This is a genomic window from Gulosibacter sp. 10 (genome assembly GCF_900163695.1).
Classification (GTDB): Bacteria; Actinomycetota; Actinomycetes; order Actinomycetales; family Microbacteriaceae; genus Gulosibacter.
Genome location: NZ_FUIC01000012.1, coordinates 1 through 112,517 on the forward strand (window position 1 = coordinate 1; position 112,517 = coordinate 112,517).

General features: G+C 71.1%; 104 protein-coding genes, 3 tRNA genes and 1 pseudogene (1 of these 108 running past the window's edge). 63 read left to right on the plus strand and 45 right to left on the minus strand.

The window, feature by feature from the left end:
• Positions 1–3: 3 nt before the first annotated feature.
• Positions 4–585: a DUF2470 domain-containing protein gene (locus FM112_RS04550; RefSeq protein ID WP_087004160.1), complete on the minus strand. Its 582-nt coding sequence runs from the start codon at positions 583–585 to the stop codon at positions 4–6.
• 76 nt (positions 586–661) lie between these two features.
• Positions 662–2,104, minus strand: a complete 1,443-nt coding sequence (locus FM112_RS04555; protein WP_087004163.1) for a sugar porter family MFS transporter — start codon at positions 2,102–2,104, stop codon at positions 662–664.
• Between the two features lie 198 nt (positions 2,105–2,302).
• On the opposite strand from FM112_RS04555, the gene FM112_RS04560 reads away from it, so the two are divergent.
• Positions 2,303–4,567: a cytochrome P450 gene (locus FM112_RS04560; protein WP_087004166.1), complete on the plus strand. Its 2,265-nt coding sequence runs from the start codon at positions 2,303–2,305 to the stop codon at positions 4,565–4,567.
• A gap of 34 nt (positions 4,568–4,601) precedes the next feature.
• Here FM112_RS04560 and FM112_RS04565 read toward each other — a convergent pair whose 3' ends face one another.
• The 3 genes from FM112_RS04565 to FM112_RS04575 all read right to left on the minus strand — a co-directional run bounded on the left by FM112_RS04565 (position 4,602) and on the right by FM112_RS04575 (position 7,529).
• The gene (locus FM112_RS04565) at positions 4,602–5,624 is read right to left on the minus strand and encodes a LacI family DNA-binding transcriptional regulator (RefSeq protein WP_087004169.1); all 1,023 of its coding nucleotides are present in this window, start codon (positions 5,622–5,624) and stop codon (positions 4,602–4,604) included.
• Between the two features lie 65 nt (positions 5,625–5,689).
• Complete coding sequence (locus tag FM112_RS04570) at positions 5,690–6,439, minus strand: sulfite exporter TauE/SafE family protein (protein ID WP_087004660.1); 750 nt, start codon at positions 6,437–6,439, stop codon at positions 5,690–5,692.
• Positions 6,440–6,527: 88 nt separating this feature from the next.
• Entirely contained in the window at positions 6,528–7,529 is a 1,002-nt protein-coding gene (locus tag FM112_RS04575; RefSeq protein ID WP_087004171.1) for a 1-phosphofructokinase family hexose kinase, read from the minus strand.
• 146 nt (positions 7,530–7,675) lie between these two features.
• Between FM112_RS04575 and FM112_RS04580 the strand changes: the two genes are divergently transcribed.
• From FM112_RS04580 to FM112_RS04605, 6 genes are all read left to right on the plus strand, one after another.
• Positions 7,676–8,461 (plus strand): IclR family transcriptional regulator, encoded by a 786-nt coding sequence (locus FM112_RS04580; protein WP_087004174.1) that lies wholly within the window; start codon positions 7,676–7,678, stop codon positions 8,459–8,461.
• Positions 8,458–9,210 carry an IclR family transcriptional regulator gene (locus FM112_RS04585; RefSeq protein ID WP_087004177.1) on the plus strand — a complete coding sequence of 251 codons (753 nt, stop codon included), beginning with the start codon at positions 8,458–8,460 and terminating at the stop codon, positions 9,208–9,210. The genes FM112_RS04580 and FM112_RS04585 overlap by 4 nt, the downstream gene beginning before the upstream one ends.
• Positions 9,211–9,429: 219 nt before the next feature.
• On the plus strand, positions 9,430–11,310 hold the full coding sequence (gene iolD, locus FM112_RS04590) for a 3D-(3,5/4)-trihydroxycyclohexane-1,2-dione acylhydrolase (decyclizing) (protein WP_087004180.1): 1,881 nt from the start codon (positions 9,430–9,432) through the stop codon (positions 11,308–11,310).
• Positions 11,311–11,443: 133 nt separating this feature from the next.
• Positions 11,444–12,178: a PIG-L deacetylase family protein gene (locus FM112_RS04595; protein WP_087004183.1), complete on the plus strand. Its 735-nt coding sequence runs from the start codon at positions 11,444–11,446 to the stop codon at positions 12,176–12,178.
• A gap of 77 nt (positions 12,179–12,255) precedes the next feature.
• Positions 12,256–13,113, plus strand: a complete 858-nt coding sequence (locus tag FM112_RS04600; RefSeq protein WP_254910377.1) for an alpha/beta fold hydrolase — start codon at positions 12,256–12,258, stop codon at positions 13,111–13,113.
• A complete protein-coding gene (locus FM112_RS04605; RefSeq protein ID WP_087004189.1) occupies positions 13,113–14,459 on the plus strand; it encodes a hemolysin family protein in 1,347 nt (448 codons plus the stop codon). The genes FM112_RS04600 and FM112_RS04605 overlap by 1 nt, the downstream gene beginning before the upstream one ends.
• 73 nt (positions 14,460–14,532) lie before the next feature.
• Here FM112_RS04605 and FM112_RS04610 read toward each other — a convergent pair whose 3' ends face one another.
• Genes FM112_RS04610 through FM112_RS04620 form a run of 3 tightly spaced genes read right to left on the minus strand, consistent with a single transcriptional unit; the run spans position 14,533 to position 17,044 of the window.
• Positions 14,533–15,492, minus strand: coding sequence for a diaminopimelate dehydrogenase (locus FM112_RS04610; RefSeq protein WP_087004192.1), 960 nt, complete (start codon positions 15,490–15,492; stop codon positions 14,533–14,535).
• On the minus strand, positions 15,489–16,016 hold the full coding sequence (locus tag FM112_RS04615) for a type 1 glutamine amidotransferase domain-containing protein (protein WP_087004195.1): 528 nt from the start codon (positions 16,014–16,016) through the stop codon (positions 15,489–15,491). The genes FM112_RS04610 and FM112_RS04615 overlap by 4 nt, the downstream gene beginning before the upstream one ends.
• Complete coding sequence (locus tag FM112_RS04620; protein ID WP_087004198.1) at positions 16,013–17,044, minus strand: DUF808 domain-containing protein; 1,032 nt, start codon at positions 17,042–17,044, stop codon at positions 16,013–16,015. The genes FM112_RS04615 and FM112_RS04620 overlap by 4 nt, the downstream gene beginning before the upstream one ends.
• Before the next feature lie 191 nt (positions 17,045–17,235).
• On the opposite strand from FM112_RS04620, the gene tpx reads away from it, so the two are divergent.
• On the plus strand, positions 17,236–17,730 hold the full coding sequence (gene tpx, locus FM112_RS04625; RefSeq protein WP_087004201.1) for a thiol peroxidase: 495 nt from the start codon (positions 17,236–17,238) through the stop codon (positions 17,728–17,730).
• 117 nt (positions 17,731–17,847) lie between these two features.
• On the opposite strand, the gene FM112_RS04630 is transcribed toward tpx, so the two are convergent.
• The gene (locus FM112_RS04630) at positions 17,848–18,741 is read right to left on the minus strand and encodes a patatin family protein (protein ID WP_087004204.1); all 894 of its coding nucleotides are present in this window, start codon (positions 18,739–18,741) and stop codon (positions 17,848–17,850) included.
• Positions 18,742–18,776: 35 nt separating this feature from the next.
• Here FM112_RS04630 and FM112_RS04635 point away from each other — a divergent pair, with 35 nt between their 5' ends.
• The 9 genes from FM112_RS04635 to FM112_RS04675 all read left to right on the plus strand — a co-directional run bounded on the left by FM112_RS04635 (position 18,777) and on the right by FM112_RS04675 (position 30,123).
• On the plus strand, positions 18,777–19,310 hold the full coding sequence (locus FM112_RS04635) for a hypothetical protein (protein ID WP_087004207.1): 534 nt from the start codon (positions 18,777–18,779) through the stop codon (positions 19,308–19,310).
• A 116-nt stretch (positions 19,311–19,426) separates the two neighbouring features.
• Positions 19,427–19,969 (plus strand): hypothetical protein, encoded by a 543-nt coding sequence (locus FM112_RS04640; protein WP_140400570.1) that lies wholly within the window; start codon positions 19,427–19,429, stop codon positions 19,967–19,969.
• 27 nt (positions 19,970–19,996) lie between these two features.
• Entirely contained in the window at positions 19,997–21,358 is a 1,362-nt protein-coding gene (locus FM112_RS04645) for an MFS transporter (RefSeq protein ID WP_087004214.1), read from the plus strand.
• Between the two features lie 9 nt (positions 21,359–21,367).
• A complete protein-coding gene (locus FM112_RS04650; RefSeq protein WP_254910378.1) occupies positions 21,368–21,877 on the plus strand; it encodes a ubiquinol-cytochrome c reductase iron-sulfur subunit in 510 nt (169 codons plus the stop codon).
• Between the two features lie 19 nt (positions 21,878–21,896).
• A complete protein-coding gene (malQ, locus tag FM112_RS04655) occupies positions 21,897–24,107 on the plus strand; it encodes a 4-alpha-glucanotransferase (protein WP_176386668.1) in 2,211 nt (736 codons plus the stop codon).
• A gap of 120 nt (positions 24,108–24,227) precedes the next feature.
• Positions 24,228–25,202, plus strand: coding sequence for an ABC transporter permease (locus FM112_RS04660; protein WP_254910379.1), 975 nt, complete (start codon positions 24,228–24,230; stop codon positions 25,200–25,202).
• 7 nt (positions 25,203–25,209) lie between these two features.
• Positions 25,210–26,193: an ABC transporter permease gene (locus tag FM112_RS04665; protein WP_087004221.1), complete on the plus strand. Its 984-nt coding sequence runs from the start codon at positions 25,210–25,212 to the stop codon at positions 26,191–26,193.
• A gap of 3 nt (positions 26,194–26,196) precedes the next feature.
• Positions 26,197–28,344 (plus strand): ABC transporter ATP-binding protein, encoded by a 2,148-nt coding sequence (locus FM112_RS04670; RefSeq protein ID WP_087004224.1) that lies wholly within the window; start codon positions 26,197–26,199, stop codon positions 28,342–28,344.
• A gap of 39 nt (positions 28,345–28,383) precedes the next feature.
• On the plus strand, positions 28,384–30,123 hold the full coding sequence (locus FM112_RS04675; RefSeq protein ID WP_087004227.1) for an ABC transporter family substrate-binding protein: 1,740 nt from the start codon (positions 28,384–28,386) through the stop codon (positions 30,121–30,123).
• An 89-nt stretch (positions 30,124–30,212) separates the two neighbouring features.
• Here the strand turns inward: FM112_RS04675 and FM112_RS04680 are convergent, their stop codons facing one another.
• Positions 30,213–31,010 (minus strand): CPBP family intramembrane glutamic endopeptidase, encoded by a 798-nt coding sequence (locus FM112_RS04680; RefSeq protein ID WP_087004230.1) that lies wholly within the window; start codon positions 31,008–31,010, stop codon positions 30,213–30,215.
• A gap of 109 nt (positions 31,011–31,119) precedes the next feature.
• On the opposite strand from FM112_RS04680, the gene typA reads away from it, so the two are divergent.
• From typA to FM112_RS04705, 5 genes are all read left to right on the plus strand, one after another.
• Positions 31,120–33,036: a translational GTPase TypA gene (gene typA, locus FM112_RS04685; RefSeq protein ID WP_087004234.1), complete on the plus strand. Its 1,917-nt coding sequence runs from the start codon at positions 31,120–31,122 to the stop codon at positions 33,034–33,036.
• A 1-nt stretch (position 33,037) separates the two neighbouring features.
• Positions 33,038–33,439, plus strand: coding sequence for a hypothetical protein (locus FM112_RS04690; protein WP_087004237.1), 402 nt, complete (start codon positions 33,038–33,040; stop codon positions 33,437–33,439).
• 48 nt (positions 33,440–33,487) lie between these two features.
• On the plus strand, positions 33,488–33,811 hold the full coding sequence (gene fdxA, locus FM112_RS04695) for a ferredoxin (RefSeq protein WP_087004240.1): 324 nt from the start codon (positions 33,488–33,490) through the stop codon (positions 33,809–33,811).
• Between the two features lie 200 nt (positions 33,812–34,011).
• Entirely contained in the window at positions 34,012–35,295 is a 1,284-nt protein-coding gene (locus FM112_RS04700; protein WP_254910388.1) for a citrate synthase, read from the plus strand.
• A gap of 10 nt (positions 35,296–35,305) precedes the next feature.
• Positions 35,306–35,944 (plus strand): molybdenum cofactor guanylyltransferase, encoded by a 639-nt coding sequence (locus FM112_RS04705; RefSeq protein WP_087004246.1) that lies wholly within the window; start codon positions 35,306–35,308, stop codon positions 35,942–35,944.
• Here the strand turns inward: FM112_RS04705 and FM112_RS04710 are convergent.
• Positions 35,895–36,440, minus strand: a complete 546-nt coding sequence (locus FM112_RS04710; protein WP_087004249.1) for a MogA/MoaB family molybdenum cofactor biosynthesis protein — start codon at positions 36,438–36,440, stop codon at positions 35,895–35,897. The genes FM112_RS04705 and FM112_RS04710 overlap by 50 nt on opposite strands.
• Complete coding sequence (locus FM112_RS04715) at positions 36,433–37,356, minus strand: DapH/DapD/GlmU-related protein (RefSeq protein WP_087004252.1); 924 nt, start codon at positions 37,354–37,356, stop codon at positions 36,433–36,435. Before FM112_RS04715 ends, FM112_RS04710 begins: the two co-directional genes overlap by 8 nt.
• Positions 37,357–37,388: 32 nt before the next feature.
• Here FM112_RS04715 and FM112_RS04720 point away from each other — a divergent pair, with 32 nt between their 5' ends.
• Both FM112_RS04720 and FM112_RS04725 read left to right on the plus strand, forming a co-directional pair.
• The gene (locus FM112_RS04720) at positions 37,389–38,675 is read left to right on the plus strand and encodes a hypothetical protein (RefSeq protein WP_140400571.1); all 1,287 of its coding nucleotides are present in this window, start codon (positions 37,389–37,391) and stop codon (positions 38,673–38,675) included.
• 38 nt (positions 38,676–38,713) lie between these two features.
• On the plus strand, positions 38,714–40,504 hold the full coding sequence (locus FM112_RS04725) for an AMP-binding protein (protein WP_087004258.1): 1,791 nt from the start codon (positions 38,714–38,716) through the stop codon (positions 40,502–40,504).
• Positions 40,505–40,574: 70 nt separating this feature from the next.
• Here FM112_RS04725 and FM112_RS04730 read toward each other — a convergent pair whose 3' ends face one another.
• Positions 40,575–41,171, minus strand: a complete 597-nt coding sequence (locus tag FM112_RS04730; protein WP_087004261.1) for a superoxide dismutase — start codon at positions 41,169–41,171, stop codon at positions 40,575–40,577.
• Positions 41,172–41,368: 197 nt separating this feature from the next.
• Between FM112_RS04730 and FM112_RS04735 the strand changes: the two genes are divergently transcribed.
• Complete coding sequence (locus FM112_RS04735; protein WP_087004264.1) at positions 41,369–41,539, plus strand: DUF3117 domain-containing protein; 171 nt, start codon at positions 41,369–41,371, stop codon at positions 41,537–41,539.
• A 99-nt stretch (positions 41,540–41,638) separates the two neighbouring features.
• On the opposite strand, the gene FM112_RS04740 is transcribed toward FM112_RS04735, so the two are convergent.
• Positions 41,639–42,271: an O-methyltransferase gene (locus tag FM112_RS04740; protein WP_087004267.1), complete on the minus strand. Its 633-nt coding sequence runs from the start codon at positions 42,269–42,271 to the stop codon at positions 41,639–41,641.
• Between the two features lie 23 nt (positions 42,272–42,294).
• Between FM112_RS04740 and FM112_RS04745 the strand changes: the two genes are divergently transcribed.
• Positions 42,295–42,753: a twin-arginine translocase TatA/TatE family subunit gene (locus tag FM112_RS04745; protein WP_087004270.1), complete on the plus strand. Its 459-nt coding sequence runs from the start codon at positions 42,295–42,297 to the stop codon at positions 42,751–42,753.
• A gap of 45 nt (positions 42,754–42,798) precedes the next feature.
• Here FM112_RS04745 and FM112_RS04750 read toward each other — a convergent pair whose 3' ends face one another.
• From FM112_RS04750 to FM112_RS04760, 3 genes are read right to left on the minus strand one after another with little or no spacing between them, the layout of a single operon-like run.
• The gene (locus FM112_RS04750) at positions 42,799–43,923 is read right to left on the minus strand and encodes a P-loop NTPase (protein WP_176386669.1); all 1,125 of its coding nucleotides are present in this window, start codon (positions 43,921–43,923) and stop codon (positions 42,799–42,801) included.
• The gene (locus FM112_RS04755; protein WP_254910380.1) at positions 43,907–44,524 is read right to left on the minus strand and encodes a DUF1003 domain-containing protein; all 618 of its coding nucleotides are present in this window, start codon (positions 44,522–44,524) and stop codon (positions 43,907–43,909) included. Before FM112_RS04755 ends, FM112_RS04750 begins: the two co-directional genes overlap by 17 nt.
• Entirely contained in the window at positions 44,517–45,827 is a 1,311-nt protein-coding gene (locus FM112_RS04760) for a CBS domain-containing protein (protein WP_254910381.1), read from the minus strand. Before FM112_RS04760 ends, FM112_RS04755 begins: the two co-directional genes overlap by 8 nt.
• A 58-nt stretch (positions 45,828–45,885) precedes the next feature.
• Between FM112_RS04760 and FM112_RS04765 the strand changes: the two genes are divergently transcribed.
• From FM112_RS04765 to FM112_RS04775, 3 genes are all read left to right on the plus strand, one after another.
• Complete coding sequence (locus FM112_RS04765; RefSeq protein WP_087004281.1) at positions 45,886–46,725, plus strand: general stress protein; 840 nt, start codon at positions 45,886–45,888, stop codon at positions 46,723–46,725.
• Positions 46,726–46,849: 124 nt separating this feature from the next.
• Positions 46,850–47,176 (plus strand): PadR family transcriptional regulator, encoded by a 327-nt coding sequence (locus FM112_RS04770; protein WP_087004284.1) that lies wholly within the window; start codon positions 46,850–46,852, stop codon positions 47,174–47,176.
• Positions 47,177–47,211: 35 nt separating this feature from the next.
• Complete coding sequence (locus FM112_RS04775) at positions 47,212–48,204, plus strand: permease prefix domain 1-containing protein (RefSeq protein WP_087004287.1); 993 nt, start codon at positions 47,212–47,214, stop codon at positions 48,202–48,204.
• On the opposite strand, the gene FM112_RS04780 is transcribed toward FM112_RS04775, so the two are convergent.
• Entirely contained in the window at positions 48,201–49,568 is a 1,368-nt protein-coding gene (locus tag FM112_RS04780; protein ID WP_087004290.1) for an aminopeptidase P family protein, read from the minus strand. The two genes, FM112_RS04775 and FM112_RS04780, sit on opposite strands and share 4 nt — an antisense overlap.
• A 70-nt stretch (positions 49,569–49,638) precedes the next feature.
• A complete protein-coding gene (locus tag FM112_RS04785) occupies positions 49,639–50,679 on the minus strand; it encodes an endonuclease/exonuclease/phosphatase family protein (RefSeq protein ID WP_087004293.1) in 1,041 nt (346 codons plus the stop codon).
• A gap of 64 nt (positions 50,680–50,743) precedes the next feature.
• Here FM112_RS04785 and FM112_RS04790 point away from each other — a divergent pair, with 64 nt between their 5' ends.
• A complete protein-coding gene (locus tag FM112_RS04790; RefSeq protein ID WP_087004296.1) occupies positions 50,744–51,643 on the plus strand; it encodes a PHP domain-containing protein in 900 nt (299 codons plus the stop codon).
• 138 nt (positions 51,644–51,781) lie between these two features.
• On the opposite strand, the gene FM112_RS04795 is transcribed toward FM112_RS04790, so the two are convergent.
• A complete protein-coding gene (locus FM112_RS04795; protein ID WP_087004299.1) occupies positions 51,782–53,326 on the minus strand; it encodes a cation:dicarboxylate symporter family transporter in 1,545 nt (514 codons plus the stop codon).
• 282 nt (positions 53,327–53,608) lie between these two features.
• Between FM112_RS04795 and FM112_RS04800 the strand changes: the two genes are divergently transcribed.
• Together FM112_RS04800 and FM112_RS04805 are read left to right on the plus strand one after the other, a co-directional pair.
• A complete protein-coding gene (locus FM112_RS04800) occupies positions 53,609–55,141 on the plus strand; it encodes an NCS1 family nucleobase:cation symporter-1 (protein ID WP_087004302.1) in 1,533 nt (510 codons plus the stop codon).
• 15 nt (positions 55,142–55,156) lie between these two features.
• Positions 55,157–55,891 (plus strand): aspartate/glutamate racemase family protein, encoded by a 735-nt coding sequence (locus FM112_RS04805; protein WP_087004306.1) that lies wholly within the window; start codon positions 55,157–55,159, stop codon positions 55,889–55,891.
• A gap of 151 nt (positions 55,892–56,042) precedes the next feature.
• Here the strand turns inward: FM112_RS04805 and FM112_RS04810 are convergent, their stop codons facing one another.
• A complete protein-coding gene (locus tag FM112_RS04810) occupies positions 56,043–57,503 on the minus strand; it encodes a DEAD/DEAH box helicase (RefSeq protein ID WP_087004309.1) in 1,461 nt (486 codons plus the stop codon).
• Positions 57,504–57,682: 179 nt separating this feature from the next.
• Here FM112_RS04810 and FM112_RS04815 point away from each other — a divergent pair, with 179 nt between their 5' ends.
• Positions 57,683–58,345, plus strand: coding sequence for a ferritin-like fold-containing protein (locus FM112_RS04815; protein WP_176386670.1), 663 nt, complete (start codon positions 57,683–57,685; stop codon positions 58,343–58,345).
• Between the two features lie 79 nt (positions 58,346–58,424).
• On the opposite strand, the gene FM112_RS04820 is transcribed toward FM112_RS04815, so the two are convergent.
• Positions 58,425–58,751 (minus strand): hypothetical protein, encoded by a 327-nt coding sequence (locus FM112_RS04820; protein WP_087004315.1) that lies wholly within the window; start codon positions 58,749–58,751, stop codon positions 58,425–58,427.
• A gap of 2 nt (positions 58,752–58,753) precedes the next feature.
• Entirely contained in the window at positions 58,754–58,972 is a 219-nt protein-coding gene (locus FM112_RS04825) for a DUF3107 domain-containing protein (RefSeq protein WP_087004318.1), read from the minus strand.
• Between the two features lie 91 nt (positions 58,973–59,063).
• Here FM112_RS04825 and FM112_RS04830 point away from each other — a divergent pair, with 91 nt between their 5' ends.
• Together FM112_RS04830 and FM112_RS04835 are read left to right on the plus strand one after the other, a co-directional pair.
• A complete protein-coding gene (locus tag FM112_RS04830) occupies positions 59,064–62,402 on the plus strand; it encodes a UvrD-helicase domain-containing protein (RefSeq protein ID WP_176386671.1) in 3,339 nt (1,112 codons plus the stop codon).
• The gene (locus FM112_RS04835) at positions 62,399–65,746 is read left to right on the plus strand and encodes an ATP-dependent DNA helicase (protein WP_087004324.1); all 3,348 of its coding nucleotides are present in this window, start codon (positions 62,399–62,401) and stop codon (positions 65,744–65,746) included. Before FM112_RS04830 ends, FM112_RS04835 begins: the two co-directional genes overlap by 4 nt.
• A 77-nt stretch (positions 65,747–65,823) precedes the next feature.
• Here FM112_RS04835 and FM112_RS04840 read toward each other — a convergent pair whose 3' ends face one another.
• The gene (locus FM112_RS04840; RefSeq protein WP_176386672.1) at positions 65,824–66,936 is read right to left on the minus strand and encodes a phosphotransferase; all 1,113 of its coding nucleotides are present in this window, start codon (positions 66,934–66,936) and stop codon (positions 65,824–65,826) included.
• Between the two features lie 100 nt (positions 66,937–67,036).
• Here FM112_RS04840 and nudC point away from each other — a divergent pair, with 100 nt between their 5' ends.
• Entirely contained in the window at positions 67,037–67,975 is a 939-nt protein-coding gene (nudC, locus tag FM112_RS04845; protein ID WP_087004327.1) for an NAD(+) diphosphatase, read from the plus strand.
• Complete coding sequence (locus tag FM112_RS04850; protein WP_087004330.1) at positions 67,956–69,716, plus strand: ATP-dependent helicase; 1,761 nt, start codon at positions 67,956–67,958, stop codon at positions 69,714–69,716. The genes nudC and FM112_RS04850 overlap by 20 nt, the downstream gene beginning before the upstream one ends.
• 810 nt (positions 69,717–70,526) lie before the next feature.
• Here the strand turns inward: FM112_RS04850 and FM112_RS04855 are convergent.
• The 6 genes from FM112_RS04855 to FM112_RS04880 form a co-directional block, all read right to left on the minus strand.
• Positions 70,527–70,952 carry a DUF1801 domain-containing protein gene (locus FM112_RS04855; protein ID WP_087004333.1) on the minus strand — a complete coding sequence of 142 codons (426 nt, stop codon included), beginning with the start codon at positions 70,950–70,952 and terminating at the stop codon, positions 70,527–70,529.
• 73 nt (positions 70,953–71,025) lie between these two features.
• Positions 71,026–71,099 (minus strand) — tRNA-Met (locus FM112_RS04860).
• A 78-nt stretch (positions 71,100–71,177) separates the two neighbouring features.
• Positions 71,178–71,651, minus strand: coding sequence for a GNAT family N-acetyltransferase (locus FM112_RS04865; RefSeq protein WP_087004336.1), 474 nt, complete (start codon positions 71,649–71,651; stop codon positions 71,178–71,180).
• A gap of 103 nt (positions 71,652–71,754) precedes the next feature.
• A tRNA-Met gene (locus FM112_RS04870) sits at positions 71,755–71,828 on the minus strand.
• 80 nt (positions 71,829–71,908) lie between these two features.
• Positions 71,909–75,019 (minus strand): UPF0182 family protein, encoded by a 3,111-nt coding sequence (locus FM112_RS04875; protein ID WP_087004338.1) that lies wholly within the window; start codon positions 75,017–75,019, stop codon positions 71,909–71,911.
• A 104-nt stretch (positions 75,020–75,123) separates the two neighbouring features.
• Positions 75,124–76,269 carry a PDZ domain-containing protein gene (locus FM112_RS04880; RefSeq protein WP_087004341.1) on the minus strand — a complete coding sequence of 382 codons (1,146 nt, stop codon included), beginning with the start codon at positions 76,267–76,269 and terminating at the stop codon, positions 75,124–75,126.
• A 131-nt stretch (positions 76,270–76,400) separates the two neighbouring features.
• Between FM112_RS04880 and FM112_RS04885 the strand changes: the two genes are divergently transcribed.
• From FM112_RS04885 to FM112_RS04895, 3 genes are all read left to right on the plus strand, one after another.
• Positions 76,401–77,780, plus strand: a complete 1,380-nt coding sequence (locus FM112_RS04885) for a zinc-dependent metalloprotease (RefSeq protein ID WP_087004345.1) — start codon at positions 76,401–76,403, stop codon at positions 77,778–77,780.
• 39 nt (positions 77,781–77,819) lie between these two features.
• Complete coding sequence (locus FM112_RS04890; RefSeq protein ID WP_087004347.1) at positions 77,820–78,227, plus strand: DUF1992 domain-containing protein; 408 nt, start codon at positions 77,820–77,822, stop codon at positions 78,225–78,227.
• Positions 78,228–78,355: 128 nt separating this feature from the next.
• Entirely contained in the window at positions 78,356–79,432 is a 1,077-nt protein-coding gene (locus FM112_RS04895) for an alcohol dehydrogenase catalytic domain-containing protein (RefSeq protein WP_087004351.1), read from the plus strand.
• A 43-nt stretch (positions 79,433–79,475) separates the two neighbouring features.
• Here the strand turns inward: FM112_RS04895 and FM112_RS04900 are convergent, their stop codons facing one another.
• The 4 genes from FM112_RS04900 to FM112_RS04915 form a co-directional block, all read right to left on the minus strand.
• Positions 79,476–80,243: a hypothetical protein gene (locus tag FM112_RS04900; RefSeq protein WP_087004354.1), complete on the minus strand. Its 768-nt coding sequence runs from the start codon at positions 80,241–80,243 to the stop codon at positions 79,476–79,478.
• A 1-nt stretch (position 80,244) separates the two neighbouring features.
• On the minus strand, positions 80,245–81,522 hold the full coding sequence (locus tag FM112_RS04905) for an ATP-binding protein (protein WP_087004357.1): 1,278 nt from the start codon (positions 81,520–81,522) through the stop codon (positions 80,245–80,247).
• Positions 81,523–81,620: 98 nt separating this feature from the next.
• Entirely contained in the window at positions 81,621–83,273 is a 1,653-nt protein-coding gene (locus tag FM112_RS04910) for an MDR family MFS transporter (protein WP_087004360.1), read from the minus strand.
• Positions 83,261–83,923 (minus strand): TetR/AcrR family transcriptional regulator, encoded by a 663-nt coding sequence (locus FM112_RS04915; protein ID WP_254910382.1) that lies wholly within the window; start codon positions 83,921–83,923, stop codon positions 83,261–83,263. The genes FM112_RS04910 and FM112_RS04915 overlap by 13 nt, the downstream gene beginning before the upstream one ends.
• Positions 83,924–84,018: 95 nt before the next feature.
• On the opposite strand from FM112_RS04915, the pseudogene FM112_RS04920 reads away from it, so the two are divergent.
• From FM112_RS04920 to FM112_RS04935, 4 genes and pseudogenes are all read left to right on the plus strand, one after another.
• Positions 84,019–84,458 (plus strand): annotated as a pseudogene (locus FM112_RS04920) (YchJ family protein).
• A gap of 138 nt (positions 84,459–84,596) precedes the next feature.
• A complete protein-coding gene (locus FM112_RS04925) occupies positions 84,597–84,800 on the plus strand; it encodes a CsbD family protein (RefSeq protein ID WP_087004367.1) in 204 nt (67 codons plus the stop codon).
• Between the two features lie 109 nt (positions 84,801–84,909).
• Positions 84,910–86,013 carry an S-(hydroxymethyl)mycothiol dehydrogenase gene (locus FM112_RS04930; RefSeq protein ID WP_087004370.1) on the plus strand — a complete coding sequence of 368 codons (1,104 nt, stop codon included), beginning with the start codon at positions 84,910–84,912 and terminating at the stop codon, positions 86,011–86,013.
• Positions 86,014–86,625 carry an MBL fold metallo-hydrolase gene (locus tag FM112_RS04935; protein ID WP_087004373.1) on the plus strand — a complete coding sequence of 204 codons (612 nt, stop codon included), beginning with the start codon at positions 86,014–86,016 and terminating at the stop codon, positions 86,623–86,625.
• Between the two features lie 79 nt (positions 86,626–86,704).
• On the opposite strand, the gene FM112_RS04940 is transcribed toward FM112_RS04935, so the two are convergent.
• From FM112_RS04940 to FM112_RS04960, 5 genes are all read right to left on the minus strand, one after another.
• Complete coding sequence (locus tag FM112_RS04940) at positions 86,705–87,946, minus strand: toxic anion resistance protein (protein ID WP_087004376.1); 1,242 nt, start codon at positions 87,944–87,946, stop codon at positions 86,705–86,707.
• Positions 87,947–87,981: 35 nt separating this feature from the next.
• Positions 87,982–88,677, minus strand: coding sequence for a hypothetical protein (locus tag FM112_RS04945; RefSeq protein WP_087004379.1), 696 nt, complete (start codon positions 88,675–88,677; stop codon positions 87,982–87,984).
• Positions 88,674–90,269, minus strand: a complete 1,596-nt coding sequence (locus FM112_RS04950; RefSeq protein WP_087004382.1) for a VWA domain-containing protein — start codon at positions 90,267–90,269, stop codon at positions 88,674–88,676. Before FM112_RS04950 ends, FM112_RS04945 begins: the two co-directional genes overlap by 4 nt.
• A complete protein-coding gene (locus FM112_RS04955; protein ID WP_087004385.1) occupies positions 90,266–91,462 on the minus strand; it encodes a hypothetical protein in 1,197 nt (398 codons plus the stop codon). Before FM112_RS04955 ends, FM112_RS04950 begins: the two co-directional genes overlap by 4 nt.
• Positions 91,463–91,559: 97 nt before the next feature.
• On the minus strand, positions 91,560–92,039 hold the full coding sequence (locus FM112_RS04960; RefSeq protein ID WP_087004388.1) for an Lrp/AsnC family transcriptional regulator: 480 nt from the start codon (positions 92,037–92,039) through the stop codon (positions 91,560–91,562).
• A 143-nt stretch (positions 92,040–92,182) separates the two neighbouring features.
• Here FM112_RS04960 and FM112_RS04965 point away from each other — a divergent pair, with 143 nt between their 5' ends.
• The 3 genes from FM112_RS04965 to FM112_RS04975 all read left to right on the plus strand — a co-directional run bounded on the left by FM112_RS04965 (position 92,183) and on the right by FM112_RS04975 (position 95,083).
• Positions 92,183–93,181: an ABC transporter substrate-binding protein gene (locus FM112_RS04965; protein ID WP_087004391.1), complete on the plus strand. Its 999-nt coding sequence runs from the start codon at positions 92,183–92,185 to the stop codon at positions 93,179–93,181.
• Positions 93,182–93,260: 79 nt separating this feature from the next.
• Positions 93,261–94,292, plus strand: a complete 1,032-nt coding sequence (locus FM112_RS04970) for an ABC transporter permease (RefSeq protein ID WP_087004394.1) — start codon at positions 93,261–93,263, stop codon at positions 94,290–94,292.
• Positions 94,292–95,083, plus strand: a complete 792-nt coding sequence (locus tag FM112_RS04975) for an ABC transporter ATP-binding protein (protein ID WP_087004397.1) — start codon at positions 94,292–94,294, stop codon at positions 95,081–95,083. The genes FM112_RS04970 and FM112_RS04975 overlap by 1 nt, the downstream gene beginning before the upstream one ends.
• Positions 95,084–95,152: 69 nt before the next feature.
• On the opposite strand, the gene FM112_RS04980 is transcribed toward FM112_RS04975, so the two are convergent.
• Positions 95,153–95,446 carry a hypothetical protein gene (locus tag FM112_RS04980; protein ID WP_140400572.1) on the minus strand — a complete coding sequence of 98 codons (294 nt, stop codon included), beginning with the start codon at positions 95,444–95,446 and terminating at the stop codon, positions 95,153–95,155.
• Positions 95,447–95,586: 140 nt separating this feature from the next.
• Here FM112_RS04980 and FM112_RS04985 point away from each other — a divergent pair, with 140 nt between their 5' ends.
• From FM112_RS04985 to FM112_RS05000, 4 genes are all read left to right on the plus strand, one after another.
• On the plus strand, positions 95,587–96,393 hold the full coding sequence (locus FM112_RS04985; RefSeq protein ID WP_087004402.1) for a carbon-nitrogen hydrolase family protein: 807 nt from the start codon (positions 95,587–95,589) through the stop codon (positions 96,391–96,393).
• A gap of 95 nt (positions 96,394–96,488) precedes the next feature.
• Positions 96,489–97,367, plus strand: coding sequence for an ABC transporter ATP-binding protein (locus tag FM112_RS04990; RefSeq protein WP_254910383.1), 879 nt, complete (start codon positions 96,489–96,491; stop codon positions 97,365–97,367).
• The gene (locus tag FM112_RS04995) at positions 97,343–98,896 is read left to right on the plus strand and encodes a hypothetical protein (RefSeq protein ID WP_087004407.1); all 1,554 of its coding nucleotides are present in this window, start codon (positions 97,343–97,345) and stop codon (positions 98,894–98,896) included. The genes FM112_RS04990 and FM112_RS04995 overlap by 25 nt, the downstream gene beginning before the upstream one ends.
• A gap of 43 nt (positions 98,897–98,939) precedes the next feature.
• Positions 98,940–99,221 carry a DUF3039 domain-containing protein gene (locus tag FM112_RS05000; RefSeq protein ID WP_087004410.1) on the plus strand — a complete coding sequence of 94 codons (282 nt, stop codon included), beginning with the start codon at positions 98,940–98,942 and terminating at the stop codon, positions 99,219–99,221.
• A gap of 19 nt (positions 99,222–99,240) precedes the next feature.
• Here the strand turns inward: FM112_RS05000 and FM112_RS05005 are convergent, their stop codons facing one another.
• Positions 99,241–100,614, minus strand: coding sequence for a nicotinate phosphoribosyltransferase (locus FM112_RS05005; protein WP_254910384.1), 1,374 nt, complete (start codon positions 100,612–100,614; stop codon positions 99,241–99,243).
• 43 nt (positions 100,615–100,657) lie between these two features.
• Here FM112_RS05005 and murI point away from each other — a divergent pair, with 43 nt between their 5' ends.
• From murI to rdgB, 3 genes are read left to right on the plus strand one after another with little or no spacing between them, the layout of a single operon-like run.
• Complete coding sequence (murI, locus tag FM112_RS05010; protein WP_087004413.1) at positions 100,658–101,530, plus strand: glutamate racemase; 873 nt, start codon at positions 100,658–100,660, stop codon at positions 101,528–101,530.
• 10 nt (positions 101,531–101,540) lie between these two features.
• The gene (gene rph, locus FM112_RS05015) at positions 101,541–102,272 is read left to right on the plus strand and encodes a ribonuclease PH (protein ID WP_087004416.1); all 732 of its coding nucleotides are present in this window, start codon (positions 101,541–101,543) and stop codon (positions 102,270–102,272) included.
• A complete protein-coding gene (gene rdgB, locus FM112_RS05020; protein ID WP_087004419.1) occupies positions 102,269–102,880 on the plus strand; it encodes an RdgB/HAM1 family non-canonical purine NTP pyrophosphatase in 612 nt (203 codons plus the stop codon). Before rph ends, rdgB begins: the two co-directional genes overlap by 4 nt.
• A gap of 25 nt (positions 102,881–102,905) precedes the next feature.
• Here rdgB and FM112_RS05025 read toward each other — a convergent pair whose 3' ends face one another.
• The 4 genes from FM112_RS05025 to FM112_RS05040 form a co-directional block, all read right to left on the minus strand.
• The gene (locus FM112_RS05025) at positions 102,906–104,498 is read right to left on the minus strand and encodes an ABC transporter permease (RefSeq protein ID WP_087004422.1); all 1,593 of its coding nucleotides are present in this window, start codon (positions 104,496–104,498) and stop codon (positions 102,906–102,908) included.
• Positions 104,495–105,412 (minus strand): ABC transporter ATP-binding protein, encoded by a 918-nt coding sequence (locus FM112_RS05030; protein WP_087004425.1) that lies wholly within the window; start codon positions 105,410–105,412, stop codon positions 104,495–104,497. The genes FM112_RS05025 and FM112_RS05030 overlap by 4 nt, the downstream gene beginning before the upstream one ends.
• 53 nt (positions 105,413–105,465) lie before the next feature.
• Positions 105,466–106,125 carry a TetR/AcrR family transcriptional regulator gene (locus FM112_RS05035; RefSeq protein ID WP_087004679.1) on the minus strand — a complete coding sequence of 220 codons (660 nt, stop codon included), beginning with the start codon at positions 106,123–106,125 and terminating at the stop codon, positions 105,466–105,468.
• Between the two features lie 209 nt (positions 106,126–106,334).
• Positions 106,335–106,416: transfer RNA gene (locus FM112_RS05040), tRNA-Leu, on the minus strand.
• Between the two features lie 91 nt (positions 106,417–106,507).
• On the opposite strand from FM112_RS05040, the gene FM112_RS05045 reads away from it, so the two are divergent.
• The 9 genes from FM112_RS05045 to FM112_RS05085 all read left to right on the plus strand — a co-directional run.
• The gene (locus tag FM112_RS05045) at positions 106,508–107,299 is read left to right on the plus strand and encodes a hypothetical protein (RefSeq protein WP_087004428.1); all 792 of its coding nucleotides are present in this window, start codon (positions 106,508–106,510) and stop codon (positions 107,297–107,299) included.
• Between the two features lie 86 nt (positions 107,300–107,385).
• Positions 107,386–108,615, plus strand: coding sequence for a CpaF family protein (locus tag FM112_RS05050; protein ID WP_254910385.1), 1,230 nt, complete (start codon positions 107,386–107,388; stop codon positions 108,613–108,615).
• A complete protein-coding gene (locus tag FM112_RS05055; RefSeq protein WP_087004435.1) occupies positions 108,609–109,478 on the plus strand; it encodes a type II secretion system F family protein in 870 nt (289 codons plus the stop codon). Before FM112_RS05050 ends, FM112_RS05055 begins: the two co-directional genes overlap by 7 nt.
• Complete coding sequence (locus FM112_RS05060; RefSeq protein WP_087004439.1) at positions 109,475–110,413, plus strand: type II secretion system F family protein; 939 nt, start codon at positions 109,475–109,477, stop codon at positions 110,411–110,413. The genes FM112_RS05055 and FM112_RS05060 overlap by 4 nt, the downstream gene beginning before the upstream one ends.
• 29 nt (positions 110,414–110,442) lie before the next feature.
• Positions 110,443–110,694, plus strand: coding sequence for a hypothetical protein (locus tag FM112_RS05065; RefSeq protein WP_254910386.1), 252 nt, complete (start codon positions 110,443–110,445; stop codon positions 110,692–110,694).
• A gap of 2 nt (positions 110,695–110,696) precedes the next feature.
• Entirely contained in the window at positions 110,697–111,113 is a 417-nt protein-coding gene (locus tag FM112_RS05070) for a TadE/TadG family type IV pilus assembly protein (RefSeq protein ID WP_087004442.1), read from the plus strand.
• Positions 111,097–111,657: a pilus assembly protein gene (locus FM112_RS05075; RefSeq protein WP_140400574.1), complete on the plus strand. Its 561-nt coding sequence runs from the start codon at positions 111,097–111,099 to the stop codon at positions 111,655–111,657. The genes FM112_RS05070 and FM112_RS05075 overlap by 17 nt, the downstream gene beginning before the upstream one ends.
• On the plus strand, positions 111,654–112,169 hold the full coding sequence (locus FM112_RS05080) for a pilus assembly protein TadG-related protein (RefSeq protein ID WP_087004447.1): 516 nt from the start codon (positions 111,654–111,656) through the stop codon (positions 112,167–112,169). The genes FM112_RS05075 and FM112_RS05080 overlap by 4 nt, the downstream gene beginning before the upstream one ends.
• Positions 112,170–112,303: 134 nt before the next feature.
• Positions 112,304–112,517, plus strand: the 5' portion of a protein-coding gene (locus FM112_RS05085) for a CPBP family intramembrane glutamic endopeptidase (protein WP_087004449.1). It continues 713 nt past the right edge of the window; only the first 214 of its 927 coding nucleotides appear in the window; its start codon is at positions 112,304–112,306; its stop codon lies beyond the right edge, outside the window.

Consider the following 112,517-nt stretch of genomic DNA (forward strand, 5'->3'; position numbering starts at 1 on the left):
CTCCTACACGGACAGCGACGCGCTCAACGGACTACACCCTCGTTCGAGAAGAGCCCGATAACCGGGGTCCGCGACGGCCAGGACGCCGGGCGCACCGGCACAGGAGATGCCGTGCAGCTCCGCGAATCCCGTGGGGATGATCCGGCTCCCGACGACCGCCTCGATCGCGATGAGCGCACCGCCATCGGGGTGGGCGCAGAAGATCGTCCCGGCCTCGTCCACGGCGATGCCGGAATGCATCCACCCGTCGCTATCGGGCAGGTGATCGCTGAGGTCCTCCCACTCGACGATACCCGTCGGCGACGGCGTCGGAGAGGGCGACATCTGGGCCTGCCACTGCAGCGTCTGCAGGTGCTCGCGGATGTCCTGGCGCCGGGTCAGCGGCTCCGGCCACGCGAAACCGCGGACGGAAGTCCCATCGGGAAGCTCCAGCTCGAGCAGGAACTCGGCGCCCGTGAAATCCACGAGCCTGGCCGAGGCCGCCTCGGGAAAGGTCATGCGCGCGATATCGAGGAGTGCTTCGGGCTGGCTCTCGTTCATGTAGTCGGCGATGAACGTCTTCGCCTCGGCGTCGGGGGTATACATGCTTCCTCTCCAGTGGTCGGTTGAGGTTCGGCCCCGGGACCGCATCGCGCAGTCCCGGGGTGTGGAGCGTCGACTCTCAGCGGGTGTGGATCGCCCCGGTGGAGACGTCCTCCTCGATCTTCTCGAGGGTGCGGCCCCGGGTCTCGGGAATGAACTTGAGCGCGAACGCGAGCGCGATGAGGTTGAGCACGCCGAAGCCGAAGAAGGAGCCGACCATGCCGATTCCCTCGACGACGGAGGGGAATACGAGCCCTACCGTCGCATTGGCGATCCAGTGGCAGAACACCGCGACGCCGATTCCGAACCCGCGCATGTGCAGGGGGAAGATCTCCGAGAGGATGACCCAGGTGGAGATGCTGAGGAACGTCTGCATCGACCCGACGAATAGGACGATGAGGAGGAGGATCACGTACGGGCGAACGGCGGTTCCCTGCTCGAGGAGCATCGTCGAGAGGGCGATGAGGACGTGGCAGAGCGTGACCATTCCGTAGCCGATGATGAACATCTTCCGGCGATCCATGCGCTCCATCAGCGACAGCGCGATGAACCCGCCGATGACGCCGATCAGCCCCGGCGCGACGTTGGCGATGAGCGCCGCGTTCCGGTCGAAGCCGGCCTCGATGAGCACGGTCTGCCCGTAGTACACGATCGTGTTGATGCCGGTGAGCTGCTGGAAGACGCCGATGCCGATGCCGATGAGCAGGATGCGGCGCAGCCACTTGTTCGCGAGGATGTCGCGCCAGCCGCTGGTCTTCTCGGCATTCGCCTTCGCCTGAGCCGTGGTGTACATGATCTCGGCGAGTTCGGCTTCGGCTCGGTCCTCGGAGCGCATCCGCTTGAGGATCTCGAGAGCCTCATCGTTGCGGCCGCGCTCGACGAGCCATCGAGGCGACTCCGGGACCCGCAGCATGCCGATGAACAGCGCTGCGGCGGGAATGAGGCAGACGGCGAGCATGACGCGCCAGACGCCGTCGATGTGACCCCAGACGTTGCCGATGATCGCGTTGACGACGAAGGCGAGGAACGCGCCGATGATGACCATCATCTCGTTGCGCCCGGAAAGCGAACCGCGCACCTCGAACGGCGCGATCTCGGCGAGGAACACCGGCACGACCCCGGACGCACCGCCGACCGCGAGACCGAGCAGCACTCGGCCGACCACCATGACGCCGAAGCTCGGTGCGAATACGCAGATCAACGAGCCGAAGAAGAACGCCAGGGCGAGCAGGAGGATCGTCTTGCGCCTGCCCAGGACATCGGCGAGGCGGCCGAAGACGAACGCGCCTACCGCGGCCCCGAACAGGAGCGAGCTCGTGACGATGCCGACGGTAAGCGGGGTCAGGCCGAGCTCCTCGGTCATCGGCAGCAGCGCGCCGTTGATGACCCCGGTGTCATAGCCGAAGAGCAGACCGCCGATGGTGGCGATCATGGTCACGCGGACCAGGTATTTGCGATGCGGACCCGGGCGGAGGGCTGGCAGCGCGGGCCTCGCCTCGGGGATTTCTGAGTGTTGCGTCATTGCGACTCCTTTGTCATCTCGCGCCGGAGGCACTGCCCCGGCGCCCCAATCATGGCGCGCGCTAATACTATTGTCAAGACAAGAGATTCCCGGCTTGAAGCTGCCGAAATCGGCTTGACCTCGCAAGACGTGCTGGCTAGCATTCCGCAGTATTGGCGCGCGCCAATACTGCGCACACCGTAGAGAGACGAGTAATCAATGGCGATCAACATCGAAAAGCCCTACGTGGAGTCGGAGTACGACCCCATCTACGACCCCTTCACCGATGAGTTCCAGCGCGATCCGTTCACGGCGTACCGGCGGCTTCGCAACGAAGCTCCCGTGTACTACAACGAGAAGTGGGACTTCTACGCCTTGAGCCGGTTCGACGATGTCCGAGCGGCGCTCAAGGACCACGAATCGCTGCTGAACTTCCAGGGTGTCGACATCGACGACTTCGAGCAGGAGCAGAGCGGCTATCCCGGGATGATCCCGAACATCGACAACCCCCGGCACGACCAGTTGCGCTCCGTAGTGCAGCGCTCGTTCATGCCGCGGACGATCAAGGGGCTGACCGAGGAGGTCAGGAAAGTCTGCGACGGGCTCATCGACGGATTCGCCGGTCGTCGCGAAGTGGATCTCTCGGACGAGTTCGCGTGGCCGATCCCCTTCGAGGTCTTCTACAACTTCTTCGGCATGCCTCACGGGAAGATCCGCGAGCAGTTCGTGGAATGGACCCACGGCATCAAGCACAGGGAGCCCGGCACGCCGGAGCTGACCGACTTCGCGAGGGAGTCGTCGCGAGAGCTCCGCGAGTACCTGGCCGAACTGCTGCGCGAGCGCCGGCGCAACCCGCAGGACGATGTCCTCACACGGATCGTGCAGGCGGAGATCGACGGCGAGCCGCTCGCCCCCGAGGAGTTCGACTACGCCGCCGAGGCGGTCGGCGTGGCCTTCGCCCTCTATCTGGGCGGGGTCGAGACCACCGCGGGTCAGATCTCCACGCTCTTCGAACAGCTCGCACGGCATCCGGAGCAGCAGCGCGCCCTGCACGAGGATCCGACGCTGATCCCCCGGGCCGTCGAGGAGTCGCTCCGGTATCGGACCATCTTCCAGGTGACGGCTCGGACCACGAGCCGCGAGATCGAGGTGGACGGCGTCTCGATCCCGAAAGGCAAGCGCGTGTTCCTCATCCTCGGTTCGGCGAACCGTGATGAGTCGAAGTTCGAGAACCCGGACGAGTTCGACATCCACCGTCCGCCCGCGCCGCACCTGGGGTTCGGCGAAGGGCTGCACGGGTGCCTGGGCAATCCGCTCGCACGTCTCGAAGCCACCGTGGCGCTCGAGCAGATGGTCGCTCGAGGCGGGATGTTCGAACTCGCCGGCGACCCGGAGCGATACGTCACGACCCCGAACGCCTACGTCTTCGACCGGGTGCCGGTCCGCTTCCTCGATGCCCCCGTGGCAACCGAGCCGCGGAACGAGGAAGCGCCGTCCGCGGCGGCGGCCTCGCCCTCCGCCCCGATGGCGGCTCCCGCCCGGGCGAACGAGATCGCCGTGCGCGTCGCGAAGCGCATAGACGCCGCTGAAGGCGTCGCGCTCCTCACGCTCACGCCCGTCGACGGACAGCCGCTGCCCGACTGGTCCCCGGGCGCGCATATCGACGTGGTCATGAACGACATCCTCGAGCGGCAGTACTCGCTCTGCGGCGACCCGCGCGATCGCAGCTCCTACACGATCGGAGTGCTGAAAGAAGAACGAGGGCGGGGCGGCTCCCGGCACATGCACGAGGAGGTGTCCGAGGGGAGCATCGTGAAGATCCGCGGCCCGAGGAACCATTTCGAACTCGTCGACTCGGAGCGGTACCTCTTCATCGCGGGCGGTATCGGCATCACCCCGATCGCGGCGATGGCCCGCGAGGTCCATCGTCGGGGCAAGCCCTGGCGGATGATCTACTGCGGGCGCAGGCTCGAGACCATGGCGCTTCGCGAAGAGTTCGGGCAGTACGGCGACCGGGTCACGTTCTGGCCCCGGGACACGCACGGGAGGATATCGCTCCCCGACGTGCTGCAGAGCCCCCGGGAGGGGACAGCCGTCTACACGTGCGGTCCCGCGCCGTTCACCGAGGCGATCGAGGAGATCTGCGAGGCCTCGTGGCCGAGGGGATCCCTGCACGTCGAGCGGTTCACGCCGAAGCAGTTCGACGATTCGGAGAACACCGAGTTCGAGGTCGAGCTGGCCCAGCGGGGATATCGGCTCACCGTGCCGAAGGATCGATCAGTGCTGGACACGCTGGAGGCGGCCGGCGTGCACGTCCTGTCGTCCTGCGGAGAGGGAACCTGCGGAACCTGCGACACGGCGGTCCTCGCCGGGGAGGTGGACCACCGCGATTCGGTCCTCACCAAGGAGGAGCAGGACCGGAACGACTGCATGATGGTGTGCGTCTCCCGCGCGAAGTGTCCGAAGCTGGTGCTGAACCTTTGAGCACGCGCCGCCCCGGTCGCGGCCCGATAGCGCGTCAGGTCGCCGGGCGGAGGGAGGAACGCCGGACGACCAACTCGGGCTCGAGCACCACCGTCCGGCCCTGCTTGTCGGGTTGCGCGATACGCTCGAGCAGCAGCGCCGCGGCTTCGGCGCCGATCCGTTTCGAGCGCTGGTCGACAGAGGTCAGCTCCACTCCGGGGTATCCCGCACCGCGGGTGTTGTCGTATCCGGTCACCGCCAGATCCTCGGGAACTCGCAGGCCGAGCTCCTGCGCCCGCGCGAGGACGCCGATGGCCGTCGAGTCGTTGTAGCTGACGACGGCGGTCGGCAGCGTACCCGTCTCCGACATGTGCGTCAGCGCAGCCGCCCCGGCGGCCTCCGACGCGTCCCCGTCCAGCTCGAACGGGGCGAGCGAGGCCGAGAACATCGCATGCCTGTATCCTCCGCGCCGGGCGCTGTTCTGCTGCGTCACGGGGCCCGCGATATACGCGATCCGTCGGTGTCCCTGATCGATGAGGTGCTCGGTCGCGAGCCGTGCGCCGAGACGGTCATCGCCTGCAACGGAGTCCACCCGCTCGGATGAGGACACCTCGCCCAGCGACACGCACGGCGTGCTCGTGAGGAGCTCCTGAATCTCGAGCCCTGCCGAACTGTGATCGGCGACCAGCAGGCCGTCGACCCGCAGCCCCACGAGCGAATCGATGTTCTTCCTCCGGCTCTCCTCATCCGGTCCGCCGACTGCCAGGAGCAGCTGGTACCCGGCAGGGGCGGTGACCCGGGCGATACCCTCGGCGAAGTCCGCGTAGACCTGGTTGTGGATGTCCAGAGTCACCATGCCGAGCGCGAAGGTCCGCTGCCCCGCGAGGCCTGCGGCGAGGTGGTTCCGCCGGTACCCCAGGCGCTCGGCGGTCTCGAGCACGAGCGCGCGCTTGCCGGGCGCCACGTACCCCTGATTGCGGATGACGAGCGATACCAGCTGTCGCGAGACCCCGGCCGCCTTGGCCACATCCGCCATCGTGACGGTCCGGCGCGACTGGGGAGTGTCATCGGACGGCATGGTCGTGATCCTAGTGGATGGTGCGGTGCTGCGAAGCCCGGCGCCGGCGCGATCCCGCGGCTGGCCTAGAGGATGAGGTAGACCGCGCCGAGCACCGTGAGCACGAGCACGATGCCGTCGAAGAGCTCCTGCTTGATGCGGTTCGCGATCCAGCGGCCGACGAAGGCGCCGACGATGAGGCCCGGGATGAGCACGAGGTCCACGAGCAGACCGCCGGGCGTGATGAGCCCGAGGCCGATCGAGAAGGGCAGCTTGGCGAGGTTCACGATCGCGAAGAACCAGGCGGCGGTGCCGAGGAACGCCTTGACGGGGAAGCGCGCCGCGACGAAGTACATCGACATGACGGGGCCGCCGGCGTTGGCGACCATGGTCGTGAAGCCGCCGAGCGCGCCGTAGCCGATGCGCGAGGCGAGGGCCGCACGGTCGCTCGGCTCCTTGGGGGAGCGGTAGCGCTGCCACAGGGTGACGGCGACCACGAGCAGCAGCACGACGCCGATGACGCGCTGCACGCCCGAGTCGTCGGCGAGCCAGAGGAACAGCACCCCCAGCAGCAGCCCCGCGGCGACGGCGGGGATCAGCCGGATCAGGGCTTTGCGGTCGGCGTGCCGCCGATACGCGAGTAGCGCGAAGACGTCCCCGACGATGAGCAGGACCAGCAGCGCCCCGGTCGACTCCTTCGCGGGCATGAGCGCCGCGAAGATGGCGATCGAGATCGTGGAGATGCCCGGCAGCGCCGTCTTGGAGATGCCGACGAAGAAGCCGGCGCAGACGAGCAGCGCCCAGGCGTAGGCGGGGAGTTCGGGGAGCAAGGTCAGCACCGGGACAGTCTAGGACCGGCGGAGGATGTCCGCATGTCGTGACATTCGATGCCCACCGGGATCGCGCAGGCGATGCGCGGCCCCATCAGTCCAGCCGCGCCGTGGGGACCGGCTCGCCGATCTCGACCGGGACGGAGGGGATGACCTCGGGGTTGATCGTCGGGCTCGCCGTGAGCACGGCGGCGCGGCCGAAGCGCACGGCCGTCGCGAGCGCCGCGCGCACCGCATCCGGGTCCCCATCGCCGCGCCAGCCGTGCAGGAGGCCGGCCAGCGTCGCGTCGCCCGCGCCGGTGGTGTTCACCGGGCGCACCGGCGCCGTGCGGGCCCAGTGCTGCGCGGTGCGGGAGACGAGCAGCACGCCCCGATGGCCGAGCGTTGCGAAGACGTGCTCGACGCCCGAGCGCAGGAGCGCGAAGGCCGCGTCCACCGCGGCGCCGATCGTGGGGATGCGCCGGCCGGTGAGCTCCCGGAGCTCCTCGATGTTCGGCGCGATGAGGTGCGGTCGCACGCCCTGCGCGAGCCAGTCGCCCAGCGTCGCCGCGGGCAGGTCGAGCGCGAGCCGCGCGCCCGTTCGCTCCGCCAGCTCCGCGAAGGGGCGGACCTCGGCGGGCGCGGCGTCCGTGCCGTGGGCCGCGGGCATGGCCCCGCCCACGACGAGCCAGTCCGCGTCGATGTCCCGGACGGCGGAGTCGAGTTCGCGGTGCAGCGCCGCCCATTCCCCGGCGGAGAGCCGCGCGGCGGGCTCGTTGACGTTCGTCGTGGTGCCGTCGCGCTCGATGATCACCGAGTTCACGCGGGTGCGCTCGCGGATCGGGATCGGCCGCAGGTGCGCGCCGGGAGGCTGTGCGGCGAACTCCGGGGCGATGTTCAGCGGCGCCACCGCCGCGGTGGGGTTACCGGCGGCGGCGAGCGCCCTGGCGAGGTTGAGGCCGTTGCCGCCGAGGAAGTGCTCGGCCGGGGCCGACCGGTTGACGAGCCCGCGGGTCAGCGCGTCGAGGCGGATGACGCGGTCGATCGCGGGGGCGGGCGTGACCGTGACGACGCGGCTGAGCGCCGTCGTGCTGCGGACCTCGGGTGAGCTGGCCATGCTTCCTTCTTCGTGCGGGGGTGGAGTGGGCGTCGGGATGGGGTCCGGACGACCCGGGTCGAGTTAACTTATTGAAACACGGACAATTTGTCTAGTTTGTGAGATAAACTGGCGGCACTGACGACGAAGCGTGAAAGACTTGGGCAATGGCTGGTGACACCGACGCGGGCGGGATGGCGATCCTCGAGAAGGCGGGGGCGATCATCTCGGCCCTCGAGAGCGAGGGCGAGTGGACGGCGGCGCAGATCTCGAAGGAGGTCGACGAGCCGGTGAGCTCGACCTACCGCCTGCTCTCCACGCTCATGTCGCTCGGCTGGGTAGACGCCGGGTCCAAGCGCGGCCGCTACCGGCTCGGCGTGGACGTCGTCCGCATCGGCGGGCTGCTCGAGGACCAGCTCGACGTGCGCGCCACCGCGGCGCCGGTGCTCCAGCAGCTCCGCGACGAGACCCGCGGCACCGCGTTCCTCTGCGTGCTGCGCCGGGACAGCGCGGTGTGCGTCGAGCGCATCGGCGGGCGGGACGTGCAGTCGCTCGAGATGCGGCTCGGCGACAGCCTGCCGCTCTACAGCGGCGCGGCGCCCCGGGCGCTGCTCGCCTTCATGCCCGAGAAGGAGCGCGGCGCGGTGCTCGCGCGGCTCGCGGATCGTCGCGCCAGGGGCGAGGCGATCCCCTCGGAGCGGGAGATCCTCCGCGATGTGGAGGCGGCCCGGGCGTGCGGCTACACGATCTCCGATCAGGATGTGACGTTCGGGATCGGCGGCATCGGCGCGCCGATCTACAACCACCGGGGCGAGATCGAGGGCGCGATCTCGGTGAGCGGGCTGCGGGAGCGCGTGCTCGGCGTCGAGGCGGCCGCCGCGGAGCGCGTCGTGGTCGCGGCGCGCGAGATCAGCCGCGCCCTCGGCTACCTGGAAGCGGAGGAGGCGGCATGAAGCCCATCAAGACGCTCGGCAAGGCCGATGACATCGTGCGCCTGCTCGGCGTCGAGGGGGCGCTCTCGCCCGCCGAGATCGCCGAGCGCATCGACATGCCCCGGCCCAGCGTGTACCGGCTGCTCGACGGGCTGGCGGCGATCGGGCTCACCGAGCCGGCCGCCGGCGGGCGCGCGCAGCTGAGCCGTCGGTGGCTGCGCCTGGCCGATCGCGCGCGCGAGTCCATGGCCGAGTGGCGGGACGCCGGGAGCGTGCTGGCCGGGCTCGTGCGGGAGACGTCGCTGACCGCCTATCTGTCGGTGCGCCGGGAGCACGAGGCCGTATGCGTCGACTGGCGCCAGGGCCGGGGGATCGGCGTGCTGCTGCTCAAGCCCGGACGGAGCCTGCCGCTCAACGCCGGGGCGGCCGGGCGGGCGCTGCTCGCCTTCGACACGAACGCGGACGCCTATTTCGCCGCCGTGCCGGAGCGCCGCCGGTTCAATGCGCGGACGCTCGTGGAGGAGGGGGAGCTCCGGGCCGATATCGCGGCCACGCGGGCGCGCGGCTACTCCTTCTCCGATCAGGACGTGACCGACGGCATCGGGGCGTTCGGCGTGCCGGTGCTCGGCGGTTCGGGGGAGGACGGGCGCGGCGCGGTGCTGGGCGTGCTCTCGCTCTCGGGCATCGTGGCCGAGGTGCTCGAGCACCGCGAACGCGTGCTCGCCGCGCTGCGGGAGGCGGCGCAGCGCCTCGGCGCGGCCCAGGGATAGGCCGCCGGCGGCGGTGGAGCGGCCGCCGCCGGGCCGCCGGCGGCGGTGCGACAAATCCGACCGTATGTCGCACCTCATAGACATGGCGTCCATGCCCTGGTAGTTTCTTTGGAACGTTCCAATACGTGCGGGAGCCGACGTCGCCGTCAGGTTCCTCCAGTCCGAAAAGCTAGCCTCTTAACACTCACCACACACGACTCATGGAAGGGTGGTTGCGGTATGACGTCGAAGTCCTATCCAACTGTTCGGCTGACCGTCAGCCAGGCAATTATTCGTTTTCTGCAGGCACAGTACGTCGAGCGCGATGGTGAAACCCAGCGCTTCTTCGGCGGCGGCTTCGGCATCTTCGGCCACGGCAACGTCGGCGGCATGGGTCAGGCCATGCTCGAGTACGAGAAGGACTTCCCGTACTACCAGGGCCGCAACGAGCAGGGCATGGTGCACATCGGCATCGGCTACGCGAAGATGCGCAACCGCCTCGGCGCGCTCGCGGTGAGCACCTCCATCGGCCCCGGCGCGACCAACATGGTCACCGGCGCCGGCACCGCCTCGGTGAACCACCTCCCCGTCCTGCTGCTCCCCTCGGACGTGTTCGCCACCCGCGCCACGGGCGCGGTCCTGCAGCAGCAGGAGATGCCCTACGCGATGGACGTCACCGCCAACGACGCGTTCCGCGCCGTCTCGCGCTACTTCGACCGCATCTGGCGTCCCGAGCAGCTCGCCCCGGCGCTGCTCGAGGCCATGCGCGTCCTCACCAGCCCGGCCGACACCGGCGCCGTGACCCTGGCCCTCCCGCAGGACGTCCAGGCCGAGGCCTACGATTTCCCCGAGGACCTCTTCCGCGACCGCGTGTGGCACGTGCCCCGCAACCGCGCCGACCGCGCGTCGATCAAGCGCGCCGCCGAGATCATCCGCTCGGCGAAGAAGGCCGTCATCATCGCCGGCGGCGGCGTCATCTACTCCGAGGCCACCGAGCAGCTCGTCCGCCTCGCGGAGTCCACCGGCATCGGCGTCGGCGTCACGCAGGCCGGCAAGGCCTCGTTCCCGCACGAGCACGAGCTCGCCCTGGGCGGCCTCGGCTCGAGCGGCACCAAGTACGCGAACATCCCCGCGGGGGAGGCCGACGTCGTCATCGGCATCGGCACGCGCTACACCGACTTCACCACCGCGTCGAACACGCTGTTCAAGAACCCGGACGTCAAGTTCGTGAACATCAACGTCGCCGAGATCGACGCCTACAAGGAGTCGGCCACCGCTCTCATCGGCGACGCGCAGGTCACGATCGAGGAGCTGCTCGAGGAGCTCGGCGACTGGTCGCTGCCCGTCGAGTCGCGCGAGGCCAACGTCGAGTCGGCCTCGGAGTGGCGCACGGAGCTGGACCGCATCATCGAGCTCGACGGCTCGCCCACGCTCTCGCAGGGGCAGATGCTCGGCATCCTCAACGGCGCCGCCGGCGAGCGCGACGTGATCGTCAACGCCGCGGGCTCGATGCCCGGCGACCTCCACCGCCTGTGGCGCCCCGGCAGCACCAAGGGCTACGACATCGAATACGGCAACTCGTGCATGGGCTACGAGGTCCCCGGCGCGATCGGCAACGCGCTCGCCGACCGCAGCCGCCACGTGTTCGGCCTCATCGGCGACGGCACGTACCTCATGCTCTCGAGCGAGATCCTCACCGCCGTGCAGGAGCAGCTGAAGATCACCTTCGTCGTCGTGAACAACTACGGCTACGGCTCGATCGCGGCGCTCTCGGAGACCGTCGGCTCGCAGGCCTTCGGCTGCCGCTTCAACGAGCGCGGCGAGGACGGCTCCACCCACGACGGCGCCCGCCTCGAGGTCGACTTCGCGAAGAACGCCGAGAGCTACGGCGCCAAGGTCTGGACCGCCGACACGGCCGACGGCTTCCAGCAGGCCCTCGAGGAGGCCAAGGCCTTCGACGGCACGAGCGTCGTGTACGTCGAGGTCGACTCCCAGGCCCGCTTCGGCGGCTCGGGAGCCTGGTGGGACGTCGCCGTCGCCGAGGTCTCGGAGCTCGAGTCGAGCATCGGGGCCCGCGCCGAGTACGACGAGCACCGCAAGGAGCAGCGCCTCTACCTGTAGGGGATGCGCGCCGCGGGGCCCGGGAGCAGCTGCTCCCGGGCCCCGTCCCGGTTTCCGGCCGCCTCCATGCTCCTTGCCATCCGCGTGCGGGACCATAGAAGAGAAGCACTGACGCGACGCGAAGGAGCACGCCATGACCCTCCCTCTCCTCGACCCGACGCGCTGGCGGCGCGTGCTCTGCGTCCTCGCGCATCCGGACGACGCCGAGTACGGCCTCTCGGCGGCCGTGGAGCAGTGGACGCGGGCCGGCATCGAGGTGGACTACCTGCTGCTCACGAGCGGCGAGGCCGGCATGCGCCGGTCGCCCGAGGAGGCGGGGCCGCTCCGGGCCGCCGAGCAGCGCGACGCCTGCGACGCGGTCGGCGTCCGCCGCCTCGCCATCCTCGACCACCCCGACGGCGTGCTCGAGTACGGCCTGCCGCTGCGGCGGGACATCGCGAGGGCGATCCGCGAGTCCGGGCCGGATGCGGTGATCACCGCGAACTTCGACGTCGAGGCCTACGGGAGCCTCAACCAGGCGGATCACCGGGCGGCGGGGCTCGCCACCGTGGACGCCGCGCGGGATGCCGGCAACCGCTGGGTCTTCCGCGACCTGCTCGACGAGGGTCTCGAGCCCTGGCAGCCGGCCCTGCTGCTCGTGGCCGGAGCGGCCGAGCCGACGCACGCCGTCGAGGTGGATGTGCGCGCCGAGCGGGCAGCCGTGCGCTCGCTCGAGTGCCACCGGGCGTATCTCGCAGATCTTCCCGGCCATCCGGCGCCGGGGGAGTTCATCCCCGAGCTGCTGCGCCGGGGCGGGGCGGAGGCGGAGGCGGAGCGGGCCGTGACCTTCCGGGTGTTCCCGCTCGGCGGCATCGCGGCCGAGGAATGAGCCCCGCCGCGGTCCGGGAGGCGCGCGGCACGCCCCCGGATTCCGCGATCCGGCGCCGAGACGGGAGAATGGAGCACGTGCAGAGCGAATCGGAGCAGAGCGGAGCGGGAACGGCGGGCCGGGTCCCGATCTCGGCGCAGGAACTCGGCGCGGGGAACGAGCGGGTGGTCTTCCTGCACGGGCTCATGGGCCGCGGCAAGAACTTCACCACCGCGGCGCGCGGGCTCGGCGAAGACTACCGCTGCCTGCTCGTCGACCTGCCGAATCACGGCGAGTCCGCCTGGACCGACCGGTTCGACTACGCCGAGCAGGCGGATCTCGTCGCCGACTTCCTGGCCAGCGGCTTCGCGGCCCAGGGGCCCGTCAACCTCGTCGGGCATTCGATGGGCGGCAAGACCGCGATGACGCTCGCGCTGCGCCACCCCGAACTGGTCGAGCGGCTCGTCGTGGTCGACATCGCGCCGGCCCGAAGGCCGCGGCCCGCGAAGGGCTCGAGCAGCGACTTCACCCATCTGCTCGGCAGCCTCGCGGCGCTCGACCTCGGCGCCATCGAGACCCGCGCCGAGGCCGACCGGTGGCTGCAGGAGGCGATCCCCAGCCGGACGGTGCGGGGCTTCCTGCTGCAGAACCTGCGCCGCGTCGACGGCGGGTTCCGCTGGCAGCCGAACCTCGCCATGCTGCTCGCGAACCTCGACGCCATCGGCGACTTCCCGCGCACGGAGGCGCACTTCGACGGCCCCGTGCTGTGGATCGCGGGGGAGCGCTCCGACTACATCGGCGAGGACGACCTGCCCGAGATGAAGCGCCTGTTCCCTCGGACGACGAGGGTCGCGGTCAAGGACTCCGGGCACTGGGTGCACTCGGAGCAGCCCGGCACCTTCCTCGACATCCTGCGGTACTTCCTGCGCCAGCCGGCGGGAGGCGCGGGCCGCTGATGAGCATCGTCGCGAACCTGGGGCTGGTGCTGCTCTTCGTCCTGATCGGCGGGGTGTTCGCGGCCACGGAGATGGCGCTCGTGTCGCTCCGCGAGTCCCAGATCCGCCAGCTCGAGCGCGGCGGCAGATCCGCACGGGTGGTCGCGGGCCTCGCGCGGGACTCCGGACGGTTCCTCTCGGCGGTGCAGATCGGCGTCACCTTCGCGGGCTTCCTCTCGTCGGCCTTCGGCGCCTCCACGATCGCCCCGCAGGTCGTGCCGCTGCTCCTGGACTGGGGTGTTCCGGAGCCGACGGCCTCCGCGCTCGCGCTCGTGGCCATCACGCTGCTGGTCTCCTACCTCAGCCTCGTGCTCGGCGAGCTCGTGCCGAAGCGCATCGCGATGCAGCGCGCCGCACGGGTGAGCCTCGTCGTCGCGCCGCCGCTCAACGTGTTCGCGAAGCTCATGCTGCCGCTCATCTGGCTCGTGAACACGTCCTCGAACCTGCTGCTGCGGCTGCTCGGCTTCGACCCGGACGCGCGCAACGAGGAGATGTCCACCGAGGAGGTGCGCGACATCGTCGCGACCCACGGCGGGTTCGAGGAGGACGAGCGGCGGCTCCTCGCCGAGGCGCTCGACCTGAACGACACGCTCGTGGGCGCGGTGATGCGCCATCGCAGCGACATCGTCGCGTTCGACTCGGCGCGCACGGTGCGCGAGGTGGCCGACGGCATCGTCGACCAGCCGTACTCCCGCTATCCGATCTTCGACGGCATCATCGACCGCATCATCGGCTTCGTCCACGTCCGCGACCTGCTCGAGACCGCCTCGAGTGGCCGGGGCGACCGCCCCGTCACCGGGATCATGCGCACGATCGAATACCTGCCCAGCAGCGTCCGGGTGCCGAACGCGATGCAGCAGCTGCGCGCGAGCTCGACGCACATCGCCGTGGTGGTGGACGAGTACGGCGGCACCGACGGGCTCGTCACGCTCGAGGACCTGCTCGAGGAGCTCGTCGGCGAGATCTGGGACGAGTACGACGCGGCGGAGCACCGGGCCGCGCTGCGGCTGCACGAGAGCCGGCGGTTCGACGGCGCGACGAACCTCGAGGACTTCGCGGACCTGACCGGCATCCGCCTCCCCGAAGGGCCCTACGAGACCGTGGCGGGCTGGATGCTCGACCGGCTCGGCCGCCTCGCGAGGCCCGAGGACGTCGTGCCGATCGACCCCGGCTGCACGGAGGACCGCGAGGACGACGACGCGGCGGAGGGCGTGAGGTACCAGGTGGAGGTGGCCGAGCTGCACGGCAACCGCATCGCGGCCGTGCAATTGCGCAAGACCTCGGTGCCGGACGGGGTCGAGGACTAGCGGAACGACGAGCGGAGCGCCGCCCCGCCGGTCGAGCACGACTGGCGGGGCGGCGCCCCTGCCGCGCGGTCGATCAGACGTCGCGGCGGATGAGCTCCTCGAGCGGAACGGGGGAGATCAGGTAGGGCGGGATCTCCAATACGGTGCGGGCCCCGGTCTCGCCCGCCTCCGCGAGCCGGGCCGCGGCGCGGCCGTAGGCGACCATGGAGGCCGCCGTGAAGTCGGGGTTGCTCTCGAGATCGAGCGAGAACTCGACCGTGCTGCGCGACTCGCCTAGCGAGCCCGAGGTGATGACCCGGCCGCCGTGGGGCAGGCCCTGGTGGTCGCGCAGGAACTCCTCCTCCGAGATGAAGTGCACCTCGGTCTCGTAGCCGACGAAGTAGTCCGGCATGGTCACGATCGTCTCGCGGATGCGCTCCTGCTCCGATTCGTCCGCGACGACCCAGCACTGCCGCAGGTGCGCGCGCTTGCCGTCGATGTCGGCACCGCGCCCGGCCTTGGCCGCCTCGACCGCCTCCTGGCTGGGGATCGTGTACTGCACGCCGTGGCGGACGCCCTCGATGCCGCGCACCGCGTTCGAGTGGCCCTGCGAGAGGCCGCGGCCCCAGAAGGTGTTCTGCTGCGGCTCGGGGAAGAGCGCGGCGCCCAGCACGCGGTTGAGCGAGAACAGGCCCGGATCCCACCCGGTGGCGACGACGGCGACGGTGCCCGCCGCTCGCGCGGCCTCGTCCATCGCCCGGTAGTGCGCCGGGATCTGCTTGTGGTTGTCGTAGGTGTCCACCGTGGTGAAGCGCTCGGCGAAGGCCACCGCCTGCTCGGGGATGTCCGTGGCGCTGCCGAGGCAGAGGAAGAGGACGTCGATCTCGTCGGCGTACCGCTCGATGTCGTTCACGGGGTATACGGGGGTGTCGGTGTCCAGCTCGTTGCGGCGGGAGAAGATGCCGAAGAGCTCCATGTCGGCCTGCGCCCGGACGAGCTTCTCGACTCCCCGGCCGAGATTGCCGTAGCCGACGATTGCGGTAGTGATGGTCATGACTGCGAGATCACCTCGATGAATGCGTTGTTGAAAGCGGGCAGGTCCTTCGGCGTGCGGCTCGAGACGAGGGCGCCGTCGACGACGACCTCTTCGTCGACCCAGGTGGCCCCCGCGTTGCGGAGGTCGGTCTTGAGGCTCGGGAAGGACGTGATGGTGCGGCCGCGGAGCGCGTCCGCGTCGGTGAGGATCCAGGCGCCGTGGCAGATCGCCGCGATCGGCTTGCCGGCCTCGGCGAACTCCCGGACGAGGCGCACCGACTCCTCATCCATCCGCAGGTGGTCGGCGTTGCCCGTGCCGCCAGGCAGCATGAGGGCGTCGTAGTCGGCGGCCGCGGCCTCGCCCGAGGCGAGGTCCACGGGCTGGGAGTGCCCCTTCTTGCCGTTGATCTCGCCGCGCTCGGGCGCGATCAGCGTCGCGGATGCGCCCGCGGCGACCACCGCGTCCCAGGGCGAGGCGAGCTCGCTGTCTTCGTAGGCGTCGGTGGCGAGGAACGCCACGCGCCTGCCGGTGAGGTCGGTCATTGCTCTTTCCTTTCTTCGGTCTCGGTCGTCGCGCCGGCCTCGGCCCCCGCCTCGGCCCCGGTCACGGTATCAGCGGCCTCCTCGCCGTGCCCGGCCTTTTTGCCGTGCCCGAAGGGGAGCAGGTGCACCGCTCCCACGACGAGCGAGCCGATCGCGAAGCCCACGATCATCGCGCACACGGTATCCACGAGCCAGGCGAGCACGGCGCCCGCTCCCGGCACGAGGGCCGCCGGCTCGGCGAGCCGGTGGATCAGCTCGTAGGGTGCCGTGAAGCCGAGCGAGTCGAATCCGACGACGATGAGGTGGCCGCCCACCCAGAGCATCGCGATGGTGCCGATGAGCGAGATCGCGTCCATGACCCGGGGCATCGCGGCGACGAGGCCCCTGCCGAACCGGGCGCCCGCGCGGGAGCGGCCGCGGGTCATCGCCAGCCCGATGTCGTCGAGCTTGACCAGCAGGGCGACCGCGCCGTAGACGAGCGCGGTGATGCCGATGCCGACGACGATGAGCACCGCGAGGCGCGTCCAGAACTGCTCCGCCGCGACCTCGTTGAGCGCGATGACCATGATCTCGGCGCTGAGGATGAGGTCGGTGCGCACGGCGCCCGAGACGATCTGCTTCTCGTTCTTCGGGGACTGCGCGGCGACCGGTGCCTCCCGCTCGGCATGGCGGCCCCGCACCTTCTCCCAGACCTTCTCGGCGCCCTCGAAGCAGAGGAAGGCGCCGCCGAGCATGAGGATCGGCTGCAGCAGGCCCGGGAGGAACTGGCTGAGCAGCAGCGCGATCGGCAGGATGATGAGCAGCTTGTTGATGAGCGAGCCACGCGCGATGCGCCAGATGATGGGGAGCTCGCGGCTGGGCTTGAGGCCGGAGACGTACTGCGGCGTCACGGCCGCATCGTCGATCACGACGCCGGCGGCCTTGCTCGAGGCCTTCGTCGCGGCGAGCGCGACGTCGTCGAGCGAGGCGGCGGCCGCGCGGGCGAGCGCGGCGATGTCGTCGAGGAGGGCTACGAAGCCACCGGCCATGGGAGTCCTTTCGGAGGCAAACTCGATAAGTATATTGCTGGTTGACAAGGTCCACCAGTTCGGATTCGGCGGCGCGGCCGGGATCGGTCCGCCGCTCATTCTCGGGCTCGGTCATGGGGCGAGGCTGAGCGTTCGCCGCGGGGCGCGACGCGCGCACCGCGCTGTCAAGAGCGCTGTGCCATCCTGGTGCCATGGCAAACATCACCTTCCAAGGCAACCCGATCACCACGTCCGGCGAGCTCCCCGCCGTCGGCTCGAAGGCCCCCGACTTCACGGTCGTCGACACCGACCTCGGCGGGGTCTCGCTCGGCGGCTTCGCGGGCAAGCGCGTCGTCCTCAACATCTTCCCCTCGGTCGACACCGGCGTGTGCGCCGCCTCCGTGCGCCGCTTCAACGAGCTCGCGGCGGGCCTCGAGAACACCGTCGTGCTCAACGTCTCGCGCGACCTGCCTTTCGCGCTCGGCCGCTTCTGCGGCGCCGAGGGCATCGACAACGTGGTCGCCGCCTCCGCATTCCGCTCGAGCTTCGGCGAGGACTACGGCGTGGTGCAGGAAGAGGGCCCGATCCGCGGCCTGCTCGCTCGTGCGGTGGTCGTGATCGAGCCCGACGGCACGGTCTCCTACACGCAGCAGGTGCCCGAGATCGGCCAGGAGCCCGACTACGACGAGGTCGTCGCGGCCCTCTAGCGAGGACCACCCGGCTGTGCCGGGGAACTCCGATTCCATCCGCCCAGGCGCCCCTGACCGTCGCGAATCCATCGCGACGGTCAGGGGCGCCGAGCCGTGTCGCGCCCCGAGGCCGCGTCAGACGCCGAGGAAGGCCCGCCAGGCGGGCAGCTCCCGTCGGGCCTGCTGTGCGCCCAGCTCGTGCGAGCGCCGGAGCTTCCGCAGATCGCGCTCGGTGTTCGAGACGCTGAGGTGCTCGGGCAGGAAGAGGTAGGCGCTCCCCTCGCGCTCGAGCTCGAAGAGCTCCCGGCGCGACTCGTTGTAGCGGTAGGGGCGGTGCCGGATGCCGTTTAGCACCGCCGGGTAGCGCCGGAAGAGGCGCTGCAGCACCGGATTGACGCGCTGCTGCGGCTTCACGTACTCGCGGCCGCGGGTCATCACGACGAAGAACTTCTCGTAGCCCGCGGCCCGGGCGGCGTCGAGGGCGAACCCGCCGGTGGGTCCGAGCGCGCCGTCCACGTAGACGCGGTCGCCGATGCGCACCGGCGGCATGATCACGGGCAGCGTCGAGGAGGCGCGCACCCGGGTCAGCAGGTCCCCGAGCTCGTGCACGTCCTCGCGGCCCCAGTACTGCATCCGGCCCGTGGACATCTCGAACGCGCCGATCGCGAACTCGGCGGGGTTGGCGCGGTACGCCTCCCAGTCGTAGGGGAGCGCGCGGCCGGGGAGCCCGGCCTCCTCGTAGATGTAGGAGGAGTTGAAGAAGCCCTCGCCCCGCGCCCAGGTGCGGAGATTGCCGAAGTTCGGGTCCTGCGTGAACCCGGTGAACGACTCGTCCGACCGCTCGACATCCCGTGACAGGTAGTTCGCGGTGTTGCTCGCGCCCGCGGAGATGCCGCCGACCCAGTCGAAGTGCAGCCCCTCGCGCAGCAGCAGCGACACGACGGCGGAGGTGTAGCTCGCCCGCATGCCGCCGCCCTCGAAGATGAGCGCGGTGTCGTGGATGTTCGTCGTCAGCCCGGTTGCAGTCACCGCTCCATTCTCCCAGGCCGGTAGTATCCGGACCCATGGACGCAGCGGAAGCACAGGAGATCGCGCAGCGGGTCCACTCGCTCGCGGCCCGCTACCACGAGCTCCTCGACGGCTCCGGCATCGGGGCGGAGGCGGTCGGGGAGTACCGGCCGCCGCAGCGGCGCCTCCTACGCACCCGTCCGGCACGCATCGTCGAGGTGACGAGGGGGTGGCGGCTCGGCGTCCTGCTCGTGGACGTGGACGACCGCCTTCGCGCGAGCGGCGCCACGCTGCGGGCCCACGAGCCGCCGCCGGTGCTCGGCTATCCCTCCGAGTCGGCGCGGGAGCGGGACGCCCTGCGGCACGCGGCCATCCGGGGCGGGTTCGCCGAGGGGGAGCCGGTGCACTACGACACCTTCGTGATCGGCGAGGAGCGGCTGCGCACCTGCAGCGGGCCGATCGTGCTCAGGGACGGCGAGGCCGCGGTGCGCTGGCACCGGGACGCCCCCGTCGAGCGGGCCGTGCCGCTCGAGCGCTACCTCCGCGAACGCGCCGCGCTGCTGCTCGATCCGTCGCGGGGCGCCACCTGATCCGCCGCCCGCGCGGGACAGGAATCGCGGGCGTACACGCGGTGTGACCGGCCCCTTAGGCGAGTTTCCTGGGAGGACGATGCGAACCGGGGCGAATCGTGCCACGATGTATGGCCGTGCCTACAATCACCACTGCGATCCTCCGCCAGGTCGCGCATATCCTGCGCGAGGGGGAAGAACCGAAATGGATGCAGCCGGCGCGCTGCATCGAGTCCGAGATCGACCTCGAGGACGACCGCTTCGAGAACGACGAGGAGCCGCAGACCGAGAACCTCGACGCCGAGTCGAAGGTCAAGGTGACCGAGCTCGACCCGGAGGACGACCGGTTCGAGTCGATCGTGCAGGAGCAGCTCGACGGCGGCTCGTACCTCGGCTGCACCGGCTGCCTCGCCGCGGGCCTGCGCAAGGCCCTCGAGGTGCCCACGAGCGAGATCCTCGTGACGGACCAGCGCCTGATCGTCGTCGATGTCAACGGCGTCGACGAGGCCGAGCTGGAGTGGGAGGTCGATCGCACGGCTATCCTGCATGTGTGGCGCCGCTCGCGCTTCCTCGAGCCGGGCCGCGTCGTGATCGCGTTCAAGGACGGCTCGGTGCTCGCACTGCACGTGGGCCTGCTCGGCGGCAAATCCGCCTGCAAGCTCGTCGAGGCCATCCACTAGGCACTCAACCGCAGGAAAGACCCCCTCATGGCAGAGACGACGACGTCCATCGCAGACGGGGAGGCCGGCGTGCGGCCGAGCCGCGCCGAACGGCTCGACCGGCTGCGGCCAAACCGCGCGCACGGCAGGCTCCTGTGGGGATCGGGGGTCGGCTGGGCGCTCGACGCGATGGATGTCGGCCTCATCTCCTTCGTCATCGCGGCGCTCACCTCGCAGCAGCTCGTCACCACCGTCGAGGCGAGCTGGATCGTCTCCATCGGCTTCGTCGGCATGGCCATCGGCGCCTCGCTCGGCGGCCTGGTCGCGGACAGGATCGGCCGCCGTCAGGTCTTCGCCCTGACGCTGCTCGTCTACGGCATCGCGACCGGAGCCTCGGCGCTCGCCTCCTCCGTCGCGCTGCTCATGCTCTTCCGCTTCATCGTGGGCCTCGGCCTCGGCGCCGAGCTGCCGGTGGCGTCCACGCTCGTCTCGGAGTTCGCGCCCCGCCGCATCCGCGGCCGGCTCGTGGTCTGGCTCGAGGCGTTCTGGGCGGTCGGCTGGATCCTCGCCGCGCTCATCGGCACCTACGTGGTGCCCGCCGGCGAGCACGGCTGGCGGTGGGCCCTCGCGCTCGGCGCCGTCCCCGCCGTCTACGCGATCGCGGTGCGGATGGGCCTGCCCGAGTCGGTGCGCTTCCTCGAGTCGAAGGGCCGCCACGACGAGGCCGAGCGGGTCGTGCGCCGCTTCGAGGCCGCGGGCGGCATCGATCCGGCGCCGGCCCCCGTCCGGCCCGCGTCGGATGCGCAGGCCGTCTCGATCTGGTCGCGGCCCATGCGGCGGCGCACGATCGCGCTGTGGACGATCTGGTTCTGCATCAACCTCGCCTACTACGGGGCCTTCACCTGGATTCCGAGCCTGCTCGTCGACGCCGGGTTCTCGATGGTGAAGTCCTTCACCTTCACGCTCATCATCACGCTCGCGCAGCTGCCCGGCTACGCCGTCGCGGCCTGGCTCATCGAGGTCTGGGGCCGCCGGGCCACGCTCGCGGTCTTCCTCGCCGGCTCGGCCGGGGCGGCCGCGCTCTACGGATTCTCCGGCGGGGTCGGCGCGGAGTGGCTCATCATCCTCGCGGGCTGCCTGCTCTCCTTCTTCAACCTCGGAGCGTGGGGCGCGCTCTACGCGATCGGCCCGGAGCTGTACCCCACGACCATCCGCGGCACCGGCGCGGGCGCGGCGGCCGGGTTCGGCCGCATCGCGTCGATCATCGCCCCGCTCGTCGTCCCCGCGCTCGTCGCGGCCGGCGGCGGGGGCATCGGGCTCGTCTTCACGGTGTTCGCGATCGCCTTCGGCGTGGCCGCGGCGGCGGCGTTCCTCCTGCCCGAGCTGAAGGGCCGGGCGCTCGCGGGATAAACTGCGCGGGTGAACTCCTCCGACACCGACCGGCGCCTCGAGCCCGCCCGCCCCGCCGGAGGCACCCGGGGTGCGGCCGCGCCCTCCTGCGGCGGCGCCTGCGGAGCGCCCTCGCGCCGCGCATTCCTCCGCGCCTCCGCGCTGGCGGGCGGCGGCACGGCCCTCGCGCTGCTGCTCTCGGCCTGCGCCGAGGAAGGCGTCGAGCCGGGCGAGACCGCGGAGCCCTTCGACCTCCCGGCGGCGGAGGTGCCGGTCGGCGGCGGCGTGGTGCTGCGGGATCGGGAGGTCGTGGTCACGCAGCCGGCGGCGGGGGAGTACGCGGCCTTCGGCGCCATCTGCACGCATCAGGGCTGCGTGCTGAGCGATGTTCGCGATCGCGGGGCGCACTGCGGCTGCCACGGCAGCTTCTTCGACATCGCGACCGGCGACCCCGTGGCCGGGCCGGCGCAGCGGCCGCTGCCCGCGATTCCCATCCGACTCGAGGGTGACACGCTGCGGATCGGGGAACCGTCAGGGTGAAGCCCCATACACTCGTGGTGTGAGTGCATCGATTTCTGCGCAGGTTCTCGCCCAGCTCGCCCAGCGGTACGGCATCGCCGCCGAATACCACGACTGGCAGGGGCAGCACGTCGAGGTCGCCCCGGAGGTGCTCCGCGCGGTGCTCGCGGCTCTCGACGTGGACACGTCGACTCCCGAGGCGGCCGAGGCCGCGCTGCGCGCCGCGGAGGAGCGGCCGTGGCGCAGAACGCTCCCGCCGACCACGGTTGCGCGCCAGGGCCGGGAGACGGATGTGCTCGTGCACGTGCCCCACGGCCGCGGGGTGAGCCTCGAGATCGTGCTCGAGCCGGGCGCCGATGCGGCGCTCGGCGCGCCGCCCGCGGCGGTGCAGGTCGAGCACGACGCGGCGCCGCGCGAGATCGACGGCGCGCTCGTGGGGGAGGCGCGGTTCCGGCTCCCGGACACCCTCCCGCTGGGCTGGCACGAGCTCGTCGCCCACATCGCCGAGGACCCGGCGGAGGACGCCTCGGCCGAGGGCGGACGCAGCCGGCGCCGCCGGGGCGGTCAGGAGAACCGCTCGCGCCTGATCGTGGCCCCCGAGGCGCAGAGCGTCGGCGTCGAGGATCCTGCCTGGGGCATCATGGCGCAGCTCTACCAGGCGCGCAGCGACGGCTCCTGGGGCATCGGCGATCTGCGCGACCTGCAGACCGTCGGGCGATGGGGCGCCGAGCGCGACGCCGACTTCGTGCTCGTCAACCCCTTCCACGCGGCGGCGGTCACCACGCCCATCGAGCCGAGCCCCTACCTCCCCACGAGCCGCCGGTTCGCGGACCCGAGCCTCATCAGCATCGGCGACGTCATCGCGGAGTTCGAGCTGGGCCTCGACGAGGCGAGCGCGAACCGCATCGCCGAGCTCGCCTCCTACGGCCGGGCCCTCAACCGCGTCGACAAGATCGATCGCGACGCGAGCTGGCTCGCGAAGCGCGAGGCGCTCACCATCTGCTTCGACGCCATGCGCCGCAGCGGGCACCCGGGCTGGCGCGATTTCGGCTTCTTCTGCGAGGAGGAGGGGCAGAGCCTCATCGACTTCGCGACGTGGTGCTCGCTGTGCGAGCAGCACGGCGGCGACTGGCACGAGTGGCCCGAGGGGCTGCGCACCCCGCAGTCGCCCGAGGTCGACGCCTTCCGCCAGGAGCACTCGGACCGGGTGGAGTTCTACTGCTGGGTGCAGTTCGTGCTGCGCGGCCAGACGCTGCGCACCCAGGAGCGGCTGCGGGAGGCGGGCATGACCATCGGCGTCATGCACGATCTCGCGGTGGGCGTGCACCCCCACGGGGCCGACGCCTGGTCGCTCGACGAATCCCTCGCGCGCGGCGTCTCGGTGGGCGCCCCGCCGGACCAGTACAACCAGCTCGGCCAGAACTGGTCGCAGCCGCCGCTGCGGCCCGACACGCTCGAGCGCGACGGCTACGAGCCGCTGCGGGAGGTGCTCCGCGCCTCCTTCATCGGGGCGGGCGCGCTGCGCATCGACCACATCCTCGGCATGTTCCGGCAGTGGTGGATCCCCGAGGGTCTCGGCCCGGAGCAGGGCACCTACGTGACCTACGACCACGAGGCGATGATCGGCGTGCTGCTGCTCGAGGCGCATCGGGCCGGGGCGCTCGTGATCGGCGAGGACCTCGGCACCGTATCGGAGCTCACCCGCGAGGTCATGGCCGAGCGGGACGTGTACGGCACGCAGGTCATGTGGTTCGAGCGCGGCGAGGACGGCGCGCCCCGGGAGCCGCGGGACTACCGCGTCGAGTGCCTGGCCACCGTCACGACCCACGACCTGCCGCCCACGGGCGGGTTCCTCGAGCTCGCGCACATCGACCTGCGCGAGCGGCTCGGGCTGCTCGCGGAGTCGGCCGACGAGGTGCGGGTCGAGGAGGAGGCGCTGCTCGCGGCCTACAGAGATCGACTCCGCGAGGCCGATCTCGTTGGTGAGAACCCCACAACGGAGGAGCTCGTGATTGCACTGCACGAGTTCATGGCTGCTAGCGTTTCCAAGCTGTTCGGCGTGGCGCTGGCGGACCTCGCGGGAGACCGCCGGGCCATCAACCAGCCGGGAACGTCTTCCGAGTATCCAAATTGGTCACTTCCCCTGGCGGATGCCCGGGGAGGTGTACGCTTGGTAGACGAAATTCTGGCTGATGAGCACGCGGCAGCGCTGGCGCGGGTATCAGCCCGACACAACCCCCTAAAGCGTTGACCCCCTTCACCTGACGCGCTGACGCGTCGCGGTCGGGGGCACGTACTGACCCCCGACCGAAAAAAGGTGCAACGGAATATGGCGCTTGCAAAATTCCTTGTGCGAAGGCTCCTGAATTACGTGATTCTTGCCTTCATCGCAACCTCTCTGGCGTTCATCCTCGCCTCGTGGCTGCTGAATCCGCAGGAAGTCATGTACCCGCCGAACACGGTCGGCGGTCAGCCCATCTCCGAAGAGGTGAAGCAGGCCTACTTCGACCTTCGCAACATCAATCCTGATGTATCGATCTGGCAACGGTATCTGAATTGGCTGGGCGATCTCTTCACGGCGCCGTGGGACGAGAAGCTCGGGGTGACGGCGGGCACGGACAAGAAGGCCCTGCTCGTGATGCCGGAGCTCGGCACCCGCATCTGGATCTCGCTGCGACTCGTCGTCATCGGCACGCTCCTCGGCGTCGTGACCGGCATCGCCCTCGGCGCATGGACCGCCGTGCGCCGCGGCTCGCTCTCCGACAAGGCCGTCTCGACCATCAGCTTCGTGATCCTCGCCCTGCCCACGCCCGTGATCATCCTCTGCATCCAGGGCGCCAACCTCTTCGTGCGCCAGACCACCGGCGACTCGCTGCCGGCGGTGAACCCCATCGACCCGTTCGCCGAGCCCGGAAGCTGGGACGCGATCAAGTTCCAGATCCTCGCGATGATCATGCCGACCTTCGCGCTCATGCTCATGGGCGCGGCGAGCTATTCGCGCTACATGAAGGTCACCACGCTCGACGTGCTCGGCGCCGACTACCTCCGCACCGCCCGGGCCAAGGGCCTCACGAAGGGCGTCGCGATGCGCCGCCACGGCCTCCGCATGGCGCTCATCCCGATGGGGCAGTACTTCGCCTTCGCGCTGACCGGCGCGTTCACCGGCTCGTTCTTCGTCGAGCGGCTGTTCAACTGGCAGGGCATCGGCTCCTGGTCGCTCACCCAGATCCAGATCGCCGACATCAACGGCACCGCCGCGGTCGTGCTCTACGGCGCCATCCTGACGCTGCTCGCCGCGACCCTCGCGGACTTCATCCAGGCCATTCTCGACCCGAGGATCCGGTGATCGCACCATGACCACGCCGCTTCCACACCAGCAGCAGGGCGCGGGCGACACCGCGCAGTTCGCCGACCCCCAGGTCGCCGACCCGAACCCCATCGCGACCGACTCGCCCGCCGAGGGCCCGGTCGTCGACACGCTGCCGTCGACCACGGCCACGAGCCGCACCCGGCTCGTGCTGCGACGGATGCGCCGCATGCCCACCGCCTGGATCGGCGGCGGCATGCTCCTCCTGCTCGTGCTCTCGGGGGTGATCTTCCCGATGATCTACCAGTACACGCCGATCGAGTACGACTACGCCAACCAGATGTCGCCGCCGAGCCAGTACCACTGGTTCGGGACGAACGCCCAGGGGCAGGACATCTTCGCCCAGGTCATGGCGGGGCTGCGGATCTCGCTGATCATCGGCTTCGCGACCGCGGTGGCCGTCACCTTCCTGTCGGCGCTGTTCGGCACGATCGCCGGCTACTTCGGCGGCAAGCTCGACGCGGTGATCGTGAACCTCATCAACTTCATGCTCATCGTCCCGAGCTTCCTGCTGCTGCTCCTGCTGAGCCCGGTGCTGCAGGGCCTGCACTGGATCTTCATGGTGCCGCTGCTCGCGGTCTTCTCTTGGATGCTCACGGCCCGCGTGCTGCGCGCGATGACCCAGGGCCTCGTGAACATGGAGTACGTGCAGGCCGCGAAGTTCATGGGCGTGCCCTCGCGCACGATCATCATGCGGCACATCATCCCGAACATCTCGTCGTGGATGATCATCGACACCACCCTCGGGGTCGGCGGCGCGATCCTCGCCGAGACCGGCCTGAGCTTCCTGGGCTTCGGCATCCTCTACCCGAACTTCTCGCTCGGCACGGTGCTGCAGGCCTACAACATCGCCCACCCGCACACGTGGGTGTTCGCGGCCGTGGTGCTCGCGATGCTGGTGATTTCAATCAACATGGTCGGCGAGGCGCTGCGCGACGCGCTCGACCCGACGAGCGGACGGGGGCACTAGACGATGATCGGTACCGAACGAGACGGCGCCTCGGACTACGTGCTCGAGGTCGAGGACCTGTCGGTGCACTTCCCGAGCGAGGCGGGGCCGGTGCAGGCCGTCCGCGGGCTCGACTACCGGGTGCGGCGCGGCGAGTCGCTCGCCATCGTGGGGGAGTCGGGGTCCGGCAAGTCCGTGTCCTCGCTCGCCGTGATGGGGCTGCTGCCGCAGTCGGCGCGGATCTCCGGGGCCATCCGCTTCAAGGGCGAGAACCTGCTCGAGAAGTCGGACGCGCAGCTCTCGAAGCTCCGCGGCGACCAGATCTCGATGGTGTTCCAGGACCCGCTGTCGGCGCTCACCCCGGTGTACCGCATCGGCGATCAGATCGCCGAGACGGTGCTCGCGCACCGGCAGATCTCGAAGTCCGAGGCGCAGGCCCGGGCGGTCGAGCTGCTCGACGCGGTGGGCATCCCCAACGCGAAGCTGCGGGCCCGCTCGTTCCCGCACGAGTTCTCCGGCGGCATGCGGCAGCGCGCGATGATCGCGATGGCGATCGCGAACGACCCCGACCTCATCATCGCCGACGAGCCCACGACCGCTCTCGACGTGACCATCCAGGCGCAGGTCATGGAGCTGCTGCGCACCGCGCAGGAGGTCACGGGCGCCGCGACCGTGCTCATCACCCACGACCTCGGCGTCGTGAGCGGCTTCGCGGACCGCGTGATGGTGATGTACGCGGGCAAGGCGGTCGAGTTCGGCGACGTCGAGTCGATCTACCGGACCCCGCGCATGCCCTACACCAAGGGGCTGCTCTCCTCGATCCCGCGCATCGACGCGACCGAGAAGGAGCCGCTCACGCCGATCGAGGGCACGCCGCCCTCGCTCGTCGACGTGCCCAGGGGCTGCCCCTTCGCGGCCCGCTGCCCGATCGCGACGGACCTCTGCCGCGAGGAGGAGCCGCAGCTCACCGGCACCGACAAGCCGGGCATCCTCGCCGCCTGCCACCACAGCGACGTGCTCGCCGAGCGCGGCGACATCTTCGCGCGGCCCGAGCTGCCGGAGCCCGCGCTCCGGGCCCCGCGCGAGGAGCGCGACCGGGTGCTCGAGCTCGACGGGGTGGAGCGCATCTACCCCCTCACGAAGGGCTCGGTGGTCAAGCGCAAGGTCGGCAGCGTGCGCGCGGTGGACGGCGTGAGCTTCGACATCCGCGAGGGCGAGACGCTCGGCCTCGTCGGCGAATCCGGCTGCGGCAAGACCACGACCATCATGGAGATCATGCAGCTGCAGGCCCCGCAGACCGGCGAGATCTCGATCGACGGCCGCAACGTGACCGAGCTGAACCGCAAGGAGAAGCACGCGCTGCGCGCCGAGATGGCGATGGTCTTCCAGGACCCGATGGCCTCGCTCGACCCGCGCATGCCGGTGGGCGACATCCTGCGCGAGCCCATGCGGGTGCAGGGCTACGACGAGGAGCGGATGGCGAAGCGAGTCGACTGGCTGCTCAAGACGGTGGGCCTCCTGCCGGAGCAGGCCGACCGCTATCCGCAGGAGTTCTCGGGCGGTCAGCGGCAGCGCATCGGCATCGCCCGCGCGCTCGCGTGCGATCCGCGCATCGTGGTGCTCGACGAGCCCGTCTCCGCGCTCGACGTCTCCATCCAGGCCGGGGTCATCAACCTGCTCGACGAGCTGAAGAACCGACTCGGGCTGAGCTACCTCTTCGTCTCCCACGACCTCTCGGTGGTCTCGCACATCGCCGACCGGGTGGCCGTCATGTACCTCGGCAAGATCGTCGAGCTCGGCTCGACCGAGGAGATCTTCCGCGGCGAGCTGGCGCACCCCTATACGCGGGCGCTGCTCTCGGCGATCCCGATCCCGGATCCGGAGATCGAGCGGCGGCGCGAGCGCATCGTGCTGCACGGCGACCTGCCCTCGCCCGCCGACACGCCCACGGGCTGCCGCTTCGTGAGCCGCTGCTACATCTACCAGCATCTGCTCGACGAGCAGCAGCGCGCCCGCTGCGAGAGCGAGATGCCGCCGCTGGCGCCCCTGGAGGGCCGCGATCACGCGATCGCCTGCTACTACCCGGAGAAGACGGCGGGCTACGAGCCCGCCAGGCACGAGGAGGGCTTCGCCGACCTGGCGGAGACCGAGCTCCTCGGCAGCGCCGACTAGACCACCCGAAACCCGAATCCATCGGAGAAGGAGAGAACAATGAACAAGCGAATCGTGAGCGGCGTCGCTCTCGTCGCTGCCTTCGGCCTCGTGCTCAGCGGTTGCGCACGTGCCGACGAGGCGGGCGGCGGCGGAGTCGCCGAGGACGGCGGCCAGGTCGAGCACCTCAACGCCGCCGAGAACCAAATGAACTACGTCGACGAGGACGGGCTCGGCCACGGCGGCACGCTGCGCCTCTACAACAACGCGTACCCGGCCAACTTCAACTTCAACACCGTTGAAGGGTACGAGAAGAACACGAACGAGATCATGGAGGCCGTCTGGCCGCAGCTCTACGCCTATACCGCGGATGGTCAGGTCATCCCGAACGACCTCTACACCCAGCGCATCGAGCAGGTGAGCGAGGAGCCCTTCGCCTACGAGATTGAGCTCGTCGAGGGCCTCACGTGGTCCGACGGCACCCCGCTCGACTGGACCTCGGTGAAGAACAACATGGAGGCGTACCAGAACGAGGAGTTCAACGTCGTCTCCCGCGACGGCTACGACCGCATCGAAGAGGTCACCCAGGGCGACAACGAGCAGACCGCCGTCATCACCTTCAAGGAGGGCGAGGTCTACGCCGACTGGATCGGCCTGTCCGGCGTCATGCCCGACGCGCTCGTCGAATCGGCCGAGGAGTTCAACACCGGCTGGGTGGACGGCCCCAAGGTCACCGCGGGCCCCTACACGATCGAGAACGCCGACCGCGCCAACCAGGTCGTCACGCTCGTGCCCGACGAGAACTGGACGGGCGCGCGCGACGCGAAGCTCGACCGTCTCTCCTTCCAGACCATCGAGGACCCCTCGGCGGCCGCCACGGCCTTCAACAACGGCCAGCTCGACGTGATCGACGCCTCGGCCGAGGCCATCTACTCGGTGGTCATCGACACCGTGGACAACGGCGACGAGTTCGAGATCCGCACCGCGGCGGGCCCGGACTGGAGCCACTTCACGCTCAACGGCGGCGAGGGCAACGTCCTCTCCGACCCGAACCTGCGCGAGGCCTTCTTCTACGCGATCAACCGCGCGGACATCTTCATGGCGCTGAACGGCACCATGCCCTACCCGGAGGGCATCGAGAACGACCTGCTCGGCAACCACATGCTCATGTCGAACCAGGACGGCTACGAGAGCCACGCCGGCGAGTACGGCACGGGCGACGCCGACAGGGCGAAGGAGCTCATCGAGGAGGCCGGCTGGGAGCTCGGCGACGACGGCTTCTACCAGAAGGACGGAGAGGTCCTCGAGATCCGCTACGTCTACAACGCGGGCTCGGCCGTGAACGGCACGATCGCGCCGATCGCCACGGAGAACCTCCAGGCGGCCGGCATCAAGCTGACCGTCGAGCAGGTGCCCCCGACCGACCTGTTCTCGCAGTACGTCATCCCCGGCGACTACGACATCACGATGTTCGGCTGGAGCGGCAACCCGTTCGTCACCTCGAGTGTGAACTCGTGGCTCTCGGACGGCGAGCAGAACTTCACGAACATCGGCTCGGAGGAGCTCGACGACCTGCTCAACCAGCTCACGAACGAGGCCGACGTCGACAAGCAGACGGACCTGTTGAACCAGATCGACGAGGCGCTGTGGGGCCTGCACAGCAACCTGCCCCTCTACCAGTCCTACGACTTCATCGCCACGCCCGTGGACCTCGCCAACTACGGCGCCCCGGGCTTCGCGAACATCATCGACTGGTCGATGGTTGGCTACGTCGACGGCTCGCCCCACCTCGAGGGGTAGCACCCGCATCCGGCGCGCCGATCGTCGGAGGCCCCGCGGCCCGCGTCCCTCTCCGGAGGGCCGCGGGCCGCGGTCGTGCCCGGACGGGGTCAGAAGAGCCCGGGCCACAGGGCCGCAGCGAGGGGGTAGCCCAGGAAGGAGACGAGGTCGAGGAGCAGGTGGGCGAGCACGAGCGGCAGCACCCGCGGCCGGTCGCCGATCCGCCCCGTGCGCCGGGTGAACCACCACGCGAACACGATGCCCATGACGACGTTGCCGAGGGCCATGGGCACGCCCTGGTAGAGATGGTAGGAGCCGCGCAGCAGGGCCGAGGCGAGGATGACGCCCCAGCGGCTCCAGCCGAGCGTGCGCAGCCGGGTCGCGAGGTACGCGACCGCCACGACCTCCTCGATGAGCGCCGCCCGCAGCGCCGAGAGCACGAGCAGGACGGCGGTCCACCACGCGAGCTGCGCGTCGCCGGCCACCACCTGGACCGTCAGGCCGAACGCGCGCGAGACGGCGTAGAGCGCGAGCCCGGGCAGGCCGATCGCGAGGGCGAGCAAGGCGCCGAGGCCGAGATCCCGCGCCGGGCGCCGGGCGTCCAGGCCGATGCGGGCGAAGCCCGACTCCGCGCGCGACCAGAGCAGCCACACGACCAGCGCGACCGGCACGAGGGCCGCGGCGACGCTCACGAGCCGGTGCAGCACGTCGAAGAGCGGGAACTCGGAGGCGGCGGGATTGATCGAGGCGGAGGTCTCGCCGATCGGGGTGGGCGCGGCGGCGAGCTCGGCGAGCGTGACGATCGCGCTCAGCCCCGAGGGGAGGAGGGAGAGGCCGAGGACGATGAGGATCTCCCAGCGGAGCCGCAGCCGCGTCGCGCGCAGGTCCGGTCGATGTGCTCGAGTCATACGTGCAATTCTGCGGTTCGCGATCCGTTTTCCCGCAGGACGCGCACGGGACACGCGAAACGACTAGGCTGAACTGTCCGACGTTTTCACAATGAAAGTCATCCCGCGTATGCCGAATCCCTCGTTCACGACCCGCTCAGATCTTCGCAATGTCGCCATCGTGGCCCACGTCGACCACGGAAAGACCACCCTCGTCGACGCGATGCTCAAGCAGACGGGCACCTTCGGGGACCACTCCCAGCACGCCGACGAAGAGCGGGTCATGGACTCGAACGACCTCGAGCGCGAGAAGGGCATCACGATCCTCGCCAAGAACACGGCGATCCGCTACGCCGGCGAGTACGCGACCGACGGGCCCATCACGATCAACGTGATCGACACCCCCGGCCACGCCGACTTCGGCGGCGAGGTCGAGCGCGCGCTCTCGATGGTCGACGGCGTCGTCCTGCTCGTCGACGCCTCCGAGGGGCCGCTCCCGCAGACCCGCTTCGTGCTCCGCAAGGCGCTCGAGGCGCGCCTGCCCGTCGTGCTGCTCGTCAACAAGACCGACCGCGCGGACGCGCGCATCGACTCGGTCGTCGGCGACGCGCAGGACCTCCTGCTCGGCCTCGCGGGCGACCTCGCCGACGACGTGCCCGACCTCGACATCGACGCGCTGCTCGACCTCCCCGTGCTCTACGCCTCCGGCCGAGCCGGGGTCGCCTCGACCACGCGGCCCGAGAACGGCACCCTGCCCGAGGGCGAGGACCTCGAGCCGCTGTTCAAGGCGATCCTCGACCACATCCCGGCCCCGACCTACGACCCGGGGGCGCCGCTCCAGGCGCACGTAACGAACCTCGACTCCTCGCCGTTCCTCGGCCGGCTCGCGCTGCTGCGCGTGCACAACGGCACGCTCCGCAAGGGCGAGACGGTCGCGTGGGTGCACAAGGGCGAGACCCGGAACGTGCGGATCACCGAGCTGCTCGAGACCAAGGGCCTCGAGAGGGTGCAGACCGAGGCCGCGAACCCGGGCGACATCGTCGCCATCGCGGGCATCGAGGACATCACGATCGGCGACACCATCGCCGACGCGAACGACGTCCGTCCGCTGCCCGAGATCTCGATCGACGACCCCGCGATCTCGATGACGATCGGCCCGAACACCTCGCCGCTCGTCGGCAAGGTCAAGGGCCACAAGCTGACCGCCCGCATGGTCAAGGAGCGCCTCGACCGCGAGCTCATCGGCAACGTGTCGCTGCGCGTGCTCGACATCGGCCGTCCCGACGCTTGGGAGGTGCAGGGCCGCGGCGAGCTGCAGCTCTCGATCCTCATCGAGAACATGCGCCGCGAGGGCTTCGAGCTCACCGCGGGCAAGCCGCAGGTCGTGGTCCGGGAGATCGACGGCAAGAAGCACGAGCCGTTCGAGCAGACCACCATCGACGTGCCGGAGGAGTTCCTCGGCGCGATCACGCAGCTCATGGCGGCGCGCAAGGGCCGCCTGGACGGCATGACGAACCACGGCTCCGGCTGGGTGCGCATGGAGTTCACCGTGCCCGCCCGCGGCCTCATCGGCTTCCGCAGCGAGTTCCTCACGCTCACCCGCGGCACCGGCATCGTCAACTCGATCTCGGCCGGCTACGGCCCGTGGGCGGGCTCGATCACCACGCGCACGAACGGCTCGATCGTGGCCGACCGCGCGGGCACCTCGACCCCCTTCGCGATGATCGGCCTGCAGGAGCGCATGTCCTTCTTCATCGAGCCCGGCGACGAGGTGTACGAGGGCATGGTCATCGGCGAGAACACCCGCGCCGACGACATGGACGTCAACGTCACCAAGGAGAAGAAGCTCACGAACATGCGCGCCGCGAGCGCGGACGAGTTCGAGAAGCTCACGCCGCCGCGGCAGCTCACGCTCGAGGAGTCGCTCGAGTTCGCGGGCGAGGACGAGTGCGTCGAGGTGACCCCCGAGAAGGTCCGCATCCGCAAGGTCGAGCTGAGCGCGACCATCCGCGGGCGCGAGGCGTCCAGGAAGAAGCGCGAGGGCTGACGTGCGCGGGGGCCGGACGCTCGAGACGGTGCTCACGTTCCTCGCCTACCTCGTCTTCGGGGTGCTGGCGGGGATCGTGGGCACGGTCGCGCATCGCGCGCGGATCGACGTGCTCGGCGTCCAGATCTGGTTCGGCTGGGCCGTCGGGCTGCTCGCGGTGCTCGCGCTCGCGATCGGCCTGCGGCTCTACCTCGGGGATCGGCTGCCGGGGTACGGCTTCGCGATCGGCGTGTGCCTCGCCGTGCTCGTGTTCACGCTCGGCGGCGCGGGGCAGTCGGTGATGATCCCCGCCGCGGCGAACGGGCTCGGCGCGGGGGAGGCCTGGACCTTCGGCTCGGCCATCGCGGCCTTCGTCCCCGTCATCTGGCCGCGCCTGGCGCGGCGCGCGCCCCGGGACGAGTAGGCTGGAAGATCCCCAGAGAACGTTTCCGGTAGAGATGGAGTTTCGGTCGTGACCTATGTGATCGCCCTTCCGTGTGTGGATGTCAAGGACCTCGCCTGCGTGGACGAGTGCCCGGTCGACTGCATCTACGAGGGCGACCGGATGCTCTACATCCACCCCGACGAATGCGTGGACTGCGGCGCGTGCGAGCCCGTCTGCCCCGTCGAGGCCATCTACTACGAGGACGACCTGCCCGACGAGTGGAGCGACTACTACCGGGCGAACGTGGACTTCTTCGAGGAGATCGGCTCCCCGGGCGGCGCCGCCAAGGTGGGGGCCTACGACTTCGATCACCCGCTCGTGGCGGCGCTGCCGCCCCAATCGGAGGGCTGAACCCCCGCCCGCGGCCTGCCGTTGTCGAATGAGTGAATGAATTCGTAGAGGTATTGTCGATTTCATCAATGGGCATGCCGACGGTTTAGGCTAGTTTCCGGCGCCGCCATCACAAATGGCGGTCGCACATGATTGCAAGCGTTCCAGGAGGTTCCGTGAGCGAGCAGCTCCCCACGAATGACGCACCACAGGTCGCCACAATGACTTTCCCCGGCGGCACCGCCGAGTTCCCGATTCTGGAGGCGACGGAGGGCCGGGGTTCGCTCGATCTTTCGACGCTCACCAAGCAGACGGGCTACACGGGACTCGACTACGGCTACGTCAACACCGCATCCACCCGCTCGGAGATCACGTTCATCAACGGCGATGAGGGCATTCTCCGCTACCGCGGCTACCCGATCGAGCAGCTCGCGAAGAGCTCGTCCTTCCTCGAGGTGGCCTACCTGCTGATCTACGGCGAGCTGCCGACGGAGCAGGAGCACTCGGCCTTCACCGAGCGCATCACGCGCCACACGCTGTTGCACGAGGGGCTCAAGCCGCTGTTCCAGGCGCTGCCCGACTCGGCGCACCCGATGTCGGTGCTCTCGAGCGCGGTGGCGGGGCTCGCGACGTACTACGAGGACTCGCTCGACGTGCACGACCCCGAGGCGGTGGAGGTCAACACCATCCGGCTGCTCGCCAAGCTGCCGGTCATCGCGGCGTACGCGCACAAGAAGGCCATCGGCCAGGCGTTCATGTACCCCGACAACAGCCTCGGCTTCGTCGACAACTTCCTCAAGCTGAACTTCGGCAACTTCGCCGAGCCCTACGAGGTGAACCCCGTGCTCTCCCGGGCGCTCGAGCGCCTGCTCATCCTGCACGCGGACCACGAGCAGAACGCCTCGACCTCGACCGTGCGACTGGTGGGGTCCACCGAGGCGAACATCTACGCCTCGATCTCGGCGGGCATCTCCGCGCTCTACGGCCCGCTGCACGGCGGCGCCAACGAGGCCGTGCTCAAGATGCTCGGGGAGATCCGCGACTCGGGCGAGGGCGTCGGCCGCTTCGTCGAGCGGGTCAAGAACAAGGAAGACGGCGTGAAGCTCATGGGCTTCGGCCACCGTGTCTACAAGAGCTACGACCCGCGGGCGAAGCTCGTCAAGGAGTCGGCGGACGAGGTGCTCGAGTCGCTCGGCATCGAGGACCCGCTGCTCGAGATCGCGGTGGAGCTCGAGCAGACGGCGCTCAACGACCCCTATTTCCAGGACCGCCGCCTGTATCCGAACGTGGACTTCTACACCGGCATCATCTACAAGGCGATGGGCTTCCCCACGCGCATGTTCACGCCGCTGTTCGCGATCGGCCGCCTGCCGGGATGGATCGCGCAGTGGCGCGAGCAGAACGCGGACCCGAAGACGAAGATCGGCCGCCCGCAGCAGCTCTACCTCGGCGAGACCTCGCGCGACTACCCGGCCGGCCGCGGCTTCAGCGGGCCGCAGGACTAGCGACCGCGCCGTGGCGCGCCCCACCCGCGCGGCGATCCTCGCGGGCGGCCGGGCCGCCCGGCTCGGCGGCCGCCGCAAGCACGCCCTCGAGATCGGCGGCAGGACCGTGCTCGACCGCATCGCGGATGCGGTCCTCGAGTACGACCCTGCCGCCGATCTCTGCGTCGCGGGGCCCGAGCTGCCGGAGATCGCCGAACGCCGTCCCGGCCTGCGCTGGGTGCGCGAGGAGCCGCCGTTCGCCGGCCCCGCGGCCGGCGTCGCCGCGGCGATGGCGGCGCTCGAGCCCGATGAGGATGCGGTCGTGCTGCTGCTCGCCGGCGATCTGCCGCTGATCACCGCGGCGGCCTGCGCCGCGCTGTGCGCGGCCGCCGGGGCGGGCGCTCCGGCGCTTGCCGCGGACGCGTCCGGACGCGACCAGTACCTCTGCGCGGCCTGGCCCGAACCGGTGCTGCGGGAGCGTCTTGACGGGCTCGGGGATGCGACGGGGCTGCCGGTGCGCCGCCTCTACGCGGGATCGCCCGAGCCGACCCGGGTCGGGCTGCCGGAGGAGGTGCTCGCGGATATCGACGCGCCCGCCGATCTCGACCGCGTGCGGGCGCTCATCGAGGGCCGTGGACGCCCGGGCCGGCCCCGAGCCGCTCGCGATTGAGCCGGCCGAGGTCGAGCCCGTCGTGCCCGAGCTGCTCGAGCACGTGCGGCAGGAGCGGGCCGAGCACCGCGAGCCCGTCGGCGACGCCGCCGCGGGATCCGGGCAGGTTGACCACCAGTGTCCGGCCCCGCACGCCCGCGACGCCCCGTCCGAGGGTCGCGAGCGGGGTGCTCTCGAGCCCCCGGCGCCACAGGGCGTGCATGATGCCCGGCACCTCGTAGTCGAGCAGCCCCGCGGTGATCTGCGGGGTGCGGTCGTCCGGGGAGAGCCCGGTGCCGCCGGTGGTGAGGATGAGGTCGGGCGGCGCATCCGCGAGCGCGGCCTCGAGCGCCTCGAGGAGGGGCTCGCCGTCGGCCGTCACGCGCGGCTCCGGCGCCTCGAAGCCCCACTCCCGCAGCCGGCGCACGATCTCGGGCCCGGTGCGGTCGGCGGCGGCGCCGGCCGCGGCGGAGGTCGAGACGACCAGCACGAGGGCCGCGGGCGGGCGCTCAGCCATCCCGGGAGAAGACCTCGACGGCGCCCGTGAGGGAATTGCGGCGGAACAGCAGGTTGGCGACGCCCGAGAGCGTCCCCGCCTTCACGGCCTCGCCGCTCGCGGCGAGCCGCACCTTGGTGCCGGCCGTGACGTAGAGGCCGGCCTCGACCACGCAGTCGTCGCCGAGCGCGATGCCGATGCCCGCGTTCGCGCCGATGAGCGAGCGCTCGCCCACGAGCACGCGCTGATCGCTGTCGCTCGCGACCATGCCCATGATCGATGCGCCGCCGCCGATGTCGGTATGCGCGCCGATCACGACGCCCTGCGAGATGCGGCCCTCGATGATGCTCGGGCCGAGCGTTCCGGCGTTGAAGTTCACGAAGCCCTCGTGCATCACCACGGTGCCCGGGGAGAGGTAGGCGCCGAGGCGCACCCGGCCGCTGTCCGCGATGCGCACGTGCTCCGGCACCACGTAGTCGAGCAGCCGCGGGAAGCGGTCGATCGCGTACACCTGCACGCCGCTGCGGCGCATCACGGGCAGGCGGTCGGTGATCTCCTCGGGGTCCATCGGCCCGAGGTCCGTCCAGGCGTTGATCGGCAGTCGTGCGAAGAGGCCGTCGAGGTTCTGCGCGTGCGGGCGCACGAGCCGATGCGAGAGCAGGTGCAGCCGCAGGTAGGCGTCCTCGGCCGAGGCGATCGGGGCGTCGAGATCGGACTCCACGAGGATCGGCGTGAGCCGCACCCCGCGCCGGGCGTCCTCGTGGGCCTCGTCGGAGAGCGCCTTGGGCGCGAGGTAGCGATCGCGGGTGCCGGGCACGCGCCCGAGCCGCGGGGTCGGGAACCAGCAGTCGAGCACGCGGCCGGATTCCGTCATGGTCGCGAGCCCGTCGCCCCAGGCCCAGTTGCCCGCGTGCCGCTCGCTCAGTTGCGCATCCATGCGCTCAAGCGTAGCGCCCTACACTGGTCGGCATGCCTGCACGTCGCGCGCCCGTACCGACCCTGCCGAGGCGATACCGGGACCCGATGATCGACGCGCGGGAGTTCCGCCTCGGCCGCGAGGAGCCGGGCGCGCTCGCACGCGGCTGGCGCGCGCTGCCGGTCTGGCTGCAGCTGATGATCGTGTACTTCGCGACGCGGATCCTGACCACCGCGACGATGCTCGTCTTCGCCGCCAACCAGGAGGAGACGTGGCAGACGCCGGCGCGGCCGGACTACTGGACGTTCGCGAACATCTGGGATGCGGAGTGGTACCGCTACATCTCCCTCGCCGGCTACCCGTCGGAGCTGCCCATGCGCGAGGACGGCACGGCGGGGGAGAGCGCCTGGGCCTTCATGCCGGTCTACCCGCTCATGGCGCGGGGGCTGTCGATGATGACCTTCCTGCCCTTCGAGGTCGTGACGGTGCTGCTCTCGCTCGGCGCGGGGCTCGGCACCGTGTTCGCGACGCACCGGCTGCTGCGCCGGTTCGTGCCGCACGGCGTCGCGATGTTCGCGGTGCTGCTGCTGTGCCTGGGGCCGATCTCGCCGATGTTCCAGGTGGGCTACGCCGAGGCGCTGCACTTCTGGATGCTCGCGCTGCTGCTCAACCTGCTCGTGGACCGGCGCTGGCTCGCGATGATCCCGCTCGTGATCCTGGCCTCCCTCACCCGCCCCACCGGGCTCGCGTGGGCCTTCACGCTGCTGCTGTACATCCTCTACCGCTACCGGAACCGCTTCGTGACCCGGCTCGAGCGGTTCGACGCGGCGGAGCAGCGCAGGCTGTGGGGCGTCGCGGTGCTCTCGGGGGTGATGGGGCTCGCGTGGCTCGCGATCGCCGGCGCGGTCACGGGGCAGTGGGACGCCTACCTCGAGACCGAGTTCGCGTGGCGCAGGCAGTACACCGGCGGCGAGAGCCCGCCGCCCTTCACGCCGTGGTTCTGGGCCGGCGGGTTCTGGTTCGGCCAGCCCGCGGGCGCGGTGATCGCGGCGGCAGCGGTGCTGCTGTTCGCGCTGTGGTTCACGCGCCCCGTGATGCGGCGCTTCGGCATCGAGATCACGCTGTGGGGCGCGGCCTACACGAGCTACGTGCTCGCGGTGTTCTTCCCGCAGTCCTCGTTCTTCCGCATCCTCTTCCCGCTGTTCCCGGCGGCCGCCCCGCTCGCGCTGCCGCGCTCGCCCCTGTACCGGGTGCTCGTCGCGCTCGCGGCGTTCGCGCTGCAGGTCGCATGGCTGCACTGGATGTGGTTCGTGATCGGGCACGACTGGACGCCGCCCTGATCGAGGGAATTCCGGCCCGTCGGTGGTTCAATGGCTCGATGAACACTACCGAGAACGCCATCGACGGCACCGCCGCCTTCCGCGCGGCGCGCGACCGGCTCCTCGAGCTGCAGGGCAGCCCCGGGCGAGCCCGCGAGGAGTTCGAGTGGCCCGACGTCGGCCCGTCCTTCAACTGGGCCCTGGACTGGTTCGACGTCGAGGCGCTGGACAACCGCCGCTGCGTCCTGCGCGTCGTCGAGGACGACGAGGCGGACGAGCAGTACTCCTTCGACGAGCTCCGCCGCCGCTCCAACCGGGTGGGCAACTGGCTCATCGAGCTGGGGGTGCGCCCGGGCGACACCGTGATGCTCATGCTCGCGAACCGGGTGGAGCTGTGGGAGTCGATGCTCGCGCTGCTGAAGATCGGCGCGGTCATGCTGCCCACCGCGATCGTGCTCGGCGCGGCCGAGCTCGAGGACCGCGTGCGGCGCGCCGAGGTGCGCTGGGTCATCACGGACGAGGCCGACGCCGAGAAGTTCGACGCCTTCGAGGGCGACTTCGGGGTCATCGCCGTCGGCGGGGCCCGCGGGGCGGAGCGGGTCGCCATCGGCCTCCGCAACGAGAGGGACCTCGACCGTCCGCGCATCGACTACGGCGCCGCCGCCGAAGCCTCGGACGCCCCCGTCGAGCGGCGCGCTGGCGGCGACGACCCCGCGCTCGTCTACTTCACCTCGGGGACGACCTCGAGGCCGAAGATGGTGCTGCACTCGCACCGCTCGTACCCCGTGGGGCACCTCACGACGATGTTCTGGATCGGCGTGCGGCCCGGCGACACCCACATGGTGATCTCCTCGCCGGGCTGGGCGAAGCACGCGTGGAGCGCGTTCTTCGCGCCGTGGCACGCCGGCGCCACCATCTTCGTCTACAACTACCTGCGGTTCGACGCGGCGAGGCTCGTCGAGCAGCTCGACCGCGCCGAGGTGTCCTCGTTCTGCGCGCCGCCCACCGTGTGGCGGATGCTCATCCAGCACGGCGCCTCGAGCAGGCCGCGCGCGCTGCGCGAGCTGCTCTCGGCGGGCGAGCCGCTCAACCCCGAGGTGATCGGCCGCATCCGCGAGTGGTGGGGGCTCGAGATCCGCGACGGCTACGGCCAGACCGAGACCACGGCGACGCTGGCGAACGCGCCGGGGGAGTCGGTGCAGCCCGGCTCGATGGGACGCCCGCTGCCCGGCGTGCCCGTCTGCCTGGTGGATCAGCGCACGGGGGAGCGGATCCCCGACGACCGGGCCCGGGCCGAGGGCGAGCTCTGCATCGACCTGGCCGGCGGCGGCCCGATCAACGTGATGCGCGGCTACTTCGGGAACGAGGAGGCCACGCGCGAGCGCACCGCCGGAGGGGTCTTCCACACCGGGGACGTCGCGCAGCGCGACCCCTCGGGGCGCTACACCTTCGTGGGGCGCGTGGACGACATCTTCAAGTCGAGCGACTACAAGGTCTCCCCGTTCGAGGTCGAGTCGGCGCTCATCGAGCACCCCGCCGTGGCCGAGGCCGCCGTCGTGGGCGCGCCGGACGAGACGCGGCTGAACATCACGAAGGCCTACGTGCAGCTGGCCGCGGGATGGGCGGAGGACGAGCGATCGGCATTCGAGGTGCTGCTGCACGCGCGGAAGGCGCTGCCGCCATACATGCGCGTGCGGCGGGTCGAGTTCTACGAGCTGCCGAAGACCACCTCCGGCAAGATCCGCCGCGTGGACCTGCGCGACCGGGAGCAGCAGTTCGCCCGCCGCGGCGAGCGCATCCCCAACGAGTGGCGCGAGGAGGACTTCCCGGCGCTGAAGACCCGCGTCTAGACGCATCCGCGGAAACGGGAGCGGGGCGGCGCCGACCGGAGTCGGCGCCGCCCCGCGGCCCGTTCGCGCGCTACGCCTTGGCGGCGTCGATGCGCTCGGCGACGTTCGCCCAGTTCACGATGTTCCAGAACGCGTTGACGTAGTCCGCCTTGACGTTGACGTAGTCGAGGTAGAACGCGTGCTCCCACATGTCGAGCATGAGCAGCGGGGTCACGCCGAAGGGCACGTTGCCCTGCTGGTCGTAGAGCTGGAAGGTCGAGACGTTGCCGGTCGCGTTGTCGCGGCCGAGCACCGCCCAGCCCGAGCCCTGGATGCCGAGGGCCGCCGCCGAGAACTGCTTCTTGAAGTTCTCGAGGCCGCCGAACTCGCCGTCCAGGAGGTCCTTGGCCGACCCGGCCGGGTCCGCGTAGTCCGGGGTGAGGTTGGTCCAGAAGATCGAGTGGTTGTTGACGCCGCCGACGTTGAACGCGAGGTCCTTCTCGAGCTTGTTGATGTTCGCGAAGTCGCCCTTGTCGCGGGCCTCGGCGAGCTGCTCGAGCGCGGTGTTGGCGCCCTTCACGTAGGTCGCGTGGTGCTTGTCGTGGTGCAGCTCCATGATGCGACCCGAGATGTGGGGCTCGAGCGCCGCGTAGTCGTAGGGGAGGTCGGGAAGAGTGAACTCAGCCATTGTGTTCCTTTCGTGAAGTTTTCGGTGCCGTACAGGACGATACCGCCACCACCGGAGGACAACCCTAACGGCGGCTCGACTATTCCGCTCCGTGTCGTTCCGTGTCATCCGGAAGGCGGCTTTTCCGCCCGAATCTGGGAGGACCGCCCGAGGGGTGAGATAATGGGAAAGTTCGCACTACACAGGAGGCAGAGTAAATGGCTGCAATGAAGCCGCGCACCGGCGACGGACCCATGGAGGCGGTTCGCGAGGGACGCCTGATCATCGTCCGCGTCCCCCTCGAGGGCGGAGGTCGCCTCGTCGTCTCGGTCAACGACGAAGAGGCGAAGGATCTCGCCGAGGCGCTGAGCGGCGCCATCAGCAAATAGATCCGGTCGATCCGCTGCGGGTACCCCATCCGGGGCACCCGCAGTGCATGTTTTCCGGGGTCCGTGTTCGACGCGGAACGGTGCCGCGGGCGTCGGCCGCTACTGCGGCAGGGAGGTGACCTGCAGCAGCCCGCCGTCGAGCGGGATCACGGAGCTCGTGAGATCCGGCTGCCGCTGGAACTCGCGGATCAGGAGCCGCAGGGAGGCGGTGACCGGATCGCGGCGCGCGGGATCGGCCACCCGCCCGTGGTTGAGCGCGTTGAGCACGAGGATGCTGCCGCCGGGGCGCACGACCCGCAGGCCGTGCTGCAGGTGCGCGGCGACGTGCTCGAGGGGGCCGGTGACGAGGACGAGGTCGTAGGTGCCCTCGCTCATGCGGGGCAGCACGACGTGCGGGTTGCCGGTGATGCAGCGCACTCGCGACGGCGCGTGGCCCGAGGCCAGCAGCGCGCGGCGAGTCTGGGCGAGGTGCTCCGGCTCGTGATCGATGCACGTGATCACCGCCTCCGGCGCGCCGCGGCGCAGCCAGGTCGTGGTGAGCCCGCCCGTCGAGCCGATCTCGATGATGCGCTCCGCGTGCGTGGCGCCCGCCATGAACGCGAGATGCGCCCCGAGCGCGCGCGAGATCGTGGGCAGGCCGAGTTCGAGGGCATACCGGCGCGCGGCCTGCTGCGCCACGGGCTCGACGATCTGCTCGTCGATGAAGCGCATGCTCAACTCGAATTCGGACATTGCATCAGGCTACCCTTAACCGCATGGGCGGCCTGACCTTCGAGAAACTCCTGCTGATCGGGATCATCGCCGTGTTCATCTTCGGCCCGGACCGCCTTCCCAAGCTCGCCGAACAGCTCGCGCAGCTCATCAAACGGGTGCGCAGCTGGACGGACACGGCGAAGACCCGCGTCTCCGAGGAGCTCGGCGAGGACTTCACCGACGAGGACTGGCGGCGGCTCGATCCGCGGCAGTACGATCCGCGCCGGATCATCCGCGACGCCTGGAACGACGTCGACGCCCCGGCCGCGGTCCCTCCCGCGGCGAGGACCGCTGCGGCCGGCTCCGGAGCCGTGGCCGCGACGGCGGCCGGCGCGAGCGCGGGCGCAGCGGGCGGCGCGAGCGCGGCGGCGGGCGCGGCCAGCGCGCCGAGCTGGGCCGCGACGGGCGGCACCGCGACACTCGAGCCGGGCCGGGCGCCGTTCGACGACGAGGCGACGTAGGCGCGGAGCCGCAGCTGAAGGCCGACGACTCCTGTTCTCGGCGGTTCAGTCGTCGATGCTGAGGCCCAGCGGCCTGCCGGCGAGGCCGCGGGGGCGGCGGGCCAGGGCGCGCGCCGCGTCGCGGAGCGCGACGGCGGCCGGGTCCTCGGGATGCGCCAGCACTACCGGCGTCCCGGCGTCGCCGTCCGCGCGGAGGGCGCTCGAGATGGGCACCTGCGCGAGCAGGGGCACCTCGAAGCGCCGCGCCACCTCCTCGCCGCCGCCCGAGCCGAAGAGGTCGAGCACGGAGCCGTCCGGGCCGGCGGCGGGGGAGAGCGTCTCGACGACGCCGATCACGCGCTGCCCGGTCTTGCGGGCCACCGCGCCGGAGCGCCAGGCCACGTCGGCTGCGGCGGGCTGCGGCGTCGTGACCACGAGCACCTCGCCGTGGGGGAGGAGCTGGCCCAGCGAGATCGCGACATCGCCCGTGCCCGGCGGCAGGTCGAGCAGCAGCACGTCGAGGTCGCCGAAGTAGACGTCCCGGAGGAACTGCTCGAGCGTGCGGTGCAGCATCGGCCCGCGCCAGGCCACGATCTCGTCGGGGGAGCGGAGGAACATGCCGATCGACACGGCCTGCACCCCGTGCGCCTCGGGCGGGAGCATGAGCTCGCCGACCTGCGTGGGCTGCGCGCCCTCGGGCATGCCGAGCAGGCCGGGCACGGAGAACCCGAAGACGTCCGCGTCCACGACTCCCACGCGCAGCCCCTCGGCCGCCATGGCCGCGGCGAGGTTGACCGTGACCGTGGACTTGCCGACTCCGCCCTTCCCGCTCGTGACCGCGATGATCCGGGTGAGGGAGTCGGCGCCGAAGGGATGCTCCCTGCGGCGGGAGCCGCGCAGCCGCTCGGTGAGCCGCTGCCGCTGCTCGCGCGACATGACGCCGATCTCGAGCTCGTAGGGGGCGTCTCCGACGGCGCGCTCGATCGCGGCCCGGGCGTCGGCCTCGATGTCCCGGGCGCGCGGGCAGCCCACGATCGTGAGGCGGATCTCGACCCGGGCCGGGCCGTCGTCCGGCGCCTCCACGCGGCCGACCATGTCGAGCTCCGTGAGCGGGCGGTGCAGCTCCGGGTCGATCACCCGGCCGAGCTCGGCGCGGATGCGCGCGACGCGCTCGTCATTCACGGCGCTCACCGGTCCCGGCGGCCCCCTGCTCCTCCTCGCGCTCCTCGAGATCCTCGAGCAGCGACCGCAGCTCGGCGCGGATGAAGTCCTTCGAGGCCATGTCGTCGAGCCGCATCCGCATCGAGACGATCTCGCGGGTGAGGTACTCGAGGTCGGCCGTGTTGCGCTCCGCGCGCTGCCGGTCCTGCTCGATCTGCACGCGGTCGCGGTCGTCCTGACGGTTCTGCGCGAGCAGCAGCATCGGGGCGGCGTAGGAGGCCTGCAGCGACAGCGCGAGGGTCAGCGCGATGAAGCCGAGGTCGGCGGAGTCGAAGCGCCAGGATGCAGGCAGCAGCGAGTTCCACGCGATCCAGCCGCCGACGAAGAGCGTGAGCACGATGAGGAAGGCCGGGGTGCCCATCGCGCGCGCGACGGCCTCCATGACCCGCCCGAGCACATCGTGGTCCTCGCGCTCCTCCTCGCGCTGCTCCCGCTTGCGCTCGCGCCGCGATTTCCGGTCCTCGGATGAGCGCCCGCCGCGCTTGGCCTCCGCGCGCCTCGAGCGGCCGCGCTTCGGCTTCGCCGACTTCGGCACCGCCAGCAGCTCGTCGTCCTCGTTGATGTCAGCCACGCGCGACACCTCCGCCGTCGATCGTCGGGAGCGTGATGATGCCGGTCTCGGCGTGCTCCTCGCTGGGCACCGAGCGCCAGTCGTCCGGCAGGATGTGGTCGAGCACGTCGTCGACCGTGATGACGCCCACGAGCCGGTCCTCGTCGTCCACCACCGGCAGCACCACGAGGTCGTAGCGGGCGAGCGAGCGGACCACGTCGACGTCGGGCGTGGTCGTGTGCGCCGGCTCGATGCGCTTGTCGAGGATCGAGCCGACGCGCTCGTGGGGCGGATAGCGCAGGAGGCGCTGGAAGTGCACGAGCCCGAGATAGCGGCCGGTGGGCACCTCGTAGGGCGAGGCGGTGACGAACACGGCCGTCGCGAGCGCGGGGACCACTTCGCTGCGGCGGATGAGGACGAGCGCCTCGGCCACGGTGGCGTCGGGGGAGAGCACGATGGGGTCGGTGGTCATGAGCCCGCCGGCCGTGTCCGGCTCGAACTCGAGGAGCATCCGCAGGTCCTCGGCCTCCTCGGGCTCCATCAGGGCGAGGAGCGCCTCGGTCTTGCGGTGGTCGAGCTTGCCGACGAGGTCCGCGGCGTCGTCCGGCTGCATGTGGTCGAGCACGCTCGCGGCCCGCTGGTCCTCCAGGTGCTCGATGATGACGACCTGGTCGTCCTCGTACATCTCCTCGAGCACGGCCGCGAGGCGCACGTCCGGGAGCTCCTCGATGATGTCGAGGCGGCGCTCGAGGCTGAGGTCGAGCAGCGCGTCAGCGAGGTCGCTCGGGCCCATCTCCGAGTGCGCGGTGAGGAACTGGGTCGCGGGGGTGTCCTCCTCAGGGTCGAAGTCGAGGTCGAGCTCCTCCCATGTCGCGTACCGCGTCGGCGGCTTGCCGAACAGGCTCTTCGTCGTGCGCGGCAGGCGGACGAAGAGCTGGCTCACCGACCAGTTGCCGGCGTCGTCCTCCTCGATCGACACATCCTCGATCACGGCGCGGGCGCCCGTGTCGCGCAGCGTGCCCGAGCGGTCGAGCAGCTCGGAGAAGACGCGCACCTCCTCGCCGCGCTGCTCGAACGTGCGCTGGTCCACGTTCTGCCAGTTCACGATGAGCTGCGCCGAGCCGATGGCCGTGACGTGCTTCATCTTCACGAACACGAGGCGGCGCGTCGCGCCCACGAGCTCGACGAGCAGCCCGTTCACCCGGGGGGCATGCGTGGAGCGGTAGTTCACGATCACGTCGCGGAGCCTGCCCACCCGATCGCCGTCGGGATCGTAGACGGGCGTGTTCGCCAGCCGGGCGACGAAGACTTTTGAAGCGCTCACCCGACAATCGTATCCCCGGCTCAGCAAACTCCCCCGGTGAGGACGGAGAATGGAGCCCATGAGTGCTCCCCGCCCCCTGGGCCGTCTCGGCCTGCCCACGATCCCGGAAGGCGAGATCGTCGCATCCTTCCCCAGCTACGAGCAGGCGCGCGCCGCGGTGGACGCCCTCGTGCGCGAGGAGGGGTTCAGCGTCTCCTCGGTCTCGATCGTCGGCTCCGACCTGAAATCGGTCGAGCGGGTCACCGGGCGCATGAGCTACGGCCGCGCCGCGCTCGGCGGGCTGGCGAACGGCCTCATGATCGGCCTGTTCATGTCGCTCGCCTGGCTCGTGCTCGTCCCCTCAACGGACCTGCGGGCGCTGCTCGGGGTATTCATCATGGCGCTCGCCTTCGGCGTGATCTGGAACCTGCTCGCGTACTCCCTGAGCCGCCAGAAGAAGGAGTTCACCTCGATGATGCAGGTCACTGCCTCGCGCTTCGACGTGATCGTCCCGCGCGAGCTCGGGCAGCAGGTGCGGAGCATCCTCGAGCGCGGCGGGACACGGACGGTCTCGGGCCCGTACGCCGGCCACGACGGCGGCGCAGCCGCACCGGCGCCGTCCGCGCCGCCGATGCAGGGAGGCCTGCCGCCGGCCGCGGGAGGGCCCGCGCCGGGGAGCGGCGAGCCCGAGGCGCCGACGCAGCCGCCGCGCACCTACGGCGAGATGCAGGACGAGCTGCGGCGGCGCCGGCGTGAGGAGGCCGAGGCCTGCTCCGGTGGTCCCCGGACCGGAGCGGCGTCGACGAACCACGGCTCGCCGGACGGCCACGGCTCGCCGGAGAGCGGAGCGCCGGACCGCGGTTCGCCGGACCGTGGCTCGCTGGACGGCGGGGCGCCGGAGGACGACGCGCGGGGCTGACCGCCCACGAGGAGGGGCTCGCAGGAGGGATCCTGCGGGCCCCTTCGCCGTGCATCCCGACGACTACTTGATCACGCATACTGTGTGACGTAGAGTAATTACTACGTCAGACGAGGGAGTGGGGATGATCAGCGCCGAAGTGATCCGCGGCTACGTCGATCTGCTCGTCCTCGAGGCGCTGCTCGACGAGCCGTCCTACGGCTACGCGATCTCCCGCCGTATCGAGCGCATCGCGGAGGGCGAGTACGAGCTCAAGGAGACCACGCTCTACTCGGCCCTGCGCAGGCTCGAGAAGCAGGGCGCGATCGCCTCGTACCGGGGCGCGCAGAGCCAGGGAAGGCCGCGCACCTACTATCGGCTGACCGATTCGGGGCGAGCCCACTACCGCGATCGCTGCCGGGAATGGCAGCAGACCGTGGACCTCGTCCGTCGATTCGTGCGGGAGCGGTAGCCGCACGGCGCCGAACACACCCAGGGAGAGCGCTCATGGACGCCATCAGAAGCTATATCGACCACATGTTCCGCAGCCTTCCGGAGACCGAGGAGGTCCGGCAGGCCCGGCTGGAGCTGCAGCAGATCTGCGAGGACCGCTATCACGAGCTCCGAGGGGAGGGCGTGAGCGAGCACGAGGCGGTAGGCCGCGTGATCACGCAGTTCGGCGATCTCGACGAGGTCGCGGACGAGCTCGGCATCCGCTCGGCGATCGACGACCGGGGCGAGGAGGCCGAGGGGATCGAGCTCTCGCGCGAGGACGCCGAGCGGTTCCTCCGGTCCCGCCGCAGCGGCTCCCGGCTCATCGCGCTGGGGGTGTTCGTCATCCTGCTCGGCATCTCCGCCATGATCGCGGCCACGGAGGCGATCGGGCACGAGGGCGAGGAGCCGCCCGCGATCGCGCTCATCCTCTTGTTCATGCTCGTCGCCGGCGCGGTCGCGCTGTTCATCGTCGGCGGCATGTCGATCGGCCAGTTCCGGCGCTACGAGGACAGGGCGCTGCGGCTCGACCCCGCGACCGCGGAGCACTACCGCGCGCTCCGCGTCGCCGAGCAGGGCCGGTTCACGGCGTCGATCGCGACGGGCGTGGTGGTGATCATCCTCGGCATGGGCCTCGCCGCGATCGGCGGAGTGCTGCAGCAGGAGGGCGGCCCCGAGCCGGGCGGCTGGCTGCTCGCGTGCATGCCCGCGGTCGTGGGCATCGGCACGGGCGTGATCATCGTCGGCAGCATCCGCCGGGGATCGCTCGACCGCCTCACCTCGGAGGGCGACTGCCATCCCGAGCGCAGCCGTGCGAACCAGCTCATCTCCCGCATCGCCGGGCCCTACTGGCTGCTCGCGCTGCTCGTCTTCCTGGTCTGGGGGTTCATCGGCGAGGCGTGGGACCGCAGCTGGATGGTCTGGCCCATCGGCGGCGTGCTGTTCGCGGCGATCGCGATCACCATCGAGTCCTTCTGGGGCGATCGCGAGCGCCGGGGAGACCGCTAGCGCGTCGCGCGGACGCGGCGCATCCAGTCCTCGACCTCGTCGGCGGTGCGGGGGATGCCGATCGAGAGGTTCTCCGCGCCCTGCCCGGTGACGAGGATGTCGTCCTCGATGCGCACGCCGATGCCGCGCAGCTCCTCCGGCACGGTGAGGTCGTCGGGCTGGAAATAGAGTCCCGGCTCGATCGTGAAGACCATCCCGGAGCGGACCTCGCCGTCGAGGTACATCTCGCGGCGGGCCTGCGCGCAGTCGTGCACGTCGATGCCGAGGTGGTGGCTCGTGCCGTGCACCATGTAGCGGCGGTGCGGCTGGTTCTGCGGCTCGAGGGCCTGCTCGAGCGGCATCGGCAGCACGCCCCACTCGTCCAGGGTGACGGCGATCGACCGCAGCGCGGTGTCGTGCACGTCGCGGAAGGTGATGCCCGGCCGGACGATCGCGAAGGCCTCGTCGGCGGCCTTGCGGACTGCCTCGTAGACGCGGCGCTGCACGTCGGTGAAGGCGCCGTTCACGGGCAGGGTGCGCGTGATGTCGGCGGTGTAGTACGAGTCCACCTCCACGCCGGCGTCGACGAGGATGAGGTCTCCGGGCGCCACGGCGCCGTCGTTGTCGGTCCAGTGCAGGATGCAGGCGTGGGCGCCGGAGGCCGCGATCGTGCCGTAGCCGACGTCGTTGCCCTCGAGCCGCGCGCGGGCGTGGAAGGCGCCCTCGACGATGCGCTCGCCGCGGGGGTGCTCGGCGGCGCGGTCGAGCTCGCGGATGATGTCGTCGAAGCCGAGCTCGGTGGCCGCCACCGCGCGGCGCAGCTCGGCGATCTCCCAGTCGTCCTTGACCAGGCGCAGCTCGCTCAGCTCCTGGCCGAGCCGCGGGTGCTCGAGCTCGAGGTCGCCGCGCCGGCGCTCGAACTCCTCGATGCGGGCCGTCGCGATGTCGAGGGAGGCGCCCACCTCGGCGAGCGAGGGGCGCGGGCCCGTCCAGAACTCGCCGATCGCCGAGTTCGCGTAGAACTCGTCGGTGTCGCGGCCCGCGCCCTCGCGGAAGTACAGCGTGGCCTCGTGGCCGTCCGCCACCGGCTCGAACACGAGCACGGCGCCGGGCACGGTGTCCGAGCCCCAGCCGGTGAGGTAGGCGAACGCGGTGTCGGCGCGGTAGGGGTAGTCGGTGTCGTTCGAGCGCACCTTCGGGGCGCCCGCGGCGATGACGATCCGCTCGCCCGGGTGCATCGCCGAGAGCGCCGCGCGACGCGCTGCCGCGTAGGGCGCGACGTCGCGCACCACCGGCTCGGGCCGCTGCGGCATCGCCCACCCCGAGGTGATGAAGTCGCGGAAGGTGTCGGATGCGGGGGTCGTCGAACGGTTGCTGTCACTCATCCGGTCATTGTCCCACGAACCCCGGCGAGCGCCAGGACGCGGGCAGCGGCCGGCGGCGCCCCGGCGGAGGTCAGCCCGCGGGGGAGAGCTCGGCGAAGATCGGTCGGTGATCCGACCCCGAGCGGTCCTCGCGGCGGATGAGCTCGTAGCCCGTGGTCTGCCACTGGGGCGTGGACATCACGTGGTCGATCGCGGGGACGAGCAGCGGGTGCTTGCCGCTCGTCCAGGTGCCCGCCGAGGCCGCGCCCGCGTCCTGCGCCGAGTCCGAGCAGTCGCCGAAGACGGCGCCCTCGACCTCGTCGTTCTCGAGCCCCGCCAGGTGGTCGAGCGTCGCGTTGAAGTCGCCGGCGATGATCGTGTTGCCGTCGCACATCGTCGAGAGCCACTCCAGGTCGCTGCGCCAGTTGTCCATCTGCTCCGGCACGGGCGCGATCGGGTGCGCGGCGACGAGCCGGGGGCCCGAGCCGTCGACCGGCTCGGCGACCACGGTCGCGAGCGCCGAGGTGTCGCCGTACTCGGTGTGCACCTGGTACTCGCCGAGGTCCGCGGAGACGAGCAGCGTGGTCTCGGCGGCCCGGTAGCCCGGGGCGCCGGTGTTCGCGAACACCGCCATGGGGCGGCCCTGCTCGGCGAGGATGCCCGCGATCTCGTAGCCCATGTCGCCCGTGGTCTCGGGCAGCATCACCACGTCGGCGTCGTAGTCGAGCACGAGCTGGGCGATGGTGGGGGAGCCGGGCTCGTTGCCGAGGGTGTTCCAGGCGAGGACCCGGATGGCCTCATCGGCGCCGGTGGCCTCCTGCGACATCGAGATGCCGCGCTGGAGGTAGTTGAACCCGCCGGCGGCCAGGAGCACGGCGAGTACGATGGCCGTGGTGCCGAAGAGCGCGCGCGTCGGCCTCGAGACGAGCACGAGGATGAGCGCGATCACGAGCGCCCCGGCGATGCCGAGCAGCATCACCAGGCGGAAGGAGATGGCCTGGCTGACGAGCAGGCTGCGCTGCAGGCCGAACAGCTGGGGCCAGACGAGCGCCGCGCCGACGGCGAGGACGGCGAGGCCGAAGATGACGCCGAAGACGGCCCAGGCTGGGGAGATGCGTTTGCGTGCTGGCATGACCGCACCACTGTAGCCCGCCGCGGTGGGAAGTCCGGGAACGGCTCGCGCCTAGGATTGAGCAATGGCCATCCGAGGGTTTGACGAGTCGCTGCCGATCGATCTGCACACGCATTCGAGCGTGTCCGACGGCACGGAGCCGCCTGGCGCGGTCATCCGCGCCGCCGCGGCGGCCGGGCTCGGCACCGTCGCCCTCACGGACCACGACTCCTGCGCGGGATGGGCCGAGGCCGCCGCGGCCGCCCGGGAGGCGGGCATCTCCTTCATCCCGGGAGTCGAGTTCTCGACCCAGATCGATCGGGCCTCGGTGCACGTGCTGGGCTATCTCGTGGACCCGGCGGACGCCGACCTGCTGGCCTCGATGACCGAGGTGCGGGAGAGCCGGCTCACCCGCGCGGAGCGCATGGTCGAGCGCATCGGCGCGGACTACCCGCTGACCTGGCAGGACGTGCTCGACGAATCGGAGCCGGACGCCACGATCGGCCGGCCGCACATCGCGGACGCGCTCGTCCGGCGCGGGATCGTCGGCGATCGCACGGAGGCCTTCGAGGGGATCCTGCACTGGCGCGGCGGCTACTACCAGCCGCACCGGGCGCCGAGCCCCGTCGAGGCGATCGGCCTCATCCGCGCCGCGGGCGGCGTGGCCGTGCTCGCGCACCCCGCGAGCCGGGGCAAGGCCGCGCTGCGGCCGGGATGGATGCGGCGGCTGGTGGACGCCGGGCTGCAGGGGCTCGAGATCGATCACCGCGAGAACGACGAGGTCAGCCGCGGGCTGCTCCACGAGTACGCGCGGAAGCTCGATCTGCTCGTCACCGGCTCGAGCGACTACCACGGCACGGGCAAGCCCAACCGGCTCGGCGAGCACACGACGGCCCCCGAGCAGCTGCGGCGGATCCTCGAGCTGGGCACCGGGTCCCGGCCCGAGCTCGCAGTCGCGGATGACTCGGGGCAGCAGCAGCGCTGACCCGGGACGGGGGCCCGCCCCGCACGTGCAGCAAGCCGGTCGACGGAGCGGCTACGCGGGCCATCGAGGAGGAAGGCCCGCGTAGCGCCTGTGCTCTGCCGACGCGGCAGTGGCATTCCGCCGCTGCACCGGCGGGGCTTATCGGTCCTCGTCGGAAGGACGCGCTTCTTTCCTGCGCGGTGCACGGTCCTGCCCAGAGGGATCTTCGGCGTCGACCGTGCGGATGCCTCGGGTCTCTTCACCCACCATGCGGATTTCCGGGAAATGATGCTCGTCAGGGCCGCCCGCGAACTTGGGCAGCGGAGGCTTGCCCTCCGCCCGACGCTTCTCGTTCACCTTCGCGTATTGGTCCTCTACGCCGAGCATGATCGCGGAGTCCTCATTGGTGACGCCGCCCGCGAAGGCGATTTTCATAGCCTTCGGATTGAACTGCTTCTCCCATTTCGCGACGACGAAGGTGGCGACGCAGTTGCCGAGCAGATTGACGCATACCCGCATGGAGTCCATGATCCTGTCCGCACCGAGCAGCAGGGCCACGCCTGCCACGGGGAAGATGCCGAGGGCGGCGGCCGTCGCCGAGAGCGCGAGGAAGCTCGACCCGGGAACTCCGGCCATCCCCTTCGAAGTGAGCAGCAGGACGCCGAGGGCCGCGAGCTGCTGGCCGAGGCCGAGCTCTACTCCGAACGCCTGGGAGAGGAAGAGCAGCGCGATCGACAGATAGATGGCGGCGCCGTCGAGATTGAACGAATACCCGGTGGGAATGACCAGACCGGTGGTGGCGCGCGAGCATCCCGCGTTGGTCAGCTTGGTCATGATTCGGGGCATGACGGCCTCGGTGGAGGCCGTGCCCAGGGCGATCAGGAGCTCATCCTTGATGTACTTGATGAAGCTCCAGAGATTCACTCCTGCGAAGAACCACGCGACGAGGAACAGCAGCCCGATGAACACGATGCCGGCCCCGTAGCAGGCGAGGATCAGCAGCCCGAAGGTGCCCAGGGTCTCGATGCCGTACTGGCCGATGATGAAGCCCATTGCGCCGAATGCGCCGATGGGCGCCACTCGCATGATCCAGGCCATGATCTTGAAGACGATTTCCAGGATCAGTTCGAAGAGGCTCAGCACAGGTGCGCACCGTTTCGGGCCGATCACGATCACGGCGGCCCCGAAGAACACTGCGAAGAAGAGCACTTGGAGCAGGATGTTGTCTGCGAACGCCCCTACTGCGCTCTCGGGTATCACTCCCAAGAGGAATTCGGACGTGGACTGCGGCTCTCCCGTGGCCTCCTCGAGTGCCGAGGTATCGAGGGTGTTCGGGTCCACGTCCATCCCTCGACCCGGCTGGACGAGATTCGCGACGATCAGGCCGAATACGAGGGCGAACGTGGTTGCGGCGGTGAAATAGACGAGTGCTTTCACCCCTACGCGCCCGACCGATTTCACATCTCCCACTGCTGCGATGCCGGTGACGATGACCAGGAAGATCAGCGGGGCGATGATCATCTTGATGAGTCGTATGAAGCCGTCGCCTAATGGCTTGAGCTCTGCGCCGATTTCCGGAAGGAAATGTCCCAGGGATATTCCGAGTACGACTGCCACGGCCAAGTGGAAGAACAGCGATTTGTAGAAGGGCTGGCGTTTGGGCTTGACGGTGATGCTACTCGTCTCCGGCGACGGTGCCTTCATGATTCTCCTAGCCTCATCGTTGAGCTCTAGTTATTCGAGTTTTGACGCAGTGCGTTCGCACCGCTGGTTCAGCATGCTAGGCAGGGCAAGAAGATTCCGCAAGGGAGAAGCTGAATTCCGCTATGCGGAATCTATGGATCATCGAGGGCTTGACACGCTTCGGTGCTTGTGATCTAGTTCGTTTCAGTTACCGGAATCACGATTCCATGATGCGGAATCAAGGTCGATCGACGGCTCGGTGCCGGTGCGGACAACGACGTCATCAGCAAGCAAAGGAGCTTCATGTCGGAACAGGACTATGTCCACGTGCCGAGCCGAGCCTCGCAGGGACTGCACGATCCGGCCCCCTCCGGGGTGTTCGCCGTCAACGCGGGCATCAGCCCGCGCCTGTACAACCGAGACCTCGCTCCCACGACCCGAACGGGGCGCACCTGGAGCGCGTACAGCATCTTCACGCTGTGGGCGAATGACGCCCACAGCCTCGGCAACTACGTGTGGGCCATCGGCCTCTTCTCGCTCGGGATGAGCGGGGGAGCCATCCTCGGAGCACTCGCCTTCGGGGCGCTGTTCCTGTTCATCCTCCTCACGCTCTCCGGATACATGGGAGAGAAGACGGGAGTGCCATTTCCGGTGATGAGCCGCATCTCGTTCGGCGTCTTCGGGGCTCAGATCCCCGCGCTCCTGCGAGGAGTGGTGGCGATCGCATGGTTCGGCATTCAGACCTATCTGGCCTCGCAAGTGCTCCAGGTCGTGCTCATCGCCGTCCTCCCCGCTCTCGAATCATGGCAGGAAGGCGCATTCCTCGGACTTTCGGCATTGGGCTGGGTGAGCTTCATGGCCCTCTGGCTTCTGCAGACGGTGATCGTCAGCTACGGCATGGAGATGATCCGGAAGTATGAGGCCTTCGCAGGCCCGGTCATCCTGTTCACCTTCGTAGCGCTCGCGGCCTGGGTGCTGTTCCAGGCGGAATTCAAGATCGCGTGGTCGAACGGCGACGCCGTGACGGGAGGCGAGATGTGGATCAAGATGCTCGGCGCCGCATCGGCCTGGGTGGCGATCTACGGCACGTTCGTACTCAACTTCTGCGACTTCACACGCGGCGCGAAGTCTCGTAGATCGATCGTGCTCGGCAACTTCTGGGGAATCCCCATCAATATGCTTTTCTTCGGGTTCATCGTCATCGTGCTGGCCGGCGGATCCTTCACGATCAACGGAGAGGCGATCACCTCGCCGGCCGATGTGGTCGCGGCGATCCCCAACACGCTGCTTCTCGTGCTGGCCTCCTTCGCGTTGATCGTCCTGACGATCGCGGTGAATCTGATGGCGAATTTCGTCGCCCCGACGTACGCGCTGACGAACCTCTTCCCGAGGCATCTGAATTTCCGGAAATCCGCAATCATCTCCGCCGTGATCGGTGTGCTCATCCTCCCTTGGAACATGTACGACTCGCCGGTCGTGGTGGGCATCTTCCTGAACGGCCTGGGTGCCCTGCTCGGCCCGCTATTCGGCATCATCATGATCGACTACTGGCTCATCAAGAAGCAGCGCATCAACGTGCTGGACCTCTACGTCGATGCGCCTTCGGGCGATTACTACTACCGGAACGGGTTCAACCCCCGTGCCGTGGCCGCGCTGGTGATATCCGGTGCGTTGGCGCTGACCATCACCTTCGTGCCGCTGTTCCAGGTGGTCAGCTCGTTCTCATGGTTTATCGCCGCTGCGCTGGGCGCCTTGACCTATGCGCTCGTCGCCGACCGTCGAGGTCCATTCGTAAGCGTCGACGGCGAAGAAATCGCCGCAACCCCTACGCACTGAATCGAGGAATCAACCATGCGTATCTTGGTAGTGAACGTCAATACGACGGAGAGCATGACCGAGGCCATCGCCGCCGCGGCGAAGGAAGTCGCATCGAGCGCGACTGAAATCATCGGCATCACCCCGCGCTTCGGAGCGGAATCGTGCGAGGGCAATTTCGAGAGCTACCTCGCCGCAATCGCGGTCATGGATGCAGTGGCGCGGTATGAGGGCGAATTCGATGCGATCATCCAGGCGGGTTATGGCGAGCACGGGCGGGAGGGGCTCCAAGAGCTCTTCGACGTTCCCGTCATCGACATCACCGAGGCCGCGGCATCGACCGCGGCATATCTCGGGCGGACGTACTCCGTGGTGACGACGTTGGACCGGACGGTACCGCTGATCGAGGATCGCCTGCTGCTTGCGGGTCTCGACCGCAGGTGCGTGTCAGTGCGGTCCTCGGGGCTCGGGGTGCTGGAACTCGAATCCGATCCGGAGCGAGCGGTCGAGGCGATCGTCGCGGAAGCGGAGCGGGCGGTGCTGCAGGACCGCGCCGAAGTGATCATACTCGGCTGCGGAGGGATGGCCGAGCTGAAAGATCGGGTGGTCGCACGCTGCGGAGTCCCCGTTGTAGACGGAGTCCAGGCTGCCGTCGCCGTTGCCGAAGGGCTGGTTTCGCTCGGCCTGTCCACTTCGAAAGCGCGAACGTATGCGAAACCGCGAGAGAAACGAGTGACGGGGTTCCCAGTGGACCGGCCGGCGTCATCATGAATCTGCTCGTCCAGTGGACGACTGCAGGGAAGACGCGCATTTCCGCTCGTCCACCATCCCGGGGACGCACCGCGAGGCAGTAGCGGTGGGGCCCGCCGTGACGCGCGCCGGGCGGGCAGCGCCGCCCGGCGCGTCACGGCCTGACGCGGGGCTACTCGGCCGACGCGGTTCCGGCGTCCCCGCCCGAACCCGAACCCGCCCCGCGGCGCCGACGGCGGCGGCGCTTGCGGGGAGTCCCCTCCGCCGCCGGCCGCGCCTCGTCGGACCGCTGCTCCGGCGCATCCTGCCGCGAGCCGGAGTGCTCCTGGCCGCCGGATTCGCCCTGGCCGCCGGAGCGGCCCGAGCCGCCGCGGCGGGAGCGGGAGCGGCTGCGCGAGGACCCCTGGCCGGCTTCCTTGGGCGGGGCGTCCTTCCCGCGGGTGGTGGCGCCGGGGAGCCGGCCCTTGGTGCCCTCGGGGATGTCGAGCTCCTCGAAGAGGTGCGGCGAGGAGGAGTAGGTCTCGACCGGCTCGCCGGCGGGCAGCTCGAGCGCCTTCGCGATGAGCGCCCAGCGGTGCTGGTCGTTCCAGTCCATGAGGGTCACGGCGATGCCGGTGTTTCCCGCTCGGCCCGTGCGGCCCACGCGGTGCAGGTAGGTCTTCTCGTCCTCCGGGATCGTGTGGTTGATCACGTGGGTGACGTCGTCCACGTCGATGCCGCGCGCGGCGACGTCGGTGGCGATGAGCACGTCGCGCTTGCCCTCGCGGAACTGCGACATCGAGCGCTCGCGCTGGCCCTGATCCATGTCGCCGTGCACGGCGGCGGCCGAGAAGCCGCGGTCGCGCAGCTCCTCGAGAAGCTTGGCGGCGGCGCGCTTGGTCCGCATGAAGACCACGGTCTTGCCGCGGCCGCGGGCCTGCAGGATGCGCGCGATGATCTCGTCCTTGTCGAGCGGGTGCGCGCGGTAGACGTGATGCTTGATGTTCGCCTGCAGCACGCCCTCGTCCGGGTCGCTCACGCGGATGTGCACCGGCGAGGACATGAACCGGCGGGCCAGCGTGAGGATGGGGCCGGGCATGGTCGCCGAGAAGAGCATCGTGTGGCGCACCTCGGGCACGGCCGCGAAGATGCGCTCGATGTCGGGGAGGAAGCCGAGGTCGAGCATCCGGTCGGCCTCGTCGAGCACGATCTCCGAGACGTTCTTCAGCGAGAGCACCCGCTGGTTCATGAGGTCGAGCAGCCGCCCCGGCGTGCCGACGATGACCTGCGCGCCCTGCTTGATCTGCTCGATCTGCTCGTCGTAGGCCTTGCCGCCGTAGATGGGCACGACGGTGGTGCCGCGGCGCGAGGCGGCGAGCTTGAGGTCCTCGTGCACCTGCGCGGCGAGCTCGCGGGTCGGGGTCACGACGAGCGCGCGCACGCCGGGCTCGGGGTCCGCGCCGAGCCGCTGGAGCAGCGGCAGACCGAAGCCGAGGGTCTTGCCGGTTCCGGTCTTGGCCTGGCCGATGATGTCCTGGCCCCGGAGCGCCAGCGGGATCGTCTCGGCCTGGATGGGGAAGGCCTGCTCGATGCCCTTGTCTGCGAGCACCTCGACGATGTCGGAATCGATGCCGAGTTCTGCGAAACTAACCAAAAAATCGCCCTAACAATACGGGAGTGGATCGGCGCCCGTCTGCCCGGGGCGCACCGTGCCTTCTGCGGCACCGTATGCAAGGGTATCGCGACCTCGCCGGGCGCGTCCCCGATCCCGCCGGAACGGCGCCCGTCGCGCACTCTGCCGACGGGCACGGGGCACTCAGTAGGATGGCCACTGTGACCAGCAATGCAGAGACCAGCCCCGCAGAGCTCTACGCCGCTCTCGTCCCCTCGGCCGAACGACTGCGTCGCTTCGCGGCGCGCGTGCTCGTGAGCCTGCACGCCGAAGTCGTCGTGCTGCGCGAGAAGTACGCCTCCTCGCCCGTCGCGGGCACGATCGGCGCCGCCGCCGAGCGGTTCGGCCGGTACGCGGAGACGGCGCGGCAGGCGGTCCAGGAGGGACCGGAGCGCGAGCTCGACTCGCTCATCGCCGACCTCCGGGGGCGCACCGGCGGGAGGACGCACCACGAGCAGCTGCTCTCGGTGCACCTCAACGCCGCCATCGTCGAGGACGCGCTCCGCCATCTCGCCGCGGGGCACGGCGAGGACGCCGCGGCCGCGGTCGAACCGCTGCTCGGCTGGCAGGAGGGGCACGATCTGCTCCGGGACGCGCTCAAGGCGCTCTTCGAGATCGACAACCGGCTCGACGACCGGCTCGCGATGTGGGGCCGCCGGATCGCGGGAGACCAGGCGGTCTGGGCGCGACGCATCGTGGGCGTCGAGCCGGGGCGGCACGCCGACGAGGTCCGCGAGGGCGCGGACGAGATCGTGGAGCCCTACGTCGCCGAGCTGTTCGCGCAGCACTCGCGCCGGATGAACGCGCTCGAGCTGGCGGCCTGAGCGCCGGGCGGCCGCCGCGCCGCCGGAACGGGACGAGCCGGCACCCGAGGGTGCCGGCTCGTCGTCGCTCGAGGGCGCGTCAGAACGCCGAGGGCCCGGCGTGGCTCAGCCGGTCGAGCAGGTCGCCGTCGCTCGCGGCGCGGGAGCGCGGCAGCGCGATCGCCATCGCGAAGGCCACGATCGCCACGATCGCCACGAGCAGCGCCCAGATCGCCCCGCGGTCGTAGGCGAGCCACGAGAAGCTCGGGATCGTGAGCAGCCAGGTCGCCCCGGCCCAGTAGGCGAGGGCGACGGCGGCCGCCGTCCCGGGGATGAGCGCGAAGCCCACCGTGTGCCGGGGGCGGGCGACGAGCTGCGCCGCCACGCCGATGGCGAGGCCGAAGATGCCGGCGAACAGGATCTCCATGGTCAGGCCACGAACCCGATGCGCCGCTGCGTCTCCTCGCCGATCTCGAGGAAGGTGATCTTCTCCGCGTTCACGAGGAACACGCGCTCGCGGTCGTCGACGAACCGCGCCACGCCGGACTTGAACGCGTCGGTGAGGAGCGTTTCGATCTCGGCGGCCGACTGGTTGCTCTCGAAGGTGATCTCCCGAGCGGAGTGCTCGATGCCGATACGGATTTCCACAGGTGCGCCTTTCGCTGGGGTCTGGGACAGACACCAGGATAACGACCCCCGGCGGTGAAGCATGTCGGGGGCTCCGGATACCTTTGGGGCCATGAGCGAACAGCAGGCAGCCGATGCACGGGACCACGCCGCGATCGACCTCGATCCCTCGCAGCGCGAGGCGGTCGAGCGCGGCGGGGAGTCGTCCTTCGCCGTGCTCGGCGCGCCGGGCTCCGGGCGCACCGAGACGCTCGTCGAGCTCGTCGCCCGCCGCATCGAGCAGGGCGTCAAGCCGGATCAGGTCGTGGCGATCGCCGCCAACCGCCGCCTCGCGGCGGATCTGCGGGACCGTATCGAGCAGCGCATCCGAGTGGCGGCGGCTGGTGGCACCCTGGGCCGCACGGCCGCGTCGATCGCGATCGAGATCATCGCGGAGGACCTCGCGCGGCGCGGCGAGCAGCCGCCGCGGCTGCTCACGGGCTCGCAGCAGGACGACATCATCGCGGACCTCATCGCGGGTCGGCTCGACGAGACGGCGCCGGGCGCCGCCCGCCGCCCGCAGGACGAATGGCCCTCGTGGTTCGGCGCCGAGACCCTGCAGCTGCGCGGGTTCCGCGACGAGCTGCGGGCGCTCATCGGGGCGATGGCGGAGGAGGCGGTGACGCCCGAGCGGCTCGCCGAGCTCGCGGTCGACCCCGAGGCCGAGCCCGGCGCCGGCACCCGGCACCGCGCGCTGTGGCGGGGCGCGGCCCGGATCGCGCAGGAGTACTTCGACGTGCTCGACCGCGCCTACGAGGGCAGCTACGACTCGGCCCAGGCGCTCTCGGAGGCGGCCCGGCTGCTGCTCGAGCGGGACGGCGTCGGCGGGAGGCGGGTCTTCGACCGGGTGCGGCTGCTCGTGATCGACGACGCCCAGGAGCTCACCGAGCCCGCGCGCCGCCTGGTGCGCGCCTTCGAGCGCCGCGGTGCGCAGGTCGTCGCCTTCGGCGATCCGGACATCGCCACCGGCTCCTTCCACGGCGGCCGCGCCGAGCTCGCCGCGAACTGGCGCGACCCGGGGGAGCCGGCGCCCGAGCGTCTCGTGCTCGACCGCGTGCACCGCCACGGGCCGACGCTGCGCGGCGTCGTGCAGCGCATCGGCGAGGGGCTCGCGACCGGGCTCGCGGGCACGCAGCGACGTGCCCCGGCCGCCGCGGCGGACGCCCCCGGCCCCGGCACGGCGTCGCCGGAGGGCGCGCCGGGGCCGCGGGCCGCCGCGGGGCGGGCCGAGCATCCGCCCGTGGCCGCGCAGGCCATCGCCTCGAGCGAGGTCGAGGAGACCTCCCTCATCACGGGCTACCTGCGGCGGCTGCATCTGCTCGAAGGGATTCCGTGGGGCGAGATGGCCGTGATCGCCCGCAGCGGCGCGCGCCTGCCGGGCCTCGCGCGCGGCTTCGACCGCGCCGGCATCCCGACCACGACGTCCACGCCGGTGCCGGCCGCGGAGGACGCCGCGGTGCGGGCGATCATCGCGCTCGGCGAATCGGCGGTCGCGGGGGGCATCACGCCGATCGTGCTGCAATCGGTGCTCCGCTCCCCGCTGTTCCAGGTGGACCCCCTCGAGCTGCGGCGGCTCCGCCGCCGGGCGTACCTCCGGGACCTCGAGGGCGCGGGCCGGGCCGGGGCCGATGTGCTGGCCGACGCCGTCAACGCCCGTCTGCGGGGCGAGGCGGATCCGGCGGGGGACGCGCTCCTCGAGTCCGCCGAGGCGGCGGGCGGCCGCGGCCTCCGACAGGTGCTCGAGGTGCTGACCCGCATGACGGGCCGGCTGCGCGCGGGCGACCCGATCGACACCGTGCTCTACGAGGCGTGGCGCGACGAGCGCCGCGCCGAGCGCTGGCAGCGGATCGCGCTCGGCCACGAGGCCGCCGCCCTCACGATGAACCGGCGACTCGACGCGCTCGTGGTGCTGTTCGACCGGGCGAAGCGCTTCGTCGAGCGGGAGCCGCACGCCTCGCTCGAGAGCTTCCTCGCCGACTGGCACCGCGACTCGGTCGTCGACGACACCCTCGCCTCGGGCGCGGGGGCGGAGGCCGTCGCCCTCACCACCCCGGCGGGGGCCGTGGGGCATCAGTGGCGCATCGTGGTGGTCGCGGGCGTCAACGAGGGCGTCTGGCCGAACCTGCGGGTGCGGGACACGCTGCTGGGCGCCGGCCGGCTGGGCGAGGCGCTCGACCACGCGCGGGGCGGGGCGGCGGCGAGCATCCTCGACCGCCGCGCCGAGGTGCTCGCCGACGAGACGCGCATGCTGCTCTCCTCCTGCTCCAAGGCCTCCGAGCGCCTGCTCGTCACCGCCGTCGCCGACGAGGACGCGCAGCCCTCCCGGTACCTGCACCGGCTGGGCCTGCCGACCCTGGCCGCGGCGTTCGCCTTCGGCGACGTCGCGAGCCTCGGCTACGACGATCTCGGCATCGAGGCGCTCGTGGCCGCGCTCCGCAGGGAGGCCGCGGGGGAGCGCTGCCGGCCCGAGGCGCTCGCGGCGCTGGCGCGGCTCGCGCGCGCAGACGTGCCCGGGGCGCGGCCGGACTCGTGGTTCGGCACGCGCGGCCGCTCCACCGAGGCGCCCCTCGTGCAGCCGGAGGACGGCGAGCTTCCGCTCCGCCTGTACCCCTCGGGCATCGACCGGTTCCTGGACTGCGGAGTCGCGTGGTTCGTCGACCAGTACTCGGGCAGCGCCCCGAGCGACGCCATGACGCTCGGCAACATCCTGCACCTCGCGGCCGAGCGCGAGGCCGAGTTCGAGGACCGCGGGCAGATGATGGACTTCGCGGAGCGCCTGCTGCGCGAGATGACGTTCGACGCGGACTGGATCCGCGACATCCAGGTGCGCATCGCCCGCTCGGCCGCGGAATCGCTGTGGAGCTACCTCCGCAGGGACGGGGTCCGCGCCGTGGGCAACGAGACGAGCTTCGAGTTCGTCATCGAGGAGGAGCTCGACGCGGGCGCGCGCGCGGCCGTGACCGTCGCGGGCCGCATCGACCGGCTCGAGCAGACCGGGACGGGCCTCCGGATCATCGACATCAAGACCGGCACCGTCGCGCCGAGCAAGGACTCGATCGCGCAGAACCGGCAGCTCCTCGCCTATCAGCTCGCGCATCGCGAGGGCGCGATCGAGGGGGAGGCGCGGACGATCGAGCTCGAATCCGCGGCGCTGCTCTTCCCGCGCAAGAGCAGCGGCCGGGGGGCGAACAAGGTGCCGTGGTCGCTCTACGAGCAGCATCGCCAGAGCGACGCGGAGCTCGCGGGCGTGCGCGAGGAATTCGTCGATGCCGCACTCGGCCAGGCCGGCTTCGCGCGGCGGCGCGCCTCGTCGCTCGACGCGCCGCCGCGCTTCCTCGCCGACCACGCCGCCCACTGCTCCAACGCGGGCAACTCCTGCCACATCCATTCCATCGCGGAGGTAACCGAATGACCGCCGTCACGCACGAGCAGATCGCCCGGGCGCTCGACCCCGGGGCCGAGCGCCTGCACCTCCCGACGACCGAGCAGCAGGAGATCATCGAGGCGCCCCTCGACCCGGCGCTCGTGGTGGCCGGCGCGGGCAGCGGCAAGACCCACACGATGATGCTGCGCATCATGTGGCTCATCGCCAACCGCGGCGTCGCGCCGCAGCAGATACTCGGGCTCACCTTCACGCGGAAGGCCGCCGGCGAGCTGCGCGAGCGCATCGAACGCGGCCTCGACGGCCTCCGGCGGGCGGGGCTCATCGAGGTCGACGAGTTCGACGTGCCGCAGGTATCCACCTACAACTCGTACGCCAACACGATCTACGCCCAGTACGCGCTGCTCGTGGGCCGGGACCCGGACGCGACGCTCATCGACGAGCCTGGGGCCTTCTCGCTCATGCGGGAGGTGCTCCTCGACCACTCCCACGACCTGCTGAGCGCCCGCGAGAAGGTGTCGCTCTCGCACCTGACGACCACCTGCCTGCGCGTCGCGCGCGAGATGCGCGAGATGTGGCTGGGCGTCGAGCAGGTGCACGAGTACGCCGACGCCGTGATCGGGCGCATCGCCGATCTGCCGGGCAGACCCAACGCGGACACGAGGCAGCCGCTCGCGCGGCTGCCCATGCTGCGGCTCTACGCCGAGGTGGCCGAGCAGTACGAGCGGCGCAAACGCGAGACGGGGGTCGTGGAGTTCAGCGACCAGGTGGCGACCGCCTCGGAGATCATCGCGCTCGACCCGTCGATCGGCGCCGAGCTGCGCGAGCAGTCGCGCGTCGTGATCCTCGACGAGTACCAGGACACCTCGGTGGGCCAGATCCGGCTCCTCGCGGGGCTCTTCAAGGGGCACAGCGTCATGGCGGTGGGCGACCCGAAGCAGTCCATCTACGGCTGGCGCGGCGCGAGCGCCGCCAACATGAGCCGCTTCCACGAGGACTTCGACGGGCTCGCCGCGGGCCGCGACTTCCAGCTCTCGATCTCCTGGCGCAACGACCGCCGCATTCTCGAGGCGGCGAACGTCGTCGCGGCCCCGCTGCCGGAGGGCCGGGGCACGAAGACGCTCGACGCGCGCGAGGAGGCGGGGGAGGGCGTCCTCGAATCGGCCTATCTGCTGACGGACCGCGACGAGGCGAAGCGCATCGCCGTCTGGTTCCGCGCCCTGCTCGTCGATGCCGAGGGCGGGGCCGACCGGACGGCCGCCGTGCTGGTGCGCAACCGCAGCCACATGGCGCCGATCGCCGAGGCGCTCGCGGAGGAAGGGGTGCCGCATCAGGTGCTCGGCCTCGGGGGCCTGTTCTCGACGCCCGAGATCGTCGACCTCAACGCGCTGCTCCGCTCCGCCGCCGAGCCGCAGGCGGGGAGCGAGCTCATCCGCCTGCTCGCGGGCGCGCGGTTCGAGGTGGGGCTCGCCGACATCACGGCGCTCTCGCGCCTGGCGAGGGCCTCCGGCGGGCGCGATCTCGACGGGGAGCGGCTGCAGGGCGAGCGCAAGCGCCTCGAGCGCAACGACGCGAAGACCGAGGACCGGGGCGAGAGCCTCGCCGAGGCCCTCGACGCCTTCCGCGGGGCCCGGCCCGGACGCTTCCGCGAGCTCGGCGTCTCCGAGGCCGGCGAGGCGCGGCTGCGGGAGGCCGCGCGGCTGCTGCACGAGATCCGCATCCGACTCACCCTGCCGCTGCCGGATCTCGTCGACTTCGCCATCCGCGAATCGCGGCTCGACATCGAGGCCATCGCGAATCCGGGCCGCGCGGTGGGCCGCGCGAACCTCGAGGCCTATCTCGACGCCGTCGTGGCCTATACGCGCTCGAACCCCTCCGCGGACGTCCACGAGTTCCTCGACTGGGTGGCGCTCGCCGAGGGCGACGACTCGCTCGCCGAGATCACCGAGGCCGCCGCCAGACGGGGGGTGGTGCAGCTCACGACGATGCACTCCGCGAAGGGGCTCGAATGGCACCACGTCGCGGTGCCGCAGCTGAGCGACTCCATCCTGCCCTCGACGAGCGGTGCCAAGGTCTGGCTCGAGAGCGATGCGCTGCCCTACGAGCTGCGCGCGGACGGCGACGACCTGCCGCAGTTCGACTGGAGGCACGCCGAGACGCTCGACGACATCAAGGCGGAGTTCAAGCCGGACGGCGTGCGCACGCTGCCGCTGGTGGGCGAGCGGCCCTCCTTCGTCGAGCAGAAGCGGGCGCATCTCGTGGCGGAGGCCCGGCGCCTCGCCTACGTGGCGGTGACGCGGGCGCGCACGCACCTGCTCCTCACCGGATCGCGCTGGCGTGGTCTGAACACGAAGCCGCTCTATCCCTCGGAGTTCCTCTACGAGATGGCGGGGGAGCTGACGCTGGACAGCCCCGAGGGCCGCGAGCAGTTCGCCCGCATCGAGGGCGAGCCCGTGGTGCTGCGCGCCGCTCTCGACGCCGAGGACCGGAAGGCGATCGACGCCGCGCTGCCGGAGAACCCGAACTCCGGCGGGGAGCCCGTCGAATGGCCGCGTCCGCCGATGCCCCCGGCACGGCTCGAGCGGCTGCGGGAGGCGGGGCGGCGCATCCTCGAGATCAACGAGGAGGACGCCCCCGAGGTGTCGAGCTACGATCCGATCATCGACCTGCTCTTCGCGGAGCGGGAGGCCGACCGGCAGGGCGAGGCCGCGGCGCTGCCGGAGCGGTTCGGCGCCTCGCTGCTGCACGACCTGCTCGCCGACCCGGTGGCGATCGCGCGGCAGCGGCGGCGGCCCATGCCGCAGGAGCCGTTCCGGGCGACCCTCATCGGCAACCTGTTCCACAGCTGGGTCGAATCGCTCTACACGGAGGTGGGCGGGGGCGGGACGATGCTCGACGGCGCCGATCTCGACGACGAGGACCGGGCGGACCCGGGGCTCGAGCGGGCCACGGCGCAGGACCACGAGGCTCTCGAACGGTTCAAGGCGACCTTCCTCGCGAGCCGCTTCGCCGCCAACGGCCGCCGTCCCGCCGCGGTGGAGCTCGGGATCAACAGCCCGCTCGGCGCGCACACGGTGGTGGGCAAGCTCGACGCGGTCTACGTCGACGACGAGTCCGGGGAGGTCGAGATCGTGGACTGGAAGACGGGCCGGGCGCCGAGCACCGAGGCGGAGCGCGAGGGGCGGGAACTGCAGCTCATGTGCTACGCGCACGCCTACGCCGAATCCTTCGACGTGCCCATCGAGCGCATCCGCGCGACGCTCTACTACGTGTCGAGCGACCGGGAGATCTCGGTCCGGCGCATGCTGAGCCGCGAGGCGCTGATCGAGAAGCTCGAGCGGGCCAGGGAGGAGGTCGAGGCGGCGGGGAGCTGACGGCGGCGGCAAGGTGACGGCGCGCGGAGCTGATCAGGAGCTGCGCGGTGCTGTCTCCGGAGACGGCTCAGCGCGACTCAGCGCTCGCGGGGCTCCGGATCCTCGTCGAACTCCTCCGCCTCCGGCTCGAGCTCCTCCTCGAGCAGGGCGTCCTCCTCGGCGTCGGGGGCGAGCAGGCGCGCCTGCGGATGCCGGTTCTTCGCGCCCGCATCCGCGAGCAGGTCCTGCACCGCGACGATGTCGAGCACCGGCAGCGTGTCGTGGCGCAGCTCGGTCTCGTCGAGCGCCCGCACGCGGTTCACGAGGCCGTCGAGCAGCTGCTCCGCATCCGCGATCACCGCCTCGTTCTCGCTCTCGACGCCGTGCACGAGCCAGCGGGCGATCTCGAGCTCGGCGTAGAGCAGCGCCCGCTGCCGCAGCTGGCGATCCACCGATGCGCCGCGCGCCTCGGTGTACTCGTCGAACACGGCGCGCGCGACGGCCGCGTCGACGGTCTGCAGCCAGGCGAGGTCGCGGGCCGGATCGCCGATGGAGAGGTCGCTCCAGTTCAGCACCCCGACGACTCCGGCCCCGTTCGTGAGGAACGCGTTGCGCTCGAGGGAGCCGTGGATCACGCCGGGCACGAACTCCCACAGACCCGCGTCGTCGACGGCACCGCCCCAGCGGTCGTCGAGCGCGGCCGGCAATCGGTCCGATTCGCGCGCCCTGGCCATGAGCAGCTCCACGGCCTGCCGGGCGTCCGCGGCCGAGAGCGCCGGAAGCCCGGACTGCTCGACGTACTGCTTCGGGAGCGCATGGATCGAGCCGATGGCGCGGCCGATATCCGCGACGAGCATCGAATCGTGCTCGAGGGGCACCCGATCGCAGGTGGTGCCGGGGATGAACTCGTAGACCGCGAGCTGCACGCCGTCGCCGACGTACACGCCGAGCTCGGCGGGCACCGCGAACGGCAGCCGTGCACGCAGCCCAGGGGTGAGCGCCGCGAGGGCGGCGGACATCGCGTTCTGCTCCTGCACGGCCTCGGCCGAGGCGGGCCGGCGGGCGATGAGCACGCGGTCGTCCGCGGCGCGCAGCACTGCGGAGTCGTAGTCGCCGGCCTCGTCGAACGTCCACTCGGTCGCACCGGTGACGATCAGCTCGTCGACGGCCGCGGTCGCATAGCTCGCTAGCTCCAGGAAGTGCCCACCCATGGGGGTCAGACTACGAGGCCGCGCCGGATCCGCGCCCGTGCCACACCGCGCAGCCCCACGACGGTGCCCGCGCAACCTCGTGAACCTAAGATGGCCGGATATGAATGACTTCGCCGCACGCCTGCCGCTCGCCCGCACCCGCATCGATCGCGATGACCTCGGACGGGAATCCGCCTTCTCGCTCCTCGAGGATCCGACCAGCCGGATGCTGCTGCAGCGACGCGATACCGCGCTCGTCGCCCCGCGCGGGGAAGGACTCGCGCTCGACCTGCGGCTCGGCGACACGCTGCCGGAGATCGCCGAGCCGATCTACCTCGGCAGGCTCATCGCCGATCGCGAGAACCCGGACGGCCGGGTCGACGCGGCCGGCACGCCGATCTTCGCGGTCGAGCTCGGCGACTTCGACGCGAGCCAGGTGGAGCCGGACGCCGATCGCTGGCCGATGCTCAACGAATCCGCGCTGTCGCTCGACGACCTCGACGCGGGCCTCTACGCCGAGGCCCTCGGCATCCGGAACTTCCATCGCGCGCACCGCCACTCGCCGACCACGGGCGAGCGGCTCGCGGCCGAGCACGGCGGCTGGGTGCTGCGGCCCGAGGACGGCGGCCAGCCGATCTTCCCGCGCACGGACCCGGCCATCATCGTCGGCGTCGTCGACGCGCAGGACCGCATCCTGCTCGGCGCGAACGTCAACTGGACGCCGCGCCGCTACTCGACCTTCGCCGGCTTCGTCGAGCCGGGCGAGAGCTTCGAGCAGGCCGTCGCGCGCGAGCTGGCCGAGGAGGCCAACGTGCGCATCGCGAACGCGCGCTACCTCGGCTCGCAGCCCTGGCCGTTCCCCGCCAGCCTCATGGTCGGCTTCCTCGCGGAGCTCGCCCCCGACCAGGATCCCGAGACGGTCGCGCCCGACAACGTGGAGATCGCGGAGGTGCGGTGGTTCACGCGCGAGGAGGTGCTCGCCCACAAGGACCAGCTGCCGCCCACCGTCTCGATCTCCCGGGCCATCATCGAGGAGTGGTATGGCGGACCCATCCGCTAGCGCCGAGTCCCGCACCGGCGGCAGCCTGCTCGCCGACCTCAATGCGCAGCAGCGCGAAGCCGCGCTCGCCGTCGTGGGGCCCGTGTGCATCCTCGCGGGGCCGGGGACGGGCAAGACCCACACGATCACCCGCCGGATCGCCTACGGGGTGCGCACGGGCGTCTACGCTCCCGAGCGCGTCCTCGCGCTGACCTTCACGAACCGCGCCGCGGGAGAGCTGCGCGGCCGGCTCGCCGCGCTCGGGGCGCACGCGGTGCAGGCCCGCACGTTCCACTCCGCCGCGCTGCGGCAGCTGGGCTATTTCTGGCCGCACGCGATCGGCGGCGAGATGCCGCGCATCAACGCCTCGAAGTCGAAGCTCGTGGCGGAGGCCGCCGAACGCGCGGGCATCCGGGTGAGGCCGGCCGAGGTGCGCGACATCGCCGAGGACGTCGAGTGGCGCAAGGTCTCGGAGCTCACGCTGGACGGGTACGCGCTCGCCCTCGAGCGCGGGGAGCGCACCCCGCCCGCGGGGCTGAGCCCCGAGCAGGCCGCGGCCGTCGTGGAGGGGTACGAACGCGTGAAGGACGACCGGCGCGTGCTCGACTTCGAGGACATCCTGCTCGCGACCGCGGGCATGATCGAGTCGGAGCCGTGGATCTCGCAGCAGATCCGGGAACAGTACCGGTTCTTCGTCGTCGACGAGTTCCAGGACATCTCGCCGCTGCAGTACAAGCTGCTGCGCTTGTGGCTCGGGCAGCGCCGCGACCTGTGCGTGGTCGGCGACCCGGCGCAGACGATCTACTCGTTCACGGGCGCCACCAACCGCTACCTCATCGACTTCGCCCATGAGTTCCCGGACGCGAGAACGCTGCGGGTCCAGGGCTCCTACCGCTCCAGGACGCCGATCATCGCCGCGGCCAATTCGCTGGCGGCGCAGATCCCGCACGCGCTGCAGCTCGAGCGCGCGGTCGATGCTCCGGAGCGCGCCGGCCTCCCGGAGCTCGTGGAGTACGCGGACGAGCGCGCCGAGGCCGAGGGCATCGCGAGGAGCATCGGCGAGCGCCTGGCGGCGGGGGAGCGGCCGGCGGACATCGCGGTGCTCATCCGCACCAACGCGCAGGCCGCGGACCTCGAGCGCGCGATGCAGAACCTCGAGGTGCCCTACCGCGTCGCGGGCGGGCAGCCGTTCTTCAGCCGCCCGGAGGTGCGGGCCGCCGTCGCCGGGCTCCGCGCCGCGGTCGTGGCCCAGCAGGACGCCGGGCCGCTGTTCAAGGTCGTCAGCGACGTGCTCAGCGCCCGCGGCTGGACCGTCAGGCCGCCGCGCGAGGCCGGCCCCGCCCGGGACGCCTGGGAGGCGCTGGACGCGATCATCCGGCTCGCGGACGAGGCGGCGCCCGGCACGACGCTCGAGGCGTTCACGAACGAGCTCATCGACCGCGGCCGGCATCAGCACGAGCCCGAGATCGATGCCGTGACCATCTCGACCATGCACGGGGCGAAGGGCCTCGAATGGGACCGGGTCTACGTGACGGGCCTCGTGGAGGGGCGGATGCCCATCGCCCAGGCGGCGACGGCCGAGAGCATCTACGAGGAGCGCCGGCTGCTCTACGTGGCGATCACCCGGGCTCGGCTCAACCTGCAGCTCTCATATCCGCGGGCGCTCGGCGCGCCGTCTCGCTATCTAGCGGAGCTCGGCAACCGCATCCGTCGTGGAAGTCCTGCGGCAGCGGACGGATCTCCGCGGTCGCCGCGTCGATGAACTGCGCGCTCGCGGACAGCGCCGTCGTCCCCGGGAGGCCGCTCCGGCGGTCGACAGCGGCGGCGAGGAAGCGCTCGCCGGCGATCCCGGCCTGGAGCGCGCCGATCCAGGCGATCTCCTCCCGCAGGCGGGCCGCCCGGGCGGTCGCGAGCTGGGTGGCGACCGCCGCCCAGGAGGCCTGCTCGGTGAGCCGCCGCAGATCCTGACAGCGGAGGCAGGGCGTCCGTCCGGGCACCACGAGCGGGCCGACCTGCAGCCCGTCGGCGTCGCGGACGACCGCGAGATGCGGCAGGTCGGCCGAGACGAGGGGCAGATAGCGGCGGGGCGGGATGACGAAGTCGGCGATCTCGACGGCGAGGTCGGCGTCCTCCAGATGCTCCGCGTTGTCGGAGCCGGTCACCGCCGTCCGGTGGCCGCGGCGTGCGAACTCCTTGGCCACGAGCCGGGCGAGTTCGAGCGCCGCCGGAACGGTGCGGACGAGGACGGACCGGCGGGCGGAATCGGCCGGGACGACCGGGATGCAGACCTCGAGGAACGCGTCGACGATCCGCGTGGCCGACGCGTCCTCGAGGCCGGAGGATCGGGCGATCTGCTCGAGCGCCTCGCGCGTCGCGCCGTACTGCAGCGAGCGGAGCATCGAGTGGACGGCGGGGTGGTCCGGGAACTCGCGTGCGAGGTGCGCGCCGCCGATGCGCACCGTGTTCGAGCTCGACCACGTCACGGGGATGTTCTCAGGCAATCGATAACGCACGGGATCATCCTGCGCCGAGGCGGGCGCGTCGCGTCGGCGTTATCCACAGGAGCGGGGCGTCAGCACGCCCCGCCGGAGCGCGTCTCGGCCAGCGAGCGCTCCAGCAGCGTCCGCAGCGCCTCGCGATCCGTACCGGTCAGCCGGGTGAGGTAGAGGCACACTTTGCTGCTGCGGTGCCTGCCAAGGCGTTCGAGCAGCTCGGGCCAGCGCTCGGCGAAGCCGCTCACGAGGTAGAGGGTGTGCCTGTCGCGACCCGTGGCGAACGCGAGCTCGGGCGCCCGTCCGCCGTGCCCGCTCTCGTAGCGGTACTCGTACTCGCCGAAGCCGATGATCCGGTTCGCCCAGACGACGGGCTCGGCGCCGCTCACGGAGCGGTGCAGTTCGAGGAGCTCGTCGGCCTCCGCCCGACGGGGCCCCGAGACCCGGTCGAGGACCTCGGCCGCGGGCGTATCGGAGGGGGACATCGCTGGGGTCGTGCCGGCCATTGGGCCTCCTCGTCGAAGCGGCGCGGAAATGTGCCAGGCCCCGACCGGTTCGCCCGGTCGGGGCCTGTTCTCGTTGCGGGGGCAGGATTTGAACCTACGACCTCCGGGTTATGAGCCCGGCGAGCTACCGAACTGCTCCACCCCGCGGCACAAGAGATAACTCTACAGCAGGGATCCGAGAACGTCGAATCGAGCGTCCGGGGGTGAACCCCGGGGCCCGCGCGCTCAGGCGATGCTCCTGCTGAACCCGACCCTGTCCTGTCCGGGGCCGTCGTAGTCGGTCGACACGGCGATGCCGTCGATCTCGGCATCTCCGGGAAGCACCTCGAACCCGAGGTTCGTATGGAAGGCGATGGATCCTCGGTTCGCCGGGGAGGTGACGCACCGAACGACCTTGCGGCCGTGGGCGCGCGCTTCGTCGAAGAAGCGCTCGTAGAGCCGTTTCGCGATCCGACGGCCCCGGTGGTCGGGGTGGACGCCGACGAAGTGGACGTAGGCCTGTTCGGGGTGCGTTGGCGACATGAACCCGATCAGGAACCCCGCCACGGCGCCGTCGGCCTCGAATGCGAAGCTCGTGCTCGCGAAATGTTCGAAGAACAGCCGCGGCAGCATGTCCAGCATGGCGCGTCCGTCCCACCACTCGTCGAGATGCTCGGCGATCGGCGCATAGTCGGCGGCCTTCACGGTTCTGATGCCCATGCCGACGACCCTACGGCAGCACCGGGGCCGTCGTGTTCCCGTGGCCGTGCCGGGGAAATGCATCAGGCCCCTGATCGATTTCCCGATCAGGGGCCTGTTCTCGTTGCGGGGGCAGGATTTGAACCTACGACCTCCGGGTTATGAGCCCGGCGAGCTACCGAACTGCTCCACCCCGCGGCACGAGAATCGACTCTACAGGATGTTCACCTGCGTGTCCAATTCGAGTCGAGAACTCGTCGCCGCGGGGCGGTTGCGGGTTACGGATTGTTCATCCGCGCTTCCGCCTCGGCCGCGCGCTCGAGCGCCTCGGTCATCCGCGCATCCGCTTCCGCGGCGGCGACGAGGTCGTTGTTCGCGTAGGCCTCGGTGCGATCCTCGAGCGCCTGCGACGCGTCGGCGAGGGCCTCCGCGAGCTCGGCCTCGGCGTCCGACGACCCTCCGTCCGACGGGGGAGCGGTGGTCTCGGTCGGCTCCTCCGTCTCCGCGGGCTCCTCCGGCGGCGCCTCCTCGCCGGTGTCGACGTCCTCGGGAGCGCCCTCGGCATCGGGCACCTGGACGTTCGGGTCGTTGAGCGCCTCGTCCATGTCGCCGTCGCCGGCGCTCGCGCCGGAGTCGCCCGAGAAGAGCTCGTCGAGCGCGGCGTCCAGGGTGTCCTCGAACGCGATCCGGTCGCCGAACGCCACGAGCACGCGCCGCAGCAGCGGGTAGCTCGTGTCGCCGGTGGACTGCACGTAGACCGGCTGCACGTAGAGGAAGCCCTCGCCGACCGGCAGCGTGAGCAGGTTGCCTCGAAGCACCTGGGTCTGCCCGCCCCGCTCCAGCAGGTTCAGCTGATTCGCCACCTCGTCGTTCGAGTTGAAGATGTTCTGCACCTGGCCCGGACCGTTGACCGAGTCGTTCTGGATCTGCAGCAGCGTCAGCGTGCCGTAGTCCTCGGAGACCTGGCCGTCGACATCGCCGGCGTTCGCGTTGGCGGAGAGATAGCCCGTCAGCACGTTCCGGGAGTTCGCGCCGTCGGAGACCATCGGGATGAAGGTCGAGTACAGCGAGAAGGCCGGCTCCTGACCCGGCATCTGCATGGTCAGGTAGTACGGGGGCTGGCGCAGGCCCTGATCGCGGGGCAGCGTCGGCTCGAGCGGCAGCTGCCACGCGTTCGTCTGGTTGTAGTACTCGGCGGCATCGGTGACGTGGTAGGTCGAGAGGATGCTGCGCTGGACCTTGAACATGTCCTCGGGGTAGCGGACGTGGCTCAGCAGATCGCCGGACATCTCCGAGACGGGCTCGATCGTGTTCGGGTAGATCTTCTGCCAGGTCTGCAGCACCGGGTCCTCCTCATCCCACGCGTAGAGGGTGACGGAGCCGTCGTAGGCGTTGACCGTGGCCTTCACCGAGTTGCGGATGTAGTTGATCGGCGGGCTGTGCACCGAGGGCGCCGGGGTGTTCGCATCGGTGCTGGCCTGCGTGATCGAGGTCTGCGTCGAGTACGGGTAGGCGTCCGAGGTGGTGTAGCCGTCGACGATCCACACGAGCTCGCCGTCGACCACCGAGGCGTAGACGTCGGAGTCGAGCGTCAGGTACGGGGCCGCGGCCTCCACGCGCTCGGCGGGGTGGCGGTCGTACAGGATCTGCGACTCCTCGTTGATCGCGTCCGAGAGCAGGATCTGCTCCGACTGGAACTTGATCGCGTACACGAGCCGGTTGAAGGTGTTGCCGAGCGACGGGCCGCCCGAGCCCTCGAAGGTCGTGTAGGTCTGCGAGGCGTCGCCCTCGCCGGCGTTCTCCTCGGTCTCGACCGGCTCGGTCGCATCGGGGGCCTCCTCCTCGGCGGCCTCCTCCGATCCGCTCGAGGCGGGGGCGCCGATGTGGTCGAACTCGACGGGGTTGCCGCCCTCGGGGGCGCCGACGATCGAGTACTCGGGCGAGTTCTCGCCGAAGTAGACGCGCGGCTCGAACTCGGGCAGGGCGCTGTCCTGCGGCATGCCCGAGGCGAAGAACAGCGGCTGGCCGTCGGGGCCGCGCTGGTTGCCGTAGCCGGCGACGAGGCCGTAGCCGTGGGTGTAGACGATGGTCTGGTTCACCCAGGACTGCGCGTCGGCGCCGAGGCCGTCGACGTTGATCTCGCGGACGGACATGACCGCGTCCTGGGTCTCGCCGTCGATCTGGTAGCGGTCGACGTCCAGCTCCTCGGGGAACTGGTAGTACGCGCGCTCCTGCTCGAACTGCGCGTACGTGGGGCCCACGATGGCGGGGTCGAGGATGCGGATGTTCGCCGTGGTCTCGGCGTCCTCGCGCAGCTGCCCCGACTCGGTGGTCGTGACGCCGGCGTAGGGCTGCACGTTGATGTCGGCGATGTCGTACGCATCGCGCGTCGCGTCGATGTTGTGCTGGATGTACTCGGTCTCGAGCTGCTGCTCGTTCGGCCCGACCTGCAGCTGCTGCACGACCCACGGGTAGACGGCGCCGACGACGAGGCCGACGACGAGCAGGCCCGCGACGCCGATGACAGGAAGCGTCCAGCGCCCCGCGACGGCGGCGAAGAAGAACAGCAGCGCGACGATCACCGCGGCGCCCGCGACGATCGCGAGGCCGGGGATCGAGGCGTTGTCGTCCGAGTACAGCGCGCCGGTCCAGCGGCCGTTCGAGGCGGTGAGCGCGTTGTACCGGTCGAACCAGAAGCTCACGCCCTGGCTCAGCACGAACAGCCCCGCGACGATCGCGATCTGGATGCGCGAGGCCTTCGAGATGACCACCTCGCGGCCGGTGATGCGGATGCCGCCGTAGAGGTAGCTCACGGCCACCGACAGCACGAGGCCCACGAGGAGCACCGCGCCCACGAAGGCGACGATGCCGCGCCAGAAGGGCAGCGCGAAGACGTAGAACGACACGTCGTTGCCGAAGATCGGATCGGTCTCGCCGAACGGCGTGGCGTTGAAGAACATGAGCACGTTCTCCCACGAGCCCGCGGTGCTGAGGCCCGCGAGCACGCCGAGGATGGCGGGGATGATGAAGAAGACGGCGCGGCGAATCGGCTCGAGGGCCTTCTGGTACTCGCCGAGCTGCTGCGAGAGCTTCGCGTACACCGGCCGGTTGCGGTAGGCGAACTGCAGCAGCAGGAAGGTCGGGACGGCCATCCCGACGAACCCGATGAGGAACATCGCCGCGGTGGCGATCCAGCGGGTGAAGAGGACGCCCGAGTAGCCGAGGTGGTCGAACCACAGCACGTCGGCGTAGAACCCGGTGAACCAGAAGAACACCAGGATGAGGCCGACGACGATCCCGATCGTGACGATCAGCGGCCCGAAGCGGCGGCCGTTCCCGCGCGGCGTCGAAGTTGGGGGAGTGGATTGTGGAGGTGCGGTTGCGCTCACTGAAGACCCGTCATGCTCGATTGTTGAAGATGCCGCACAGCACGAGTCACGTCGCGCTTCGGCGGCGGTGCGTCAAGTCTACCGGGAGCTGGGAGTGCGCTGGACTACACCTGGGGGACGTTCGCCTGCAGCGCATCCTCGCAGGTGCGGAGATCCTCGAGATCGCCGCCCGAGGCGTTCGCGTCCACGACGCCGAGCGCCTCGTCGAGCGTGGCGACCGCGTAGACCGGCAGCTCGTCCGAGACGGAGGCGCTCAGCGCCTCCGCGCAGTTGCCCTCGGGGGCGAGGAAGTACTCGGCGCCGATCTCGTGCGCCGCGTAGATCTTCTGCCGGATGCCGCCGATCGGCCCCACGCCGCCCTCGGCCGACATCGTGCCGGTGCCCGCCACGTGCATGCCGCCGGTGAGGTCGCCCTCCTCGAGCTTGTCGATGATCGCGAGGGTGAAGATGAGGCCCGCGCTGGGCCCGCCCACGTCGCCGAGCTCGATGTCGATGTCGACGGGGAAATCGAAGCCCTCCTCCACGAGGATGCCGAGCAGCGCCTCGCCGTTCGACGCCGCCCGGGGCGTGGCGGTGACGGCGGTCTCCTCGCCGTCGCGGAAGACGAGCAGCTCGGTCGGCCGCTCCTCGAGGGGCTCCGCGGTGAGGGAGGCGTGATCGGATACGGGCCGGCCGTCGATCTCGAGGATCACGTCTCCCGGCTCGAGGGCCCCGGCGGCGCCGCCGTCGGGGGAGACCTCGACGACGGTGAGCGAGGGCTCGACGTCGTAGCCGAGATGCTCGAGGGCGGCGGCCATCGCCGTGCCCTGCGACTGCGTCATCATCGCGGTGGTCTGCTCGGTGCGCTCCTCGGTGCTCACGCCGTCCGGGAAGTAGAGCTCCATGGGCATCACGTCCTTCTCGGGCGTGAGCCAGGCGGCGGCGATCGCGAACCAGCTCGGGTGGTACTCGGGGTTGCCGGAGATGTTGACCGTCATCACCGACAGCTCGCCGGAGTCGTCGTCGAAGGTCTCCGCGCCGTCGATGCCGATCACATCCACCTCGTCCACGACCTCGCCGTCCTCGTCCTTCAGCTCGGTGGTGCCGAGCGCGTCGAAGGCGGGGCCGGGCTGCCGGATGACATAGGGCGCCGGCGCGAAGGCGAGCACGAGCAGGAGCACGAGCCCGACGGCGAGGAAGACGACTCCCGCCCGGGTGCGCCGCTCCTGGCGGCTGCGGCGCGGCTGCGGGGATTCGGTGGTCAGGCTCATGTGGTGAAGATCGGCTTTCGGCGCGTGACGAGCGGCGGAGGACTCCGCTCTCAGTGAACGGGGCTGCGGCTCGGGGCCCAAGCTCGGAGCAGAAAGTTACTCTAGAGCGAACCCCTGAGAGGAGTCCCGCGATGAGCGACCAGGATACGCCCCGAGACGACGACGGCGAGCGGCCCGAAGACGAACTGCGGCGCATGCTCGAGCAGATGCTCGGCGGCGGCATGATCAGCCCCGACCAGCTTGCCGGGGTGGCGGGGCTCCCCTCCGATCCGCAGGCGCTCTCGCAGATGCTCATGCAGCTGCAGCAGGCGATGATGAGCAGCGGGGACGGGGTGAACTGGACCATCGTCAAGGACGCCGCCAGGCAGGCGGTCGAGGAGAACCACGAGGTCACGCCCGCCGAGTCCGAGCAGTACCGGCAGGCCTTCTCCGTCGCGCAGCTGTGGCTCAGCGAGGTCACGAGTGTCGGCTCCTACTCCCTGCTCGAGCCGGCGCGGACGATCACGCGGTACGAGTGGCTCAACCTGAGCATGGACACGTGGTCCGAGATCAGCGGACCCGTGGCCGAGAGCATCTCCCGCGCGCTCGTGCAGATGCTCTCGGAGCAGACGCCCGAGGAGTACCGCGAGATGGTCGACCGCTCGACGCCGATGGTGCGCTCGATGGGCCAGGCCATGTTCGCGATGCAGCTGGGCCAGGTGCTCGGCAGGCTCGCCAAGGAGGTGCTCTCCGGCGGCGACGTGGGCATGCCCGTCCTCGAGCCGGGCAAGGCCGCGCTCCTGCCGCAGAACCTGCGGGAGTGGAGCGCGGGCCTCGAGGTCGAGGACTCGGAGGTGCTCCTCTACTTCGCCGTGCGCGAGCTCGCCTACGCCCACCTCTTCGTGCATGCCAAGTGGCTGCGGCTGCACCTCGTCTCCTCGATCACCGAGTTCGCCCGCGGCATCCGCGTGGACGCCTCGCAGCTCGAGGACATCGTCCGGGACCTCGACATCTCGAACCCCGAGGAGCTCAAGTCGGTGCTCCAGTCGGGCCGGCTCATCCCGCCGCGGACGCCCGAGCAGGAGGCGGCCCTCGGCCGGCTCGAGACGATGCTCGCCCTCATCGACGGCTGGGTGGACGTCGTCACCCGCGAGTCGACCTCCCGACTTCCGAACGCGGACGCGATCGCCGAGATGGTGCGCCGCCGCCGGGCCACCGGCAGCCCGGCCGAGCGCGCCTTCGGGTCGCTCGTCGGGCTCGAGCTCCGGCCGCGCCGGCTGCGCGAGGCGACCGCGATGTGGCAGCTCGTCACCGAGAAGCTCGGCGCCGAGCAGCGGGACGGCCTATGGGACCATCGCGACGCGCTGCCCGGCGCATCCGACATCGACGACCCCTTCGCGCTCGTCGAGCGGCTGTCGGGCTCGGGCGATGAGCGGCTGCTCGACGAGCTCGACAGCGACCTCGAGCGGCTCCTCGGCGACCCGGACTCCTTCGGCGACGCCCCCAAGGGCGGCGACCACAAGGAGGACTGACGCCGTCCGCCCCGCATCCGCGCGGAGTAGCCTGACGCCATGAGCGAGAAATCCGAGAGCATGGCCGAGCGGAAGATCCGCGAGGCGATGGAGCGGGGCGAGTTCGACGACCTCCCCGGCGCCGGGAAGCCGCTCGACCTGCGCGGCGCCAACGATCCGAACTGGTGGACGGCGCAGTTCATCGAGCGCGAGGGCCTCGAGCCGCTGGCCACCGCGCCGACGGTGCTCGCGCTCCGGCGCGAGGCCCAGGGCTTCCCCGAGTCGCTCGCGGAGTACGAGGAGGAGGAGCTCGTCCGGGAGCTGCTGCGCGACTACAACGTGCGGGTGAAGCGGGACCGCCTGCGGCCCGCGCTGGAGCTGCCGGTGCCGATCATCGCGCCGATCGTCGACGTCGACGAGATGGTCGAGCGCTGGCGGGCGCTGCGGGACCGGCGGGAGGGCGCCTAGGAGCCCGGGCGCCGCCGCCGGAGGAGTAGCATTGCCCGAGGCGGGCCCGGCCCCTGAACGGCCGAGCGCCCCGGCCGCAAGCCCTCTTGCGACCGTATTCCAGCATCACACTCGTGAAAGGAACGGTCATGAAAGCAGTCATGTATTACGGACGGCAGGATGTTCGGGTCGAGGACATCGCCGATCCCGGCTCGCCCGCCGAGGGCGAGGTGAAGGTGGCGATCGCCTGGGCCGGCATCTGCGGCAGCGACCTCCACCTCTACACGGAGGGGCCCTCGTACCCCACCACCCCGACCGCGGACCGGCCGCAGCCGCGCACCGGGGAGACGCTCCCGGTGGTGCTCGGCCACGAGTTCGCCGGCACCGTCGTCGAGGCGGGCGACGGCGTGTCCGCGCTCTCCGTCGGCGACGCCGTCGCGATCAAGGCCGACATGCCCTGCGGCGACTGCGCCGCCTGCAACGCCGGGCTCACGAACATCTGCCGCAACTCCCGCGGCTTCGGGCTCTCGGGCGGGGGAGGCGGGCTGAGCGAGTTCGTGCTCGTGCCCGAGGCGAACGCCTTCCCGGTGGGGGACCTGCCCCTCGACCAGGCGGCGATGATCGAGCCCCTCGCGGTCGCGACCCACGGCGTCCGCCGATCCGGTGCGGGCGCGGGCGATATCGCGCTCGTCGGGGGAGCCGGCCCGGTCGGCATCCTCACCGCCGCGGTGCTCAAGGCGAAGGGCGCGCGCGTCGTCATCAGCGAGCCGAACGCCGTGCGCCGGCAGGCCGCCGTGGACGGCGGCCTCGTCGAGCGCGCGGTCGACCCCGCCGCGGAGGACCTCCACGCCGTCATCGCCGAGATCACCGGGGGCGACGGCGTCGACGTCGCCTTCGACTGCGCGGGCGTCGTGCCGGTCACCCACGACCTGATCAGGGCGATCCGCCCCGGCGGCCACCTGCAGGTGATCGCGATCCCGGCCCGGCCCCTCGACCTCGACGTGCAGGTCGAGATGCACCTCACCGAGATCACCTACGCGGGGATGTTCGGCTACCGGGACGAGGACTACCGCGACGCCATCGCCATGGCGCGCGGCGCCGACCTCGATCTCGGGCCGTTCATCTCCAGGCGGATCGCGCCGGAGCGCATCGTCGAGGAGGGCTTCGACGTGCTGCTCGACCGGGGCAACACCGCCGTGAAGATCCTGGTGGACCCCAGGGCCTGAGCCGCCGGCGCGCGGTGCCGGCCCGGCGGCCCGCCCGGGGCGCTCAGCGCGGGTCGAGCGGCGCGGTGCCGGCTCCGAACTCCGATCCGGCCCGGCGCCGCGCCTCCTCGCGCGAGATCATCCCGCGGTCCGCGAGCACGTGCAGGGCCTCCTCGCGGTCGGCGAGGATGCGGGCGCGGGCGCGCTCCGGCAGCAGCGCCCACTGCCGCTCGAGCGCCTCGCGGTGCGGGACGCCCGGGGGCGCGTCGGCCGAGCCCACGCCCCAGACGAGCTGCGCCGCGAAGGAGAGCGCGCCGAGCGCCGCGGCGCCCCAGGCGACGGCCGCGTAGGGCTCCCAGCCGCTCATCTGCCAGTCGGCCGCCTTGCCGGGGATGAGGAGCGCCGCGCCGATCCCCGAGAGCGTCGCGACCGCCGCGGCGATCATCCCCTCGAGGGAGCGCTGCCGGCTCGGGCGCACCCAGAGGAGCAGGGCGATCAGCAGCCCGAGCGCGGCGAGGCCGAGCCCCGTCGCGGAGATCGGCAGCGCCGTCCGCGCATCCCAGTCGTAGTCGAAGCGCAGATGCCTGCCCGAGAACAGGGCCGCGACGCCCGCGACCGCGGCGGCCATCGCCGTGTACTCCACGATCCGGCGGAGGAGGCCGACCCGCGCGCGCTCGCGGAGCGCGAGGACGGCGTCGCCCTCGCGGCCGAGCCGGCCGAGCAGCGCGGGATAGGCGCCCGCGGCGATGGCGTCGACGAGTCCGGGGGCGCGGGCCTGGCCGCGGTCCTCCACCTCGAGCGCCCACTCGACCGCGGATTGCGGGAAGCGCATCTCAGAGCCTCGCGATCGACTCGATGTCCTCCTCGAACGCGGCGGCGACCTCGGCGGACACGGTCGTGCGCGTTTGTGCGATTGCCTCCAGGAAGTCATCGAGGGTGGGCCCCGCCGTGCGGACGCCCTCCGTGACCGCGCGCTCGAGCGCGGCCTGCGAGGCGCTGCGGGAGGCGAACTCGATGTCGGCGGGGGAGAAGCCGTCGGTGGCGCGGACGAGCGCGTCGAAGTCGAGCGAGTCGCGCGTCTTGGAGGGCACGAACCCCTGCCAGATCGCGCGCCGGGCGTCGGCGTCGGGCAGCCCGATCGGGATGACGTAGTCGAATCGCCCGTGCCGCAGGAACGCCGGGTCGAGCGCGCGGATGAAGTTCGTCGCGCAGATGAGCAGCCGGCCCGGCTTCTCCCGGAACGCGGGGATGATCTTGAGCAGCTCGTTCGTGACCCCCTGCATGGCCGAGGGCGGCTCCCCGCCGCGGCGGACGGCGATCTCCTCGACCTCGTCGATGAACACGACGGCGTGGTCCAGGTCCTCGATCTTCTCGAAGGTCTCGCGCAGCTCGCCCGCCAGTCCCTTGGGCGAGGCCGCGAGCCGGGAGGGGAAGACCTCGACGAAGGGCCATTCGAGGCGCGAGGCGATGCCCTTGGCGAAGGTGGTCTTGCCGGTTCCGGGCGGGCCGAAGAGCACGATCGCGCGCGGCGGCACGACCCCGAACTCCTCCGCGAGCTCCGGATCCGCGAGCGGCAGCACGAGCCGGCGCTCGAGGATCTGCTTCTCCCGCTGCATGCCGCCGATGCCGTCCCAGCGGTCCCGGGCGAGCACGCGTCCGCCGAGCTCGCGCAGCAGCAGGATCTCCTCCTGCCGGATGGGGATGGCGCGCTCGAAGTACCGCAGGTGCCGCTTGTCGGCGAACCCGGCCCGGGTGAGCGAGGAGACGTGCCCCTCGCCGTCGGGCACGAGGATCGACACCCGCTGGATGCCGAGGCTGGCGAGCCGCTGCTCCGCCGCGGCGAGCAGCGCGCGGCCGATCCCGATGCGCTGCCAGCCCGCCGCCACGGCGTAGAAGACGATCCAGGCCTGATCGTGCGCGGCGCGGGCCACGGCCACGCCGACCACCTCGTCGCCGACGACGGCGGCCACGGCGGTGTCCTTCCTCGTGGAGGCGATGACCTCGCTCAGCGAGTAGACGGGCTCGGAGCCGCCGGAGCGGTACTCCTCCCAGAGCCGGAGGAAGCCGTCGAGGTCGGCGGGCTGAAGGTCGCGGATGCGCCAGCTGGTCATAGAGCACTCTGCTTCGTCGAAGGGATCAGACCGTGCGGGCGCCCCGGGCGCCCGCACGGCTTCAGCGTACGACAGCGAGCCTACGCGGGCGAGCAGGCTCAGCGGTCCGCGTCGTCCCCGTCCCTGCGGCCGTGCTCCTCGGCGTCCCGCTCCTGGACGTCGCGGATGTTGATCGAGCCGGTCGTCGCGGGCAGCTGACCGTGCGCGATCGAGTCGGTCACGACCTCGCGGTCGATCGAGGTGGCGAGCGGCTTCTCTCGGACGAAGATCAGCATGAGCACGGTCACGAGCACGATCGGGGCCATGAAGAGGAAGATCGGGATGAGCGCCTCGTTGTAGGAGGAGACGATGATCTCCTGCACCTCGGCGGGCAGCGAGTGGATGAGGTCCGGCGTGAGCGAGGCGGCGCCGTCGGCGGGGCCCTGCCCCTCGGGCAGCCGCTCCGACATGAGCGAGGAGAGGCGGCCGACGAAGAGCGAGCCGACGACGGCGGAGCCGAGGCTGCCGCCGACCTGCCGGAAGTAGTTGTTCGCGGCCGTAGCGGTGCCCACCAGGCGGTGCGGCACGGCGTTCTGCACGATGAGCGTGAGCACCTGCTGGCTCATGCCGAGGCCCACGCCCATGCCGCCCATGTAGAGGCAGATCACGAAGACCGGCGTGTCGAGCGTCACCGTCGAGAGCAGCGCCACGAATGCCGTGAGCAGCGTCACGCCGATGAGCGGCATGATCTTGTAGCGGCCGGTGCGGGAGATGATGATGCCCGTCACGATCGAGACGGTGAGCATCGCCGCCATCATGGGGATCATGAGCAGTCCGGCCTGCTGCGGATTGGCCCCGACCGCCATCTGGAAGTAGGTGGGCATGTAGCCGATGGCGCCGAACATGGGCAGCGCGATGAGCAGGCCCGCGAAGGTGGTCAGCGAGATGTTGCGGTCCTTGAACATCGACATCGGCATGATGGGCTCGGCCACGCGCGACTCGATGAGGATGAACAGCGCGGCGAACACGACGGTCGCGGCCGCCAGGCCGATGATCTGCGGCGAGGCCCACTCGTAGGTGGAGCCGCCCCAGGTCGCGACGAGGATGAGGGTGCTCGTGCCGGCCGCGAGCGCGGCCATGCCGAGGTAGTCGATGCGGCGGCGCTTCGGCGCGTCGGGACTGGGGAGGCGCAGCAGCACGATCGTGGCGACGAGCGCGATGAGGCCGAGCGGCACGTTCATCCAGAACGCCCAGCGCCAGCCGGGGCCCTCGGTGAGCCAGCCGCCGATGAGCGGCCCGGCCACCGAGGAGAAGGCGAAGACGCCGCCCAGGATGCCCATGTACTTGCCGCGGTCGCGGGCGGGCACGACGTCCGCGATCGCGGCCTGCGAGAGGATCATGAGACCGCCGCCGCCGAGGCCCTGGACGAGCCGGGCGACGATGAGCACCTCCATGTCGCCGGCGACCGCGCCGATCACCGAGCCCGCGACGAAGATGCCGATGGCGGTGAGCAGCACGGGCTTGCGGCCGAGGAGGTCGCTGATGTTGCCGTAGATCGGCATCATGATGGTGGCGGTGAGCAGGTAGGCCGTCGTGACCCACATCATGTGCTCGACGCCGTGGAGCTCGCCGACGATGGTGGGCAGGGCGCTCGCGAGCACCATCTGGCTCAGCGAGGCGAGCAGCATCGTGAGCATGAGGGTGATGAACAGCGGGACGATGGAGCGGCGCTTCGGCTTCCCTGCGGGGATGGAGCGGGTTACTTCAGCCATGTGGAGCTTTGAATCACCTCTCGGAACGTGATGATCGCGGTGTCGACGAGATCGGCGTGATCATCGGAAAGTGCGGACGGGTCCTTCGCGAAGGCGAAGCGGATGATGGTGGAGGCGTGCAGCGTGATCGCCTTGGCGGCGTCCCGGGTCCCCCGCTCGAGCGAGATGCCCTCCTCCGTGCTGATGCGCTCGATCTCCTCGGCGACGGCGGGCTCGACGAGCTGCTCGACCTCGGCGGCGAGCCGCTTGAGCCGCACGCCGACCTCGGGGAAGCTCCCGATGATGCGCTGCCGCCGCGCGCGGAGCTCGTCATGGGGGTAGGAGGCCCGCATGACCGCCGCGGTGAGGTACACGGCGCGGTGGATCAGATCCTGCTCGCCCGAGCGGAACGCCTCGAGCGCGGGCTGCGGGAGCCGTGGGGTCTGCGCGCCGAGGACCGCGTCCTCCTTGCTCGAGAAGTAGTTGAAGAACGTCCGGTTCGAGATGCGCGCGCGTGCGGCGATCTGCTCGACGGTGGTCGCGCTCCAGCCGCGCTCGAGCACGAGGTCGGCGGCGGCGTTGTGGATCGCGAGCCAGGTGTCGAGCCGATTGCGCTCGCGCAGGCTGAGCTCCTGCGGGGCGTCGGGACGGTTCGGCTCGGATTTTTGCACTTGTGCAGTGTATGCCCGAGTGCAAACTTTGCACAAATGCACTTTTGCAGGACTGCACGATGCGGGGCCGATCATCGCTCCGATACGATCGAGCGATGCGCGCCATCGACGAATCCGCCCGCTGCCCGTGCGGCACGGGCCTCCCCTACGGGGAGTGCTGCGCGCCCCGGCATCGCGGCGCGACCGCGCCCACCGCGGAGACGCTCATGCGCTCGCGCTACACGGCGTTCGCGCTGGAACTCGCCAGCAGATAGTCGCCGAGTTCCAGCGCTACACGGCGTTCGCGCTGGAACTCGGCGACTATCTGCTGGCGAGCTGGCATCCGACCACCCGCCCGGAGTCGATCGGGTTCGAGCCGGGCATCCGCTGGCGCCGGCTCGACGTGCTGCGGACCGAGGCAGGGGGCCCCTTCGACCGCGAGGGCGCGGTGGAGTTCGAGGCGCACTACCGGCTCGAGGGCGCGCGGGGCGTGCAGCACGAGGTCGGCGCCTTCCTCCGCGAGCGGGGGCGCTGGTACTACCTCGGCGCCCGCTGAGACGGCGTGCGCCGAAGCGCCATGCACCGGAGCGGCGCTCGCGGGCCGGGTGCACGCATCTGACGCTCAGCATCGCCTGCCACAGTGGACGACGTCCAGGGCGCGCACCGCGCCACGGTTCGACGAGAGGAGCAGTGTATGGGTACCGCAGACCGTGCAGAGAACAAGGGCGAAGACCTCGGGGGCCGGGCGAAGGAGGCCTTCGGAGCAGCCACAGACAACGACGACCTTCGCCGCGAGGGCAAGGCCGACCAGGCGTCCGCATCGATCAAGGACAAGGTCGAGGACGTCAAGGAAGGCGTGACCGACGCGATCGACAAGCTCCGGGGCAAGGGCGACTGATTCGCCTCGAGCCACGGCGCGACGAACGGCCTCCGCTTCGGCGGGGGCCGTTTGCCTTGTCGTCGGGGTCCGACATAATGGCCGGACAACTCGAAGCGAAGGAGCAGCGATGCAGCAGGTACAGGGCGTCATCTCTCGGGCCAAGGACGCGCCCGTGGAACTCGCGACCATCAACATCCCCGATCCCGCGGCAGGCGAGGCGGTCGTCCGCATCCAGGCCTGCGGCGTGTGCCACACGGACCTCCACTACGTGCAGGGCGGGATCGGCGACGACTACCCGTATCTGCTCGGCCACGAGGCCGCGGGCATCGTCGAGCAGGTCGGCGAGGGCGTCACCGAGGTCGAGGTGGGCGACTACGTCGTCCTCAACTGGCGGGCCGTGTGCGGCGAGTGCCGCGCGTGCCACCGGGGGGAGCCCTGGTACTGCTTCGCGACGAAGAACGCGACGCAGAAGATGACCCTCGAGGACGGCACCGAGCTCTCGCCGGCGCTCGGCATCGGCGCGTTCGTCGAGAAGACGCTCGTGGCGGCGGGCCAGTGCACCAAGGTCGACGAGGCCGCCGCCCCGGCAGCGGCGGGGCTCCTCGGCTGCGGCATCATGGCGGGGGTCGGCGCGGCCATCAACACGGGCGGCGTGCGGCGCGGCGAGTCGGTGGCGGTCATCGGCTGCGGCGGGGTCGGCACCGCCGCGATCGCCGGGGCGAACCTCGCGGGCGCCTCGAAGATCATCGCGGTGGACGTGGACGACCGCAAGCTCGCCCAGGCCCGGGAGTTCGGCGCCACCCACGTCGTCAACTCGCGCGAGACGGACCCGGTGGAGCGCATCCGCGAACTCACCGGCGGCTTCGGCGCCGACGTCGTGGTCGAGGCGGTCGGCCGCCCCGAGACGTACGAGCAGGCGTTCTACGCCCGCGATCTCGCGGGCCGGGTCGTCCTCGTCGGCGTACCCACGCCGGACATGGAGATCACGCTGCCGCTGCTCGAGGTCTTCGGCCGCGGCGGCGCGCTGAAGTCGAGCTGGTACGGCGACTGCCTGCCCGAGCGCGACTTCCCGATGCTCATCGACCTCTTCCTGCAGGGGCGCTTCCCGCTCGACCGGTTCGTCTCCGAGGAGATCGGCATCGGCGACATCGACGAGGCGTTCGCGAAGATGGGCCGCGGCGAGGTGCTCCGCTCCGTCGTCGTGCTCGAGCCGGCGGGGGAGGCGAAGTAGATGGCCGCCCGCATCGACCACGCCGTGACCAGCGGCACCTTCACGCTCGACGGCGAGACCTTCGACGTGGACAACAACGTCTGGGTGATCGGCGACGACGCGGAGTGCGTCGTCATCGACGCGCCCCACGACCCGCAGCGGATCCTCGACCTCGTCGGGGGCCGGCGGCTCGTCGCCATCCTCTGCACCCACGCCCACGACGACCACGTGCGATACGCGCCGGAGCTGTCCGAGGCCACCGGGGCGCCGATCCGCCTCAACCCCGAGGACCGGGTGCTGTGGGACCTCACGCATCCCGATCGTGCGCCCGACGCCGAGCTGCACGACGGGCAGGCCGTCGAGATCGCCGGCACGCGCCTCGAGGTGATCGCGACGCCCGGGCACGCCCCCGGCGCGGTCTGCTTCTACGCGCCCGAGCTCGGCGTGCTGTTCAGCGGCGACACCCTCTTCGAAGGGGGCCCGGGCGCCACCGGCCGCAGCTACAGCGATCGGCCGACGATCGAGCGATCGATCCGAGAGAAGCTCTTCCCGCTCGGCGACGAGGTGGTCGTGAAGACGGGCCACGGCCCCGACACGACGATCGGCGCGGAGCGCCGGGGCGACTGGGTCTAGCCCGCGGAGGCGGACCCCTCGGGAAGACGGGCGGGGCGGCATGCGTGCGCATGCCGCCCCGCTTCGCGCATCCGGGGCGCTACAGCGTCAGCTCGGGCGGCAGCTGCCCGGCCTTGAGCTGCGACTGCTCGTTCTCCTCGCGCGCCAGCTCGTTCTCGCGCGAGCGCTCGACGTACGGCGCGGCGCGCACGAGCTGCGTGTTGAGGTTGTCGATGGTCGTGGCGAAGTTCCGGTTCGCCTCGGTGCGGAACTGCTCGACCTGGTCGATGGCGCTGAACACGTTGTCGTAGGCGCGCTGGAGGGTCTCGAGCGAGACGCCGGCGGTCGAGGCCTGCTGCTGGATGCGCGCGGAGTTGTCGCGCAGCATCGCGGAGGTCTGCTCGATCATCGAGTTGGTGGTCGAGTTCACGGCGTCGATCTGGTCGAGGACGATGCGCTGGTTCTCGACCGCCTGGGCGACGACCACGGCGGTGCGCAGCGCCGTCATGGTCGTGGTCTTGGCGCGCTCGACGCCGTCGACGAGCTTGAGGTTGTTGTCCTGGATGAGGTCCATGGACAGGTACGACTGCACGCTCACGGCGAGCTGGGTCTGCACGTCCACGTGCCGCTGGCGGACCGCGAACAGCACGTCCTGGTCGAGCGCCTTCGCCGCCTCGGCGTCGCCCTGGCTCTGCAGCTGGTCCATCTTGCGGACGACCGAGGCGTCGAGCTCGCCGAGCAGCTCGCTGAGCTTGTTCAGCTCGAGCATGGAGTCCCACAGGTTCTTGCGCTCCACCGAGAGGGCGGCGTTGTCCTTGCGCAGCATGTCCTGGCCGCGCTCGAGGGCGTGCAGCACCGCGTTGAGCTGCTCCTGGTTCGACTCGTACTGTCGGAAGTACCGCTTGACCCCGCGCGAGCCCGGGAGCTTGCTCATGAACCGGCCGAACGCGCCCTGCTCGCCCGGCTGCAGGTCCTCGACGAGGTTGCGCAGGTCCACGAGCGACTTGGAGACCTCGACCGCCTGGCCGCCGTCGCCGTCCGACCTGGCCTGCTGCAGGCTCCGCTCGAAGAAGCGCCCCGAGGCCGAGGAGGTCTGCTCGATCTCGGCCCGGGCCACCTGCGAGATCGCGCGCACCTGCTCCGTGTACTCGGGGGTCTTCGGCTTCAGCGTCGCGAGGTGGCCGACCCACGTGTCCGCACGGTGGCGCAGATCGAGCGCCGTCTCCGGGTCCACCTCGGGGAGCATGCCGGGCGCCGACTTGGGCTCGACCTCGGTGACCGGGGGAGCGGCCTCGATCGGCTCGAGCTCCTCGGGCGACGGGGGCTGCAGCTTCTGATTCATGGGGTCTCTCATTCCGTCGTGGCGGTGGCTGGTGATCAGGTGGAGGGGTGCTCCGGATCGATCCGTTCGGTGAGATCGAGCACCGGGGTCGCGCCGGCCTGCTCGAACCGGAGCCGGAGGAACGCCTCGTGCTCCTGGATCGACTGCGTCGTACCCCGGACCACGTCCGTCTCGATACGATCCAGCACTTCCGAGAGGATAGCGACCTGTTCCTCGAGATCCCGTACATTCCGCTCCACCTGCTCCCGGGAACGGGCGCCGGCGAAGGCGCTGTGCATGCGGTCGTTGTCGATCGCGAGATTCACGACGGCGGGCAGATAGTCGGCGGCGATCTGATAGAGCATGCGCACGTCGCCGTCGAGCCGGGTCCGTCCGCCGAGCTCCGGCAGCCGCCCGAGGGTCCGCACCCGGTCGACGAGCCCGGCGAGGCGCTCATCGACGTCCGTGCCCGCCCACAGCGGGCGGCTCTGCGGGCGCCGCAGCGCCGCCGTCATCGCCGCGCACCGCTGCTGCACGGCGTCGAGGGAGCCCGCGACGGTCGTGGGCTCCGGGGCGGCGACCTCGAGCGGACGCGGCGCGGTCGGCAGCATGAGCAGGCCGCCGCCGGCCCCGACCGCGGCGCCGATGGCCAGGCCGAGCGGCCAGGCGATGCCGAGCAGGAGGATGCACGCGGCCGCGGCCCCTGCCGCGAGGACCGCCGCGACGGACGCCGGCAGCGCCCATCCGCTCACAGATAGCCCCGGATCTCGCGGAAGGCCGCGGCGAGCGACTCGGCGGTGGCGTCGAAGAGCCGCCCGCCCGTGAGCGCCGCGATATGCTCCATCTCGGCGCGATTCGCCTCGCCGAACTGCACGGCGAACACCGGGATGCCCGCGGCCTCGGGATGCTCGTCGAGGAACTCCGCGTACCAGTCCTCGAAGGCGGCGGCGTCCATGCCCTCGTTGCTCTCGCCGTCGGTGAACAGCACGATCGACGAGATCGTGCCGCTCCCGGCGCCGGCGGCCGAGATCGCGAACGCCTCGGCGAGCGTGTCGTAGATCGAGGTGCCTCCGCCCGCCTCGTAGCCGTCGATATGTCCGTCGATCTCCTCGAGCGCCGCCTGGAGGGCGGCCGGATCGGCGGGCAGGTCGTAGGTCTCCTCGGACTTGATCGCGTCGGCGAACTCGAGGAAGGTGATGCGCTCGCGCGGCTGCAGCCGCAGGAAGGCCCCGGTGCCCTCGGCGCCGATCCCGGAGAGCACCTCGAGCGCCTCGTCGAGCTGCGCCATCCGGTCTCCGCTCATCGACCCCGAGGTGTCGATCGCGAACACCATGCTGGAGGGCTTCTTCACGTTGGCGACCCAGGTCTCGAGGAGCGTCTGCACCGTGTCGAGCCGGTTGGGGAAGGGGAGCTCGAAGACGCCCGCGTCCATGCTCGGCGGCGTGGCGGTGGTCCGGCGGCCGGTCTCCTCGGCGATGCGCTCCTGGACGTCCTCCCGCATCAGGTACTCGACCGCCGCGTCGTAGCGCTCGGCGGTCTCCGCGTCGGCCCCGGCGAGGAGCGAGAACGGGTAGTCGCTCGTGATGACCCCGTCCGAGGGGATGATGATCGTGAGCGGCTCGCCGTCCACGCGGATTTCCTCGAGCACGGACTCGTAGTTGAAGATGCCGTGCACCGCCGTCGGATCCTGCATGAACCGATCCACGAGCCAGCCCGAGGAGCCCGAGGCCAGCTCCTGGCCCTCGGCGAAGGTCTGCAGCGGGCCGGCGGCGGCCGCGACGTCCTCGGCCTCGAGCACCGTGCCGGTGCCCGAGACCGCGGTGGCGAGCTGGACCAGGGTGGTGAACCCCGAGTTCGAGGAGACGGGGCTCGTCATCCCGTAGGAGAGCGCTCCGCGCTCGACGGCGTCGACGACCTCCTGCCAGGTCGGCGGCGCCTCCTCCGACCAGCCGAGCGCGTCGGCCGCCTCGGCCTTGAGCCCGAGGACGACGGGCGAGCGCATGATCGACTCGCTCGCCTGGACGAGGTCGGCGCCCTCCGGGAAGAGCGAGAGATAGCGGTTGGAGGGGAACCAGATCGCGTCCCAGCGCGGGTCCTCCTCGGCGAGCAGCGCCTCGGTGCCGTCGAGGGTGCCGATGTACTCGAACTCGAGCTGGACGCCGATCTCGGCGGCCATGTCGTCCAGCAGCGGCTCGAGGTCGCGCACCTCGGACCCCGCGAGCACGTGGAGGGTGCTCGCGGCGGCCGTCGCGGAGCATCCCGCGAGGGCGAGCGGCAGGGCGATCGCGGCGGCGAGGAGGGCGCCGGCGCGGCGCAGGGCCCGGCGGGGAGTGCGAGCGGTCACGGGGCGGTCTCCTCGTCCTCGTCCGGGCGGGCGGCGACATCCCCGTCGGGCGCCGGCGGCGGCGCGCCGGAGACGTCGTAGGCCGCGCCGATCTGCTGCAGCATGGAGTCCTGCATCTCGTAGCTCGGCTCGGCGGCGACGTGCACGAACTCCGAGGCGGCGGGGTAGTCGACGATCCCCTCGGCGTCGAGGAACTCCCCGAAGGCCGCGGCGTTCTGGCCCTGCGCCCGGAAGCCGTGCTCCGCCAGCAGCGTCGCGAGCTCGGGATCCGTCTCGAGCAGCCGCATGACCGCCTCGCCCTCCTCGGAGAAGGTCACGCCCGTGTGCACCGAGAAGATCGTGGGGGACGGATAGGCGAGGACCATGCCCTCCTGGATGCGCGAGCGCTCGTGCAGCTGCTCCTCGAGGAACTGGCCCTCGTAGACCATCACCATCGGCGCCGCGCCCATGCCCTGCGAGAGGTAGTCGTCGAAGGGGGCGCTCGAGCTCGCGCCGGAGTAGCCCTGCGCGACGAACAGCTCGGTGAGCAGCTCGAGATGCTCCGCGGCGGCGGCGCGGTCCGTCACCACGGCATCCCCGTTCAGCACGTAGGAGGCGAGGGCCAGGTACATGCCCGCCGAGTTCGAGGTCCGGATGTCGGTCGAGGTGATGAGCACGTTCCTGGGCGAGTCGTAGAGGCCGTCGGCGCCGTCGAGCTCGTTCCAGCGGGTGTCCGCGGCGACGAGCTCGAGGTACGCGGCCATGTCCACCTGCCAGCGGCCCTGTCCGTCCAGCTCGGCCGCCCCGTTGCGCTCGAGCAGCTGCACTACGGGCTCGAAGGTCGCGATCGCGAGCGGCGAGAAGAAGGGCTTGTGCGTGGACACGACGGCGTCGCCGTGGGCCGCCACGATGTGCTGAGCGGAGATCTCGGACGCCGGGAAGGCGAAGTCCTGCTCGGCGATCCCGTCGAGCTCGGCCATCCGCCACGATCCCGAGGTGCCGACGCGGATCTCGTAGCCGTGCTCGGCGAACACCGCCTGCACCTCCGGATCGGCGAAGAACTCCGCCTTCTCGGAGCCGACCACGCCCTCCACCGCGGTGAGCCCGCCGCCGGGCGCGCCGCGCCCCAGACCGGTCAGCTGCACGACCAGGACGGCGACGATGCCGACCACGAGCAGGCCGATGCCGATGAGATGCGGGGCGCGGAGCTTCACGTGCTGTTCCTCGTGGTTCTGGACGGGGGAACAGCCCACCACGCGTCCGTGAACGAGGTGGAAACGCCCGGTTACCGGTGGGCGCGCGCCGGCGCGGTCAGCCCTCCTCGGCGGCCTCCGCGGTGGCGGCGTCCATGAGCGGCAGGATGCGGTCGCGGGCGATGTCGCGGAGCACGATCGAGGTCGAGACCCGGGAGACCGAGTCGAGCCGGGCGATCTGGTCGATCACCCGCTGCAGATCGGAGTTCGAGCGCGCCACGACGCGGAGCAGCATGTCCCACGGCCCGGCCATGGTGGAGCAGTCGATGACCTCCGGGATGTCGAGCAGCTCGTCGTGGAGACCGGCGTACCCCACGCGTTGATCAATTTGTAACATCATCATCGCCTGCACGGGGAACCCCATCGGCTCGGCGGCGAGCTTCGGCAGAATATCAAGGAGGAGGCCGCGTTCGCGCATCCGATTCAGGCGGGCCTGGATCGTCGGGCGGGCGACGCCGAGCTCACGCGCCGCGGACAGCACGCTGGTGCCCGGCTTGCGGGTGAACAGGGCGATGATTCGGTAGTCGAGACGATCCATGGGATAAGTACTCCGTTGTACTTGAAATCGGGATGAGCGTTGTAAGAATGTACAACCCCCTAGGCAGTAACGCCAGCACCCTGCTAGTTTCACTCTTACTTCCCAATGCGAGGGAACCAATCATTGTTGACAAAGGAGTCCAAATGAAGCGCACCCCCAAGACTCTCGGCGGCATCGCCCTGCTCGCCTCGAGTGCGCTGGTACTGGCCGGATGCGCGAACGGCGGCGGCTCGCCCGACGCCTCCGGCGGCGAGGGCGAAAGCTACACGATCGGCATCTCGCAGCTCGTCCAGCATCCGGCGCTCGACGCGGCGACCGCCGGCTTCCAGCAGGCCTTCGAAGACGCGGGCCTCGACGTCGACTTCGACGTGCAGAACGCGAACGGCGAGCAGTCCACCGCGGTGACGATCGCCAACACCTTCGCGTCGGACGCGAACATCGACCTCGTGCTCTCGGTCGGCACGCCTGCGGCGCAGGCCGCGGCGCAGGCCATCGCGGACCGCCCGGTGCTGTTCACGGCCGTCACGGACCCGGTCGAGGCCGACCTCGTCGCCGACGCCGAGGCGCCCGGCGCGAACGTGACCGGCACGACCGACCTCAACCCGGTCGCCGAGCAGATCGAGCTCGCGCAGGAGATCGTCCCCGACGCGGAGTCGATCGGCATCGTCTACTCCTCGGGCGAGGTGAACTCCGCCGTCCAGGTGGAGCTGGCCAAGGAGAAGGCCTCCGAGCTCGGCATCGAGGTCAAGGAGGCGACGATCACCGCCGTCAACGAGATCCCGACGGCGCTGCAGTCGCTCGGCGACGTGGACGCCATCTACGTGCCGACCGACAACATGGTCGTCTCGGGCTTCGAGACGGTCGTGCAGCACTCGGAGCAGAACCAGATCCCGCTCTTCGCGGGCGACACGGCGACCGTCGAGCGCGGCGCGATCGGCACGCTGGGCCTCAACTACGAGAAGCTCGGGCACCAGACCGGCGAGATGGCCATCCGCATCCTCACCGAGGACGCCGACCCGGCGACGATGCCGGTCGAGCAGCAGACGGAGTTCGAGCTCTTCGTCTCGCCGACGGCGGCCGAAGCCCAGGGTGTCGAGTTGGCGCAGGAGGTCATCGACCGCGCCGACACCGTCATCGAGTAGCACCTCCGCCGAGCACCCGCGCCCGGCCGCCACGAGCGCGGGGGCGGGTGCTCGGCGATAGCGAAGGAAGGACGCAGCCATGATCGGCGCGCTCGAACTCGGCATCATCTATGCCGTCGTCGCACTCGGCGTGTATCTCACGTTCCGCGTGCTCAATTTCCCGGACCTCACGGTGGACGGCAGCTTCACCACGGGCGGGGCGGTGGGGGCCACCCTCATCTCGCTCGGCTACAACCCCGTGCTGGCGACCGCGATCGCCTTCGCGGCCGGGATGCTGGCCGGCTGCATCACGGGCCTGCTGCACACCAAGGGCCGCATCGACGGCCTGCTCGCGGGCATCCTCACGATGATCGCGCTGTGGTCGGTGAACCTCCGCATCATGGGGTTCTCGACCTACGACGGGCAGAACTGGGACACCGCCAGCCCCGGCGTCGCGAACGTCTCGCTGCTGCGCGCCGAGACGGTGTTCACGCCGCTGCGCGACTCCGAGTTCCTCAGCTTCGCCCAGAACAGCGCGGGAAACCCCATGCCGGTCATCGGCAGCTGGGCGGGCCCGGTGCTGCTGTTCGTCGGCGTGCTCGTGCTGAAGCTCATCATCGACTGGTTCCTCGCCACCGACCGCGGCATCGCGCTCCAGGCCACCGGCAACAACGAGCAGATGATCCGCTCGCTCGGGGCCAACACCGACAACCAGAAGATCCTCGGCCTCGCGCTCTCGAACGGGCTGGTCGCCGCGGGCGGCTCGCTCGTCGCCCAGTACCAGGGCTTCGCTGACATCTCGATGGGCGTCGGCCTCATCCTCATCGGCCTCGCGTCGGTGATCATCGGCCAGGCCTTCTTCGGCAAGAACCGGGTGTGGCTCGCGACCCTCGGCGTGATCGTCGGCGCGGTGCTGTACCGGCTGATCATCTTCGTCGCGCTCAACTACGGCGGCCTCAACCCGAACGACATGAAGCTCATCACCGCGATCATCGTCATCATCGCCCTGCTGCTGCCGCGCTTCGGCATCGGGAAGTGGCTCACGCAGGCGATCAGACCCGGGAGCAAGGGAGCCGAGCCGCCGCAGCCCGATGAGGAGCCCGTGCCGGCGACCGCAGGAGGGACGCGATAATGCTCGAACTCAAGAACGTCTCGAAGACCTTCTTCCCGGGCACGGTGAACGAGCGCCGCGCGCTCGTGGACCTCAGCCTCGACATGCGGGCGGGCGACTTCGTCACCGTGATCGGCTCGAACGGCGCGGGCAAGTCGACCCTCCTCAACGCGATCACCGGGCGGCTCAAGATCGACCGCGGCGAGATCGTCATCGACGGCGTGCCCGTACGGCGCATGCCCGACTACAAGCGGGCGCGGTTCTACGGGCGCGTGTTCCAGGACCCGATGGCGGGCACCGCCCCGGACCTCACCATCGAGCAGAACCTCGCGCTCGCGCTCCGGCGTGGCAAGCCCCGAGGGCTGCGGCTGGGACTCGACCAGAAGCGGCGGGCCTTCTTCAAGGAGCAGCTCGAGATGCTCGGCCTCGGGCTGGAGAACCGGCTCGGCGCCCGCGTCGGCCTGCTCTCGGGCGGCCAGCGGCAGGCGATGTCGCTGCTCATGGCCGCGTTCACGCAGCCCAGCATCCTGCTGCTCGACGAGCACACCGCCGCGCTCGACCCGCAGCGCGCCGCGCACGTGACCCAGCTCACCGAGAAGGTCGTGCGGGACTCGAACCTCACGACGCTCATGATCACGCACAACATGGCCCAGGCCATCGAGCTCGGCAACCGGCTCATCATGATGCACGAGGGCGAGATCATCTACGAGCTCGGGCCCGAGGAGAAGGCCAAGGTCACGGTCGAGGAGCTGCTCGACCGGTTCGCGAGCATCAAGGGGGCGGTGGTCTCCGACAAGTCCATGCTCGGCTGAGCGGCGGTCGGCCCAAGACGAACGCGGGGCGCCCCATCCATGGGGCGCCCCGCGTCGTCGGATGCGCGGCTAGCGCTCGTCGTCGTCCGGCTCCTCGTCGAAGTCCTCGTCCGAGTCGAGCTCGAGATCGTCGAGGTCCTCGAGCTCGTCGATCCACTCGTCGATGAGGTCCTCGGCGTCGTCCGCGTCGTCGGCGGCCTCGACATCCACCGTGCCGCCGCCCCAGATGCGGGCCGACAGGCCGATGCGCTCGACGTCGACGGCCGAGTCGTGCACGGCCTCCTCGTACTGCGTGGCGAGCTCCACCGCCTCGTCCTTGCTGTCGGCCTCGACCACGAGCCCGGTCACCACTTCGTATCGCATGAGAACGGCGTATTTCGGCATGGGTATTCCTCTCGATCACGATGCCCCGCGCATCACCCGACACTGACGCTAGCGCGCAAAATCAACGGCGACAAGCAGGCGGGCGTGCCATGCCCGGCCGAGCCGCGTATCCTGTCCGGATGTCCGAATTCATCGCCTGCGCCGTCAGCCAGTTCGCACCGACGCTGGACCGCGTCGAGAACCTCGAGACCCTGGGCGAGCACGCCGCGCTTGCGGTCTCGCGCGGCGCGACGATCCTCGTGGCGCCCGAGTACGCGGCAGCGTTCGACAAGGAGCCGGGGGAGTGGATGCGCGAGCACGCGGAGCCGCTCGACGGCCCCTTCGTGGCCGGCGTCTCGCAGCTGACCGCGGAGCTCGGCATCACGATCATCGCGAGCCTGCTCGAGCGCTCCGAGGAGCCGGACGGCAAGCCCTACAACACGGTGTTCGCGGTCGGCCCCGAGGGACGGCTGCTCGGCAGCTACCGCAAGGTGCACCTCTACGACGCGTTCGGCGCGGGCGAGAGCGAGTGGCTGCAGGCGGGGGATGCGGATGCCGCGCCGGTCGTGGTGGACGGCGGCCCCTTCCGCATCGGGCTGCAGACCTGCTACGACCTGCGCTTCCCGGAGGTGAGCCGCCGGCTGGTCGACGCCGGCGCGGACGTGCTCGCGGTGCCCGCCGAGTGGGTGCGGGGGCCGCTCAAGGAGCATCACTGGACCACGCTGCTGCAGGCGCGCGCGATCGAGAACACCGCGTACGTGGTCGCCGCCGATCACCCGGCGCCGATCGGGGTGGGCCGCTCGGCCATCGTCGATCCGCGGGGCATCGAGGTGTCGGCGCTCGGCAGCGAGGTCGGCGTGGCCGTGGCCTGGCTGGACGCCCAGACCATCGCGAACGTCCGGCGGCAGAACCCCGCCCTCGAGCTGCGCCGCTACGGTGTGGCGTAACGATCGCCGCCGTCCTCCGGCGGCGGCGACGGCATCGGGCTCTCCCGTCGCGCGTTCTTGCTACCGTTGGCGGAATGGACACCGAGGCGGAATCCGTGACTGACGCAGCATCCCCGAACGACGACGCACAGCCCGAGCCCGAGCACGAGCAGCCGGAGGCTCCGGACGAGCAGCCGGCGGCGCTCGACGGGCGGCAGGACGCGCCGCAGGAGGGCGACATCGCGCTGCGGATCTCCGGCCTGACCAAGCAGTTCGGCAGCCGCAAGGCGGTCGACGACGTCAGCTACACCGTCGCGCGCGGCTCCTTCGCCAGCATCGTCGGCCCCAACGGCGCCGGCAAGACCACGACGCTCTCGATGATCACCGGCCTGCTGCCGCCCACCCGCGGGCGCATCGAGGTGCTCGACATCGACGTGTGGAAGAACCGCAGCGCGGCGCAGAGCCGCATCGGCTCGCTGCCAGACCGGCTGCGGATGTTCGAGCAGCTCACCGGCGCCCAGTACCTCGCCTACGTCGGCGCCATCCGCGGGCTCGGCTCGGAGCAGGTGCGCGAGCGCGTCGAGAGCCTGCTCGACACCTTCGGACTGCGCGATCACTCGAACCGCCTCGTGGTCGACTACTCCTCGGGCCTGCGCAAGAAGGTCGGCCTCGCCGCCGCCCTCATCCACAACCCCGAGCTGCTCGTGCTCGACGAGCCGCTCGACGCGATCGACCCCGTCTCGGCGGGCACCATCATCGAGGTGCTCGAGCAGTTCACGAGCCGGGGCGGCACCGTGCTGCTGTCGAGCCACTCGATGGACTTCGTGCAGCGCGTGTGCGACCACGTGGCGGTGCTCGTCGACGGCCAGCTCATCGCCGACGGCACGGTCGACGAGGTCCGCGGCGAACTGACCCTGGAGGAGCGCTTCCGCCACATCGTGCGCGGCCCGGAAGAGACGGAGGGCTTGGATTGGCTCGACATCTCGTTCGGCTGAGCTGGCGGAGCGTCGCCCAGTCGTTCTCGCGCCGGGCGCAGGTCGCCTCGAGCGCGTGGGCGGGGCTCGCGGTGCTGCTGTTCGGTGCCGTGCTCGTCGCGGTCGCGCTCCGGTTCTCCGGCGAGGCCGCCGACACCACCGACCGGCTGCTGCGCGGCGCGCTCGTGCTCGTGCTCGCGGTGGGCTCGTTCGGAACGGGGGCGCTCACGCACGCGGCGGACCCGCTCGACGAGCGCGCCGTCGTCTTCGCGGGCCGAACCCCGGGGGCGGCCTCCTCCGGCACGCTGCTGGCGAGCCTGCTGACCCCCGCCTCCCTCGCGCTGCTGCTGCTCTCGGCGGCCACCGTGCTCACCTCGATGACCGAGGACGCGCCCTGGCTGCAGGCCGCGGCCGTGGTGCTCATCTGGCTCGTGTGGTGGCTGGCCGCCCGGCTCGGCGTGCGCGTCGGCCGCGGCGTGAGCGGGCGGCGCTGGGGGCACGAGTTCGCGATGCTCGCGAGCTACTGCCTGCTGCTGATCGCGCCCCCGCTCGTGTTCTGGCTGCTGTTCCTGCCCTGGCAGGACGCGCTGGACGCGGCCGGCGAGGCGGTTTCCGGGTCCATCCCGTGGGCGCCGCCCGCGAGCGTGCTGTTCGTCGACACGGCGTCGAGCCCGCTCGTGTCGATCCTGCCGGTGGTCGCGCTCGTGCTGCTGCTGGGCCTGCTCGAGTTCGCGCTCGGCGCCCGCGCCGCGCGCCGCGCGATGCGGGCCGTGAGCCCGGGCGGCGCGACGCGGCTGGGGCTGTTCCGCAGCGCCACCTCCTCGGGGCCGCGCGCGATCGCCCTGCGGATCTGGCTCGCGTGGCTGCGGGACGGCCGCTACGCCGTGGTGCTCACCACGGTGATCCTCATGCCGCTGGTGTTCGTCATCCCCATCGCGGTGGGCGGGCTCGGGCTCGAATGGCTCTCGCTCCTGCCCGTCCCGGTCTTCGCGTTCCTGCTGGGCTGGGCGCTGCACAACGACACCGCCTACGACTCGACGGCCCTGTGGATCCACGTCACGAGCGGCATGCGCGGCGTGGTCGACCGGTTCGGCCGCGCGATCCCGACCCTCCTCCTCGGCGTGATCGTCATCCTGCTCGGCGGCGTCGTCACGGGGTGGTTCACGAGCCGCGAGCTCGACGCGGTCGTCGTGATCGGCGTGGGCCTGGCACTGCTCGGCACCACGGCGGGCGGCTCGTCGATCATGTCGGCGTGGCGGCCCTACCCGGTCGCGCGCCCGGGGGAGTCGCCCTTCTCGCAGCCGCTGCGGAGCTGGGGCGCCGCGCTCGTCGCGCACCCCGTGGCCGGCCTCGTCGAGATCGCGCTGTGCGCGCCGGCCATCTGGCTCGGGCTGCTGGCGGTCCGGGACGGCGATTGGGCCCTCGCATGGGGCGTGCTGGGCGCCGGCATCGGTATCGGGGCGGTGCTCGCGGCCGCGGGGCTGTTCATCGGCGGCCGGGTCTTCACCCGCCGCGGGTGGAAACTCCTCGAATTCGCCCAGAGCTACTAGCCCGGCCGCGGCCCGCCGCCGGGGATCGCCGTAGAATGGGCCCATGGCTCCCTTCGACACGACGATGAACCCAGGCAACGATTCGCCCGCCGGCGGCACGGACGTGCTCGACCGCGAACTCGAGCAGCTGCTGGAGGACGAGCAGGTCGACGACGGCGATCACGACAAGTTCTCGCACTACGTGCGCAAGGAGAAGATCCTCGAGTCGGCGGTGACCGGCAAGCCGGTGCGGGCGCTGTGCGGCAAGAAGTGGCTGCCGAACTCCAACCCGGACCGCTTCCCGATCTGCCCGGACTGCAAGAAGATCTACGAGCGGATGAAGTAGGCCCGTTCGCCCGGGGCCTTCAGACCCGGGTGGTCGCGCCCCGCTCGTCGATGTAGTAGGTGCCGATCGCGGGCTCGCCGCGGCCCAGGCGCATCGCGGTGCGCGGCAGCTCGGCGACGGCCGAGGCGCGGTGCTCGCGCGCGAGCCGAACGCCCTCGGGGCCCGTCCACGTGCGGTCCACGGCGCCGTCGACGACGAAGTCGACGTACAGCGGCCGGTCGTCCTCGTCGCCCACGGGCAGGCCGCCCACCGAGATGAGCTCGCCCGTGGCGGTGCCGTGCGCACTGCGCCGGCGGACGGGGTACTTGAGGCCGCCCACCGAGGCCTTGCCGGGCGAGGCCTTGGCGACGGGAACCCAGTCGCCCCGGTCGTCCTTGCGCGCGACGAGCTTGTAGACCATGCCGGAGGCGACCGAGCCGGAGCCGGTGACCACGCTCGTGCCGACGCCGTAGGCGTCCACGGGGGAGGCGGCGAGAGCGGCGATCGCGTACTCGTCGAGGTCGTTCGTGACGGTGATCCGCGTGCGCCTCGCCCCCAGCTCGTCGAGCTGGGCCCGGACCTCGCGGACCAGCACGGGCAGGTCGCCCGAGTCGAGGCGCACGCCGCCGAGGTCGAGCCCGCCCGCCTCGACCGCGTTCCGCACGCCGCGCTGCACGTCGTAGGTGTCGACGAGCAGCGTCGTATCGGTGCCGAGGGCGGCGACCTGCGCGGCGAAGGCCTCGCGCTCGTCCTCGTGCAGCAGCGTCCACGCGTGGGCGGCGGTGCCCATCGTCGGCACGCCCCAGGTGCGTCCGGCCTCGAGGTTCGAGGTGGCCGAGAACCCGGCGATGTAGGCGGCGCGGGCGGCGGCCACGGCGCTCCGCTCGCCCGTGCGGCGCGAGCCCATCTCGGCGAGGGGCCGGCCCTCGGCGGCGGAGACCATCCGCGCCGCGGCGGAGGCGACGGCCGAGTCGTAGTTGAAGATGCTCAGCAGCATCGTCTCGAGGATCACGCCCTCGGCGAAGGAGGAGCGGACCTCGAGCAGCGGGGACTGCGGGAAGTAGACCTCGCCCTCGCGGTAGCCGCGGATGGTGCCGGAGAAGCGGTAGTCGGCGAGCCAGTCCGCGGTGTCCTCGGAGACCACGCGCTGCCCGACGAGGAACTCGAGCTCCGGCTCGGTGAACCGGAAGTGCTCGAGCAGCTCGAGGGCGCGCCCGATCCCGGCCGAGATCCCGTAGCGCCGGTCGTTCGGCAGCTTCCGCGCGAAGAGCTCGAACACGCATTCGCGGTGCGCGGTGCCGTCCTGCAGGGCCGCGTCGAGCATCGTCAGCTCGTAGTGGTCGGTGAGCAGCGCGGTGGACGGGGCGGTGGCCGGGCGCATCGAGGGCGCGGTCTCGGGGGCATCCTGCGTCATGCGCACAAGTGTAACGATGCGGACGGGGATAGGATCGGACATCGTGAGCAGCGCACCGATTGGCATCTTCGACTCCGGGGTCGGCGGTCTCACCGTCGCGCGCGAGGTGCGGGCGCAGCTGCCGCGCGAATCTATCTCCTACGTGGGCGACACCAAGCACACCCCGTACGGCTCCAAGTCGATCGCGCAGGTGCGGCGGTACTCCCTCGAGATCCTCGACGAGCTCGTCGAGGAGGGCGTCAAGATGCTCGTGATCGCGTGCAACACCGCCTCGGCGGCGATGCTCCGCGACGCGCGCGAGCGCTACGACGTCCCGGTCGTCGAGGTCATCGCCCCGGCGGTCCGGACGGCCGTCCGTTCCACGCACTCCGGCAGGGTCGGGGTGATCGGCACCGAGGCGACGATCGGCTCCCGCGCCTATCAGGACGCCTTCGCGGCCGCGATCGACCTCCAGATCACGGCGCGCGCGTGCCCCACGTTCGTCGACTTCGTCGAGCGCGGCGACACGACGAGCCCCGAGCTCGTGGCGCTCGCGGAGGCGTACCTCCGGCCGCTGCAGGAGGCCGAGGTCGACACGGTCGTGCTCGGCTGCACCCACTACCCGTTCCTCAAGGGCGTCATCGGCTACGTGATGGGGCCCGACGTCACGCTGGTCTCGAGCGACGTGGAGACGGCGAAGGACGTCTACCGCACGCTCGCCACGGAGGGGCTGCTCAACGACGGGGCCGTCCCCGCGGCGTACAGTTATCGGGGGACGGGCGCGAACACCGACGCCTTCATGACGCTGGCGAATCGCTTCCTCGGTTCGGACATCCGCCACGTCGAACAGCTGCGCACCGGCAGGATCCCGCAGATCCGCGGGGGCGCGCACGACACCACGCCGCTTCGCGAGAAGCCGCTCCACCCGAACAGTTAGGGGACTGCGAATGACGACCACCCGTGCAGACGGCCGCGAGCTCGACGAGCTGCGCCCGGTCTCGATCGAACGAGGCTGGAGCGAGCAGGCCGAGGGCTCGGCGCTCATCGCCTTCGGCCGCACGCGCGTGCTGTGCACGGCCTCGTTCACGCCGGGCGTGCCGCGCTGGCTCACCGGCAAGGGCACCGGCTGGGTCACGGCCGAGTACGCGATGCTCCCGCGCGCCACGAACGAGCGCTCGCAGCGCGAGTCGGTCAAGGGCAAGCTCGGCGGCAGGACCCACGAGATCTCGCGCCTGATCGGCCGCTCGCTGCGCGCGGCGATCGATACGAGGGCGCTGGGCGAGAACACGATCGTGCTCGACTGCGACGTGCTGCAGGCCGACGGGGGCACGCGCACCGCGGCGATCACCGGCGCCTTCGTGGCGCTGGCCGACGCGATCGAGTGGGCGCGTCGAGAGAAGCACATCCCGAAGAAGGCCGAGGTGCTCAAGCAGTCGGTCTCGGCGATCTCGGTGGGCATCGTCGGCGGCGTGCCGATGCTCGACCTGCCCTACGAGGAGGACGTGCGGGCCGACACCGACATGAACGTCGTGATGACGGGCACCGGGAAGTTCGTCGAGGTGCAGGGCACCGCGGAGAACGAGCCCTTCGACGGCGCGGAGCTCAACGAGCTGCTCGCGCTGGCGATCAAGGGCAACGCCGACCTCGCGCGCATCCAGTCGAAGGTGCTCTCGCAGTGAGCGGAGAGGCGGCCGACGGGCGCGTCGTCCTCGCGTCGAAGAACGAGCACAAGCTCGTCGAGCTGCGCCGCATCCTGGAGCCGGCGCTGCCCGGCATCCGGCTCGAGGGCTACGACGGCCCCGCTCCGGCCGAGACGGGGCTGAGCTTCGCCGAGAACGCGCTCATCAAGGCGCGGGCCGCGGCGCGGGCGACCGGTCTGCCCGCGATCGCCGACGACTCGGGCATCTCGGTGGAGGCGCTGGGCGGCATGCCCGGCATCTTCTCGGCGCGGTGGTCCGGCCCGGGGCGCAGCGACGCCGAGAACGTGGACCTGCTGCTGTGGCAGCTCGGCGATGTGCCCGACTACGCGCGCGCGGCGCGGTTCGTGGCGGCCGCGGCGCTCGTGGTGCCGGGGCGCTTCGAGGACGCGGTGACGGGGGAGTGGCACGGCACGATCCTGCGCGAGCGGCGGGGCGAGGGCGGTTTCGGCTACGACCCGATCTTCCTCCCGGACGGCTCGGACCGCTCGGCCGCCGAGCTCGCGCCGGCCGAGAAGGACGCGACGAGCCATCGCCGCCGCGCCTTCGACGCGCTCGTGCCGCGGCTGCGGACCGGGCTCCGCCTCTGACCCGGTCTCGCGTCGGGCGCGTCCGCTAGCCGAGATCGCGCCGGCGGAACCGCCAGGCGCCCACGGCGAGGAGCGCGGCGGCGATCCCGGCGAGCGCCAGCGCGGGCAGGGGCTCGAACGCCTCCGCCGGGAGCGCCGCGAGCGCGGAGTACGGGGAGAGCGCCTCGGCCCACTCCGGCAGCTCGAGCATCCCCGCGAACGCGACCGCGAAGATGCCGTAGGCGACCGGGAGCCACGCGAGGCCGATCAGCCGCGGCAGCGCGCCGAGCAGCGCCGCTCCGAGCGCGAGCGCGCACAGCAGCGCCGGCACCTGGTTCGCGTGGGCGGCGAGCAGCGAGGGGACGAGCCCCGGGTCGTCGGTGACGGCCCACGCGCCGAGCCCGGTCGCGAGCCCGCCGAGCAGGAGCATCGCCGCGGCGGCGAGCGCGGTGAGGAGCAGATTCGCGCCGTACCAGCGGAGCCGTCCCACCCCGGCGGCGAGCACCGGGTCGAGCCGCCCCGCGGACTCCTCGCGACGCATCCCCTGCACGGCGCCGATCGCGTAGGCGGACGCGAGCACGGCGAGGAACACCGCGAGGACGCCGAAGAAGCCGTCGAGGATGTCGTCGCTGCCGAGCATCGCGAGCACCTCGGGCGGGAGGTCCGCCGCGGCGTCGAGCAGCGACTGCGCGTAGGCGCCGAAGACGAGGCCGGTGAGGGCGAGGGCGATCGTCCAGGCGCGGATGCCGCCGCGCTGGATGCGCCAGCCGAGGCCGAGGGGGCCGCGCAGCGCGGCGCCGCCGTGCCGCGGGCCCGGTCGGGGCGCGATGAGGCTCGCGCCGAGGTCGCGCCGGGCGCCGAGCGCGAGGCCCGCCGCCCAGAGGAGCGCCGCGAGGCCGAGGGACAGGGCGAGCGGCCACCAGCGGTCGAGCACGTAGGGCGCGGTCTGCTGCGCCCAGCCGAGCGGCGAGGCCCAGGAGAGCGCGCTGCCGCCCGGCTCGGCGAGATCGCCGGCCGCGCGCAGCAGGAAGGCCGCGCCGAGCGCCGCGCCGGCGATGCCCGCGGCCGCGCCCGAGGTGGCGGCGAGCTGCACGGCGATCGCGGCGATGCCTCCGAAGACCATCCCGGTGGCGGCGAGGCCCGCGCCGAAGAGCAGCGCCGCGCCGGGTTCGCCGGGCTCGCCGACGAGCATGGCCGCGGTCACGGCGGCCGCGACGAGGAGGTTCACGATCAGCGCGAGCAGCAGGGTCGAGACGAGCGTGCTCGACCGGCCGACCGCGCCGGCGCGGATGAGATCGGCGCGGCCGGACTGCTCCTCGCCGCGGGTGTGACGGGCGACGAGGAGGATCGACATGAGGGCCGCCGGGACCAGCAGGTAGAGGCCGTAGACGTTCGCGAGCACGCCCGAGTAGGTCGGGTGCTCGACGCCGTAGCCCGGGCCGATCAGCACTCGGCCCACCGGGTCGGCGTAGAGCGCCGCCATCGCGGCGAGGTCCGGTTGGGCAGGCGCGATCTCCGGCAGGGCGTAGACGAGCATGAGCATCGCGAGTCCGAGCGACGCGGCCCAGATGACGAGTCGGAGCCGCTCCCGGCGCAGCAGGAAGCGCAGGAGGGGGCCCGTGCCGGCGAGGGCGGTCATGCGGCATCCTCCCCGTAGTAGCGCATGAGCAGCTGCTCGAGCGTCGGCGGATGCGCCACCAGCGAGCGGACGCCCAGCGGCGCGAGGCGTTCGATCGCGGCGTCGAGGTGCTCGCCGTCCACCTCGAAGCGCACCCGGTCGCCCTCGGCCTCGAGGCCGTGGACGCCCTGCAGCTCGGCGAGCCCCGCCGCGGAATCCCGGGTGAGCGCCTCCACGGTCGTGCGGGTGAGGTGCCGCAGCTCGGCGAGGGTGCCGGTCTCGACGGTGCGGCCGGCGCGGATGATGGAGATGCGGTCGGCGAGGGATTCGACCTGCGCCAGGATGTGGCTCGACAGCAGCACCGTGGCGCCCGCGTCGCGGGCCTCGGCCACGGTCTCCTGGAATACGACCTCCATGAGGGGGTCGAGGCCCGAGGTGGGCTCGTCGAGGATCAGCAGCTCCGGGTCGGAGGCGAGCGCGGCGACCAGCGCCACCTTCTGCCGGTTGCCCTTGGAATAGGCGCCGCCCTTTTTGGCGGGGTCGAGCTGGAAGCGCTCGATCAGCCGATCGCGCCTGGCTTCGTCGAGACCGCCGTGGAGCCGGCCGAGCAGGTCGATGGCCTCGCCGCCGGTGAGGTTCGGCCAGAGCTCGACATCGCCCGGCACGTATGCGAGCCGGCGGTGCAGCGCCACTGCGTCGCGCCAGGGGTCGCCGTCGAGGAGCCGGGTCTCGCCGGCGTCGGCGCGGATGAGGCCGAGCAGGACGCGGATCGTGGTGGACTTGCCCGCGCCGTTGGGGCCGAGCAGGCCGTGGACCTCGCCGCGCTCCACGACGAGATCGAGGCCGTCGAGGGCGGTGAAGCCGCCGAAGCGCTTGCGGAGCCCGGCGACGCGGATCGCGGGGGTCGCGTGGGCGGGGTGCGGTCGGGTCGACATCTGGGGCCTTTCGGTGGGGTGCCGCGCGCCGCGGTGCGGTCGCGCGCGGCCGGTCAGGATGCGTCGGGCTCGCCGCGGTGCTCGAGGTACGCGTCGAGCATGGCCCGGTCGGCGAGGAGCCCCTCGGTGAAGAGCTCGAGGACGGGCAGGGTGATCTGCTCGCCGTACCGCTCCCACGTGGGGCCGAACCGCGAGAGGTCGTTGGCGTGGTCGAGGGAGAGCTCGAGCAGCAGCGCGCCGAAGGAGCTCATGACGAGGTAGCGGGCGCGGGCGGTCTCATCGCGGCTCGGGCGGATGGTGCCCGCCTCGACGCCGAGCGCGAAGTACTCGAGGGTGTCGGCCACCGTCTGCTCGATGAACCTGCGCGCGTAGTCGCCGCCGGCGAGCAGGCTGCGCAGGACGTAGGTGACCAGCGGCGTGTACTCGGCCATGCGGTCGAGCTGGGCGAGGAAGACCGCGGGGTTGGAGGGGTCCGCGACGGAGTCGCGCTTGAGGTCGAAGATCTGCCCGAACACGCGCTCGTCGCATTCGGCCCGCAGCCGCTCCTTCGAGCCGAAGTGCTTGATGATCGAGGCCGGGCTGACCCCGGCCTCGGCGGCGATCGCGCGCATGCCGACGTCGAACCCCTCCTCGCCGAAGCAGCGGATGGCGGCCGCGCGGATGCGCGCGCGGGTGTTGAGGTCCGAGGATTCCCCGCTGGTTGGTGAACGCATGTTCACCAAGGTAAACGACTGTTCACCGAGGTGCAAGCGCCCGTGCTGCGGGGATGGCGCAGTGCTGCGCCGACGCGGGCCGCCGGCTCGAGCGGGTGCGCGGCAGGAGGGGCGCGAGGAGGAGCTGCGACGGGTTGCGAGGCAGAGGGGGAAGGAGGCACGGCCCCGAGCTCCTCGCGTCGGCGAAGAATCCGGGGCCGTGGAATTCGTGCGGGAGAAGGGACTTGAACCCTCACGCTCGAAAGCACAGGAACCTAAATCCTGCGTGTCTACCGATTCCACCACTCCCGCGACAGCGCACAGTCTAGCGGCTGGACGTTCTCGGGTTCCCGCCCGGCGCATCGCCTATCCTCCGCTCATCCGACGAATGAGAGGAACCCGCATGACCGCTCCGCGCATCCCCGCCTACAACCTGTTCTTCGGCGATCGCCCCGATCGCCCGGCCGACGCTCGCGAGATCGGCTGGATCGGCACGAACGGCCCTGCGATCGACCGCGCCCTGTGGCCGCGGGGTCCGCTGACCGGCCTGCCGATGCTGCACGCGTTCACGATCGAGCTGCCCGAGGAGTACCGTCGCCGGGGGCCGGACTACCCGGCGATCGCCTTCTTCCAGGGCGAGGGGCAGTTCGCGGAGGAGGACGAGGAGAGCCGCCCCGATGCGGAGTCCGGGGACCCGTTCCTGCGCCAGTGGGCCGAGGCCCGCGAGCACCCCATGCTCGAGCGGCGCGAGGACGTCATCGACGGCCAGTTCGCGTTCATCTGGCTCACCGCGGAGGAGTTCCGCGGCGGGCCGACCCCGCCGCCCGAGGACGTGCGCCGCGAGGGCGAGCACGGCGACGACGACGAGGGGCCGAACGCGTGGGATACGCCCGTCGAGCACGAGACGGCGTGGCTCGCCGACCGGGAGGATCCCAACGCGGGGCTCGCGCCGAACGAGTCCGGCGCGGACGGCTACGAGCTGCGCTTCGAGAGCGACCCGTTCGCGGTGAAGCCGTGGGCCGACGCGCTCTGGAAGTTCGACCACCTGGGCGGCACGGCGTTCCCGGTCCAGGCCCTGCCCGAGGGGCTGAGCCCGTACTATCTCGAGTTCGGCGAGTTCGGCGGCCTGAACTTCGGCGGCGGGGCGGCGCAGCTCGATCTCGAGACCGACGTCTTCGACTGGGCCTGCGGCTGATCGCACCCGAATTCGCCTCGGGCGCGGATATGCCGGGGTGTGGATAACTTTTCCGGCATTTCGCGATTCCGGTCATGATTCGGTTCGTGACCCAAGCCGTATCAGCCATCACCTCGAGAGTGCGGGAGCGCGTGCTCCGCGAGCGCATCGAACTCGTCGCTGGCGCCGATCGCGCCGACGGCATCGTGCGCACCGAGGTCCGCGCCTACGCGGAGCACGCGCTCGCGAACGGGCTGCCGCAGATCGACGACGAGCAGCAGGCCGTCGCGGCCGTGCTCGCGCAGGTCACGGGCTTCGGCGCGCTGCAGCCCTATCTCGACGATCCGGAGATCGAGGAGATCTGGGTCAACGCGCCCTCCCGCGTGTTCGTGGCCCGCAACGGCGTCGCCGAGCTCACGAACACGGTGATCCCGGAGGTCGAGCTGCGCGCGCTCGTGGACCGCATGCTGCTCTCCACCGGTCGCCGGGTCGACGTGTCGAGCCCGTTCGTCGACGCCTCGCTCCCGGACGGCTCCCGCCTGCACGTCGTCATCCCCGACATCTCGCGGCAGCATCCGGCCATCAACATCCGGAAGTTCGCCCGCCGCATCCGCGACCTCGCCGCGCTCGTCGAGCGGGAGTCGCTGACCGAGCAGGCCGCGGCGTTCCTGCGCTGCGCGATCCGCGCGGGCGCGAACTGCCTGATCTCGGGCGCGACCCACACGGGCAAGACCACGCTCGCGGGCGCCCTGCTCGCCGCCGCGCCCGCGGGCGAGCGCATCGTCACCGTCGAGGAGACCTTCGAGATCGACCTCGTCGCACGCGACGTCGTCTCGATGCAGTGCCGCCAGCCGTCGCTCGAGGGAGCGGGGGAGATCTCCCTCCGGCGCCTGGTCAAGGAGGCGCTGCGGATGCGCCCGGACCGCCTCGTGGTCGGCGAGGTGCGGGAGGCCGAGGCGCTCGAGCTGCTCATCGCCCTCAACTCGGGGCTGCCCGGCATGTGCACGATCCACGCGAACTCGGCGCGCGACGCGCTCGTCAAGCTCTCCACGCTGCCCCTGCTGGCCGGCCGCAACATCGACGCGGGCTTCGTGGTGCCCACCATCGCGAGCGCCGTCGACCTGGTCGTCCACCTCGAATCCCTGCCCTCGGGCCGCCGCCGGGTGGCCGAGATCCTCGCCCCGACCGGCGCCGTGCACGCCGGCGTGATCGAGGCCTCGACGCTCTTCTCCCGGCCCCACGGCGAACTCGTCGCGAGCGGCGTGCAGCCGCCCCGGCTCGAGAAGTACCGCCGTCGGGGCCTCGACCCGATGCCGCTGCTGGTGCCGCAATGGTGACCGCGTTCCTGCTCGGACTCCTCGCGGGGGCAGGCGTCGCCACCATCCTCCTCGCCCTGCTCCGGCCCGCGACGGCCGCGGCGCGCCCGGTCGAGCACCGGATCGGCCGGCGTCTCCGCGAAGACCTCACGCGCGCCGGTCTCGAGCGGGTTCCCGCGGGCGCGTTCCTCGCCATCGCCCTCGTCGTGGGCGCGATCGTCGGCGCCGCGGCCCTGCTCGCCACCGGCATCCTCGTGCTCGGCTGCCTCGGGCTCCTCGTCGGCGTGTGGAGCGCGTTCGCCCTCGTCCGGCTCCGTTCGGCGCAGCGCCGCCGCTCGAACCGCGCCCACTGGCCCGACGTCGTCGACCACCTCATCGCGTCGGTGCGCTCCGGGCTCGGGCTGCCGGACGCGATCGAGCAGCTCGGCCGCTCCGGCCCGGAGCCGCTGCGCGAGGACATGCGCACCTTCACCGCCCACTACCGCGCCACCGGCTCCTTCGACCTCGCCGTGGACGAGGCCAAGGAGCGATTCGCCGATCCGGTCGCCGACCGCCTGCTCGAGACGCTCCGCATGGCGCGCGAGGTCGGCGGCACCGAGCTCGTCGGGGTGCTGCGGGCGTTCTCCGGCTTCCTCCGGGAGGAGCAGGCCGTGCGCCACGAGGCGGAGGCGAGGCAGAGCTGGGTGCGCGGCGCCGCACGGCTCGGCGTCGTCGCGCCGTGGGTGGTGCTCGTCATGCTCGCCACACGCCCGGAGGCCGCCGCGGCCTACAACACCGCGGGCGGCATGACGGTGATCCTCGTCGGCCTCGGCGTCACGCTCGTGGCCTACCGCCTCATGATGGCGCTGGGGCGACTGCGCGAGGAAGGCCGGTGGTTCGCATGAATCCGCAGCTCGGCCTCGCCGCGCTTCTCGGCACGATGCTCGGCATCGGGCTCTGGGCGCTCGTCGCGGCGGCGCCCCGACTCGCCCGCCCGCGGCTCGCCGATCGCGTCGCGCCCTTCCTCGTCGACATCTCCCAGGAGGCCCGCGCGCACGCGAAGCGCCCCGCCGTGGATCCGCTGCCGGTGCTCGGCACGCTCGTGAGCCCGCTCATCGCGGGCATCCGCTCCGTGCTCGGGGAGCTCGTCGGTGGCAACGACCTCGTCCGCTCCCGCCTCCGCCAGGCGGGCAGCGCGCAGACGCTCGAGCGGTTCCGCACGGAGCAGGCGGTCTGGGCCCTCATCGGGGCCCTGCTCGGCCTCATCGGCTCGGCGGCCCTGCTGCGGGGCTCGGCGCAGCACCTGCTCGCGGCCGTGCTGCTGCCGATCATGTGCGCGGCGCTCGCGGTCGCGATCCGCGATCTCCTGCTGCGCCGTGCGGCGGCGAGCCGCATCCGCCGGATCGCCGGCGAGTACCCCACCGTGCTCGAATTCCTCGCGCTGTCGCTCGCCGCCGGCGAAGGCGTCGTGGACGGGCTCATGCGGGTGAGCCGGATGGGGCGGAGCGAGCTGTCCCGGGAGCTCGGCGGGGCGGTCGTGCGCGTGCGCGCCGGCACGCCCGTGACCGTCGCGCTCCGAGATCTCGGCCGGGAGCTGGGCTACACCCCGCTCACGCGCACGCTCGACCACCTCGTGACCGCGATCGAGCGCGGCGCCCCGCTCGTCGAGGTGCTCCGCGCCCAGGCGCAGGACGCCCGCGATCTCGCCAAGCGCGATCTGCTCGAGCAGTCCGGGCGCTCCGAGATCCGGATGATGATCCCGATCGTGCTGCTCGTCCTCCCCGTAACCGTCCTGTTCGCGGTGTATCCCTCCTTCTTCGTCCTCTCCACCACGTTCTGACCCCGGACCACCCCCGAGAAAGGCTCGACATGCGCATCCCCGACCGACTCCGAAGCGGCATCGAATCGATCGACCCGCGGCCGCTCCTGCGCCGCGCCCGCGCGAGCGGCGCGGCGCTGCTCCGTCACGACCGGCTCCGCGACGACCGCGGCGATGTCCCCGGCTGGGTCCTCGTGGCGCTGATGTCCGCGGGCCTCGTGATCCTGCTGTGGACGCTCGCGGGCCCGCTGCTCTCGGACGTCTTCCAGTCGGCCATCGACCGCGTGACCGCCAACTTCTGACGATGCCCGGTCCCCCGAACGGCGTCGCCGCGGGTCTCGCGCCGCAGCGCGGTCGGCGAGTCCCGGCGGATGAGCGCGGCAGCGCGACGCTCGAGTGGGCGCTCGTCGCCGGGCTGCTGACGCTGCTCTTCCTCACGGTGCTGCAGATCGGCTTCGCGCTGCACATCCGCGCCACCCTGATCGACGCCGCCGGGGAGGGCGCCCGCGCGGCGGGCCTGGACGGGGCGGTCGAGGCCGACGGCCTGCTGCGCACCGAGGCGCTGATCTCCGCCGCCGTCTCGCCGCAGTACGCCGAGGACATCCGCGTCGACCGCGGCGACGCGATCGTGACCGTCACGGTGCGCGCCCCCTTGCCGCTCATCGGACTGCTGGGGTTCCCCGAGGGCGTGGAGGTGGCGGCGCATGCCCCGGTCGAATGAACGGCGCGCGGAGGCGCGGCCGGTGCGCGCGCCCGTGGAGCAGCCGGCCCCGACGGCGCGGAGCGCACGAACGGCCGGGATGCGCCGCATCGCATGGCGCATCCGCCGCGCCGCGCTACGACTATCCGGCGCACTTTCCGATACCCGGGGCTCGGCCACGCTCGAGTTCCTCGGCATCGGAGTGCTGCTGCTCGTGCCCATCGCGTACGGCATGCTCACCCTCGCGCAGCTCGAGCAGGCGATGCTCGCCACCGAGACGGCCGCGCGCAACGGCGCCCGGACGCTCGTGAGCCAGGCGGTGCCGCAACCCGACGACCCCGGCACGGCGCAGCAGATCGCGTGGGCCCTGCACGACCAGGGCATCGACCCCGAGGCGGCCGAGATCACGATGCGCTGCAGCCCCAACCCGGACTGCGCGGTGCACGGCGACGCACTCACGCTCACGGTGCGCGTCGAGGTGGTGCTTCCGCTGCTTCCCGGCGAGTCCGGCCTCGCGCTGCCCGTCGAGGCGAGCGCCACCTTCCCGAGGGAGCCGTTCGGATGACGCCCGCCGACCCGAACCCGAGCGTCCTGCACCCGGGCGTTCTGCACCCGCGCACCGGCGACCGGCACTCCCCGGCCCGCCCAGCCCTGCGCCGTCGTCTCGCCGAGGAGCACGGCTCGATCGCCCCGCTGGCACTCGTCTACACCGTCATCGCGCTCGCCGCCGCCCTGCTGCTCTTCGGCGCCGCCGACCTCTACCTCGAGCGCAAGCAGCTCTACACGCACGCGGATGCCGCGGCGCTCGCGGCCGCGGGCACCTACGACATCCGCGACATCGAGACCTCGGACGGGCCGCCGGCCGTGGTGCTCGACCGGGACGCGGCGCTGCTCGCCGCGCAGCAGCACCTCGATCGCACGACCTCCGGCGAGGTCGAGATCCTCGCGTTCGAGGTGCGCGGCGACGAGGTCACCCTCACGCTGTCGGGGGAGTGGCGCCCCGCGGCCGGCGGAGCGCTCCTGCCGGTCTCGGTGCCGGTGGAGGTCCAGGTCAGCGCCCGCGCCCGGCTGGAGTGAGCCCGGCACGAGCGGGGCCCGGCGGACCCCTCCCGGAGCCCACCCCGGGGGTTTTCCGGAGACTCCGCCGGGGGCATCCGGAGACCGCGCGAGAACGCGCGAGAATCCGCCGGCCGCTGACTAGCGTTCCAATCATGGATACCGCACGAACCGCATCAGCGCAGGCGACGACGCCTGCGATGCCCTCCGCCCGGCTCGAGCGCCGGGCCGCATGGACCTTCGTCGAGCTCGCGCTCGCGGCCATCGCGCTCGTCTCCGGCGCCTTCCTCGTCCTCGACATCCCCATCCCCGAATGGCTCGTCCTCGTCGGCCGCTGGATACCCGGCCTCCTCGCGATCCTCGTCATCA

Coding starts and splice junctions, on each gene's coding strand:
- FM112_RS04710 (WP_087004249.1), bottom strand. CDS start 36,440: ATGGCTGAGCGCCCGCCCGCGGCCCTCGTGCTGGTCGTCTCGACCTCC.
- FM112_RS04735 (WP_087004264.1), top strand. CDS start 41,369: ATGGCTGCAATGAAGCCGCGCACCGGCGACGGACCCATGGAGGCGGTT.
- FM112_RS04560 (WP_087004166.1), top strand. CDS start 2,303: ATGGCGATCAACATCGAAAAGCCCTACGTGGAGTCGGAGTACGACCCC.
- tpx (WP_087004201.1), top strand. CDS start 17,236: ATGGCAAACATCACCTTCCAAGGCAACCCGATCACCACGTCCGGCGAG.
- FM112_RS05005 (WP_254910384.1), bottom strand. CDS start 100,614: ATGACGCAGGATGCCCCCGAGACCGCGCCCTCGATGCGCCCGGCCACC.
- FM112_RS04615 (WP_087004195.1), bottom strand. CDS start 16,016: ATGACCGACCTCACCGGCAGGCGCGTGGCGTTCCTCGCCACCGACGCC.
- FM112_RS04635 (WP_087004207.1), top strand. CDS start 18,777: ATGGACGCAGCGGAAGCACAGGAGATCGCGCAGCGGGTCCACTCGCTC.
- FM112_RS05030 (WP_087004425.1), bottom strand. CDS start 105,412: ATGTCGACCCGACCGCACCCCGCCCACGCGACCCCCGCGATCCGCGTC.
- FM112_RS04775 (WP_087004287.1), top strand. CDS start 47,212: ATGGACGCCATCAGAAGCTATATCGACCACATGTTCCGCAGCCTTCCG.
- FM112_RS05080 (WP_087004447.1), top strand. CDS start 111,654: ATGACGCCCGCCGACCCGAACCCGAGCGTCCTGCACCCGGGCGTTCTG.
- iolD (WP_087004180.1), top strand. CDS start 9,430: ATGACGTCGAAGTCCTATCCAACTGTTCGGCTGACCGTCAGCCAGGCA.
- FM112_RS04885 (WP_087004345.1), top strand. CDS start 76,401: ATGAGCGACCAGGATACGCCCCGAGACGACGACGGCGAGCGGCCCGAA.
- FM112_RS04880 (WP_087004341.1), bottom strand. CDS start 76,269: ATGAGCCTGACCACCGAATCCCCGCAGCCGCGCCGCAGCCGCCAGGAG.
- FM112_RS04850 (WP_087004330.1), top strand. CDS start 67,956: ATGGCGGACCCATCCGCTAGCGCCGAGTCCCGCACCGGCGGCAGCCTG.
- FM112_RS05000 (WP_087004410.1), top strand. CDS start 98,940: ATGGCTCCCTTCGACACGACGATGAACCCAGGCAACGATTCGCCCGCC.
- FM112_RS04610 (WP_087004192.1), bottom strand. CDS start 15,492: ATGACCATCACTACCGCAATCGTCGGCTACGGCAATCTCGGCCGGGGA.
- FM112_RS04565 (WP_087004169.1), bottom strand. CDS start 5,624: ATGCCGTCCGATGACACTCCCCAGTCGCGCCGGACCGTCACGATGGCG.
- FM112_RS04700 (WP_254910388.1), top strand. CDS start 34,012: ATGACTTTCCCCGGCGGCACCGCCGAGTTCCCGATTCTGGAGGCGACG.
- FM112_RS04585 (WP_087004177.1), top strand. CDS start 8,458: ATGAAGCCCATCAAGACGCTCGGCAAGGCCGATGACATCGTGCGCCTG.
- FM112_RS05045 (WP_087004428.1), top strand. CDS start 106,508: ATGACCGCTCCGCGCATCCCCGCCTACAACCTGTTCTTCGGCGATCGC.
- FM112_RS05060 (WP_087004439.1), top strand. CDS start 109,475: ATGAATCCGCAGCTCGGCCTCGCCGCGCTTCTCGGCACGATGCTCGGC.
- FM112_RS04740 (WP_087004267.1), bottom strand. CDS start 42,271: ATGTCCGAATTCGAGTTGAGCATGCGCTTCATCGACGAGCAGATCGTC.
- FM112_RS04790 (WP_087004296.1), top strand. CDS start 50,744: ATGGCCATCCGAGGGTTTGACGAGTCGCTGCCGATCGATCTGCACACG.
- FM112_RS04930 (WP_087004370.1), top strand. CDS start 84,910: ATGCAGCAGGTACAGGGCGTCATCTCTCGGGCCAAGGACGCGCCCGTG.
- FM112_RS04575 (WP_087004171.1), bottom strand. CDS start 7,529: ATGGCCAGCTCACCCGAGGTCCGCAGCACGACGGCGCTCAGCCGCGTC.
- FM112_RS04675 (WP_087004227.1), top strand. CDS start 28,384: ATGAACAAGCGAATCGTGAGCGGCGTCGCTCTCGTCGCTGCCTTCGGC.
- FM112_RS04805 (WP_087004306.1), top strand. CDS start 55,157: ATGCGTATCTTGGTAGTGAACGTCAATACGACGGAGAGCATGACCGAG.
- FM112_RS04985 (WP_087004402.1), top strand. CDS start 95,587: ATGTCCGAATTCATCGCCTGCGCCGTCAGCCAGTTCGCACCGACGCTG.
- FM112_RS04715 (WP_087004252.1), bottom strand. CDS start 37,356: ATGGATGCGCAACTGAGCGAGCGGCACGCGGGCAACTGGGCCTGGGGC.
- FM112_RS04725 (WP_087004258.1), top strand. CDS start 38,714: ATGAACACTACCGAGAACGCCATCGACGGCACCGCCGCCTTCCGCGCG.
- FM112_RS04580 (WP_087004174.1), top strand. CDS start 7,676: ATGGCTGGTGACACCGACGCGGGCGGGATGGCGATCCTCGAGAAGGCG.
- FM112_RS04780 (WP_087004290.1), bottom strand. CDS start 49,568: ATGAGTGACAGCAACCGTTCGACGACCCCCGCATCCGACACCTTCCGC.
- typA (WP_087004234.1), top strand. CDS start 31,120: ATGCCGAATCCCTCGTTCACGACCCGCTCAGATCTTCGCAATGTCGCC.
- FM112_RS04670 (WP_087004224.1), top strand. CDS start 26,197: ATGATCGGTACCGAACGAGACGGCGCCTCGGACTACGTGCTCGAGGTC.
- FM112_RS04980 (WP_140400572.1), bottom strand. CDS start 95,446: ATGCGATACGAAGTGGTGACCGGGCTCGTGGTCGAGGCCGACAGCAAG.
- FM112_RS04960 (WP_087004388.1), bottom strand. CDS start 92,039: ATGGATCGTCTCGACTACCGAATCATCGCCCTGTTCACCCGCAAGCCG.
- FM112_RS05035 (WP_087004679.1), bottom strand. CDS start 106,125: ATGCGTTCACCAACCAGCGGGGAATCCTCGGACCTCAACACCCGCGCG.
- FM112_RS04720 (WP_140400571.1), top strand. CDS start 37,389: ATGCCTGCACGTCGCGCGCCCGTACCGACCCTGCCGAGGCGATACCGG.
- FM112_RS05065 (WP_254910386.1), top strand. CDS start 110,443: ATGCGCATCCCCGACCGACTCCGAAGCGGCATCGAATCGATCGACCCG.
- FM112_RS05055 (WP_087004435.1), top strand. CDS start 108,609: ATGGTGACCGCGTTCCTGCTCGGACTCCTCGCGGGGGCAGGCGTCGCC.
- FM112_RS04820 (WP_087004315.1), bottom strand. CDS start 58,751: ATGGAGATCCTGTTCGCCGGCATCTTCGGCCTCGCCATCGGCGTGGCG.
- FM112_RS04770 (WP_087004284.1), top strand. CDS start 46,850: ATGATCAGCGCCGAAGTGATCCGCGGCTACGTCGATCTGCTCGTCCTC.
- FM112_RS04645 (WP_087004214.1), top strand. CDS start 19,997: ATGGCAGAGACGACGACGTCCATCGCAGACGGGGAGGCCGGCGTGCGG.
- FM112_RS04745 (WP_087004270.1), top strand. CDS start 42,295: ATGGGCGGCCTGACCTTCGAGAAACTCCTGCTGATCGGGATCATCGCC.
- FM112_RS04865 (WP_087004336.1), bottom strand. CDS start 71,651: ATGGGCATCAGAACCGTGAAGGCCGCCGACTATGCGCCGATCGCCGAG.
- FM112_RS04830 (WP_176386671.1), top strand. CDS start 59,064: ATGAGCGAACAGCAGGCAGCCGATGCACGGGACCACGCCGCGATCGAC.
- FM112_RS04925 (WP_087004367.1), top strand. CDS start 84,597: ATGGGTACCGCAGACCGTGCAGAGAACAAGGGCGAAGACCTCGGGGGC.
- FM112_RS04765 (WP_087004281.1), top strand. CDS start 45,886: ATGAGTGCTCCCCGCCCCCTGGGCCGTCTCGGCCTGCCCACGATCCCG.
- FM112_RS04730 (WP_087004261.1), bottom strand. CDS start 41,171: ATGGCTGAGTTCACTCTTCCCGACCTCCCCTACGACTACGCGGCGCTC.
- FM112_RS04940 (WP_087004376.1), bottom strand. CDS start 87,946: ATGAATCAGAAGCTGCAGCCCCCGTCGCCCGAGGAGCTCGAGCCGATC.
- FM112_RS04800 (WP_087004302.1), top strand. CDS start 53,609: ATGTCGGAACAGGACTATGTCCACGTGCCGAGCCGAGCCTCGCAGGGA.
- FM112_RS04970 (WP_087004394.1), top strand. CDS start 93,261: ATGATCGGCGCGCTCGAACTCGGCATCATCTATGCCGTCGTCGCACTC.
- FM112_RS04895 (WP_087004351.1), top strand. CDS start 78,356: ATGAAAGCAGTCATGTATTACGGACGGCAGGATGTTCGGGTCGAGGAC.
- FM112_RS04665 (WP_087004221.1), top strand. CDS start 25,210: ATGACCACGCCGCTTCCACACCAGCAGCAGGGCGCGGGCGACACCGCG.
- FM112_RS04855 (WP_087004333.1), bottom strand. CDS start 70,952: ATGGCCGGCACGACCCCAGCGATGTCCCCCTCCGATACGCCCGCGGCC.
- rph (WP_087004416.1), top strand. CDS start 101,541: ATGACGACCACCCGTGCAGACGGCCGCGAGCTCGACGAGCTGCGCCCG.
- FM112_RS04905 (WP_087004357.1), bottom strand. CDS start 81,522: ATGACCAGCTGGCGCATCCGCGACCTTCAGCCCGCCGACCTCGACGGC.
- nudC (WP_087004327.1), top strand. CDS start 67,037: ATGAATGACTTCGCCGCACGCCTGCCGCTCGCCCGCACCCGCATCGAT.
- FM112_RS04910 (WP_087004360.1), bottom strand. CDS start 83,273: ATGGCTGAAGTAACCCGCTCCATCCCCGCAGGGAAGCCGAAGCGCCGC.
- FM112_RS05070 (WP_087004442.1), top strand. CDS start 110,697: ATGCCCGGTCCCCCGAACGGCGTCGCCGCGGGTCTCGCGCCGCAGCGC.
- FM112_RS04835 (WP_087004324.1), top strand. CDS start 62,399: ATGACCGCCGTCACGCACGAGCAGATCGCCCGGGCGCTCGACCCCGGG.
- FM112_RS04605 (WP_087004189.1), top strand. CDS start 13,113: ATGAGCATCGTCGCGAACCTGGGGCTGGTGCTGCTCTTCGTCCTGATC.
- FM112_RS04795 (WP_087004299.1), bottom strand. CDS start 53,326: ATGAAGGCACCGTCGCCGGAGACGAGTAGCATCACCGTCAAGCCCAAA.
- FM112_RS04785 (WP_087004293.1), bottom strand. CDS start 50,679: ATGCCAGCACGCAAACGCATCTCCCCAGCCTGGGCCGTCTTCGGCGTC.
- FM112_RS04550 (WP_087004160.1), bottom strand. CDS start 585: ATGTATACCCCCGACGCCGAGGCGAAGACGTTCATCGCCGACTACATG.
- FM112_RS05075 (WP_140400574.1), top strand. CDS start 111,097: ATGCCCCGGTCGAATGAACGGCGCGCGGAGGCGCGGCCGGTGCGCGCG.
- FM112_RS04620 (WP_087004198.1), bottom strand. CDS start 17,044: ATGGCCGGTGGCTTCGTAGCCCTCCTCGACGACATCGCCGCGCTCGCC.
- FM112_RS04935 (WP_087004373.1), top strand. CDS start 86,014: ATGGCCGCCCGCATCGACCACGCCGTGACCAGCGGCACCTTCACGCTC.
- FM112_RS04680 (WP_087004230.1), bottom strand. CDS start 31,010: ATGACTCGAGCACATCGACCGGACCTGCGCGCGACGCGGCTGCGGCTC.
- FM112_RS04890 (WP_087004347.1), top strand. CDS start 77,820: ATGAGCGAGAAATCCGAGAGCATGGCCGAGCGGAAGATCCGCGAGGCG.
- FM112_RS04555 (WP_087004163.1), bottom strand. CDS start 2,104: ATGACGCAACACTCAGAAATCCCCGAGGCGAGGCCCGCGCTGCCAGCC.
- FM112_RS04900 (WP_087004354.1), bottom strand. CDS start 80,243: ATGCGCTTCCCGCAATCCGCGGTCGAGTGGGCGCTCGAGGTGGAGGAC.
- FM112_RS05025 (WP_087004422.1), bottom strand. CDS start 104,498: ATGACCGCCCTCGCCGGCACGGGCCCCCTCCTGCGCTTCCTGCTGCGC.
- FM112_RS04840 (WP_176386672.1), bottom strand. CDS start 66,936: ATGGGTGGGCACTTCCTGGAGCTAGCGAGCTATGCGACCGCGGCCGTC.
- FM112_RS04965 (WP_087004391.1), top strand. CDS start 92,183: ATGAAGCGCACCCCCAAGACTCTCGGCGGCATCGCCCTGCTCGCCTCG.
- FM112_RS04975 (WP_087004397.1), top strand. CDS start 94,292: ATGCTCGAACTCAAGAACGTCTCGAAGACCTTCTTCCCGGGCACGGTG.
- FM112_RS04595 (WP_087004183.1), top strand. CDS start 11,444: ATGACCCTCCCTCTCCTCGACCCGACGCGCTGGCGGCGCGTGCTCTGC.